At 65.2% G+C, this 113,954-nt stretch carries 99 protein-coding genes and 1 pseudogene (1 of these 100 only partly in view); 42 read left to right on the forward strand and 58 right to left on the reverse strand.

The window, feature by feature from the left end; translation table 11 throughout:
* From ABQY74_RS01460 to ABQY74_RS01470, 3 genes are all read right to left on the reverse strand, one after another.
* Positions 1-1,452: the 5' portion of an acetyl/propionyl/methylcrotonyl-CoA carboxylase subunit alpha gene (locus ABQY74_RS01460; protein WP_349793054.1), read on the reverse strand. 576 nt of this gene lie to the left of the window's left edge; only the first 1,452 of its 2,028 coding nucleotides appear in the window; it begins with the start codon at positions 1,450-1,452; its stop codon lies beyond the left edge, outside the window.
* A 242-nt stretch (positions 1,453-1,694) separates the two neighbouring features.
* Positions 1,695-3,305, reverse strand: a complete 1,611-nt coding sequence (locus tag ABQY74_RS01465; RefSeq protein WP_349793056.1) for a carboxyl transferase domain-containing protein — start codon at positions 3,303-3,305, stop codon at positions 1,695-1,697.
* A 10-nt stretch (positions 3,306-3,315) separates the two neighbouring features.
* Positions 3,316-4,479, reverse strand: a complete 1,164-nt coding sequence (locus tag ABQY74_RS01470; RefSeq protein WP_016902048.1) for an isovaleryl-CoA dehydrogenase — start codon at positions 4,477-4,479, stop codon at positions 3,316-3,318.
* A gap of 128 nt (positions 4,480-4,607) precedes the next feature.
* Between ABQY74_RS01470 and ABQY74_RS01475 the strand changes: the two genes are divergently transcribed.
* From ABQY74_RS01475 to ABQY74_RS01485, 3 genes are all read left to right on the forward strand, one after another.
* On the forward strand, positions 4,608-5,228 hold the full coding sequence (locus tag ABQY74_RS01475; RefSeq protein ID WP_039528997.1) for a TetR/AcrR family transcriptional regulator: 621 nt from the start codon (positions 4,608-4,610) through the stop codon (positions 5,226-5,228).
* Positions 5,229-5,314: 86 nt separating this feature from the next.
* Positions 5,315-5,689, forward strand: a complete 375-nt coding sequence (locus ABQY74_RS01480) for a hypothetical protein (RefSeq protein WP_016902050.1) — start codon at positions 5,315-5,317, stop codon at positions 5,687-5,689.
* Positions 5,686-6,213, forward strand: a complete 528-nt coding sequence (locus ABQY74_RS01485) for an RES family NAD+ phosphorylase (protein ID WP_039517622.1) — start codon at positions 5,686-5,688, stop codon at positions 6,211-6,213. The genes ABQY74_RS01480 and ABQY74_RS01485 overlap by 4 nt, the downstream gene beginning before the upstream one ends.
* 9 nt (positions 6,214-6,222) lie before the next feature.
* On the opposite strand, the gene ABQY74_RS01490 is transcribed toward ABQY74_RS01485, so the two are convergent.
* From ABQY74_RS01490 to ABQY74_RS01505, 4 genes are read right to left on the reverse strand one after another with little or no spacing between them, the layout of a single operon-like run.
* The gene (locus ABQY74_RS01490; protein WP_016902052.1) at positions 6,223-6,558 is read right to left on the reverse strand and encodes a DUF3325 domain-containing protein; all 336 of its coding nucleotides are present in this window, start codon (positions 6,556-6,558) and stop codon (positions 6,223-6,225) included.
* Entirely contained in the window at positions 6,555-8,171 is a 1,617-nt protein-coding gene (locus ABQY74_RS01495; protein ID WP_039528995.1) for a PepSY domain-containing protein, read from the reverse strand. Before ABQY74_RS01495 ends, ABQY74_RS01490 begins: the two co-directional genes overlap by 4 nt.
* A complete protein-coding gene (locus tag ABQY74_RS01500; RefSeq protein ID WP_024939006.1) occupies positions 8,168-8,479 on the reverse strand; it encodes a DUF3649 domain-containing protein in 312 nt (103 codons plus the stop codon). Before ABQY74_RS01500 ends, ABQY74_RS01495 begins: the two co-directional genes overlap by 4 nt.
* 25 nt (positions 8,480-8,504) lie before the next feature.
* The gene (locus ABQY74_RS01505; protein ID WP_349793060.1) at positions 8,505-9,149 is read right to left on the reverse strand and encodes a DUF4198 domain-containing protein; all 645 of its coding nucleotides are present in this window, start codon (positions 9,147-9,149) and stop codon (positions 8,505-8,507) included.
* Positions 9,150-9,430: 281 nt separating this feature from the next.
* On the opposite strand from ABQY74_RS01505, the gene ABQY74_RS01510 reads away from it, so the two are divergent.
* Together ABQY74_RS01510 and ABQY74_RS01515 are read left to right on the forward strand one after the other, a co-directional pair.
* A complete protein-coding gene (locus ABQY74_RS01510) occupies positions 9,431-9,949 on the forward strand; it encodes a c-type cytochrome (RefSeq protein ID WP_349793062.1) in 519 nt (172 codons plus the stop codon).
* Positions 9,950-10,344: 395 nt separating this feature from the next.
* On the forward strand, positions 10,345-12,063 hold the full coding sequence (locus tag ABQY74_RS01515; protein WP_349793064.1) for an ExeM/NucH family extracellular endonuclease: 1,719 nt from the start codon (positions 10,345-10,347) through the stop codon (positions 12,061-12,063).
* A gap of 4 nt (positions 12,064-12,067) precedes the next feature.
* On the opposite strand, the gene ABQY74_RS01520 is transcribed toward ABQY74_RS01515, so the two are convergent.
* Positions 12,068-12,454: a MerC domain-containing protein gene (locus ABQY74_RS01520; protein WP_039517606.1), complete on the reverse strand. Its 387-nt coding sequence runs from the start codon at positions 12,452-12,454 to the stop codon at positions 12,068-12,070.
* Positions 12,455-12,516: 62 nt separating this feature from the next.
* On the opposite strand from ABQY74_RS01520, the gene ABQY74_RS01525 reads away from it, so the two are divergent.
* Positions 12,517-13,842, forward strand: coding sequence for a GTP-binding protein (locus ABQY74_RS01525; protein ID WP_115510212.1), 1,326 nt, complete (start codon positions 12,517-12,519; stop codon positions 13,840-13,842).
* Positions 13,843-14,010: 168 nt separating this feature from the next.
* Here ABQY74_RS01525 and xopR read toward each other — a convergent pair whose 3' ends face one another.
* Both xopR and ABQY74_RS01535 read right to left on the reverse strand, forming a co-directional pair.
* Positions 14,011-15,240 carry a type III secretion system effector protein XopR gene (gene xopR, locus ABQY74_RS01530; RefSeq protein ID WP_115510614.1) on the reverse strand — a complete coding sequence of 410 codons (1,230 nt, stop codon included), beginning with the start codon at positions 15,238-15,240 and terminating at the stop codon, positions 14,011-14,013.
* Between the two features lie 97 nt (positions 15,241-15,337).
* A complete protein-coding gene (locus tag ABQY74_RS01535) occupies positions 15,338-16,213 on the reverse strand; it encodes an EamA family transporter (protein WP_161961336.1) in 876 nt (291 codons plus the stop codon).
* A 66-nt stretch (positions 16,214-16,279) separates the two neighbouring features.
* On the opposite strand from ABQY74_RS01535, the gene ABQY74_RS01540 reads away from it, so the two are divergent.
* The 6 genes from ABQY74_RS01540 (at position 16,280) to ABQY74_RS01565 (ending at position 20,884) form a co-directional block, all read left to right on the forward strand.
* On the forward strand, positions 16,280-16,942 hold the full coding sequence (locus tag ABQY74_RS01540; protein WP_046346164.1) for an alpha/beta hydrolase: 663 nt from the start codon (positions 16,280-16,282) through the stop codon (positions 16,940-16,942).
* Between the two features lie 78 nt (positions 16,943-17,020).
* Positions 17,021-18,115, forward strand: a complete 1,095-nt coding sequence (zapE, locus tag ABQY74_RS01545; protein ID WP_104554604.1) for a cell division protein ZapE — start codon at positions 17,021-17,023, stop codon at positions 18,113-18,115.
* Between the two features lie 2 nt (positions 18,116-18,117).
* A complete protein-coding gene (locus ABQY74_RS01550; RefSeq protein ID WP_238150258.1) occupies positions 18,118-18,798 on the forward strand; it encodes a hypothetical protein in 681 nt (226 codons plus the stop codon).
* A gap of 110 nt (positions 18,799-18,908) precedes the next feature.
* Positions 18,909-19,370, forward strand: coding sequence for a MarR family winged helix-turn-helix transcriptional regulator (locus tag ABQY74_RS01555; RefSeq protein ID WP_039517589.1), 462 nt, complete (start codon positions 18,909-18,911; stop codon positions 19,368-19,370).
* A gap of 105 nt (positions 19,371-19,475) precedes the next feature.
* Positions 19,476-19,904 carry an organic hydroperoxide resistance protein gene (locus ABQY74_RS01560; protein WP_016903614.1) on the forward strand — a complete coding sequence of 143 codons (429 nt, stop codon included), beginning with the start codon at positions 19,476-19,478 and terminating at the stop codon, positions 19,902-19,904.
* A 278-nt stretch (positions 19,905-20,182) separates the two neighbouring features.
* Positions 20,183-20,884, forward strand: a complete 702-nt coding sequence (locus ABQY74_RS01565; protein WP_047127840.1) for an alpha/beta fold hydrolase — start codon at positions 20,183-20,185, stop codon at positions 20,882-20,884.
* 265 nt (positions 20,885-21,149) lie between these two features.
* On the opposite strand, the gene ABQY74_RS01570 is transcribed toward ABQY74_RS01565, so the two are convergent.
* A complete protein-coding gene (locus ABQY74_RS01570) occupies positions 21,150-21,959 on the reverse strand; it encodes a DUF2884 family protein (protein ID WP_372470012.1) in 810 nt (269 codons plus the stop codon).
* A 218-nt stretch (positions 21,960-22,177) separates the two neighbouring features.
* Here ABQY74_RS01570 and ABQY74_RS01575 point away from each other — a divergent pair, with 218 nt between their 5' ends.
* A complete protein-coding gene (locus ABQY74_RS01575; RefSeq protein ID WP_039517583.1) occupies positions 22,178-22,582 on the forward strand; it encodes a hypothetical protein in 405 nt (134 codons plus the stop codon).
* A gap of 77 nt (positions 22,583-22,659) precedes the next feature.
* Here ABQY74_RS01575 and ABQY74_RS01580 read toward each other — a convergent pair whose 3' ends face one another.
* From ABQY74_RS01580 to ABQY74_RS01595, 4 genes are all read right to left on the reverse strand, one after another.
* The gene (locus ABQY74_RS01580) at positions 22,660-22,962 is read right to left on the reverse strand and encodes a hypothetical protein (RefSeq protein WP_024938997.1); all 303 of its coding nucleotides are present in this window, start codon (positions 22,960-22,962) and stop codon (positions 22,660-22,662) included.
* 144 nt (positions 22,963-23,106) lie between these two features.
* Positions 23,107-23,910 (reverse strand): 2,5-didehydrogluconate reductase DkgB, encoded by an 804-nt coding sequence (gene dkgB / locus ABQY74_RS01585; protein ID WP_024938996.1) that lies wholly within the window; start codon positions 23,908-23,910, stop codon positions 23,107-23,109.
* Between the two features lie 74 nt (positions 23,911-23,984).
* Positions 23,985-25,013: an NADP-dependent oxidoreductase gene (locus ABQY74_RS01590; RefSeq protein WP_016903608.1), complete on the reverse strand. Its 1,029-nt coding sequence runs from the start codon at positions 25,011-25,013 to the stop codon at positions 23,985-23,987.
* Positions 25,014-25,129: 116 nt separating this feature from the next.
* Complete coding sequence (locus ABQY74_RS01595; protein ID WP_104554601.1) at positions 25,130-26,101, reverse strand: aldo/keto reductase; 972 nt, start codon at positions 26,099-26,101, stop codon at positions 25,130-25,132.
* A 232-nt stretch (positions 26,102-26,333) separates the two neighbouring features.
* Here ABQY74_RS01595 and ABQY74_RS01600 point away from each other — a divergent pair, with 232 nt between their 5' ends.
* A complete protein-coding gene (locus tag ABQY74_RS01600; RefSeq protein WP_104554600.1) occupies positions 26,334-27,188 on the forward strand; it encodes a class I SAM-dependent methyltransferase in 855 nt (284 codons plus the stop codon).
* A gap of 356 nt (positions 27,189-27,544) precedes the next feature.
* Positions 27,545-28,123: a pseudouridine synthase gene (locus tag ABQY74_RS01605; protein WP_104554598.1), complete on the forward strand. Its 579-nt coding sequence runs from the start codon at positions 27,545-27,547 to the stop codon at positions 28,121-28,123.
* Positions 28,124-28,516: 393 nt separating this feature from the next.
* Here ABQY74_RS01605 and ABQY74_RS01610 read toward each other — a convergent pair whose 3' ends face one another.
* Both ABQY74_RS01610 and hrpB read right to left on the reverse strand, forming a co-directional pair.
* Positions 28,517-28,948 carry a hypothetical protein gene (locus ABQY74_RS01610; protein ID WP_016903604.1) on the reverse strand — a complete coding sequence of 144 codons (432 nt, stop codon included), beginning with the start codon at positions 28,946-28,948 and terminating at the stop codon, positions 28,517-28,519.
* A gap of 329 nt (positions 28,949-29,277) precedes the next feature.
* Complete coding sequence (hrpB, locus tag ABQY74_RS01615) at positions 29,278-31,779, reverse strand: ATP-dependent helicase HrpB (RefSeq protein WP_167704960.1); 2,502 nt, start codon at positions 31,777-31,779, stop codon at positions 29,278-29,280.
* 182 nt (positions 31,780-31,961) lie between these two features.
* Here hrpB and ABQY74_RS01620 point away from each other — a divergent pair, with 182 nt between their 5' ends.
* The gene (locus tag ABQY74_RS01620) at positions 31,962-34,079 is read left to right on the forward strand and encodes a methyl-accepting chemotaxis protein (RefSeq protein WP_164741658.1); all 2,118 of its coding nucleotides are present in this window, start codon (positions 31,962-31,964) and stop codon (positions 34,077-34,079) included.
* 633 nt (positions 34,080-34,712) lie between these two features.
* On the opposite strand, the gene ABQY74_RS01625 is transcribed toward ABQY74_RS01620, so the two are convergent.
* The 8 genes from ABQY74_RS01625 to ABQY74_RS01660 all read right to left on the reverse strand — a co-directional run bounded on the left by ABQY74_RS01625 (position 34,713) and on the right by ABQY74_RS01660 (position 41,322).
* Positions 34,713-35,186: a DUF1456 family protein gene (locus ABQY74_RS01625; protein WP_104554596.1), complete on the reverse strand. Its 474-nt coding sequence runs from the start codon at positions 35,184-35,186 to the stop codon at positions 34,713-34,715.
* A gap of 104 nt (positions 35,187-35,290) precedes the next feature.
* Positions 35,291-35,650, reverse strand: a complete 360-nt coding sequence (gene uraH / locus ABQY74_RS01630; RefSeq protein ID WP_080716158.1) for a hydroxyisourate hydrolase — start codon at positions 35,648-35,650, stop codon at positions 35,291-35,293.
* On the reverse strand, positions 35,620-37,041 hold the full coding sequence (gene hpyO / locus ABQY74_RS01635) for an FAD-dependent urate hydroxylase HpyO (protein WP_065033119.1): 1,422 nt from the start codon (positions 37,039-37,041) through the stop codon (positions 35,620-35,622). Before hpyO ends, uraH begins: the two co-directional genes overlap by 31 nt.
* The gene (uraD, locus tag ABQY74_RS01640) at positions 37,038-37,529 is read right to left on the reverse strand and encodes a 2-oxo-4-hydroxy-4-carboxy-5-ureidoimidazoline decarboxylase (protein ID WP_016901424.1); all 492 of its coding nucleotides are present in this window, start codon (positions 37,527-37,529) and stop codon (positions 37,038-37,040) included. The genes hpyO and uraD overlap by 4 nt, the downstream gene beginning before the upstream one ends.
* The gene (gene hpxZ, locus ABQY74_RS01645) at positions 37,526-37,921 is read right to left on the reverse strand and encodes an oxalurate catabolism protein HpxZ (protein WP_104554594.1); all 396 of its coding nucleotides are present in this window, start codon (positions 37,919-37,921) and stop codon (positions 37,526-37,528) included. Before hpxZ ends, uraD begins: the two co-directional genes overlap by 4 nt.
* Positions 37,918-38,808 (reverse strand): allantoinase PuuE, encoded by an 891-nt coding sequence (gene puuE, locus ABQY74_RS01650; RefSeq protein WP_104554593.1) that lies wholly within the window; start codon positions 38,806-38,808, stop codon positions 37,918-37,920. The genes hpxZ and puuE overlap by 4 nt, the downstream gene beginning before the upstream one ends.
* Positions 38,805-40,061: an alanine--glyoxylate aminotransferase family protein gene (locus tag ABQY74_RS01655; RefSeq protein WP_104554592.1), complete on the reverse strand. Its 1,257-nt coding sequence runs from the start codon at positions 40,059-40,061 to the stop codon at positions 38,805-38,807. The genes puuE and ABQY74_RS01655 overlap by 4 nt, the downstream gene beginning before the upstream one ends.
* Positions 40,051-41,322: an allantoate amidohydrolase gene (locus tag ABQY74_RS01660; RefSeq protein ID WP_349793076.1), complete on the reverse strand. Its 1,272-nt coding sequence runs from the start codon at positions 41,320-41,322 to the stop codon at positions 40,051-40,053. Before ABQY74_RS01660 ends, ABQY74_RS01655 begins: the two co-directional genes overlap by 11 nt.
* A 435-nt stretch (positions 41,323-41,757) precedes the next feature.
* Between ABQY74_RS01660 and ABQY74_RS01665 the strand changes: the two genes are divergently transcribed.
* Together ABQY74_RS01665 and ABQY74_RS01670 are read left to right on the forward strand one after the other, a co-directional pair.
* Positions 41,758-42,651, forward strand: coding sequence for a LysR family transcriptional regulator (locus ABQY74_RS01665; RefSeq protein ID WP_024939822.1), 894 nt, complete (start codon positions 41,758-41,760; stop codon positions 42,649-42,651).
* Between the two features lie 316 nt (positions 42,652-42,967).
* On the forward strand, positions 42,968-44,167 hold the full coding sequence (locus tag ABQY74_RS01670) for an MFS transporter (protein WP_016901430.1): 1,200 nt from the start codon (positions 42,968-42,970) through the stop codon (positions 44,165-44,167).
* On the opposite strand, the pseudogene ABQY74_RS01675 reads toward ABQY74_RS01670, so the two are convergent.
* A pseudogene (locus tag ABQY74_RS01675) lies at positions 44,156-45,055 on the reverse strand (LysR family transcriptional regulator). The gene ABQY74_RS01670 and the pseudogene ABQY74_RS01675 sit on opposite strands and share 12 nt — an antisense overlap.
* 392 nt (positions 45,056-45,447) lie before the next feature.
* Here ABQY74_RS01675 and ABQY74_RS01680 point away from each other — a divergent pair.
* The 3 genes from ABQY74_RS01680 to ABQY74_RS01690 all read left to right on the forward strand — a co-directional run bounded on the left by ABQY74_RS01680 (position 45,448) and on the right by ABQY74_RS01690 (position 48,655).
* Positions 45,448-46,335 (forward strand): alpha/beta fold hydrolase, encoded by an 888-nt coding sequence (locus ABQY74_RS01680; RefSeq protein ID WP_212579576.1) that lies wholly within the window; start codon positions 45,448-45,450, stop codon positions 46,333-46,335.
* A gap of 437 nt (positions 46,336-46,772) precedes the next feature.
* Positions 46,773-47,435 (forward strand): OmpW family protein, encoded by a 663-nt coding sequence (locus ABQY74_RS01685; RefSeq protein WP_166772790.1) that lies wholly within the window; start codon positions 46,773-46,775, stop codon positions 47,433-47,435.
* An 80-nt stretch (positions 47,436-47,515) separates the two neighbouring features.
* Positions 47,516-48,655 carry a diguanylate cyclase gene (locus ABQY74_RS01690; protein WP_016901434.1) on the forward strand — a complete coding sequence of 380 codons (1,140 nt, stop codon included), beginning with the start codon at positions 47,516-47,518 and terminating at the stop codon, positions 48,653-48,655.
* An 87-nt stretch (positions 48,656-48,742) separates the two neighbouring features.
* Here ABQY74_RS01690 and gvpU read toward each other — a convergent pair whose 3' ends face one another.
* Positions 48,743-49,198, reverse strand: coding sequence for a gas vesicle accessory protein GvpU (gene gvpU / locus ABQY74_RS01695; protein ID WP_016901435.1), 456 nt, complete (start codon positions 49,196-49,198; stop codon positions 48,743-48,745).
* 613 nt (positions 49,199-49,811) lie between these two features.
* Here gvpU and ABQY74_RS01700 point away from each other — a divergent pair.
* Positions 49,812-51,251, forward strand: a complete 1,440-nt coding sequence (locus ABQY74_RS01700) for a P-loop NTPase fold protein (protein ID WP_349793081.1) — start codon at positions 49,812-49,814, stop codon at positions 51,249-51,251.
* Between the two features lie 44 nt (positions 51,252-51,295).
* On the opposite strand, the gene ggt is transcribed toward ABQY74_RS01700, so the two are convergent.
* From ggt to ABQY74_RS01730, 6 genes are all read right to left on the reverse strand, one after another.
* Complete coding sequence (gene ggt, locus ABQY74_RS01705; protein ID WP_349793083.1) at positions 51,296-52,876, reverse strand: gamma-glutamyltransferase; 1,581 nt, start codon at positions 52,874-52,876, stop codon at positions 51,296-51,298.
* Positions 52,876-54,336 carry an AtzE family amidohydrolase gene (locus ABQY74_RS01710; protein WP_349793085.1) on the reverse strand — a complete coding sequence of 487 codons (1,461 nt, stop codon included), beginning with the start codon at positions 54,334-54,336 and terminating at the stop codon, positions 52,876-52,878. The genes ggt and ABQY74_RS01710 overlap by 1 nt, the downstream gene beginning before the upstream one ends.
* Positions 54,337-54,340: 4 nt before the next feature.
* Complete coding sequence (locus ABQY74_RS01715; protein ID WP_349793087.1) at positions 54,341-55,522, reverse strand: nucleoside hydrolase; 1,182 nt, start codon at positions 55,520-55,522, stop codon at positions 54,341-54,343.
* 86 nt (positions 55,523-55,608) lie between these two features.
* Positions 55,609-57,180 (reverse strand): adenosine deaminase, encoded by a 1,572-nt coding sequence (locus tag ABQY74_RS01720; protein WP_349793089.1) that lies wholly within the window; start codon positions 57,178-57,180, stop codon positions 55,609-55,611.
* Between the two features lie 512 nt (positions 57,181-57,692).
* Positions 57,693-58,652: a PDR/VanB family oxidoreductase gene (locus ABQY74_RS01725; protein WP_349793091.1), complete on the reverse strand. Its 960-nt coding sequence runs from the start codon at positions 58,650-58,652 to the stop codon at positions 57,693-57,695.
* 17 nt (positions 58,653-58,669) lie between these two features.
* Positions 58,670-59,722 carry an aromatic ring-hydroxylating dioxygenase subunit alpha gene (locus tag ABQY74_RS01730; protein ID WP_039517523.1) on the reverse strand — a complete coding sequence of 351 codons (1,053 nt, stop codon included), beginning with the start codon at positions 59,720-59,722 and terminating at the stop codon, positions 58,670-58,672.
* A gap of 127 nt (positions 59,723-59,849) precedes the next feature.
* Here ABQY74_RS01730 and ABQY74_RS01735 point away from each other — a divergent pair, with 127 nt between their 5' ends.
* Positions 59,850-60,767, forward strand: coding sequence for a LysR family transcriptional regulator (locus ABQY74_RS01735; protein WP_016901444.1), 918 nt, complete (start codon positions 59,850-59,852; stop codon positions 60,765-60,767).
* Between the two features lie 234 nt (positions 60,768-61,001).
* Positions 61,002-61,808, forward strand: a complete 807-nt coding sequence (locus tag ABQY74_RS01740; RefSeq protein WP_039517521.1) for a TatD family hydrolase — start codon at positions 61,002-61,004, stop codon at positions 61,806-61,808.
* An 18-nt stretch (positions 61,809-61,826) separates the two neighbouring features.
* On the opposite strand, the gene ABQY74_RS01745 is transcribed toward ABQY74_RS01740, so the two are convergent.
* Together ABQY74_RS01745 and ABQY74_RS01750 are read right to left on the reverse strand one after the other, a co-directional pair.
* Positions 61,827-62,495 (reverse strand): hypothetical protein, encoded by a 669-nt coding sequence (locus ABQY74_RS01745; RefSeq protein WP_104623597.1) that lies wholly within the window; start codon positions 62,493-62,495, stop codon positions 61,827-61,829.
* A 416-nt stretch (positions 62,496-62,911) separates the two neighbouring features.
* The gene (locus tag ABQY74_RS01750) at positions 62,912-63,799 is read right to left on the reverse strand and encodes a LysR family transcriptional regulator (RefSeq protein ID WP_039528909.1); all 888 of its coding nucleotides are present in this window, start codon (positions 63,797-63,799) and stop codon (positions 62,912-62,914) included.
* Positions 63,800-63,896: 97 nt separating this feature from the next.
* On the opposite strand from ABQY74_RS01750, the gene ABQY74_RS01755 reads away from it, so the two are divergent.
* A complete protein-coding gene (locus tag ABQY74_RS01755) occupies positions 63,897-65,186 on the forward strand; it encodes an MFS transporter (RefSeq protein WP_372470015.1) in 1,290 nt (429 codons plus the stop codon).
* A 64-nt stretch (positions 65,187-65,250) separates the two neighbouring features.
* On the opposite strand, the gene ABQY74_RS01760 is transcribed toward ABQY74_RS01755, so the two are convergent.
* A complete protein-coding gene (locus ABQY74_RS01760; protein ID WP_104623594.1) occupies positions 65,251-65,679 on the reverse strand; it encodes a MerR family transcriptional regulator in 429 nt (142 codons plus the stop codon).
* 89 nt (positions 65,680-65,768) lie between these two features.
* Between ABQY74_RS01760 and ABQY74_RS01765 the strand changes: the two genes are divergently transcribed.
* Positions 65,769-66,704 carry an alpha/beta fold hydrolase gene (locus tag ABQY74_RS01765; RefSeq protein WP_372470017.1) on the forward strand — a complete coding sequence of 312 codons (936 nt, stop codon included), beginning with the start codon at positions 65,769-65,771 and terminating at the stop codon, positions 66,702-66,704.
* Between the two features lie 120 nt (positions 66,705-66,824).
* On the opposite strand, the gene ABQY74_RS01770 is transcribed toward ABQY74_RS01765, so the two are convergent.
* Positions 66,825-67,832 (reverse strand): nuclease, encoded by a 1,008-nt coding sequence (locus tag ABQY74_RS01770; RefSeq protein ID WP_349793094.1) that lies wholly within the window; start codon positions 67,830-67,832, stop codon positions 66,825-66,827.
* Between the two features lie 101 nt (positions 67,833-67,933).
* Positions 67,934-70,417, reverse strand: a complete 2,484-nt coding sequence (locus tag ABQY74_RS01775; RefSeq protein WP_349793096.1) for a TonB-dependent receptor — start codon at positions 70,415-70,417, stop codon at positions 67,934-67,936.
* Between the two features lie 526 nt (positions 70,418-70,943).
* On the opposite strand from ABQY74_RS01775, the gene ABQY74_RS01780 reads away from it, so the two are divergent.
* From ABQY74_RS01780 to ABQY74_RS01810, 7 genes are all read left to right on the forward strand, one after another.
* Positions 70,944-71,609: a TetR/AcrR family transcriptional regulator gene (locus ABQY74_RS01780; protein WP_065047144.1), complete on the forward strand. Its 666-nt coding sequence runs from the start codon at positions 70,944-70,946 to the stop codon at positions 71,607-71,609.
* On the forward strand, positions 71,606-72,487 hold the full coding sequence (locus ABQY74_RS01785; RefSeq protein ID WP_349793098.1) for an NAD-dependent protein deacetylase: 882 nt from the start codon (positions 71,606-71,608) through the stop codon (positions 72,485-72,487). The genes ABQY74_RS01780 and ABQY74_RS01785 overlap by 4 nt, the downstream gene beginning before the upstream one ends.
* 60 nt (positions 72,488-72,547) lie before the next feature.
* Positions 72,548-73,666, forward strand: a complete 1,119-nt coding sequence (locus ABQY74_RS01790; RefSeq protein ID WP_349793100.1) for an NADH:flavin oxidoreductase/NADH oxidase — start codon at positions 72,548-72,550, stop codon at positions 73,664-73,666.
* A 37-nt stretch (positions 73,667-73,703) separates the two neighbouring features.
* Positions 73,704-74,579, forward strand: coding sequence for an NAD(P)-dependent oxidoreductase (locus ABQY74_RS01795; RefSeq protein WP_349793102.1), 876 nt, complete (start codon positions 73,704-73,706; stop codon positions 74,577-74,579).
* Between the two features lie 383 nt (positions 74,580-74,962).
* Positions 74,963-75,355, forward strand: coding sequence for an XVIPCD domain-containing protein (locus ABQY74_RS01800; protein WP_016901471.1), 393 nt, complete (start codon positions 74,963-74,965; stop codon positions 75,353-75,355).
* Positions 75,356-75,423: 68 nt separating this feature from the next.
* The gene (purU, locus tag ABQY74_RS01805; RefSeq protein ID WP_016901474.1) at positions 75,424-76,275 is read left to right on the forward strand and encodes a formyltetrahydrofolate deformylase; all 852 of its coding nucleotides are present in this window, start codon (positions 75,424-75,426) and stop codon (positions 76,273-76,275) included.
* Positions 76,276-76,408: 133 nt separating this feature from the next.
* Positions 76,409-77,548 carry an MFS transporter gene (locus ABQY74_RS01810; protein WP_349793104.1) on the forward strand — a complete coding sequence of 380 codons (1,140 nt, stop codon included), beginning with the start codon at positions 76,409-76,411 and terminating at the stop codon, positions 77,546-77,548.
* Between the two features lie 83 nt (positions 77,549-77,631).
* Here ABQY74_RS01810 and ABQY74_RS01815 read toward each other — a convergent pair whose 3' ends face one another.
* Positions 77,632-78,342 (reverse strand): response regulator, encoded by a 711-nt coding sequence (locus ABQY74_RS01815; protein ID WP_349793106.1) that lies wholly within the window; start codon positions 78,340-78,342, stop codon positions 77,632-77,634.
* Positions 78,342-79,721: a sensor histidine kinase efflux regulator BaeS gene (baeS, locus tag ABQY74_RS01820; RefSeq protein WP_349793108.1), complete on the reverse strand. Its 1,380-nt coding sequence runs from the start codon at positions 79,719-79,721 to the stop codon at positions 78,342-78,344. The genes ABQY74_RS01815 and baeS overlap by 1 nt, the downstream gene beginning before the upstream one ends.
* A 237-nt stretch (positions 79,722-79,958) precedes the next feature.
* Between baeS and ABQY74_RS01825 the strand changes: the two genes are divergently transcribed.
* The 3 genes from ABQY74_RS01825 to ABQY74_RS01835 are packed head-to-tail and all read left to right on the forward strand — an operon-like array spanning position 79,959 to position 85,828.
* Positions 79,959-81,221 (forward strand): efflux RND transporter periplasmic adaptor subunit, encoded by a 1,263-nt coding sequence (locus tag ABQY74_RS01825; protein ID WP_349793110.1) that lies wholly within the window; start codon positions 79,959-79,961, stop codon positions 81,219-81,221.
* Positions 81,222-81,230: 9 nt separating this feature from the next.
* Complete coding sequence (locus ABQY74_RS01830) at positions 81,231-84,380, forward strand: efflux RND transporter permease subunit (protein ID WP_349793112.1); 3,150 nt, start codon at positions 81,231-81,233, stop codon at positions 84,378-84,380.
* Positions 84,380-85,828 (forward strand): efflux transporter outer membrane subunit, encoded by a 1,449-nt coding sequence (locus ABQY74_RS01835; RefSeq protein ID WP_372470019.1) that lies wholly within the window; start codon positions 84,380-84,382, stop codon positions 85,826-85,828. Before ABQY74_RS01830 ends, ABQY74_RS01835 begins: the two co-directional genes overlap by 1 nt.
* A gap of 1,179 nt (positions 85,829-87,007) precedes the next feature.
* On the opposite strand, the gene ABQY74_RS01840 is transcribed toward ABQY74_RS01835, so the two are convergent.
* The 4 genes from ABQY74_RS01840 to ABQY74_RS01855 all read right to left on the reverse strand — a co-directional run bounded on the left by ABQY74_RS01840 (position 87,008) and on the right by ABQY74_RS01855 (position 91,811).
* Positions 87,008-88,966, reverse strand: a complete 1,959-nt coding sequence (locus ABQY74_RS01840) for a choice-of-anchor X domain-containing protein (protein ID WP_349793155.1) — start codon at positions 88,964-88,966, stop codon at positions 87,008-87,010.
* Between the two features lie 284 nt (positions 88,967-89,250).
* A complete protein-coding gene (locus tag ABQY74_RS01845; protein WP_349793157.1) occupies positions 89,251-90,102 on the reverse strand; it encodes a methylenetetrahydrofolate reductase in 852 nt (283 codons plus the stop codon).
* Between the two features lie 129 nt (positions 90,103-90,231).
* Positions 90,232-90,897, reverse strand: a complete 666-nt coding sequence (locus ABQY74_RS01850; RefSeq protein WP_039517469.1) for an epoxyqueuosine reductase QueH — start codon at positions 90,895-90,897, stop codon at positions 90,232-90,234.
* The gene (locus ABQY74_RS01855; protein ID WP_104576500.1) at positions 90,897-91,811 is read right to left on the reverse strand and encodes a LysR family transcriptional regulator; all 915 of its coding nucleotides are present in this window, start codon (positions 91,809-91,811) and stop codon (positions 90,897-90,899) included. Before ABQY74_RS01855 ends, ABQY74_RS01850 begins: the two co-directional genes overlap by 1 nt.
* A 97-nt stretch (positions 91,812-91,908) precedes the next feature.
* On the opposite strand from ABQY74_RS01855, the gene msuE reads away from it, so the two are divergent.
* The 3 genes from msuE (at position 91,909) to ABQY74_RS01870 (ending at position 94,712) form a co-directional block, all read left to right on the forward strand.
* A complete protein-coding gene (gene msuE / locus ABQY74_RS01860; protein WP_349793159.1) occupies positions 91,909-92,502 on the forward strand; it encodes an FMN reductase in 594 nt (197 codons plus the stop codon).
* A gap of 166 nt (positions 92,503-92,668) precedes the next feature.
* On the forward strand, positions 92,669-93,652 hold the full coding sequence (locus ABQY74_RS01865; protein WP_349793161.1) for a DUF1852 domain-containing protein: 984 nt from the start codon (positions 92,669-92,671) through the stop codon (positions 93,650-93,652).
* Between the two features lie 28 nt (positions 93,653-93,680).
* Complete coding sequence (locus ABQY74_RS01870; RefSeq protein WP_039517461.1) at positions 93,681-94,712, forward strand: methionine synthase; 1,032 nt, start codon at positions 93,681-93,683, stop codon at positions 94,710-94,712.
* Between the two features lie 152 nt (positions 94,713-94,864).
* Here ABQY74_RS01870 and ABQY74_RS01875 read toward each other — a convergent pair whose 3' ends face one another.
* Both ABQY74_RS01875 and ABQY74_RS01880 read right to left on the reverse strand, forming a co-directional pair.
* The gene (locus ABQY74_RS01875; protein ID WP_047127880.1) at positions 94,865-96,310 is read right to left on the reverse strand and encodes an OprO/OprP family phosphate-selective porin; all 1,446 of its coding nucleotides are present in this window, start codon (positions 96,308-96,310) and stop codon (positions 94,865-94,867) included.
* A 544-nt stretch (positions 96,311-96,854) separates the two neighbouring features.
* A complete protein-coding gene (locus tag ABQY74_RS01880) occupies positions 96,855-97,742 on the reverse strand; it encodes an SDR family oxidoreductase (RefSeq protein ID WP_047127881.1) in 888 nt (295 codons plus the stop codon).
* A gap of 134 nt (positions 97,743-97,876) precedes the next feature.
* Here ABQY74_RS01880 and ABQY74_RS01885 point away from each other — a divergent pair, with 134 nt between their 5' ends.
* The 3 genes from ABQY74_RS01885 (at position 97,877) to ABQY74_RS01895 (ending at position 101,403) form a co-directional block, all read left to right on the forward strand.
* On the forward strand, positions 97,877-98,311 hold the full coding sequence (locus tag ABQY74_RS01885; RefSeq protein WP_039513244.1) for a helix-turn-helix domain-containing protein: 435 nt from the start codon (positions 97,877-97,879) through the stop codon (positions 98,309-98,311).
* 501 nt (positions 98,312-98,812) lie between these two features.
* Positions 98,813-99,310: a hypothetical protein gene (locus ABQY74_RS01890; protein WP_349793163.1), complete on the forward strand. Its 498-nt coding sequence runs from the start codon at positions 98,813-98,815 to the stop codon at positions 99,308-99,310.
* On the forward strand, positions 99,307-101,403 hold the full coding sequence (locus ABQY74_RS01895) for a methyl-accepting chemotaxis protein (RefSeq protein WP_349793166.1): 2,097 nt from the start codon (positions 99,307-99,309) through the stop codon (positions 101,401-101,403). Before ABQY74_RS01890 ends, ABQY74_RS01895 begins: the two co-directional genes overlap by 4 nt.
* Before the next feature lie 190 nt (positions 101,404-101,593).
* Here the strand turns inward: ABQY74_RS01895 and ABQY74_RS01900 are convergent, their stop codons facing one another.
* The 12 genes from ABQY74_RS01900 to ABQY74_RS01955 all read right to left on the reverse strand — a co-directional run bounded on the left by ABQY74_RS01900 (position 101,594) and on the right by ABQY74_RS01955 (position 113,515).
* Positions 101,594-102,055, reverse strand: coding sequence for an isoprenylcysteine carboxylmethyltransferase family protein (locus ABQY74_RS01900; protein WP_104601221.1), 462 nt, complete (start codon positions 102,053-102,055; stop codon positions 101,594-101,596).
* Between the two features lie 99 nt (positions 102,056-102,154).
* Entirely contained in the window at positions 102,155-102,427 is a 273-nt protein-coding gene (locus ABQY74_RS01905; protein WP_104601220.1) for a hypothetical protein, read from the reverse strand.
* A 78-nt stretch (positions 102,428-102,505) separates the two neighbouring features.
* A complete protein-coding gene (locus ABQY74_RS01910) occupies positions 102,506-102,874 on the reverse strand; it encodes a DUF5329 domain-containing protein (RefSeq protein WP_104599644.1) in 369 nt (122 codons plus the stop codon).
* Between the two features lie 86 nt (positions 102,875-102,960).
* Entirely contained in the window at positions 102,961-103,752 is a 792-nt protein-coding gene (locus ABQY74_RS01915; protein ID WP_104599643.1) for a hypothetical protein, read from the reverse strand.
* Between the two features lie 779 nt (positions 103,753-104,531).
* Positions 104,532-104,903: a hypothetical protein gene (locus tag ABQY74_RS01920; protein ID WP_349793169.1), complete on the reverse strand. Its 372-nt coding sequence runs from the start codon at positions 104,901-104,903 to the stop codon at positions 104,532-104,534.
* Between the two features lie 730 nt (positions 104,904-105,633).
* The gene (locus ABQY74_RS01925; protein WP_127159585.1) at positions 105,634-105,942 is read right to left on the reverse strand and encodes a hypothetical protein; all 309 of its coding nucleotides are present in this window, start codon (positions 105,940-105,942) and stop codon (positions 105,634-105,636) included.
* Positions 105,943-106,245: 303 nt separating this feature from the next.
* Positions 106,246-106,599, reverse strand: a complete 354-nt coding sequence (locus ABQY74_RS01930; RefSeq protein WP_104554556.1) for a SymE family type I addiction module toxin — start codon at positions 106,597-106,599, stop codon at positions 106,246-106,248.
* Positions 106,600-107,456: 857 nt separating this feature from the next.
* Positions 107,457-107,780: a hypothetical protein gene (locus tag ABQY74_RS01935; RefSeq protein ID WP_184352943.1), complete on the reverse strand. Its 324-nt coding sequence runs from the start codon at positions 107,778-107,780 to the stop codon at positions 107,457-107,459.
* A gap of 3,832 nt (positions 107,781-111,612) precedes the next feature.
* Complete coding sequence (locus tag ABQY74_RS01940) at positions 111,613-112,077, reverse strand: hypothetical protein (protein WP_349793172.1); 465 nt, start codon at positions 112,075-112,077, stop codon at positions 111,613-111,615.
* A 57-nt stretch (positions 112,078-112,134) separates the two neighbouring features.
* On the reverse strand, positions 112,135-112,536 hold the full coding sequence (locus ABQY74_RS01945; protein WP_349793174.1) for a hypothetical protein: 402 nt from the start codon (positions 112,534-112,536) through the stop codon (positions 112,135-112,137).
* A 72-nt stretch (positions 112,537-112,608) separates the two neighbouring features.
* Entirely contained in the window at positions 112,609-112,992 is a 384-nt protein-coding gene (locus ABQY74_RS01950; protein ID WP_349793176.1) for a hypothetical protein, read from the reverse strand.
* A gap of 70 nt (positions 112,993-113,062) precedes the next feature.
* Positions 113,063-113,515, reverse strand: coding sequence for a hypothetical protein (locus ABQY74_RS01955; RefSeq protein ID WP_349793178.1), 453 nt, complete (start codon positions 113,513-113,515; stop codon positions 113,063-113,065).
* Positions 113,516-113,954 lie beyond the last annotated feature (439 nt).

The raw sequence follows: 113,954 nt of genomic DNA on the forward strand, positions 1-113,954 counted from the left end.
CGCGTCGGCAATCAACGCCGCCGCCAGGCACCACCAGGCATTGGCCGGACTGACCGCCTCGGGAAACAACACGGCCTGCTCGCGTTCGATCAGCGCGGTATCCAGATCGGCAGACGCAAACGACGCGGTGCCGATCAGGCGCGCAAGGAACGCGCTGTTGGTGGTGACGCCCACCGCATGGAATTGCGCCAGCGCCTCGCGCATGCGTGCCAGTGCAGCGGGGCGATCCACATCCCATACGATCAGCTTGGCGATCATCGGGTCGTAGTAGGGGCTGATGCTGTCGCCTTGATCCACCCCGGCATCGATGCGTACATGCGCACCGGCTGCGGGAAACTGCAGCTGCCGCAGCGTGCCGGTCGACGGCAGAAAGCCGCGGTCGGCATCTTCGGCATACAGGCGCGCTTCCAGCGCGTGGCCATGGATGCGCAGGTCCTGCTGACGCAGCGGCAACGGCTCGCCTGCGGCGACACGCACTTGCCACTCGACCAGATCGGTGCCGGTGATCAACTCGGTCACCGGGTGCTCGACCTGCAGCCGGGTGTTCATTTCCATGAAATAGAAATCGCCATCCGGGCCGGCGATGAACTCCACCGTGCCGGCGCCGACATAACCCACGGCCCGCGCAGCATCCACGGCGGCCTTGCCCATGGCGGCGCGGCGTTGTTCGCTCATGCCGGGAGCAGGCGCTTCTTCCAGCACTTTCTGATGCCGGCGCTGCACCGAGCAATCGCGTTCGAACAGGTAGACGACCTCGCCCCGGGTATCGCCAAACACCTGGATCTCAATATGGCGCGGCCGCTCGACGTATTTTTCCACCAGCACCTGCGCATTGCCAAAAGCCGATTGCGCCTCGCGCTGGCAGCTGGCCAATGCTTCTTCGAATGCCGCGCTGGTATCCACCCGGCGCATGCCCTTGCCGCCACCGCCGGCGCTGGCCTTGATCAGCACCGGATAGCCGATCGCATCGGCCTGCGCGCGCAGGAACGCCGGTGCCTGTTCGTCGCCGTGGTAGCCCGGCGTCAGCGGCACGCCGGCGCGTTGCATCAGCGCCTTGGCCGCACTCTTGTCGCCCATCGCGCGGATAGCTGCCGCCGGCGGGCCGATGAACACGATGCCGGCCTGCGCGCAGGCATCGGCAAACGCCGCGTTTTCCGACAGGAAGCCGTAGCCGGGATGGATCGCCTGCGCACCGCTTGCGCGTGCCGCCTCCAGGATCGCATCGCCACGCAGATAACTCTGCTGCGCCGGTGCGGCGCCGAGATGGATCGCCTCATCGGCCAGCCGCACATGCCGCGCATCGCGATCGGCATCCGAATACACCGCCACGGTCGCGATGCCGAGCTTGCGACAGGTGGCGATGACCCGGCACGCGATCTCGCCACGATTGGCAATCAGGATCTTGTCGAAATAGGGCGGTCTTGCTGCGGTAGTGAGTTCGCGCTGGGTCATGACGAAGTTCTCTGCACGCCGCCATGCTGGCGGGCACTGCGATGGAAAGACGGTTGCATGGATTGCGCGGCACGCCGTGCGATGGCAGCTGACGCCGCTGCGCCCCAGCGCGATGCGCTGCTCGATGCAGACAACGCGCCCGGCCTCATGCAATGCTCCAGACGACACGCAACACCTTGCTTGCAGGTGCGTGTGCACCGCAAGACAGCCAAGAGCAACACCTGCAAACGGGCATCACCACCTCACATCCGGAACACGCCAAAGCGTGTTGTCTCGATCGGTGCATTCAATGCGGCCGACAGTCCCAGCCCCAGCACGCGACGGGTATCGGCCGGGTCGATAATGCCGTCGTCCCACAGGCGTGCACTGGCGTAGTACGGATGCCCCTGCTGCTCGAACTGCGCACGGATCGGCGCCTTGAACGCAGCTTCCTCTTCGCCCGACCAGGCGCCACCCTTGGCTTCGACCCCGTCGCGGCGCACGGTGGCCAAGACGCTGGCGGCCTGCTCGCCGCCCATCACGCCGATGCGCGCATTCGGCCACATCCACAGGAAGTTCGGCGAGTACGCGCGACCGCACATGCCGTAGTTGCCGGCGCCGAACGAGCCGCCGATTACCACGGTGAACTTGGGCACCTTGGCGCAGGCCACCGCCATCACCAGCTTGGCACCGTCCTTGGCGATGCCGCCATGTTCGTATTTGCGCCCGACCATGAAGCCGGTGATGTTCTGCAGGAACACCAGCGGAATGCCACGCTGCGTACACAGTTCGATGAAGTGCGCGCCCTTGAGCGCGGACTCGGAGAACAGGATGCCGTTGTTGGCGATGATGCCCACCGGGTAGCCGTGCAGGTATGCAAAGCCGGTGACCAGGGTGCTGCCGTAGCGCGGCTTGAATTCGTCCAGCTGCGAGTCGTCGACGATGCGAGCGATCACTTCGCGCACATCGAAGGGCTTGCGCGTATCGGCGGGAATCACGCCATACAGTTCGTCGGCAGCGTAGCGCGGCGGCAGCGGTGCCTGCAGCGCCAGCGATGCAGGCGGCTTGCGCCAGCTGAGCCGCGCGATGATGGCGCGCACGCGCGCCAGGGCCTGCAGGTCGTTTTCGGCGAAGTGGTCGGCCACGCCGGAGATGCGCGTGTGCACATCGGCACCGCCTAGCTCTTCGGCACTGACTTCTTCGCCGGTGGCCGCCTTGACCAGTGGTGGGCCGCCGAGAAAGATCGTGCCCTGCTCGCGCACGATCACCGTTTCATCGCTCATCGCCGGCACGTAGGCACCGCCGGCGGTGCACGAGCCCATGACGCAGGCGATCTGCGGGATGCCGTTGGCCGAGAGGTTGGCCTGGTTGTAGAAGATGCGCCCGAAGTGATCGCGGTCGGGAAACACTTCATCCTGCAGCGGCAGGAACGCGCCGCCGGAATCGACCAGGTAGATGCACGGCAAGCGGTTCTGCTGCGCGATTTCCTGCGCGCGCAGATGCTTCTTCACCGTCATCGGGTAATAGGTGCCGCCCTTGACGGTGGCATCGTTGGCCACGATCACGCATTCCACCCCGGACACACGCCCGATGCCGGCCACCACACCGGCGCATGGCACCTGATCGTCGTACATGCCGTGCGCGGCCAACGGCGCGATTTCCAGCAAGGCGCTGCCCGGATCCAGCAAGGCATCGATGCGCTCGCGCACCAGCAACTTGCCGCGTGCGCTGTGCTTGGCACGCGCAGCCTCGCTGCCGCCCAACGCGGTCTGCGCCAGCGTGCGGCGCAGATCCTCGACCACGGTGCGCATCGCAGCAGCGTTTTGTTGGAAGCTCTCGCCGCTGACCTGCAGCTGGCTGGTGATCACGCTCATGGTGGCTCCGTCAGGCGGTGCGTTCGAACAGCTCGCGGCCGATCAGCATGCGTCGGATCTCCGAGGTGCCCGCGCCGATTTCGTACAGCTTGGCATCGCGCCACAGGCGCCCGGTGGGGTAGTCGTTGATGTAGCCGTTGCCGCCCAGCACCTGGATCGCCTGGCCGGTGAGCCAGGTGGCTTTCTCGGCGGCGTAGAGAATCGCGCCGGCCGCATCCTGGCGCGTGGTCAGCCCGGCATCGCAGGCGCGCGCCACCGCATACACATACGCGCGGCAGGCGTTGAGCCCGACGTACATGTCGGCCAGTTTGGCCTGCATCAACTGGAAGGTGCCGATTGGCGCGCCGAACTGCTTGCGCTCGTGCACGTACGGCAGCACCACGTCCATCGCCGCGGCCATCAAGCCCAACGGGCCGCCGGCCAGCACCACACGTTCGAAATCCAGCCCGGACATCAGCACGCGCACGCCACCGTTGAGCGTGCCCAGCACGTTCTCGGCCGGCACTTCGCAGTCGGTGAACACCAGCTCGCAGGTGTTGGAGCCGCGCATGCCCAGCTTGTCGAGCTTCTGCGCGGTGGAGAATCCCGGCATGCCCTTCTCGACGATGAAGGCGGTGATGCCGCGTGCGCCGGCATCGGGGTCGGTCTTGGCGTACACCACCAGCACATCGGCGTCCGGGCCGTTGGTGATCCACATCTTGCTGCCGTTGAGCACATAGCGGTCGCCGCGTGCATCGGCGCGCAGCTTCATCGACACCACATCCGAGCCGGAGCCGGCCTCGCTCATCGCCAACGCGCCGACATGCTCGCCGGTGCACAGCCTGGGCAGGTAACGCTGCTTCTGTTCCGGCGTGGCGTTCTTGCGCAGCTGGTTGAGGCACAGGTTGGAATGCGCGCCGTACGACAGGCCGATGGCCCCGCCGGCCCGCGAGATCTCTTCCATCGCCACCACATGCGCCAGGTAGCCCATGCCGCTGCCGCCGTACTCTTCTTCCACGGTCAGCCCGAGCAGGCCTTGCTCGCCGAACAGGCGCCACAGCTGGGCAGGGAAGACATTGTCCTGGTCGGCCGTAGCGGCGAGCGGGGCAATATGGTGGCTGGCGAAGGCTGCCACGCTTTCGCGCAGCAGATCGATGTCTTCGCCAAGCGCAAAATTCAGGGACGGCACGTGCATGGAGCGACTCCGCAGGGATCGGGATGTGCCGGGTGGGAGCGGGCAGGCCGCACGGCGTTCGTGCGCAGCCTAGCGGTCCGCAATGAAAAAGTGAACTAAAATTCAACTATTGAACCCAGAATCACACCATGGCTTATCGACGCTCCGCCCTGATGGAAGAACGCCTGGCCGGCAATCGCGAACGCATCCTGCACGCGGCCCGGGCCCTGATCGCCGAAGGCGGCTACCGCAATGCGCCGGTGACCGCCGTCGCCGCTGCCGCCGGCGTGTCTACCGGGCAGATTTACCGGCACTTCCCGTCCAAGGCCGAGCTTTTCGTGGAAGTTCTCAATGCGGCAGTGCAGCGCGAGATGACCATCCTGCGCGCCATCACCACCACCCAGGCCAGTGCTGCCGAGCGCCTGCGCAATGCGATCGCCACCTTTGTGCGGCGCGCGCTGGCCGGCCCGGCGTTGGCGTACGCCTTCATCGCCGAGCCGGTGGAAAGCGAGGTGGATGCCGAGCGCATCCGTGGCCGGCGCCTGTTCGGCGAGGTGTTCCGTCAGTTGCTTGCCGAAGGCGTGGCGGCTGGCGAGTTTCCGCCGCAGTCGCTTGACGCGGCGGCGGCCTGCATTGTCGGCGCCTTCACCGAGGCGCTGGTGGGACCCATCGCCCCCAGTCGCGGCGACCCGCAGCAGGGCGAGCAATTGGTCGAGGCGATCTGCGGGTTCTGCCTGCGCGCGGTGGGAGCGCACCAGCCGAAGGGCTGACAGTGCACTGACTGAGCGTCCAGCTGGGCTGTATGGATGTTGCTGACTGTGCATATACTGTGCACTCGTCCTGCTGGAGTCGTGCGATGGTCGCCGTTCTCAATCCCCTGGCCCTGACCGAACGCCTGCGCGTGCCGGATCGCACCATCCTGTCGCCCTCGGCCATGGCTGGCCTGCTGGATCTGTCGCAGCAGGAGCTGGCCGAGCTGGCCGGTGTGCATCGCAACAGCCTGCGCGTGCATCCGGAAAGCCCGCGCGTGCAGGACCTGCTACGCAACCTGTCGCGCCTGCTGGTGGCGATGACGCAGCTCCAGCCGGACGAACGCCAGGTGGTGTTCCACCTCAAGAACACCCCGATTCCCGCGTTCGAATTCGCCACCTTGCTGGAAGTGGTCAAACAGGGCCGTACCGACGATGCGTTGACCTATCTGCGCACCGTCGCCTCGGGGGCCGCCGGTTGAAGCTGAGCGCCCCGGCGCACTGCACGCTGTATCGCGCCTTCACTCCGCGCTGGGCCGCCGAACCGCTGAGCGGCGCCGGTGCGGCACGCTCGGGCGGGCGCTTCAATCGTTTCGGGCAGCCGGCGCTGTATCTATCGCTGCAGCTGGAAACCGCTGCCGCCGAATACGCGCAGGCCGCGCTGTTCCTGCCGCCATTGACCCTGGTCAGTTACGCCGCCGAGCTGCCGGCATTGGCCGATCTGCGCCTGCTCGATGCAAGCTGGGATCCACTCTGGGCCGATTGGACCGAGGACTGGCGCAAGGCCCTGGTCAACAAGATCGAACCGGTGAGCTGGGTGCTCGGCGACATGCTGCGCGAGGCGGAGATACCGGGCGTAATCTTTCCCAGCATGGCGTTGCCGGAGGGCATCAACGTGGTGCTGTTTCTGGACATGCTGCAGCCCGAACAGGTATTGCGCGTGCTCGACGATGGCCGCCTGCCGCGCGACGGGCGTAGCTGGGGCGATCCGCCGATCGAGGCGTAGCGAGGTCCTTTAACCCAGCAACAGCTGCAGCGCACCCGCCAGCACCGGCGCGGCCACAGCCGTGGGCAGAATCAACCCACGCCGATACGGCAGCAGCCACAGCGACAGCAGCGCGGCAGCGCCGGTCAATGTGCCCAGCCACAACACCGGGCCGATGCCCCAGCCTTGCGCGTGTACCGCCAGGCCGAAGGTGAGCAGCAACAGCAGCCAACCCAGCACGCGCAGTTGCCTTGAACGCGCGGCGCCCAGCGTACGGCCACGCACTTCCTGCTGATGCTTGTCCATCGCCAGGCACAGCGCGGCGAATCCGGAAAAATTCAGCGCCAGCAACAGCCACACGCTCATGCGCTCTCCTGCATCGGCAGGCTGCCTTGCGCAGGCGCGGCGGCAGTGGCGCGCGCGCGTCGTGCCGATGCCGGTTGCGGCGCCTTCCAGTGTTGCAGGCGCCATCCCGCGATCCCGAGGGACACGCCAAGGAACAAGCAGACCAGATCGACCCCGGCCAGCGTCCATTGCCCGGCCGGCAACGTCACGCCCAGATGCACATCGGTGGTGATCGCATTGACCACCGGCACCAACGCGAACAAGGCCGCACCCAGATACAGCTGCCAGCTCCACATCGCGCGCCGTGGCCACACGAACGCGGCCAGCAATGCAGCGGCCCATGCGACGAAGAACAGATTGGCCTCCATCGCCGCGCGCCCCTCCAGGCCCACCGGCAACAAGCGGTTGGCCCAGAAGAAACTGGCGAAGGCGATCGGCAGGCCGGCGACCGTGCCGATGTTGAGCGCATCCACCAACCGCAGCCCGAAGCCGATGCGCCCAGCCTTCAGGTGTTTGGGGCGTTCCTTCACTGCCCACATCACCACGCCGCTGGCCACCATCAGGCAACCGAGCAAACCGGAGCCGAAGAACAGCGCGCGCATCCACGGCCCGGCAAAGTGGGCGATATGCAGGCCCACCATCACCCCACGCGTCTGGCTGGCACCGCCCGGCGGCCCGCTACGCTGCAGGCGCTGTCCAGTGATTGCATCGAACAGGATGGATGGCGCATCGGTGGAGAGATTGCCGGCGCGCTGGGTGACGCCGACCGCCGCATGCGCGTCGTTGGGAAGCGACACCGCCACGTTGCCAACCTCGCCGCCGCGCCAGTCGCTGCGCGCACGCGCCACGAATTGTTCCAGCGGCAGCATGCGCGCCGGCGTGCCGGAGGCGCCTCGCGTATCGGCGACCCGGTTGGTGGACTCTTCGTAGAAACGCATTTCGTTGTCGGGGTACTGCGCCTTGATGCCCCACGGCAGGTACATGAACATCAAGGTCACGATGCCGGTGTAGGTGATCATCGCGTGGTACGGCAACGCGGTCACCGCGCTGACATTGTGGAAATCCAGCCACGAGCGCAGGCCCTTGCCCGGGCGAAAGGTGAAGAAATCCTTGAAGATCTTCTTGTGCGTAATCACGCCGCTGATGATCGCCACCAGCATGAACATCGCGCAGAAACCGACGATATAGCGCGACCACATCACCGGCAGATAATGCAGATCGAAATGCAGCCGGTAGAAGAATTCGCCGCCCAGGGTGTCGCGTGCGGCAATCTCCTTGCCGGTGGCCGGGTCGATGATGGCGTTGCCGTACATCTCGCGGCGGCTGGCCGGTTTGCCATCGGCTGGCGCAGGGTTTTGCCAGTACATGCTGACTACCGGATTGCGCGTGTCCGGCAAGGTGATGTTCCAGCTCTGCGCATCGGCTGCATGCGTCTGCAGATACTGCTCGGCACTACGCAGCGCGGTTGCGTTGCTCACCGTGGTGGTGGGCAATTCCGGGCGCATCCAGCGGCTGATTTCGTCGCGGTAATAACTGGCCGTGCCGCCCATGAAGATCAACAGCAGCACCCAGCCGACCAGCAGACCGGTCCAGGTATGCAGCCACGCCATCGACTGGCGGAATCCCTGCTTCATGCCACGCCCCGTTGCAGCCATGCGGCCAGTGCGAACATCAGCGCCGCCGGCACCGCGATGCCGGCCCAGGCGCGCCACACGCTGGCGGTGGCGAAGGCCCATAGCGGCGCGCAGGCGCACACCACGATGCCGACCAGCATGCTGGTCAACACCGCCTCGCTGCGTGGCATCGGCAGGACCAGCGCCAGCAGCAGATTGGTGGCGCTGGCGAGTGCATAGCCGCCAAACATCGCCGCCAGCGTGCGCCCAAGCACGCCCAGCCAGGGGCGCCTGAACCAGGGAAGCGGCAGGGACGGTGCGGTGGACATCGGATCAGCCAGGCGTGTGGCCGACTTACTCGGCCAGGAAGGTCAACGTGCTGATGTGATGGATCATCGACACCTGCTTGCCGGCGATCTCACGCTTCACCGGCTCCTTGTTGGTGGCGACCAGGATGTGCCGGCCGGCGCGCAGCTTGGGCAGGGTCACCTGGCCCTTGGCGTCGGAGGTCAGCGTCTTCTGCCACTTCTGCGGGTCGATCACCGTCACCTCGACCTTGGGCAGCGGCTTGTTGCGATAGAGCACGGTCAGCGTGTTGCTGTTGGCGGCGGTGGGCACCAGTTCGAAATCGAGCTTGGCCGAGGGCGTGGCGCGCCCGGCACGTGCGTAATAGCTCACGGTCTCGAAGCCGCCGGCCTCGCCCTTCCACGGCTCGAACACGCTGTCGTCGCTCAGCCAGGCATCGCCGGTGCCGGACAACGGCGCGGTAAGGAACTCACTGCCGCGCTGCAGGGCGCCGGCCTTGCCGGCGCTGCCGAACACGGTCGGCTTGACCACACGCTTGATCTCGTCTTCGCCGTGATCCAGGGCCTCCTGCGCCGGCTCGCCGAAGTAGATGCGCACCGGGCCGCTGCCGTCGCGCTCGATCCAGATCTCGTGGGCCCGGGCAGACAGACTGATGCTGGCCAAGGCCAGGCAGGACAGCAGGAAGGACTTCATCGCGGCGACTCCTCGTAAGCGGGACCGGGCGAGGCGAGAACCGCGTCACCGTGGATTGATGGGAATGATACGCAATTCCCTCAAGCGAGACCAACGTCCCATGCGGCATTGCGGCAATTCATCGGGCTGCGCAGACCGGCGTGCCTGCAAGACCCATAGCGCGCCAGGGCGCAGCGCACACCGCTGCAATCACTGGCATGCACAGTGGCCAGACGGGTGCGAACTGTGCTCTATACTCCGGCGCTAGCAGAGGTCTTCGACCAACAGCCAGGGGTGAGCGCGTGCGGAATTACGACCTCGAGTTCCTGAAGAAATTCTCGATGGTGATCGGACTACTGGTAGTGATCACCCTGGGCCTGATTGCCCTGGCAGCCTATTTGCAACGCGCCATTCCCGACGAAGCCTCGCCCACCGCGGCCAAACGCGTGCAGCAACGCATCGCTCCGGCCGGCGCGGTCTATGCCGGCACCACTGGCGCGTCCGCACAGGCCGCAGCCCAGGCGGCAGCGCTGGCCAAGGCCGCCTCGCAGTCTGCCTACGGCGGCAGCACCGATGGCAAGACCATCTTCGACAACCTGTGCACCGCCTGCCACACCACCGGCGTGGGCAAGGCGCCGACGCTGGACCATGCGCATTGGGACGCGCGCATCGCCCAGGGCAAGGACACCTTGTACAAGCACGCGATCGAGGGCTACACCGGCCCGGATGGCGGCATCATGCCGCCCAAGGGCGGCAACCCGGCGTTGACCGAAGAACAGGTGCGGGCCACGGTCGACTGGATGCTGAGCAACCTGAAGTAAGCGCCTGAAGCAGTAGCAAGCGTTCGCAACAAGCGACTGACACAATCGGTCGGGGTGCAGCCAGGTTGCAGCGCCTGCCGTGCGCGGGTGCGTCGACTGCTCAATCGTGAGGCTTGCGCGCGCTGGAGCACGCTTTGCTTTCGTAGGGCGGCAGCCATTGCGCGAGCATTTGCACTCGCTGCACGACGTGCTTGCAAGCTGACGTCAGCCTTGGTCACCCACGCCAGTGCAATTGCTTCGGGGAATGCCCGCAACTGCCGGCACCTGCAGATCGACCACTCAACCCACGCAGCAGCTGGTCGCCACTCGCAACGTTTTGCTAGCCTGTCGCGGTTCTCGCGCGCCGCCTTCGGGGCGGCGCTTGCATGTGGTCTACGTCTTTCTGGAGTGTGTCGATGTCGCGTTGCTCGCTGGTTGTGCTCGGTGTGATCGGTCTGTTGGCGCCACTGCTGGACAGCGCCGCCGAGGGCGCGCCGCAACGTCTGTCGATCGCCGACGTGCAGGGCGAAGACACCCGTAGCCCCTATGACGGCCGTGTGGTCGACGTGGAGGGCATCGTCACCGCCGATACGCGTACCGGCCTGGCCGGGCTGTTCGTGCAGCAGCCCGGCTTCGAGCCGCGGCGCTCGCACGGTCTGTTCGTCACCGGTGCCGGCGATGCCGAAGTGGCGGTGGGTGACCGCGTGCGCGTCGTCGGTACCGTGCGCGAGGTGTCGGCAGGCGGCGAGGCGAGCCTGACCACGGTGGATGCCAGCAGCATCGAGCGACTCGCCAGCGGCCAGCCGGTGCCGGTGCGCATGCTCAGCGGGCCGCCGGCCAACTGGGAAGCGCTGGAGGGCGAGCACGTGCGCATCGCTGCGCTGACGCTCAATGGCAGCGATCGTCTGGACACCTATGGCGAGTTGATCGCCGCGTTCGGCGGGCGCTTGTGGCAGCCCAGCGAAGTGGCCGCCGCCGGCACCCCGGCCTTCGCGCAGGTGCAGGCCGACAACGCCCGTCGCCAGGTGTTGCTGGACGACGCGCGCAATGGCCGCAGCCCCAAGACGGTGGCCTATCTGCCGGTCGATCCGGTGCTGCGCAGTGGCAGCCTGCTCAAGTCGGTCGACGGCATCGTCGACCAGCGCTACGACGGCAACTACCGCATCCAGGTGCTGAGTCCGTTGACGCTGCCGGCCATGCCGACCGCGGTGGCGCCGCAGGTTGGCGGTGACCTGCGTATCGCCTCGTTCAATCTGGAGAACTTCTTCAACGGCAATGGCCGCGGCGGCGGCTTTCCGACCAAGCGCGGTGCGCGCACGCAGGAGCAGTTCCAGGCGCAGCTCACCAAGCTGGTGTCCACCATTGTGCCGTTGCACGCCGATGTGGCCGCGTTGATGGAGCTGGAAAACGACGGCAATGGCGCCGATGCAGCGGTGGCGCAACTGGTCGCCGCGCTCAACGCGGCCGACAAGGACAAGGACTGGCAGTTCGTCGACACCGGCAGCGGCCCGGGCGATGACGCGATCCGGGTCGGCATTGTTTACCGCAGTTCGCAGGTCACGCCGGTCGGCAAGCCGGCCACGCTGACCGGCGGGCCATTCGACAGCCACAGCCGGGTGCCGCTGGCGCAGGCGTTTCGCAGCACCCGCGGGGCAACCTTCGTGGTGGTCGCCAATCACTTCAAGTCCAAGGGCTGCGGCAGCGCCAGCGGCGCCGATGCCGACCAGCGCGACGGCCAGGCCTGCTGGAACGCCACCCGCACCGAATCGGCCAAGCGCCTGCACCAGTGGCTGCAGACCGACCCCACCGGCGCGCAGACCAAGCTGGCCGTATTGCTGGGCGATTTCAACGCCTACGCGATGGAAACGCCGATGCGCAGCCTTCGCGCCAGCGGCTGGCAGGACGCCTTTGCGGTGGCCAGCGTGAAGCAGCCCTACAGCTACGTCTACGATGGCATGAGCGGGCGGCTGGACCACGCCCTGCTCAGCCCGGCGATGGCCAGGCAACTGCGCGGCGCGGTGGAATGGCATATCAATGCCGATGTCATGGACGATGCCGGCTATGCCAAGCGCAACCTGCCCGGCCCGTGGCGCAGTTCCGATCACGACCCGGTGCTGCTGGGTTTTTCGCTATAACGCGCTAGCTGGCGCACGTCCCGGCGCGGCGGCGCAGCCGCAGGTTGAGCAGGTGCGTGCCGGCCAGCAGCAGGCTGCCGGTCACCGTGATCGGGGTTTCCCAGCTGCCGCCGGCAAGCCCGCTGGCGCCCAGCACCAGGCCGGCCAGGCCGAAGACCGCCAGCGCCCACACCGGCGCGGGCAGCGCATGCCGGCGATGGCTGCTCCACAGCGCGTAGCCGCTCAGCGGCACGGCAGCCGTGGCGAACACCACATGCACCCATTCGGCCTGACTCCAGGCACCCAGCAGCGGCAGTGCAGCGGCCAGCAATGGCAGCGCCAGGCAGTGCAGCAGGCACAGGCTGGATAAGGCGATGGCCGAGTTGTCCAGCACGGAAGCGGTAACGCGCATCGGGAGTGTCCTGTCGAGTTAGTGTTATATAGTAACACTTCCATTCCAGCCAGGCCCTCAGGATGTCCCTGTCCCCCAAGCGCGATTCACGCCTGCCCGTCACCGTGTTGTCCGGCTTTCTCGGCGCCGGTAAGACCACCTTGCTCAACCGCATCCTGCATAACCGCGACGGCCTGCGCGTGGCGGTGATCGTCAACGACATGAGCGAGGTCAACATCGACGCGCAGCTGCTGCGCGAGGGCGGCGCGGCCTTGCGACGCACCGAAGAGACGCTGGTGGAATTCAGCAACGGCTGCATCTGCTGCACGTTGCGCGACGATCTGCTGCAGGAAGTACGCAAGCTGGCCGAACAGAAGCGCTACGACTATCTGTTGATCGAATCGACCGGCATCGCCGAGCCGATGCCGGTGGCTGCCACCTTCGCGGTGCGCGATGCCGACGGCTTCAGCCTGGCCGACATCGCCCGGCTCGACACCATGGTGACGGTGGTGGACGGCAGCCGCTTCCTGCAGGACTTCGGCTCGGCCGCCACGCTGGCCGAACTCGGCCAGCAAGCCGGCCCGGACGATAGCCGCGGGCTGGTGCAGTTGCTGGGCGAACAGGTGGAATTCGCCGACGTGCTGGTGGTCAGCAAGTGCGATCAGATCGATGCACAGCAGCTGCAACGCCTGCGCGCGGTGTTGCGTGCGCTCAATCGCGAGGCGGCGATCGTCAACGCGGTGCATGGCGAGGTGCCGCTGCGCCAGGTGCTCGACACCGGCCGCTTCGATTTCACCCGCGCGCAGCTGGCGCCGGGCTGGATGCAGGAACTGCGCGGCCAGCACACGCCGGAGACCGAGGAATACGGCATCAGCAGCTTCGTCTATCGCGCCCGCCGGCCGTTTCACCCGCAGCGTTTTGCGCGCATGGTGCAAGGCGGGCTGCCGCAGGTGATACGCAGCAAGGGATTTTTCTGGCTGGCCAGCCGCATGGATTGGGTCGGCGAATTGTCCAGCGTGGGTGGCGCGACCCAGACCAACGCAGCGGGCTTCTGGTTTGCCGCACGCCATCGCGTGGATGCGCACGCCATCGGCGAGCCGCTGCAGACCAGCATCACGCCATTGCCGTATACCGATATCGGCTGGCAGCGTCAGCAGACGCAATGCTGGACCGCGCCGCTGCCGCAACTGCACGAGGTTGGCGATGCCAGCGAATACGCCGCGATGCAGCGGCTGTGGCACCCGCTATGGGGCGACCGTCGCCAGGAGCTGGCGGTGATCGGCGTGGACATGGATGCGCCGCGCACGCGCGCTGCGCTGGATGCCTGCCTGCTCAGCGATCACGAACTGCGCCAGGGCCCGGCGCAATGGCAACTGCTGGACGATCCGTTTCCGCACTGGCAGCGTTGATGGTGGATTGCATCACGCTGTCGACATCCGTTCGCCTGGTACCGGATGCAATCGGAAGCGGGCTTGTATCCTTCAGTGCGGCGTGCGGATGCGCCGCACTGGGCGGCGTCGCATGCCCTACCTGTGGCTGCGCGCGGCGTGCACGCGCAAGCTGCGCGGCCAGGATCTTCAGTAGTAGCCGTTGTCGATTGCCTCTTGATGGGAATCTCTTTCTTTTTCGAAAGACTGTCGACGCTGTTCGGCGGTGGTGGGGATGCCGGACATCAGGCGCGGTGCTCCCAACCTTTCCAGCTGGTCGTCCGTGCTTCTGACGATCTGTTCCAACGCAAGCATGTTCTGGTAGCCCTGCATCATGCGTTGCAGGCGCCGTATCTGGTCCTTGGGTGCGTCGCCTTGCTTCAATGACTCCAGGCGCCGCTGCGCGCGTGCGTAGTTTCTGGCCAGGGCGGCTCTGTCGACGGATTTACGCCGTGCCTTGAGCACTTCGCGCCGGTTGTGCTGCATGGCGTCCATCTGCACCATGGCCAGGCCGCTGCTCGTGGTGCGCGGTGCGCAGATGTCTTCCATCGGTGCCAGTGCGACCAGCAGTGCCTCGAGCTGACTATCGCGGACCTCGTTGCGCCATGCGATCAGGGCTGCACGTGTCTTGAGCAGGTGTTGCTCCTGCGGAGTTGCCTCGCGGTCCTCCATGAACAGCTGCTTTTGAATATCGCTGCACTGCCTGGTGATCTCTTCCAGTTGCAGATCCAGGCGGCGCAACGAGGGCTGCCGTCCGGGCTGGGGACGTGGGAAGGGCAGCGACGATTGCGCGGGCGTGATCGGCGCCGAGGGCGATGCCGGCTTGCCGTGCTGCGGCGGCTGGCCCTCGTCACGGCGCATTCTTTCGGGAATGGGCGGTTGCATTCTCGGATCGACGGGGCGTTGCGGCCCGTGCAGTTGCTGCGCAGGCGCTGGCTTGAGCGGAACCGACATCGACTGTCTTGTGGGCGGGGTCTGTTGCAGTTGCGGTCGCTGCGCCCGCTCATGATCCGCTGTGTTGGGCACCGGTGGCTGCCGACGCTGATCGACGCGGGCCTGCGTTCCGTGCAGTTGCCGCGTGCGACCGGGCGTCACGGCTGCCGCGTGCGCAGGTGGGCTTTCCACTGTTTCAAGCGTTGGAGAAGAGCCCATGCACGTCAACGGCAACTGCTTGCGTAACGAGGCCAGCGATTTACGCGCCGAGGCGAGCATGCCGCGATGGGATTTCGACGCGCCCTGTGCTGTTGTTGACTTGGGAGCCTGAGAGAGCGGGTGCTGCGACGATGCGGCTGGAATCAACGGCGTCGTCTTGGTCGGATTGGCGCCGTGCGGTTCCGGGGCGACGCGATGACGGCTGTTAAACAACTGACTCAGGCGCATCACACACTCCCTTGGGTCGTCTGCACGCATGATAGCCAGCGCTGCATCCCCCTCAAGGCGAGTTGCGAACCGGCGTCGCGCCGGCCGAATGCCGCCATCAGCCCGAGCGCATGCCCCAGGCGATCGCTGCGATTGCCGGCGCCGCCAGCAACAGCCCCACCCAGCCGCGTCGGCCGATGCGCTCGCCAAATGCCAGCTTGCCGACGAGTGCTCCCAGGATGACCACGCCCAGGTTCATGCTGGCAAAGACGGTGGCCGGGCTATGCGGCAGCAGCTGATGGGCGCGCACGTAACACAGGATGTTGCCGAAATTGAGCGCGCCCAGGAGCACGCCGGCGAGCAGGTTGCGAAAGCTCAGGCGCGCGACACCGCCCCGGCGAACGACTTGCAGGCCAAGCATCAGCACACCTGCCAGCGCAAAGCACAGCGTCAACGACGTCAGCGACGGCGTACCGGCCTGTGCGATGTGCTTGAGCAACAGATCGATCAGGGCAAAGCCCAGCCACACGCCTGCCAGCCATGGCCAGCCGATCGAGGCCGGCGCTGAATCCGCACCGGCGGCCTGACGTGGCCGTTGCAGGATGCAGACGATGGCCAGCAGACCCAGACCCAGTCCCGCCAGCTTCCAGGCATTGACCGGTTCACCAAAGAGCGTGAACGCCGCCGCCAGCGAGAGCAGGAGCGACAGGCGTTGGGCAATGTCGGTACGGACGATGCCTGCGGTGGCGACCGCGCGTGCCAGCAGCATGAAGATCGACGGCAGCGCCACCGCCAATGCAAACAGTGCTAGCCAGGGCGTGGTCGGCGCGCGCAGCGTGTCCAGTGACGGATGCAGGGTCAGCCACGCCAGCAGCGCGGCGGTGGCGTAATTCCAGGTGATCGCCTGCGCAGCGTCCAGGCGATAGCGCGGCAGCAGCTTGAGAACCACCGACACCAGGACACTGCAAACGACGGCAAACAGCAGAAAATGCATGGGCAACGCAACGAAGTGTGCAGGCAGGGCGATGAACGCGGCCGGCGGGGCGGCTATTATGACGGTATGTCCAATCCCTTATTCCCCACTGAATCGGCCGCACTGACATTGGACGGGCCGGTCGGTCCGCTCGATGTCGCGGTCGATCTGCCCGAGCCGGACGTTGCCGTGCAACCGGTCACCGCCATCGTCTGCCACCCGCTCTCTACCGAGGGCGGCAGCATGCACAACAAGGTCGTCACCATGGCTGCGCGCGCGCTGCGCGAGTTGGGGATCACCGTGGTGCGCTTCAATTTCCGCAGTGTCGGCAACTCGGCCGGTGCGTTCGATCATGGCGATGGCGAGCAGGACGACCTGCGCGCGGTCGCTGCATGGGTGCGCAGCCAGCGCCCGGGCGACACGCTGTGGCTGGCCGGTTTCAGCTTCGGGGCGTATGTATCGCTGCGCGCCGCCGGCTCGCTCGAACCGCAGGTGCTGATCTCGATCGCGCCGCCGGCCGGGCGCTGGGATTTCAGCGACATGCAGCCGCCGGCGCAGTGGCTGGTGGTGCAGGGCGATGCCGACGAAATCGTCGACCCGCAGGCGGTGTATGACTGGCTGGAGACCCTGGAGCAGCAGCCCGAGCTGGTACGCATGCCCGACACCAGCCACTTCTTCCACCGCAAATTGATCGACCTGCGCGGTGCGATCCAGCATGGTGTCCGGCGCTGGTTGCCGGCCGCCGTCTGACCGCGGCAGGGCCCATGCGTATCGCCCGGCGATGCGCCGTTGAGCGGGCAAGGCAGCAGCCGGCCCGCGGAGAACACGATGAGTGAGATGACCCCGTCGCAGCGCTACGCCGCCGGCGTACAACGCGGCGACTGGCGCGCCGACCCCGCGCAGCAGGCGGCCCTGGCGGAACTGGACCGTATCCACGAGGCATTGGTGGACAGCGCGCAGGACGGCTGGCTGGATCGGCTGTCGGCGTTCTGGAAAAAGCCCGAGCCGGTCCGCGGCCTGTATTTCTGGGGTGGAGTGGGGCGCGGCAAGACCTTCCTGGTCGACCTGTTCTACGACGGGTTGCCGATCAAGCAGAAGTACCGCACGCACTTCCATCGCTTCATGCGCGGGGTGCACGAGCAACTGCGCGAGCACGCCGGGCAAAGCGATCCGCTGGCCAAGATCGCGCAGCAGTGGCGCGAGAATCTGCGCGTGCTGGTGCTGGACGAATTCTTCGTCACCGACATCGGCGATGCGATGTTGCTGGCGCGCCTGCTGGAACGCCTGTTCGCCGAAGGCGTGACCCTGGTGACCACCTCCAACACCGCGCCGGAAAACCTCTACGCCAACGGCCTGCAGCGCGACAGCTTCATGCCGGCGATCGGCCTGCTGCAGAAATTCTGCGTGGAACTCTATGCCGAAGGCACCGAGGATTACCGCATGCGCGCGCTGACGCGCTCACCGGTGTATCGCGCGCCCCTGGATGCGCAGGCCGACGCGTGGCTGACGCAGCGCTGGGGCGAGCTGAGCGGAAATTCCGAGCCGCGCAGCGGCAACATCGAAATCGAGGCGCGCAAGATTGCCGTGCGTGCGCGCGGCAAGAGCATCGCCTGGTTTGATTTTGCCGCGCTGTGCGAAGGCCCGCGTGGCCCGGGCGATTACATCGAGATCGCGCGCGAATTTACCACCGTGTTGCTGGGCGGCATCCCGCACTTCGATCGCATGAACGAGGACGCCGCACGTCGCTTCGTCAATCTGATCGACGAGCTGTACGACCGCCACGTCAACCTGGTCTGCACCGCGCAGGACGCCCCGCCCGCGTTGTATAGCGGCCAGCGCCTGGCCGGCGCCTTCGAGCGCACCGCCTCGCGCCTGATCGAGATGCAGAGCGCCGAGTATCTGGCGACCGCGCATCGGTCCTAGACATGCAGACGCGGCCCGGCCCCGGATTGCACAAGATCGTTGTGACCGATCAGGACGGCGGCCTGGGCCAGTTTGGCGGCGGTGCCTGGTTGCACGATGCAGCGCTCTGGCCAATGGATCCATCGACCGGCCGGCCGATGCTGCCCATCGTCATGCTCACCGGCTTGTTTCTACCTACGGCCTATCTGCCCGACGATAGGGTGCTGACGGTCTTCGCCTCGATCGAGCGGCCCGGCGGCGCGGATGGCCGGTCGTCGCTGCGTAGGCTCGCCGTCAACCAGCAAGGTGAGTTCGACAAGCTCGCGCAGGTCCACAGCAAGGTGCTGCTGCATCGACGTGCCGCGCAGGAGATGTGCGTCGGTGACAGTGCGCGGTTGCTCGGGCGTCATTTCATCGGGCTGCAGCCATTTGGCGACCACGACATGGCCGAAGAGCTGGAAGATGAAGACAGCGGCGCAGGAATGAGCAAACAACTCGGCCGACCATGCTGGTTGCAGGACCCGATCTATACGAGCCCGCGCTACTACTTTCTTGCCCAGTTTGTAGAGGCGGAATTGGGCCGGGTCGATTCCGGCTACGCCGGCCTGTTCGGTGACGGTACTGGTTATCTGTTTGCAGACCAGCGCGCCAGGAAGCTGGGCGACGGCGTTGCGGCGGGACATTTCTTCATCCAGTTCACCTGAGTCCTCGCGCCGTGCAGTCGCGCGCGGCCGTGATACAGCCACCAGTCCCGCAAAAGCGACAGATCAAGAAATCGCTTGCAATTAAATTGTGCGCTATGTAAATTGCAGCCATGGACACCGCCACAGCCACTGACGCCCGGACCAACGCGCTGCTGCAGCTCGACAACCAGCTGTGCTTTGCGCTGTATTCGGCCAACCTGGCGATGCACAAGCTCTACCGCGGGCTGCTGAAGACGCTGGACCTGACCTATCCGCAATATCTGGTGCTGCTGGTGCTGTGGGAAACCGACGGCCGCAGCGTGTCGGAGATCGGCGAGCGCCTGTACCTGGACTCGGCCACGCTGACCCCGCTGCTCAAGCGTCTGCAGGCTGCTGGACTGGTCACCCGCACGCGTGCTGCCAGCGACGAGCGCCAGGTGATCATTGCGCTGACCGATACCGGCCGCGCACTGCGCACCAAGGCCGGGGCGGTGCCGGAGCAGGTGTTGTGCGCCTCGGCGTGTTCGTTGGACGAATTGCGTCAACTCAAGCAGCAGCTGGAAACGCTGCGCTCAAACCTAGGCACGGGGTGAGCGGATTTTGCATCACCCACACTCTCTGCAACATGTCGTACACGATTTAATCGTCAACTATTCAGCTACATTACGCGCTGACAGCGCTCATTCTGGAGAACCACCATGGCCTCACCTGAAAAAGTCCTCTACACCGCCCACGCCACTGCCACCGGTGGCCGCGAAGGCCGCGCCGTGTCTTCCGACAAGGCGCTGGACGCCAAGCTGTCCACCCCGCGCGAGCTGGGCGGCGCCGGCGGCGACGGTACCAACCCGGAGCAGCTGTTCGCTGCCGGCTACGCAGCCTGCTTCATCGGCGCGATGAAGGCTGTCGCAGCGCAGGACAAGCTCAAGCTGCCGGGCGAAGTGAGCATCGACAGCAGCGTCGGCATCGGCCAGATTCCGGGCGGCTTCGGCATTGCCGTGGAACTGCGCATCGCAGTGCCGGGCATGGATCAAGCCGAACTGCAGACGTTGGTCGACAAGGCCCACCAGGTCTGCCCGTACTCCAACGCGACCCGCGGCAACATCGACGTCACCCTGACCCTGGCCTGATCCACGCCATCACCACGCGTAACACGTGGTGGAGTCATAAACGGCCCGGCGCCTGCGTCGGGCCGTTTTTTGTTGCAGCAGCAGGAGCGCTGCCCTGAAGAGCACAGGCAGCCGGCGTCGCGGTGTCAGCGCGACCTGGCATGGACGCAAGACACGCCAACGAGCCGATGCACCCGCGTCCAGGCGCGCATGCGCGCGCTGGCGATGGGCGTTACCGCGCGGCACACTGTTGCGATGACAGTGCCTGCTTCTGCGACCCCGATCGGACTTTGCTGCGCATGAGCGCAACGCGTCCCACCTTGTTGCTGCTCCCCGGTCTGCTCAACGATGCGCAGTTGTGGCAGGCACAGCGCGTGGCCCTGGCCGAGCTTGCCGACTGCGTGGTCGGCGACATCACCCAGGGCGAGAGCATGCGCACGCTGGCAACACAGCTGCTGGCGCAGATGCCGCCGCGGTTTGCACTGGCGGGATTTTCCTTGGGTGGCTACGTCGCGCAGGAAATCCTGCGTATCGCGCCGGAGCGCGTGGAGCGGCTGGCCTTGCTGGATACCTCTGCACGTGCCGATTCGCCCGAGCGTGCGGCGCAACGGCGCGCGCAGGAAGCGAGCGTGCGTGGCGCCAGTGCCTTCCACGGATTCGGCGAACGGCTGCTGCGGCACTACGTGCATCCCTCGCGCTGGCAGGACGAGGCCTTGCTGGAGCGGGTGCGTGGCATGACCCAGCGCCTGGGCGTGGAGGTGTTCCTGCGGCAGAACCGGCTGGAGCGGGAAGACGGCCGCGCGCTGCTGCGCGCCTATGCCGGCCCGCTGCTGGTGCTGTGCGGCCAGGACGATGCGATCACCCCGCCCGCATTGCACGAGGAAATGGCCGCACTCGCAGTGCAGGCGCGCTTGGTGCAAGTGCCTGCGTGCGGCCATCTGTCGCCGCTGGAACAGCCGCAGGCGGTGTCGGATGCACTTCGGCAATGGCTGCTCGCCTGATACGGCGACGACCGAGCCGACCCAGCCAGGCCTGCCGCCGTGCGATCCCATGCGATCGCACGGCGGCGAGATGGCATCAACCAGTGCGCGATGAGGGGCTCTGAACCAATAGTCTTGGAAAGGTGATCAGTGCGCCGTCGGCTGCTACGCAATGCCTGCATTCATGCATGCAAGGTGTCGTACGCAGTCGCGGCAGCCATCCGGCCGAAGCGACTCGTTGAACTGCCGTAACGCGTGCAAGTTCGCCTGCGCTGCATCGGCGCCGTCACCGCGCGGCCGTCGCCACAACGCTGTTGGATACCGGCACATCGGCGTCGTCTTTCTGCTGATGCGTGTGGAGTTCCAGCATCTGCAGCCGCTGCCCCTGGAAGCGATATTCCAGTGCCTGCTGCACCCCATACAGCGCCTGCGCCTGCGTGCACAGCGTCTGTGCCTGTGCTTCCAGCGCCTGGCTGCGTGCCTGCATCTGCTGCTCCATGCGCGCATCCAGCTGCTCGCCGCGTCGCTCCAGCTGCGCAGCGCGTCCGGTCATCACCGTCCACATCACGCTGCGGGTCAGGCTGCCGGCCAGGTCGTCGGCAGCGCGTTCGACACTGGCTTCGAAACGTTCGTCGAACAGTGCCTGCTCCCAGCGCCCACGCCCCAGCGTGGCATCGACCTGCGCGAGTGCGGTGCCGCGCAGCCGCTCCACCTTGCGCTCCTGGCGCGTGCTGTCGGTCAGCATCTGCACCACACCGGCCAGTGCGTCGAAGCTGATGTCGACCACCGAGCGGGCAATGGTGGTCACGGCCGGCATCAGTGCGCGGGCACCCTGCTCAAGTTCGCGCAGGCGCTGCGCGTCGGCAGCGCTGACCGCTTGCGGTTGGCGATCGATATTGAGTTCGCCACCGTGGAAGAAAATCTCGCGCGGCACGCCTTGCTTGCGACGCAGCCAGATGCCACCGCTGTCGGCCAGCACGTCGTAGGAGGTGCTGACGTCACATTGCTGTGCGGACACCTGCGGCCTGGCGGTTGCAGCCTGTGCGCTACAGGCCGCCAGCAGCAGGAGCGGGGCCAGGACGGTGCGGATGCGCATGGCGGATGCCCGGGAGTGGTGATGCCGCAGCATGGCGCGCAGCTGCACGCCTGCCATGGGCAGGAAGTCAGGGTGCCGTAGCGGTGTCTTGGCCTCGACGGTGCAAAGCGTGAACCGGGTCGAGCATCGTTGCGCCGACATCTTGCAAACGTTTGGCTCACTTGATTCTCACGGTGTATGGTGTGAATTATGTTGCACAGCAGCATCGGAGCTCAGCAATGCTCGACTCACGCATCGAAAAGGTTGATCTGGCACTCACCGAGATTGCCAAGGACCCATCGGAGAAGGTGGCGCTGTGGCAGTGGGCGTGCCGCGAGATGCTGCACGAGACGCTGATCGGCATGCACCAGCTCTCGCACCTGGCGGGTATTTCCCAGCAGGTTGCCAACGACTGGCGCGCGCCGGTGGATGTGATCGCACCCGAGAAGCCCTACCTGGCCGCCTCCGCGCTGGCCGACCGCCGTCTGCCGCAGGTGCTCGATGGCCTGGGCAATACGCACGACGACAACGACCGCGCCACGCTGTGGCGGCTGCGCTATGCCAGCCTGATCGCCGCCACCCTGCAGGGCATGCAGGCACTGGCCGACAAGCACCGCATCGACCGCCAGGCGATGGCACTGTGACAGTGCGCTGACAGCGCTGCGCGGCCGCAAGCGCTGCGCCGGCTTCCGAACGGTCGCTTCACGTCAGCATGCTTGCTTCAATGCCGGACGGCGGCCTCTTCCAGATGCCGCCAGGCATGCCGCACGATCCAGCGCGCCTGGTCCCAGGGCACCGACAGCAGCGGTTGATAGTGGTAATAGCCGTCCTGCAGCACGCGATACAGCTGCGCCTCGGTCGCGCGCGGATAGGCCAGATAGATGTCGTAGCCGAGCGTGAGTAGCCGGGCGTAATCGGCGAAGGCGTAGCCACCCAGATGGCCTTCGGCGTGGACACCGCGCCAGTAGGCGATCTCGGTGTCGAGATCGACGCTGCGGCGGGTCAAGACGGATGCGCTGTGCATGTGTAGGACTCCGTTGCCGAGACTACCCCCCTGTTTCCGGCACCGTAGCAGCGCCTGCCGCGTGCAACCAGCACGCGACGACGAGCGGTCATCGCGGTGGTTGCGCCACGGGCCGGACAGTGCCGACCCGTGGCAGCCGGGACCTCAATCCCAGTCGGGTGCGATGGCCTTCGGGTTGGCCAGCCGCTGCCCGCGGTCCAGTGCGGCAATCTCGGCCATGTCCTGCTCGCTCAGCCGCAGCGTCTGCGCCTTGAGATTGCTCTCCAGATTGTCGCGCTTGGTCGAGGACGGAATCACCGAATACCCCTGCTGCAGTGCCCAGGCCAGGGTGACCTGCGCCGGGGTGGCGTCGTGGCGTGCGGCGATCGCCTGGATCACCGGGTCCTTCAGCACCTCGCCCACCGCCAGCGTCATGTACGAGGTGACATGGATGCCTTGCTCGCGCAGGAACGCGATCAGGCTGCGGTTCTGCAGGTACGGATGCACTTCGATCTGATTGGTGGCGATGGCCTCGGCGCCCAGGATTTCGATGGCCTGCTTGATCAGCGCGATGGTGAAGTTGGAGACGCCGATCGCACGGGTCAGGCCCTGTTGCCGGGCCTCGTTCAAGGCTTCCAGGTAGTCGCGCATCGGCACCTGATCCTTGGGCGAAGGCCAGTGGATCAGGGTCAGGTCGACGTGGTCGGTGCCCAGTTTGCGCAGGCTTTCCTGCAGGCTGGGCAGCAAGGCGCTGCGGTCGAACTTGTCGACCCAGATCTTGGTGGTCAGATACAGCTGATCGCGCGGCAGGCCGGATGCAGCGATGGCCTGGCCGACCTGTTCTTCGTTGTCATAGATCTGCGCGGTATCGACGGCGCGGTAGCCCAACTCCAGTGCATTGCGCACCGAGTCGATGACGACCTGGTCCTTGAGACGGAAGGTGCCGAGGCCGAATGCGGGGACTGTCATTGTGTTCCTTTGGTGATCGGGAATGGGGAATCGTGCATCGCAAAAGCTGATGTCGTGCGGGGTGCTGTGAGCCATTAATCCAGTGCGACGACGGCCTTGCCGAAGTTCTCGCCGCGCAGCAGGCTGATCAGGCCCTGCGGGGCGCTGTCCAGGCCGTGCAGGACGTGTTCGCGGTACTGGATCTGGCCATCGCGCAGCCACTGGCCCATCTCGCGCAGGAAGGCGGGCATCAGGCGGATGAAATCGTGCTGGATGAAGCCGCGTACGGTCAGCCGCTTGCGCAGCACCTGGCCCATGAACTCCGGCAGGCGATCCGGCCCCGGCAAGGCCTGGCCACGGCTGTTGTAGGTTGCGATCACGCCGCACACCGGGATGCGCGCGAAGTCGTTCAATTGCGGCAATACCGCGTCGAAGACCTTGCCGCCGACGTTCTCGAAATAGATGTCGATCCCGTCCGGAGTGGCCGCGCGCAGCTGCTCGGCAAAGTCGTCGGCGCGATGGTCCAGCGCCACATCCACGCGCAGCACCTCGCGCAGATACCGCACCTTTTCCTCGCCACCGGCAATGGCCACCACACGCAATCCCTGCAGACGCGCCAGCTGGGCCACGGTGGCGCCGACCGGCCCGCTGGCTGCCGCCACCACCAGGGTTTCGCCGGCCTGCGGCTTGCCGATTTCGTGCAGGCCGGCGTAGGCGGTGAAGCCGGGCATGCCGTACACGCCGAGCGCGGTGCTCAGCGGCAGGGCATCGTCCTTGGGCAGCTTGCGCAACGGCGCGGCGGGCGTGAGCAGGCTATGGCTCTGCCAACCGCCGGGCAGTACCAGCAGGTCGCCGGGCTGATAGCCGGCATGGTGCGACTCGAGCACTTCGCCGACGGTGCCGCCTTCCATCACCGCGTCGATCTCGACCGGTGCGGCGTAGGACGGGCCTTCGTCCATGCGTCCGCGCATGTACGGGTCCAGCGACAGGAAGCGGTTGCGTACCAGGATCTGGTCGTGCCCGGTGGGCGGCAGGGCGACATCCTCAATGCGGAAGTTGTCGGCGCTCGGCTCGCCGTGCGGGCGTGAGGCCAGCACGATGCGGCGATTGGTGATCGATGTCATGGGGGATTCCTTGCGGAAAGGGCCGCGCATACGCGACCGGGGGAGCGCAGCCGCGATGGCGGCTGCGCGCGGAACGACGCGCGTGGTCGACTGCGTACGTGATGCAAGCCGATGCGTCAGGCCGCGTCGGCCGGCTCGGGGGCGCTTGCGGCATCGAGCTGTGCAATCTGATCGGCGCTCAGCGACAGCTGCGCGGCGGCCAGCACATCGTGCAACTGGGTCACGCTGGTGGCGCTGACGATCGGTGCGGTCAGGCCGGGGCGTGCGATCAACCAGGCCAGTGCGATCTGTGACGGCGTGGCGCGGTGGGTGGCCGCCAGATCGTCCAGCGCCTGCAGGATGCGCAGGCCGCGCGGATTGACGTATTGCTTGACCACTGACGCACCGCGCGCGCTGCTCTTGCTGGCGTCGTTGGCGCTGCGGTACTTGCCGGTCAAAAAGCCGCTGGCCAGCGAGTAGTAGCTGATCACGCCGAGCTCGCGTTCGCGGACCAGCGGCTCCAGCTCGGCCTCATAGCCGGCGCGGTCGTAGAGGTTGTATTCCGGTTGCAGGCTTTCGTAGCGCGGCAGCTTGTACTGCTCGGAGATATCCAGGGCATCGCGCAGGCGTGCGGCGCTGTAGTTGGACGCGCCGATCGCGCGCACCTTGCCCTGTTCGATCAAGCGGCCGAACGCGGCCAGCGTGGCTTCCAGCGGAATCGACTCGTCGTCTTCGTGCGCCTGGTACAGATCGATCACATCGGTCTGCAGGCGGGTGAGCGAATCTTCCACCGCGGCGGCGATGTTCTCCGGCGACAGGCCTGGATGCTCGCTCCATTTGGCCACCTTGGTGGCGATAAGCACCTTGTCGCGCTTGCCGCTGCGTGCAAGCCAGCGCCCGATGATGGTTTCCGACTCGCCACCGCGATTGCCCGGCACCCAGCCGGAGTAGGCATCGGCGGTGTCGATCAGGTTGAAGCCGGCATCGACGAAGGCATCGAGCAACGCGAACGAGGTCGCCTCGTCGGCGCTCCAACCAAACACATTGCCACCGAACACGATCGGTTGAACCTGCAGGCCGGAGCGGCCTAGCGCGCGGGAGTGGGTCATCACGGTTGCTCCTGATTCGAACTGCCGACAGGATAGTCATGCGTGCCGATGTTGCGTGTGACACCTGCGTGGATTCAGCGTTCCGCAGATCGCCCTCATCGACTCACGTCGTCTGAACATGTGGCCTGCAGCGCCTGGTGCGGCGCGTCATGCGGCGCACGGATCCGTGCACATGGCAGGCTTCGGGCCGCATGCTAGGCTCGCGCTACTTTTTCCCGCAAAGGGCGCTGCGATGATCCGCAACAAGCTGGTGTGTGCATGTGTGGTGGGGATGGCAGTGGCGATGAGCGCGCCACTGGCAATGGCAATCAAACCAGCCGATAGCGCCAGCTTGCCGGCGCCCGATGCGGCGCTGCAAAAAGCCATCGACGGCAACTGGCGCGATCGCGTCTACGTGCAGCGCGATGTCTATCGTCATCCCGGCCAGACGCTGGCGTTCTTCGGCATCAAGCCGACCCAGACCGTCATCGAAATCACGCCGGGCGGCGGCTGGTATTCGGAAATCCTGGCGCCGTACCTGCGCGACAAGGGCAAGTATGTTGCTGCGGTGGTCGACCCGGCGGCGGTGCCGGAGGGGCGCGGCCGCGATTCGGCACAGCGTGGGCGCGACGAGCTGGAGAAGAAGTTTGCCGCCAAGCCGGAGGTGTACGGCAAGCCGTCGTTCGTTTCCTATGTGCCCAAGACGCCGTCGTTCGGCGTGGACAACTCGGCCGATCTGGTGCTGACCTTCCGCAACGTGCACAACTGGCGCATGGCCGGCAATGCCGAGGCGATGTTTGCCGGCTTCTACAAGGTGCTCAAGCCCGGCGGCGTGCTCGGCGTGGTCGAGCACCGTGCCAAGGCCGACGTGCCGGCCGACGACAAGAGCGGCTATGTCGGCCAGGCGCAGTTGATCGCGATGGCCGAAGCGGCCGGGTTCAAGCTCGTCGGCAAGAGCGAGGTCAATGCCAACCCGCGCGACACCAAGGACTATGCCGGTGGCGTGTGGACCCTGCCGCCGAGCAACAATCACGACAAGGCCGACGATGCCAAGTACAAGGCGATCGGCGAGAGCGACCGCATGACCTTGAAGTTCGTCAAGCAGTGAGATGCGGCCTGCATGCCGACGCATTGCGCGTCGGCATGCAGGTCCTGCACTGCCCGCGACGGTGCGTCGATGCTGGCATGGCGCGCGTCATGCGATGACTGCGCAATCGGCTGCACGACCGTAAGGACGGCGCGGACAGCGCAACGATGGCCAGTTAGACCAACGCTGCGCTGGTTTGCATGCGGCAGGCCATTGATGCAGAACCGCCCCGCGTAGCGATGCCGACGGCGTCAGCGTGCAACGCGGTTGCGGGCAGCAGCGCACCGCCTGCCGCCGGTAGCGCGACCTCTTCAACCCGGTGCATGACCCACGCGCCACGCGCGTGGCCTGCAACGACCTTGCGCAACAGGATTGGCATGTTGGTGTTGTTGAACAAACCCTATGGCGTGCTGTCGCAATTCAGCGACCGCTCGCAGCCGCCCAAGCGCACGCTGGCCGAATTTGGCCTGCCGGCCGACGTCTATGCAGCCGGTCGCCTGGATCACGACAGCGAAGGCCTTTTGCTGCTGACCGACGATGGTGCACTGGCGCATCGCTTGACCGACCCGCGCCACAAGCAACCCAAGACCTATTGGGTGCAGGTGGAAGGCGACCCGGAGCCTGCGCAACTGCAGGCCTTGCGCAATGGCGTGCTGCTCAACGACGGCCCGACCCGCCCGGCCGAAGTGCGCAGGCTCGATCCGGCACCGCAGCTGTGGCCGCGCGATCCGCCGGTGCGCGTGCGCAAGACCGTGCCCGATGCCTGGCTGGAGCTGCAGATCACCGAAGGCCGTAATCGGCAAGTGCGGCGCATGACTGCCTCGGTGGGCCTTCCGACCTTGCGTCTGATCCGCGTGGCGATCGGCGACTGGACACTGGATGCGCTGGTGCCGGGTCAGTGGCGCATCGAACACACGCATGGCGCGCGCCCTGGCAGGACGCGACGCGGAGCCTGATGCATCCGGTACAGCGGTTGCTGCACCGCACGCGGCGCTGAGTTCGATGCATTTTGGACGGTGTTGCTTACCGCGCCGCCCATGCAGCATTACCAGCAGGATTGGTAACGCGAGCACAGATGCAACGGTTGCGTGCCTGCGTGGCCGATCCACCTTGCGATGCGGCAATACGGCGCGGATCGGGACAGGCGCGGTAATGACAAGGGCGCGACTAGGGGCAATCAACGCGATCACACGCGATCGTTAATCGCTATGGACCTGCACATGTAGTGCCGCATTCTTCGACCACGCGAGTGGGCATCGATGACTAGCCGTTTCATTGTGGAACCGATCCACAAACAAAAACGCCACGGCGCAGGGCCGTGGCGTCATGTTTGTGCCTGGAACGACGGCTTATTCGATGCCGTCGCTCGGGGTCACCGCACCGCGACGCTGGTAGGCGGCGCGACGCGCGCTGGCGTTGCTAGCGTGTTCGCGGTCCAGACGGTGGACGTTGCCGCCGAGCACCTGCTGGTCACGCTGGCGCTTGCGATACACGGCATAGCCGATCAGGCCCAAGCCGGCGACCGCAGCGGCAACAGTGACGGCCGGGTTGCGCTTGACCACTTTGCTGACGACCTTGCCGCCGGTGCGCACAGCACCCAGGGCAGCACCGGTCTTCAGCCATTCGCTGGCGCCCGGACCGAAATGACGCAGGCTGCTGCCTGCATGACGGGCCTGATCGCCGGCATTGGAGGCGGCGTGACGCAGGTGGTCGCCAGCATTGCCAGCCAGTTCCAGGGCACGCTCCAGGGCGCGTTCGGTGATCACAGTCAGCTTGCTCATTGGAGGCGTTTCCTTTCTGAGTACGTGGGCCGCAGTGTGTGGGCTGCTGCGTATAGACGGTGTTAGCGGTGCTAGGGCTTGTTTGGGTTGCGGTTAAGTAATGATGCGGGGCGATGCTGTGATCGGCGTTTACCTGGATCCGGTATCTACCTGGATGTGGCAGAAGCCTGACCTGGCCGGTGTCGACGCTGACGTCGCTTCTCCCGCCGGGAGTAAGGTGCCCGAAGGGTGGATGAGGGAACGGGCGAAGCCACGTGCACTTGAGCAGCGCGAGGGCTTCGCCCCCGTACCTCACCCCAACTCCTGCCCCGAGAGGAGAGGGGCTCACATCAGGTGCCGCGCGGCTTTGCCCGATGGGTTGCCGTTGCGGTCCATGGATCTTCCGGCCACGGATGTCTGGGATACCGCCCCTTCATCTCCTTTCTGACATCCGGGTACGTGGTGACCCAGAAGCTCTTCAAATCCTGCGTCACCTGCAACGGGCGTCCGCCGGGCGAGAGCAGATGCAGGGTCAGCGGGATGCGGCCGTCGGCGATGCGCGGGGTTTCGGCCAGGCCAAACAATTCCTGCAGCTTGACCGCCAGCACCGGCGGCAACGGCTGCTCGGCGTGGTCGAGGGCGTAGACGATCTGCCGCTCCATGCCCGAGGGCACGCTGATGCGGTTGGGCGCGTGGCGGTCGATCAACTGGCGGCGGTCCCACGGCAGGGCGGCCTTGAGTGCTTCGCCCAGATTGGCCTCGTCCAGCGCATCCAGGCGGGTCTTGCCGGCGAAGGCCGGGCGCAGCCAGGTGTCCAGTGTCTCCAGCAACGCGGTGTCGGACAGGTCGGGCAGCGCAAGCTCGGGCATCCAGGCACGCAACGACTGCAGGCGGGCCCGCCATTGGCGCAGGCCGTCGGTCCACGGCAAGGCATCCAGGCCGAGCTGCCGCACCGCCTCGGTCAGGGCACCGGCGGCTTGCGCCGGATCGACGCGGCCGGCCGGGCGGCTGTCGAGCACGATGCGGTCGAAGCTGGATTGCCGACGCGCGACCAGGGCGCGCTTGTCCGCGTCCCACTGCACCAGATCCTGCTGCACGAAACGCTCGGGCACGCTGCGGCGCAGATAGCCTTCGTCCACCGGCGCGGCACGCAGCAGCAACGCGTCCTTGGCTTCGTAACGCAACTCGCTGGCAACCAGCCAGGGTTCGCCGCGCAGGTCGCTGTGGTCGAACAGGCGCGCGCTGCGGCCGTTGGCCAGCAGGTAGCGCAACGGGTCGTTGGGATGGCGTGCGGCAATGCGGTCGGGGAAGGCGTGCGAGAGCAGGTCGCCGAGCGCGTGCGCCTCCACGCTGGCCGGCGGAGCGCTGTCGCAGCGCAGCCGCCGTCGCCATTGTTTGGCGGCGCTGTCGATCGCGGCCAGGCCGCCGCGGTTGGCATCGTGCGCGCTGCGGCCTTGGCGGAATGCGGCCAGTGCGCGCCAGCGCGCAGCCAGTCCATCGCCGCCCTGACGCAGTGGGTCGCGCGCTTCCAGCAAGGCGGCCAGGTCGCAAGCCAGCGCCACACGTGTCGCGTCGCCAGCCTGCGCCAGCATCGCGGCCAGGCGCGGATGGGTGCCCAGCGCGAGCATGCGCCGGCCCAGCGCGGTGATGCCGCCGCTGCCGGTGAGCGCGCCCAGCCGCTGCAGCAATTCGTGCGCGGCGGCCAGCGCACCGGCCGGCGGGGCATCGACGAAGCGCAGCGCGGCGCTGCCCCAGGCGGCCAGTTCCAGCGCCAGGCCGGCCAGTTCCACCTGGGTGATCTCCGCGCGCCGCTGCGGTTCCAGCCGTTGCGATTGCGGCCACAACCGGTACGCCCAGCCGCTGGCCACACGCCCGGCACGGCCGGCGCGCTGGTCGGCCGAAGCCTGCGCGATGGTGGTGATGTCCAGGCGCGAAAAGCCGCTGTTGGGATCGTAATGCGGCTCGCGCGCCAGCCCGCTGTCGATGACCACGCGCACGCCGGGCAGGGTCACCGAGGACTCGGCGACGTTGGTCGCCAGCACCACGCGGCGGCGGCCGGACGGGTCGGGTTGCAGCACCTGGCTTTGCGCTTCGACCGCCAGCTCGCCATGCAGCGGCAGCACCTGCACCGCCGGGTCGAGCACGTCCTGCAGCGCGCTGTGCACGCGTGCGATCTCGCGCTGGCCGGGCAGGAACACCAGCACATCGCCTGGGTGGGTGGACAAGGCGTGTTCCACCGCGCGCCGGGTCTGCGGCTCCAGCGCTTCGTCGCGGCGCGCGGGAAAGTGCGCAATCTCCACCGGGAAACTGCGCCCGGCGCTGCTCAGGCGCGGCGCGTCGAGAAAGCCGGCCAGGCGCTCGCCATCCAGCGTGGCCGACATCGCCACGATGCGCAGGTCCTCACGCACCTGCGCCTGCACATCCAGCGCCAGCGCCAGGCCAAGGTCGCCGGCGAGATGGCGCTCGTGGAATTCGTCGAACAGCAGCGCGCCGATGTGTTCCAGCATCGGGTCGTCCTGGATCAGCCGGGTCAGGATGCCTTCGGTGACGACCTCGATGCGGGTGCGCGCGGAGGTCTTGTTCTCGAAGCGGATGCGGTAGCCCACCGTTTCGCCGACCGGCTCGCCCAACTGGCGCGCCATGAACACGGCGGCGCTGCGGGCGGCCACGCGCCGCGGTTCCAGCATCACGATCTTGCGGCCGGCCAGCCACGGTGCGTCCAGCAAGGCCAGCGGTACCTGGGTGGTCTTGCCGGCGCCGGGTGGGGCTTCCAGCACCAGCCGCGGATGGGCGGCCAGGCTGTCGCACAGCTGCGGCAGCAGGGGGGAGATCGGAAAGGCAGGCTCGGTCATGCGCGGGAAGGATACGGGCACGTCACAGATGGCGCGACGGTCGGGCCGTCGGGTGAAGCCTGTCGGGGAATCCGGAAGTGCTATTACCTTTTGGGCATTCAAGGCTGACTTTGGCGCCGGCGCTGCTTCAGGCCGGCAGCGTGCCTGTCGATAACCGCTGTACTCCCCGATTTGGACGCCCCATGTCTGCTGTCACCCCGAAATTCGTCAGCCTGCAAAGCAAGCTGCTCGGCGCGCTCGCGCTGGGTCTGTCGGTCATCCTGCTGTGTGCGCTGGGCGGTCTGGGCACGGCGTGGCTGAGCCTGTCCGGCAAGGTGCCGCCGGAGGTGGCGCAGGCTTCCAGCAGCGAAGAGATCACCCGTGATTTCCGCCTGCAGGTGCAGGAGTGGAAGAACGTGCTGATCCGCGGGCGCGATCCGGCGCTGCTGGACAAGCACCTCAGCGCCTTCCGCGAGCAGGGCAGGAAGGTGCAGGCCAGCACCGAGGCGCTGGCCAAGGCAACCCAGGACCCGCAGGCGCGCACGCTGGCACAGGACTTTGCCAAGGCGCATCTGGGTCTGCAGCGCAATTACGAAGCGGCGCTGGGCAAGTTTGCCGAGGCCGGCTACGACACCCAGGTGGGCGACCAGCTGGTCAAGGGCCAGGACCGCGCGCCCAGCCACACCCTCGAAGAATTGGTGAAGCGCAGCAAGACCCTGGCCGATGCGGCGGTGCTGGCCAGTTCGCAATCGGCGCAGCACAAGCTGGTGCTGTCGGCGGTGGCCACGATCGCCGCGGCGCTGTGCCTGGTGGCAGTGCTGGGCTGGTGGATCCGTCGCTCGATCGTGCGCCCGATCGAAAACGTCGCACGTGCGGCACGCCAGGTGGCGGCCGGCGATCTGTCGGCGCGTGCAGCGGTCAGCACGCGCGATGAAATCGGTCTGCTCGGCCAGGCCATGGGCCAGGTGGTCAACACGCTCACCGACGTCTCCACCGCGCAGGCCGACATGGCGCAGCGCCACGAAGCCGGGCAGATGAGTTACCGCATGGATGCGCAGGCCTTCCCGGGCGCGTACGGCCGCATGGTCGACGACACCAATGGCTTGATCGGCGCGCAGGTCGGTCTGATCGGCGACATGCTGCAGGTGATGCAGCATTACGCGGTCGGCGACATGTCGGTGGACATGCCGCGCCTGCCGGGCGAGAAAGCGCAGATCACCGAGGCGATGGACACCACCAAGCGCAACCTGGCGGCGATCAATGGCGAAATCCGTGGCCTGGTCGACGCGGCTGCGGCCGGCGACTTCGCCACGCGCGGCAATGCCGAGGCCTACCAGTTCGAATTCCGCGCCATGGTCAACGGCGTCAACGGCCTGATGCAGAACGTGGACCAGAATCTGGCCGAGCTGTCGCAGCTGCTCAAGGCGATCGCCGATGGCGACCTGACCGCGCGCATGCACGGCAATCAGCAAGGCGTGTTCGCACGCATGCGCGACGATGCCAATGCCACCGTGCAGCGCCTGACCGATATCGTCGGCGACATCACCGTGGCCGCGCAGACCATTCGCACCGCCTCGGCAGAGATTGCCGCCGGCAACAACGACCTGGCGCAGCGCACCGAACAGCAGGCTGCCAACCTGGAAGAAACCGCCGCTTCGATGGAAGAGCTCACCTCCACCGTGCGCCAGAACGCCGACACCGCGCAGCAGGCCAGCCGCGGCGCGCAGGCGGCCGCGGAGATCGCCGGCCGTGGCGGCGAGATGGTGGCCAGCGTGGTCGACACCATGGGCGAGATCGAGGTGTCGTCCAAGAAGATTGCCGAGATCATCAGCGTCATCGACGGCATCGCGTTTCAGACCAACATCCTGGCGCTGAACGCGGCAGTGGAAGCGGCGCGTGCCGGCGAACAGGGCCGCGGCTTTGCCGTGGTCGCCTCGGAAGTGCGCGCGCTGGCGCAGCGTTCGGCAGGCGCGGCCAAGGAGGTCAAACACCTGATCGACGCCTCGGTGGACAGCGTGGAGCGCGGCAGCGCGCGCGTGGATCAGGCCGGGCAGACGATGCAGCAGATCGTGCAGTCGGTGCAGCAGGTGACCACGCTGATTGCGGAGATTTCCGCCGCATCGCGCGAACAATCCTCCGGCATCGAGCAGGTCGCCCGCACCGTCAACGATATGGACGAGACCACCCAGCGCAATGCCGCACTGGTGGAAGAAGCCTCTGCAGCAGCCCGTGCGATGGAAGAGCAAGCAGTGGAACTGAGCGAAGCGGTATCGGTGTTCCGTCTGGATGCACGCCGGCCGCGCTTGGCGGCTGCGGCTTGATTGCGTAAGGCGTTGTAGCGGCCCAGGTGCAGCTGCTTGAATCAAAAGCCCGGTGCGTCGAGGGCGCGGTGCCCTCGCCACCTGCGGGACACGCAGTGCATCCGTCCGTGGAGGCTCCTTGGCGGCCTCCATGCCGCCAAGGGTCCCGCAAGCGGCGGGGACGCCGCACCGAGCGTTGGTCGATGGTCGCGTGAAAACCTGGTTTTGCTTTGGGGTGCCGAGAAGTTTGAGATCGCTTCGTTCAAGGCTTGCCTGTTGCTCGAATTCGATTGAGGGGCTAACTGGACTCCCACAATCCGAACAACGCACATCGTGCATTGCTTGCACCAAGCACACCGACCATCTCGCTTGGTCCTTGCCCGTCCACCGTCGCGGGACCTTACGCGGCATGGATGCCGCGTAAGAGCCTACATGGACGTACTTGCGGCGTGTCCTGCGATGGTGGGCGGGCAAGGACCCTGCAACCAAGCCGCAGATCGACCGCTCCAGATCCACCACTCCACGATCGCTTTATCCGCACCATCCAGTCACTTCGAGACACACGAAAACTGCGCTAAAAACCTGCGAATTCAAGTCGCAGCGTCGTCGGACGACCAAGCCAGGCCAAACCAGTCCGACCTCAGTATCCGGTCATCAACCCGCTTCGCGCATCCGCGCGGTCAGGCCCTTGAGGAAGGCGCGCAGCAACTGGTCGCCGCAGGGGCGAAAATTCTTGTGGCCGGGCTGGCGGAACAGCGCGGACAGTTCCGGCTTGGACAGCGGGAAGCCGGCGCTGGCGAAGATGGCGTGCATGTCCACGTCTTTCAGCTCGAAGGCCACGCGCAGTTTCTTCAGCACCAGGTTGTTGCCGACGCGGGTTTCCAGCGGGCGCACTGGCTGGCTCTCGTCGCGGCCGCGGAAACGCAGCACCAGGCCATCGAGGAAGCGCGCCAGCATTGCGTCGGTGCAGGGCTCGAAACCGGGCTCGTCTTCCTTCTTCAGCCAGGCCTGTACCTGCGGCTTGTCGAGCGCGAACTCCGGGTCGGCCAGGTGGGTGATCTCCACCACCTTGTCGTCGCTGAAGTCGAGCATGTAGCGGATGCTGCGCAGTACATCGTTGTGGATCATGACAATTCCGGGGCCCCGGCCTGTCGCCGGAAAGGCGCCATTCTACGGGGCCGACGCGGAACGCGGCGTGTGCCCCGCCGATCCATTGCCGAACCGGCGGCCGCTTAGCTGCCGCGATAGGTGGAATACCCGTAGGGCGAGAGCAGCAGCGGCACGTGGTAATGGCCGTCGTCGGCAATGCCGAACGCGATCGGCACCTGATCCAGGAAGGGCGGGTCGGGCAGTGCGGTGCCGGCCGCACGCCAATAGCCGGCCACCTCGAATTCCAGCCGGTAGCGGCCGGGTTGCAGCGTGAGTGCGGCCAGTTCGGGGCAGCGCCCGTCCTGGTTGGTGACCCCGTCGAAATGCAACGTGGCGCCGGCGAACAGGCGCAAGGCGATGCCTGCGGCGGGGCGGCCCGTGGCCGTATCCAGCACGTGGGTGGACAGCGTGCTCATGCCACCGCCTGGGTCGGTTGCGGCCATTGGCCGACGAACTCGGGCTGGTCGTAAGCCAGGTAGCTGTCGACGATGGCCTGGCGGTCGTCCAGGAACAGCTGGTCGGCCACCGCGCGGGCCAGCCGCGGCAGCGCGACCTTGAGCCCGGACAGCGCCGCCGCCGACGGGCCGTGGTTGATCAGCGCCGAATAATTGAAGGCGAACAAGCCGTGCAGCAGTGCGGCATCGTCGGGCGTGCGCGGCAGCAGTTCGAAGCCCGGCCCCAGGTAAGGATGCGCATCCAGCACCGGATTGGCCTGGCCCGGCGGCGGCTGGTAGCGGTCGCCCCAGCAGGCGATGCGCCCGGACAGCGCGGCCAGTTCCGGGCGTAGTTGCGGGTCGGTGACCAGGCCGGTGGCAACGGCCAGAAAATCGAAGCGGTGCTCGCCCTGCGGCGTGCGCACCACCACCTCGCCATCGCGCTCGGCCACCTCCAGCCATGGCGCGCCCAGGTGCAGTGCGAAGCCGGCATGCGCGCAGGCACGCTGGAAGGTGTCGTTGGTCGGCGGCTGGTTGTGCGCGAAGAAGCTGGCCATCATCCGGTACTTATCCGCATCCGGCAGCGTCAGAAAGCGCGGGATGATGCCGGCCTGTTCCATGTGGCGGAATGGATTGATGCGCGGCAATGCGCTGCGGCGCACGAATACCTCGGCACTGGCGACGCCTTGATCCAGCGCGAAACAGGCGTTGTCGAACGCGGAGGCGCCGCCGCCCAGGATGCCCACGCGCTTGCCGGCCAGCGCGGCGAAGTCGATGTGGCCGGAGGTATGCGCATAGCGCTGTGCGGGCAGGGCGCGGCTGATCCAGTCCGGCACCATCCACTGGCCGCCGCCCTGGATGCCGGTGGCCAGGATCAGCTTGCGCGTCAGCAGCGGCGCGCCCATCGCCAGATGCAGGCGATGGATGCCCGGCGCTACGTCCGGTTCCACCCGCGCCAGCCGCGTGGCATTGCGCACCGGCAGGCGCAGCACCGCGCGGTACCAGCGCAGGTAGTCCATCCAGCTGCCGCGCGGAATCTTGTCCAGCGCGTCCCAGCCGGCGCCGCCGTGTTGTGCTTCCCACCAGGCGCGGAAGGTCAGCGACGGCACGCCCAGGTCGATCGAGGTGATCTGCTTGGGCGTGCGCAAGGTCTGCATGCGCGCGTAGGTCACCCACGGGCCTTCCTGCCCGGCCGGGTTCTCATCGATGACCAGCAGGTTGTGCACGCGCTCGCGCTGCAGCGCGAATGCCGCGCCCAGGCCACTCTGGCCGGCGCCGACGATGACCACGTCATACACGTGCCCTGCCGGATGCACGCGCGGCTGCACCCAGGCATCGCCGCCATGGGCCAGGCGTTGCAGGTCGTGGTGGAGCTCGCGTTCGAGTTGGGCCAGGCTCATGGCAGTGCCTCCAGGCGCAGTTGCACGATCTTGCCGATCTCGGCGAGGGCGGTGGACAGTTCTTCGCTGCGCGAGGCATCCAGCCGGCGTTCCAGCGCAGCCAGGATGCCGGCCTTGTCGTGCAGCCGCACGCAGATCACGAACGGAAATCCGAAGCGATGGCGATAGGCCTGATTGAGCGCGTGGAAGCGCTTGAATTCGGCTTCGCTGAGCCGGTCCAATCCGGCCGAGGCCTGTTCGGCGGCCGACGCGGCGGTGAGGGTGCGGTCGATCGCCGCCTTGCCGGCCAGCTCCGGATGCGCGCGGATCAACGCAACCTGGTCTTCCTGCGACGCGTCGAACACCACCTGCATCAGCCCGCGGTACACATCGGCGAACGGGCGCCGCCGCGCAGCGCGTTCGACCACCCACGGCGAATGCTCGAACAGCTCGCGGTAGCGCGCCACGAAGGCGGCATCGTCGAGCACGCTGTCGTCGATCACGCTCATGCATGCGTCCCCTGCAGCGAGACATGCGCGGCCACCACTTTCCAGCCGTCGGCAAAACGCACCCAGCTCTGGCTCTGGCGGCCGCGCGCGCTGCTGCCTTCGCGGATGAATTCTGCGTGCGTGGTGGCGAAGTCGTGGCCGAAGCCATGCACCTGCACATGCACAAGCCGGCGTTGCGGCGAGCCGCCGCGGCCGATGCGGAAGGCGCGGATTGCCTCGATGCCGTACAGCACTTCGCCCACGCCGTAGCGCACCGTGCTGGATGCCGGGTGGAACAGCGCATCCATTGCGGCGATGTCGTCGTCCATCAGGGCCTGTTCGTAGGCATGGAAGGCGGCGGTCACTTGCGCGATCACCTCGGGCAGATCGATGTCGGCGGTGTCGATGCTCATGCCGGATGGACCTGCAGCCAATGCCGCGCAATATCGATGCGGCGCGCAATCCAGGCATCGCCGCTGGCCAGCACGTGATCGACGAAACGTGCCAGGGCCGCCGCGCGCGCCGGCTTGCCGACGATGCGCCCATGCAGGCCGACCGACAGCATGCGCCCGCCTTCGCTGCGCAGTTGCTCGAAGCCATCGCGCAGATAGCGGAAGAACGGCTCGCCGTCGGCAAAGCCGTTGTAGGCGACGAATTTCATGTCGTTGGCGTCCAGCGTGTACGGCACAATCAACTGCGCACGGCTATGCCGGTGGTCGTAGTACGGCACATCGTCGGCATAGCTGTCGGCGTCGTAGACAAAGCCGCCTTCCTCGGCGACCAGCCGCGCGGTGTTGGGGCTGGTGCGGCCCTGGTACCAGCCTAGCGGGCGGCTGCCGGTGGCGCGGGTGTGCACGGCGATGGCTTCGGCGATATGCGCACGCTCGGTGGCTTCATCCACATGCTGGTAATCGATCCAGCGCAGGCCGTGGCTGGCAATCTCCCAGTCGGCGGCCTGCATCGCGGCGACCGCTTCGGGATTGGAGGCCAATGCCTGCGCCACGCCGAATACGGTCACCGGCACATTGCGCGCAGTGAACAACCGATGCAGCCGCCAGAAGCCGGCACGGCTGCCGTATTCGTACAGGCTCTCCATCGCCATGGCACGCGCACCGGGCTGCGCTTGCGTGCCGACCATTTCCGACAGGAAGGCTTCCGAGCCGGCATCGCCGTTGAGCACGCAGTTTTCCGCGCCCTCTTCGTAATTGATGACGAACTGCACCGCGATGCGCGCGCCACCGGGCCACTGCGGTGCAGGCGGTGTGGCGCCATAGCCGACCAGGTCGCGCGCTGTGTTCATGCCTGCGGCTCCGCGTGCCAGGCCGCCAGTGCGGCTTCCACCGCCAGCCCTTGTGTGCAGGCGTAGCCTTCGGCGCGCAGCACCGCTTCCAGGGCGGCCAGGGTGATCAGCACCTTGTGCTTCATCGCGTTGTAGCCCATCGCGCCAATGCGCCAGATCCTGCCCTGCAACGGCCCGAACGCGGTGCCGATCTCGATCTCGAAATCCTCGCGCATGCGCCGGCGCACCGCATCGCTGTCGATGCCGTGCGGAATCACCACGCCGGTGACGTTGGTCATGCGGTGCGCATCGTCGCCGAACACCTCCAGCCCCAGCGCGCGGATGCCGGCACTCACCGCACGCCCGGCGGCGGCGTGGCGGGCGAAGCGGGCGTCCAGGCCTTCCTGCAGCGCCACGCGTGCGCATTCGCGCGCGCCGTACAACATGGTGGTGGCTTCGGTGTGGTGGTTGAGGCGCTTGTCCGACCAGTAATCCATGATCATCGCCAGATCGAAATAATTCGAGGCGATGCGCGGCCCGCTGCCGTTGACGATGTCCTCGCGCACGATGCCGCGCTCGACATGGCGACGCGCGAAGATCGCCTCGGCCGCCGCGTCGGAGACGGTGATCGGCGCCGAGCCGGACGGCCCGCCCAGGCATTTCTGCAGGCCGCCGGTGACCACGTCCACGTCCCAGCGGTCGCTGGCGATGGGCATGCCGCCGATGGTGGCAGTGGCATCGACGTAACTCAGCGCGCCGGCCGCGCGGCACAGCGCGCCGAGGCCATCCAGCGGCTGGGCCATGGTGGTGGAGGTGTCGCCATGCACGGTAGCGACCAACTTGGGTGCCACGCGCTCGATCGCCTCGGCGATTGAAGCAAGCGGCACCACCTCGCCCCAGGGCGCATCCACGGTGTGCACGTCGGCACCGAGCCGGCCCAGGATCTCGGTGAGCAGCAGGCCGAAGCGGCCGAAGTTGATCACCAGCACGCGGTCGCCCGGGCTGACCAGCGACACCAGCGCCGCCTCGATGCCGGCGCGCGCGGTGCCGTCGACCAGAAACGTCCAGCGATTCTCGGTGCCGAACAGCGGCCGGTACAGCGCCATCACCTCGTTCATGTAGGTGGTCATTTCCGGATCGAACTGGCCGAGTAGATCGGCGGCCATCGCGCGCAGCACGCGCGGATGCGCATTGACCGGGCCCGGGCCCATCAACAGCCGTTGCGGGGGATCGAGCTCGCCGAAGGTGTGCAGGTGACGCAGATCAGGTGACAAGGGGATCTCCCAGGTGTTCGATGAAGTGGCGCATGACTGCCAGTGCGAGTTCGGCATCGGCCGGGGCCACGTGTTCGTCCGGATGATGGCTGATGCCGCCGGCGCAGCGCACGAACAGCATCGCGGTGGGGCAGAGCGCGGCCATCACCATCGCATCGTGGCCGGCGCCGGACACCAACTGGCGCGGCACGATGCCTTGTGCGGCGACTGCGTGTTGCAGACGGGTCATCAGTGCCGGTGCGCAGGGGCTGGCGGCCAGCGTCTGCAACGGGTCGATGGCGATGGCGATGTTGCGGGTTTTGCTGATACGGGCCAGTGCGCGTTCGATCTCCAGCACTGCCGCATCGCGCGTTGCATCGTCGCCAGCGCGCACGTCCAGCGTGCAGTCCACCCGGCCGGGCACCACGTTGGTGGCACCGGGTGCGACCTGCAGCTTGCCGACCGTGGCGACCAGGTCGTCGCTGCCGGCGCGTGCAATCCCTTCGATCGCCAGCAAGGCCTCGGCAGCGGCGCTCAATGCATCGCGACGCAAGGCCATGGTGGTGGTGCCGGCGTGGCCGGCGCGGCCGTCGAAGCGCAGGGCAAAGCGCCGCTGCGCGGCGATCGCGGTGACGATGCCGACCGGCAGGCCTTCGGCTTCCAGCACCGGGCCTTGTTCGATATGGGTTTCCAGATAGGCCAGCATGCTGCCGGGCGCGCGTGCGGCTTGCTGTATGTGCGCGATGTCCAGATCCCAGTCGGCCAGCGCGCTGGCCACGTCGGTGCCGGCCGCGTCGGTGACCGCCAGCGTGGCGGGGTCGAGCGTGCCGGCGACTGCGCGGCTGCAGAACATCGAGGCAGGAAAGCGCGACCCTTCCTCGTCGCCGAAAGCGATCACCTCGACCGCGAACGGCAGGCGCCGGCCCTGGGCATGCAGCGCGGCGACGCATTCGATGCCGAGCAGGATGCCGAGTGGGCCGTCATAGCGCCCGGCATCGCGCACGCTGTCCAGATGGCTGCCGATCAGCAGCGCCGGTGCGTCGGCATGCGCGCCTTCGTAACGCCCGATCAGGTTGGCCGCTGCGTCCAGACGCACCTGCATGCCGGCCTGGCGCATCCATTCGCCCACTTGCGCGACGGCGGCGCGATGCGCCGGGCTGAGCCAGGCGCGGAACAGCCCGCCGGGTGTGTCGCTGTAGGGCGGCAGGCCCAATGCGTCGCAGCGGTCGACCGCGCGTGCGCCCGAGCTGTGGACGGGTGAGCTGCGTTGCGCGCTCAGCACGGGGTGCCGTGCAGGAGTGTTGTTTTAACGCAGCTGCCAGGACCGCGATGCGACAGGGACTGATGCATGGAGCCTCCGCAGGCGGTGTGGAAAGGGGGGCGGGTATCGCCAACGTTGGTCGCCTCGCAGCAATGGCATCAGGTGCTTGCGCGGCCGGCGGCGGCCGTCGAATCGACTATACGAACCGGCCCCGTCACCCCAAAGCGGTTTTTTTAGGGCTGGGCGTTGCAAAAAATGCGACGGGCAGCTTGTGGCCCGTTTTGTTCCTTCTCCCGCCGGGAGCAGGTTCCAGCAGAGCGGATGCGGGTGCGGCAGCATCAAGGTAGCTGAGCAGCCGTACCCTCACCCCAACCCCTCTCTCGCAGGAGCGGGGCTTTGGGATTCCTTTTTCATCGGCTGCTACAGTCATGTGGATTCCATGAAAGAGATTCACCAATGGCGCGCGACAACTTCAAGGACCTGCTGGCGCTGATCGCCATCGTTCGCGAGGGCAGCTTTACCCGCGCCGCCGCCAAGCTGGGCGTTTCGCAGTCGGCGCTGAGTCACACCATTCGCGGGCTGGAAGCGACGCTGGGTCTGCGCCTGCTGACCCGCACCACGCGCAGCGTGGCGCCCACCGAAGCCGGCGAGCGGCTGATCCAGACGGTGGCGCCGCGCTTTGCCGAAATCGAGGAGGCGCTGTCTGCGCTCGGCGAAATGCGCGACACACCTGCAGGCACCGTGCGCATCACCGCCACCGACTACGCTGCGCGCGCGATCCTGTGGCCCAAGCTGTCCAGGCTGCTGCGCGACTACCCCGAGATCAAGGTCGAGATCGTGGTCGACAACGGCCTGACCGACATCGTCGCCGACCGTTACGACCTGGGCGTGCGGCTGGGCGACCAGGTCGAAAAGGACATGATCGCCGCGCGCATCGCACCGGACATGCGCATGGCCATCGTCGCCGCGCCGTCCTATTTCGCGCGTCGGCCCATCCCCAAGACGCCGCAGGACCTCACCGCGCACAGCTGCATCAACCTGCGCATGAAAACCGCCGGTGGCATCTACGCCTGGGAGCTGGAAAAGGACGGGCGCGAAGTCATCGTGCGCGTGGATGGCCAGCTGACCTTCAACGGCACCTATGAAGCACTGGACGCGGCGGTGGACGGCTTCGGCATCGCGTTCGTGCAGGAGGATCTGGCGCGCCCGCATATCAAGGCCGGACGGCTGCGCTGGGTGATGAAGGACTGGTCGCCGACCTGGCCGGGCTTGCACGCGTTCTATCCCAGCCGCCGCCATTCCTCGTCCGCCTTCAACCTCGTCGTGGACGCGCTGCGCTACAAGGGCTGAGGGATCCACGCCAGGCAGAGGCGCTCGACGCAGGCAAGTGGTTGATGAGCGGGCTTCATAAGCCCGTGCGGATCCACCATCTTTATCGCTGCCCACTGCCTGCGTAAGCTGCAGCACATCCAGACACGCGCACGCCCGAGCCGCAGCATCCGTCGCTGCATTGCGCCCGTCGTGCGTCGCTGCGGTGGCAGGTCGATGCAGTGCATCGCTGCCTGCAGCGCATCCCTTCCGAACACCAGGTTCGCTATCGAGCGCGGCGTCAGCGCGCTTGCGGCGTGGCGTTCGTCTCGCATTCCACTTCGCACTAGGACCCCACATGCAAGCCAGTTCGCTCGCTACCGATCCATCCTCGCGCGCCGCAGCCGTCGCAACCCGCCAGACCTGGAGCGCGGTCGGCTCGATGTCGCTCTGCGTTGCGCTGCTGATCGCCTCCGAGTTCATGCCGGTCAGCCTGCTCACGCCGATCGCCGCCGATCTGCACGCCAGTGCCGGCATGGCCGGCCAGGCGATCTCGATCTCCGGCCTGTTCGCGGTGGTCGCCAGCCTGCTGATCGCACCGCTGTCGTCGCGCTTCAACCGGCGCCATGTGTTGATTGCCCTGACCGGGGTGATGCTGTTGTCGCTGCTGTTGATCGCCAATGCGCACAGCTTCGGCATGTTGATGGTGGCGCGTGCGCTGCTCGGCATCACCATCGGCGGCTTCTGGGCATTGTCCACTGCCACGGTGATGCGCATCATGCCCGAGCATGCGGTGCCCAAGGCCTTGGGCATCATATTTATCGGTAACGCGGTCGCTGCTGCATTCGCCGCGCCATTGGGCAGCTATCTGGGCGCCACCATCGGCTGGCGCGGGGTGTTCTGGGGCATGTTGCCGTTGGTGGCGCTGACCATCCTCTGGCAATGGCGCAGCCTGCCATCGATGCCCGCGCAAGGCACAACTTCGCTGGGTGGCATCGTCACCTTGTTGAAGCGTCGCTATGTTGCGCGCGCCATGCTCGCGGTGATGCTCGGATTTGCCGGTGCGTTTTCTGCGTTCACCTACTTCCGCCCGTTTCTGGAAACCGTTGCGCAGGTCGATGTGTCGCAACTGTCATTGCTGCTGCTCGGCCTGGGCCTGGCCGGATTCGTCGGTACCTATGCCGCCACCGCGTTGGTGCCGAAGCGCTTGTTCACCCTGCTCAGCGTGCTGCCGGTCGCGCTGGGTGTGGCGACCATCAGCATGCTGCTGGCCGGTCACCTGGTGTGGGCCGTGGCCGTGGCGATGATTGCCTGGGGCACGCTCAACTCGGCGATGCCGGTGGCCTGGTCCACCTGGTTGAGCCGCTGCGTCAAGGACGCACCGGAAAGCGGCGGCGGCCTGATGGTTGCCGCAATCCAGCTCTCCATCATGCTGGGTGGTGCCGCAGGCGGCGTGCTGCTGGATCATGTGTCGATCGGCGCCACCTTTGTCGGTGCCAGCGTGTTGCTGCTGGCGGCGTCACTGGTTGCAGGGCGTGGTGATCGTTTACAGCCGTGAGGGATGGTGATGAAAATCCAGATCCTGGCGCAGGGCATCCACGCAGTAGTCGACAAACGTGCGCACCTTGGATGAGCTGCGACGGCCTTCCACTTAGACCACGTGCACCGGCTCCGGTGCGATTTCGAACGTGTCGAGGATGCAGGTGAGCTTGCCGCTCGGAAGGTGTTCGCGGATCTGGTAAGCCGGTACCTGCGTCAGTCCCCAACCCTGTACTGCGGCGGTGATGGCGGCATTGAACGAGGTCACGCTCAGCCGCGAGGCGACATCGACCAGATGCTCGCGCCCATCGATGCGGAACGGCCACTTGGGTGGGCGCTCGGACGGTGCGGTAGAGATGGTGGCGTGCTGCGGCAGATCGTCCGGCTGTTGCGGCGTGCCGTGTGCTGCCAGGTAGCCGGGCGAGGCGCAGACCATGCGACGCACGCTGCCGACCGGGATCGCGGTCAGCGATGAGTCCGGCAGCGCGCCAATGCGCACGGCGACATCGATGCCCTCGTCCAGTAGCGGCAGCACGCGGTCGACCAGGATGGCGCGCGCGGTCATCGACGGATATTCGCTGAGAAAGCGCGTCACCACCGGGGTGACATGCAATGCGCCGAACATCTGCGGCGCCGTCACCGTCAGCAAGCCGCTGGGAAGTGCGTGCAAGCCGGCCGCCCTGTTTTCGACATCCTCCAAATCGGCAAGCAGGCGCCGGCAGTCGATGGCGTACTGCTGCCCGGCCACGGTAAGCCGCATCTTGCGCGTGCTGCGCATGACCAGCAGCACGCCCAGGCGGCTTTCCAGCTGCGCGACGGTGCGGGTGACCGTTGCGGTGGAAATGCCAAGACGCCGCGCAACGCCGGCAAAGTTTGCCTGCCCTGCCAATGCGGCAAACAGCGTCATTTCCTGAATGCGGTCCACGTGCGTCTCAGTGATGGATGTGGCAGCAGCCTAACAGCCTGCCGATGCACCTTGTGCGACACACCACGGCCTGGCGATCGCACGCGGTTGCGAAGCTGCGCGCAGCATTGCAGCAACGGCAATGGTGAATTGACCTCCCTGGTGGTTCTCCGCATTTGCCTGCGCACCTAGCATGGCCGTCACTTCATCGATCCGGGATTTCCATGGAGCATTCCGATGTGCCCATCGCGGACAACATCGCTCACGCCAGCACAGATATCGGCCGCCGCAACCTGCTGCGGGCGTCGTGCATAGGCACCGCATTCGCACTGGGTGCCGGTGCGCTCGACGCTGCCGACCTTTCCAGCACCACGATTGCACTCAAAGAGGACACCATGCCGAACGATGAAGCATTCCGCGTCAGCTTCCACACGCAACAGGTCGGCGATATCGAGGTGTTCTATCGCCAGGCCGGGCGCAAGGATGCGCCGGTGCTGTTGCTGCTGCACGGCTTCCCCAGTGCCAGCCATATGTTCCGCGATCTGATGCCGCTGCTGGCAAGCCAGTACCGCCTGATCGCGCCTGATCTGCCCGGCTTCGGCAACACCAAGGCGCCACCGCGCGGGCAGTTCGATTACACGTTCGATAATCTTTATAAAGTCATCGAAGGCTTCACCGAGGCATTGGGACTGGCCAGCTACAGCGTGTACGTATTCGATTACGGCGCGCCGGTGGGTTTTCGCCTGGCTGCGGCAAACCCGCACAAGGTGAGCGCCATCATCAGCCAAAACGGCAACGCTTATCTGGAGGGTTTCAGCGACCAGTGGGGTCCGTGGCAGGCGTACTGGCGTGAGCCAACTGCAGCCAACCGCGACGCCTGCCGTGACTCGCTGTCGCCGCAGACCATTCGCGACTGGCAGTACGCTACTGGTGCCGACCCCAGCAGGCTGTCGCCCGATGGCTACACCCTGGACATCGCATACATGGCCCGCCCGGATGCCGAAGAGATCCAGCTGGATCTGATTCTCGACTACCGCAGCAATGTGGCAGCCTATCCGAGCTTCCACGCGTATTTCCGCACCCATCAGCCGCCACTGCTGGCGGTGTGGGGCAGGCACGATCCCGCCTTTATCCCGCCGGGTGCGCAGGCCTATCGCAAGGACCTGCCGAACGCCGAAGTGCATCTGCTGGATGCCGGACACTTCGCGCTGGAAACGCATGCGGTCGAGATTGCACAGTACATCCGCGATTTTCTGGGACGCGCGCTTGGCATGTCTTCGTAATCGCATGGCACGCGCCGGGAGCTGCAGCGTGTGACGCCGCCAACGCTCAGACCTGTCCTCACCGATGGTGCAGCTGGCCGACTCGGCAGTTGCCTTGTCGCGCGCTCGGCATGTGTCCTGTCACCCGGAGTGATCACCGACGTCACAGCTGAAGTGGCTTGATGCCAGTCGAGGTTGCTTTCGCGCCTCTCACTCGACCCCACCGCCGCTCGATATCCGGGGTGAATGACAGGCGCGCGTGGCCGGCGCAAGCAGGGTGATCGGTCGGTTGTGTGTGCGCATGGGCAAGCCTGCTGCAGCTGTAGGTCTCCCGCACCGATCGGGCCTGCGCATAGGGTGCAGCGTTGTTTCATCGTTCATTACTAAAGTTTTAGCGACGCTTGCCGCTGTATCAATGGGGCATCCCGACCCTTGCAGAATGAAGTCAGTCGATGGTCATGATGCGACCATGGGTGCGAATCTCTCGGCTCGGCTTCTTACTTGGCGCGGTGGTGCTGTCGATGTCGCCAAGTCTTGCCGCCGGGGAGCAAGCTGCGGCAGCGCCTGCGCGCGGCGATGTGCTGGTTCGGGTGATGGCGCTCGATGTCACGGTGGCGCACATCGACTCGACGATCCCCTCCATCGGCGGCAAGGTCAATACGCCCGACAAGCTCGTTCCAGGTGCAGACCTGAGCTATTTCATAACCGACCACTGGGCAGTGGAAGGACAAGGCGGGCCGTTCGTCCGCGTCTACCGGGTGAGGCAGTCGCTTATCGGCGATTTCGACGTAGGCCGCATCCATACGAGAGCCGTCTCGCTGGTGCTCCAGTATCACTTGCGCCCGTCTGCCAAGCTCAAGCCCTATCTGGGGTTGGGCCTCAACTACGCTTGGTCAGGCGATGTCGAACCCGCAGCAGGCATCCCGGATTTCAAGGTTTCAGACATCACCAGCGGCATCGCCAGTCTGGGGGTGGATTACCGCGTGACTGATCGCTGGTTTCTCAGTGGCAGTGTGCGCTACCTGCTCAGCCCCACTTATCAATTCCGCGGGCACGGTTTCAACGCCACCGTCAAACTCGACACCTTGGTGGTCGGGGCCGGAATCGGATACCGGTTTTGACGCATGAACTGGGTTCGGACACTGAAGCGAGTATTGCGCCTGGCGTGTCACCCGCGTTTCGAAGAGTAAGGCGATCGTTCATGCTCGACATCAAAACCCTCTATTTCAGCAGCGCGCTGGGCCGTGCCGCCTTTCTGGTGATCTTCCTTGTCACCTTGCTGGGCCAGCCCAGAGCACGTTATTTGCACCATTGGACTGCGGCGTTGCTGGCTTCCACCCTGGCCTCGCTGATCATTATCAACTATCACGCCAGCGTGGTGCTCCCGCCCTTGCCGGCGTTGATCATCTACACACTGTTCCTTTTGAGTCTGGTCGGGTCCTGGAGCGGCGTGCGCCTGTTTTACGGGCGAGCACTGCCTGTGCTCCTGCTTATCCTACTGACCTCGGTGCCGGCGATAGCCTACGTCGTTGCCCTTGCCGTGGGTGTCCCCAACCGGTTTGCGCTGCCTATCATCTTCCTCAGTGCTGCCTTCTCGGCGGGCATGGTGCTGGTTGAGATCGTCAACGCGCCTGACCGCCGATTGATCTCTCAGTACGTGGTCGGGTTTGGGTTCGCCTGCTACTTCCTCGTGCTGCTCTTGCCGGCGTTGCTGATCCCCTTCGGCCTGATTCCGGCCGACGTCAGCCACAGCGGGCAGGTGCCGATGATCTTTGATCAAGTCAGCAGCATCCTGGTCTATTTTGGTTACATCGCCATGGCGGGTGAGCGCGCCAACCTCGGTTTCCAGCGCCTGGCCGAGAGCGATCCGCTGACCGATCTGTCCAACCGGCGCGGCGGCCGTCAGCTGTTGGAACAACTGCACCTGCGGTTGTCCCAGGGTGCGTCATGCAGCGTGGTGATCGGTGATATCGACCATTTCAAGGACATCAACGACACGCTGGGGCACGATGCCGGCGACACCGTGCTGATTGCACTGGCAGAGCGGCTCAAGAGCAGCCTGCGCAACCGCGACAGGGCGGTGCGCTGGGGCGGGGAAGAGTTTTTGATCGTTCTACCCGACACCGGCATCGATGAAGCTGAACTATTCGCCGAGCGCCTGCGCGTGCTGATCGAGAGCGTTCCATTCGATGTCGATCAGCAGCAACTCACCGTCACCCTGAGCCTGGGTGCGGCCGAAATGGTGCCGGCCGACCCGAGCTTCGAGTCGGTCATCCTGCGTGCGGACCAGGCGCTCTATCGCGCCAAGCACGAGGGACGCAACCGGGTCTGCCGGTTTTGACACGTCTCGCACTCGATGGGGGGATTGGCACCTGATGCATGCTGTGAGATGAGAGCACCTCACAGCGCATCGGCCGGTACCGGCTTGTTACTCCGATGAAAGCAAGCCAAGGGTGAAGCCGGACACGGCATTGACCTTGCCGCGCCAGAGCACGCCACGGTTGCTGGGCAGGGGCTGGCCGCCGGGCGAGAAGCAACGCGAGTCGATCAGGTGAATGAACTGCGGCGGGCGGCTGCTTTGCGCATCTTCCTCGGTGTCGTAGATGCTGGCGTGGCTGGCAAACGCACGACGGATATCCTCTTTTTCCTCGGCATCGCCGGGGTAGGCGGCAGAGAATTCCTGCGCAAACGCCTCGAAGTACTGCTTGCCGCTGACCAGCTGGCCGGACACGATGATGCCCTCGACAAACAGCGTGATGCCGAACTGCACGTTCGAGCTGTTGACGGTTGCGACCAGCTTCTGCAGATACCAATCCAGGCTCTGGCCGTCGAACGCCAGCTTGACGTCTTCCAGGCTGGGTTGGTTGTCTTCTTGCTCTGTCATGTGGCTCTCCTTGGTGGAAGGGTTGATGCGTCTGTCGAAATAAGCGCGGCGAACTACCGATCGCCATGCATGCCCAAGAAAGCAGGTACGTCCTGTCCAGTGAACGGCGTGGTTGAGTCCGCCATCGTCGCCTTGGAGAGCATGCCCAGAGTCTATGACATGTTTCCCTTGTTGGCCTGCCCTGGTTGGAGTCTTGATCCTCAGCGCTAGCTTGTGCTGTTGCACGAGCTCTTTGATCGCGCGGCTGCTAGATTTGGTTGCTGCTCACATTGCCGCCGCAGTGCAGTTGCGCCACGCGACAGTGCACTAATCGCAAGATAGAAATACATTCTTCAACCTCGACGCCGCGCTGCTGAACTCAAGAGGTGGTAAGGGGGGGCTATGGCATTAGTCAAAAGATCAAAGTTATTTCAGTCATCACCTCAGTCCTGAGAGGCGTAATTCGATCCTCAAGCGCACTAAGTGAAGGCGAGTGGTTGATTAGACAGTATGGCTGTAGGAGTGGTCTGCAAAGTTGGCTCTGAAAATCCTCTTTGCCAATAAAACGAGCTCAACATTAAATGAGTCGCCGTGTCAGTTAAAGTACGAGGTGTCCTAGCAATCGGAGCCGATAATGGAGCTTGCAAAAATTTCCTCTGATGTTGATCTGAGTAGTGGGCCTTGGGCTGAGGATGTGCTTGAACGAAAAATTCCGGGTAAGACTCTTGTTCAGCTGATAAAAAATCTTGATCAGCCTTATGTCATATCAGTACACGGAGCTTGGGGCTCCGGAAAATCAATTTTTTTGAAAAGAGTTGGTGCGGCACTGGAGATAGAGAGAATACCTGTTGTTCGCGTCGATGCGTGGCGGAATGATCTGCACGATGATCCTGTCTTTGCATTAATAGGAGCGATGAACGAGGCTTTGAATTCTGTCGGTATTGAAGAAAGAGATGAGAAAAAACGTAAGGAATGGTTTGGTTACGCAGCTACACTGATAAAACCATTAGCATCTGTTGCTGCGCCCATTGTCAACGTTGCTGCGGGAGGCGTGCCTCTTGGTTCAATTGCTTCTTCTTTCTTTGACATTGGTTCTAAATATTTAGAGGCCGAGAACGCGAAGCGAGAAGCTCACAAATCTTTTGAAGATAGGCTCGCGTGGGTTAGAGATAAACTTTTAGAACGTAGTGGGAGGTCACTTATAGATGGCGGGAAAGTAGTGATCATCATCGATGAATTGGATCGATGCAAGCCAAGCTATGCAATAAGTATGCTTGAGCGAGTCAAGCACCTCTTTGAAATTAAAGGCTTCATATTCGTGATCGCTACTGATGGAAAAAATCTTCCTGAGGCAGTTAGATCGGTCTATGGCGGTACAGCGAGCGGTGAAGAGTATTTACGTAGATTTTTTGACTTTGAATTTAGACTTCCGGTGCCTAATGCTAAGCAATTCAATTCAGTATTACGGAATCAGTTTAAAATTAAAGGCGCTGATCTGGCTTCATGGCCATCTGTTCGGCATAGGATTAACAATGGTGACTACGATAGCTTTCAATTGAACTGGCTAGGCGTAAATTTGCTCGAAGCAGCCGTGGCGTTCGAGGATATCGCTCAGGTGGCGAATATGTCCCTTAGAGATCAAGCTCAATCTTTCGCCTCAATGTGTGCCAGTATTCGTACTTCTGGTGCTGGAGCGAACTGCTTCCCGCCGATAGTTGCTTTCCTTTCTGCAATGAAGTATTTCGACAGAAATAGATACGATAGTCTGAATACAATGAGTCGTAATGTTAATCTGGGGGAGCCTACAAGTTCGAGCCTTAACTTCGATGGTGTTGATGACCTGCCGACCGGAATGTATATATCTGAATTCAAAAATCTATATGCCAGCTCGTCTGATTCGGCTAATTACAACTCAGCAATTGGAAGATTCTTCGATCGTAATTCCATCGGGCGTTATGACGTAGTGGAAAGGCTGCGAATGAGGCTCGAAAAATTTGATGTATCGTCTTTCAGAAAAAATGTTGATGGAATAATTTACATCACAAGCCTATTCGAAAATGATGTTGATTATTGAAATACGGTAGTGAGATTATAAGTAGGTGAGAAAGGCGCGGCGGTTCACCACCCAGCCACCGCACCATCGGATCGCGGATCGCTTGCCCCGCTGATCACGCCATCCACCTCGCGCACCAGCGCGCCTGCGTGTCCCATCACCGAGGTGTAGGCGGGCAACAGGTCCACCGCATGCCCGGCATCGCGCAGTGCCTGCACCAGTGCCGGATCAAAGCGGTCTTCCAGCTTGAGTGACGTGCTCTCTTCGCCCCAGGTGCGTCCCAACAGCCAGCGTGGTGCGGTGATGGCCTGTTGCAGCGGCACGCCGAAACGCGCGTAGCGGGAGAAGATGGCGGCCTGGGTTTGTGGTTGGCCTTCGCCGCCCATGGTGCCGTAGGCCATGACGCGGCCGTCGTCGAAGGTGGCCAGCGCCGGGTTGAGGGTGTGGAAGGGTTTGCGGCCCGGGGCGAGTGCGTTCCAGCCGTCGGGGGCGAGGCGGAAACTGCAGCCGCGGTTTTGCCAGGTGATGCCGGTGCGCGGCAGCACCAGGCCGGAGCCGAATTCGAAATAGGTGGACTGGATGCAGCTGACCGCGCGGCCGTGCGCGTCTATGGCGCCAAACCAGACGGTGTCGCCGGCCTGCGAGGGCTGCGGCCAGGGCAGCGCGCTGTGCATGTCGATGCGTGCGGCGAGCGCATCCAGTGCGGCACTGTCATCGAGCAGCGCCTGTGCATCCAGCGTCATCCAGTCGGGGTCGCCGAGGTGTGCGTCGCGGATCAGGAAGGCCTGTTTGCTGGCTTCGATCAGGCCGTGGAGGTGCGCATAGCTGTCGGGCTGTGCGACCTGCAGGCGATCGAACAGGGCAAGGATTAGCAGCGAGGCCAGGCCTTGCGTGGGCGGTGCGTGGTTGTAGAGGCGTGCACCGTGGATGGCGACCGAGAGCGGTACGCTGGCGTCGGCGTGGTGGCTTGCGAGATCGTGCGCGCGTAGCGGGCTGCCGAGCGCCTGCAGGTCGGCGGCGATGTCGTCGGCCAGTGCGCCGCGATAGAAACTGTCCAGGCCCTGGTCGGCCAGCCGTTGCAGGGTGTGTGCGAGCTGCGTCTGATACAGCAGTGCGCCTTCGTGCAGCGGCGTGCCGCGTGGTTCGAAAATTTTGGCGTAGGCACCAGGTTGCACGCGCAGCTCGGCACCCTTGCTGGTGGCGATGTGCGCACCGCCCAGCGTCACCGGCACGCCCGAGCTGGCGTGGTGGATGGCGTCCTGCAACAGGCGCTGCAGCGACAGGCCGCCGCCTGAGTGTTGCAGCGCGAGCGCCCAACCGGAGACGGTGCCGGCGACGGTATTGGCCGCGCCCGGGCCGCGCCACGGAATGCTGCTGTGGCCGCGATAGAACTCCCGTGTTGCAGCCTGTGCCGCACGGCCGCAGGCGTCGATGGCGTGCACGCGGCCATCGGGGTCGTGGATCAGCCAGAAGCCGTCGCCACCGATGCCGGTCATGTGCGGGTAGACCACGGCCAGGCAGGCGGCGGTGGCGACGGCGGCTTCAATGGCATTGCCGCCGTCGCGCAGTACATCGCGCCCGGCCTGTGCGGCCAGATGGTGCGGGGCCACGACCATGCCGCGGCGTGCGCGCAAGGTGTGCAGCATCAGCGCGTCTCCGCCGGTGGGCTGAAGGCCAGCAGGCCGTCGCGTTCGAGTTGTGCGGCGAGCGCGAACAGGCGGTCTTCGCGGCCGGGTGCGGCAATCAGCTGCACGCCCAGCGGCAGGCGACCGGGGCGCGGCAACGGCGCGGCCAGCACCGGGCAGGCGGCCAGGCCGAGCGGCTGGGTGAAGATTCCCAGGTTGGCGCGTGCGGACACCGGCTGGCCGTCGATCTGGATGGTGTCCTGGTCGATGCGCGGTGCCACGCAGGGTGTGGCCGGGGCGATCAACACATCCACCTCGTCCCAGAGGCGCTGCATGGCGGCGCCAAACCACTGCGCGAAGCGGTGCGCATCGGCCACCGCGCTGGCGGGCAGTTGCAGGCCGGCGAGCAGGCGGTCGCGGGTGGCCGGGTCGAACCGCTCGGCCTGCGTGCTCAGGCCGGCGCGATGGCGGTGGCCGCCCTCGGCAGCGGTGAGCACGAAGGCGGCGGCGCGGGCGCGTTCTGCTTCGGGTAATTCGATGAGGCTGTTGCTGTTGCAGGCGGTCAGCAACGTGCCGAGGCCGGCATCCAGCTCGGGATCCAGGTTGCGCTGAAACCAGCCGCCCAGGCGGGCGATGCGCAGGCTGCCGGCATTGCACGACGCCAGCGGCTGACCGAGCATGACTTCATGGACGCGGCGCAGGTCGGCGATGGAGCTGGCGAACGGGCCGATCACATCCAGCGCATCGACGAAGCCGAACACGCCATCCAGCGGCAACGCGCCGTGCGTGGGGCGCAGGCCGTATACGCCGCATAGCGCGGCCGGGACGCGGATGGAGCCGTTGGTGTCCGAGCCCAGCGCGAACGGCACCAGCCCGGCGGCCACCGCGGCGGCCGATCCGCCCGACGAGCCACCGGCCAGATGACGGTGATCGTGCGGGTTGGCGGTGGTGCCGTAGTGCGCGTTGACGGTGGCGAAGCCGTAGGCGAATTCGTCCATGTTGGCGGTGCCGACCAGCACCGCGCCGGCGTCGCTCAGCCGTTGCACCACGGCCGCATCGCGGCTGGCGGGCGCGCACTGCGCGCGCATGACGGCGCCAGCGGTGGTGACCTGGCCGGCGACGTCGAACAGATCCTTGACCACGAACGGCACCCCTGCCAAGGCACCGCCGTCGCTGCCGCCGGCCAGCGCGGCCTGCACGCGCGCGGCATCGGCGGCGGCGCGTGCGGGCAGCAGGCGGGTGATCGCGCGCAGGCTGTCGTTGGCCTGGTTGATGCGCGTGAGCGTCTGCGTGGCAAGGCGTGCGGCCAAGGTGGGCTGGCTGCGGGTGGTGCTGACGATGGAGGCGATCAGCCCGCGCGGCGTGGTGGTGTCCGGCGCGGCGGGGCGCGGCGCGTTGAAGCTGGCGAGCAGCTGCGCGTGGCCACGCAGGACCTCGGTATTGCGATCGATGCCGGCCTGCCACTGCGCTGGGAGTTGCATGGGGTCACCTGGTTGGAAGCGGGGATTCGCTAGTTGGGAGTCGGGATTGGGATGCCGCAGCCTCATCCGCGCCTCGGGCATCTTCTCCCGATGGGAGAGGGGGGAGCGGCGAGCCGACTGCTGGTGGTTGCGGCGCGGTGAGGTGGTCTACCAGCAGCTGTTCGAACGCTTCGATATCCACCGCATGCACCACGGTCTGCGCCTGCTCGCCCAGCCCCGGCTGGTACCCCGGTGCCCACGACAGGATGTCGCCGTAGCCGGCATCGAAGGCGGTGTTGGTGTCGACGTAGAGCGTCTCGGTCCGTGTCGCCAGCTCGGGCCGCAGCCACACCGCGGTGGCCAGTTCGTCCCACATCGGAAAGCCCGGTTCGCGGCGGCGCAAGGCATGGCCGATGCTGGTATCGGCCGCGCTCATGCGCGCCAGCAGGTCGGGCGTGAGTTCGGTCGCGGTCGATGGATCCACCGGCACCATGGTGATCTTGCGCCAGGGGGCGCGCATGACGATGCTGGCCGCTTCCGGATCCCAGCGGATATTGAACTCGCGGCGTGGCGAGTTGACGAACTCGCGTGCGAATTGCTGCGCGCTGATGCTGTTGCGTTGCTGGCGTGGGTTGAGGCTGCCGCCCATGTAGACCAGCTCACGTGCCAGCGTGGCGAAGGCCGGATCCAGCGATTGCGCAAGCGCCAGATTGGTCAACGGGCCGGTGGCAATGATGCTCACCTCGCCCGGATACTGGCGCACCATGCGCAGCATGAACAACGCGGCCGGCTCGTCGGACGCGCGCACCACGCTGGGATTGCCCAATGGCAGGTCGGGCACCACGTCGTGGGCGTGATAACGCGGCGCGCTTTGCACGGTGTCGCCATCCACCCAGTGCCTGGTCCAGGCACCTTTCCAGACCAGCTTGCCGTAGAGCGCTTCCCAACGCTCGGTGGCCAGTTCGCTGTTGAGCAGCGGATGCACCGGGCCGGGCAGCACCGGGATGCCGGGGTGACCTGCCAATTCCAGCAGGCGGCAGCTATGCGCCAGCACTTCGTCGCGCCAGATGTTGCCGCTGACCGCGCTGATGCCCAGCACCTCGACCTTGGGCGACTGCAACAGCAGCAGCTGCGCGGGTGTGAAGCCGTCGATGTCGTCTTCGAGAATGACGCGGCGTCTGGATGTGGTGGCGTGCGGGTCGGTCATTGCGCTTTTGTCGTGGAAGGTTGAATGCATTGCAGCGGCGATGGATCGAGGGCGTTGGTAGGAGCGTGCCTGCGCGCGGCGGGGGTTTACCGGTAAAGCCCGTTCGCGCTCTGGCGCGCTCCTACATTCAACAACGTGCGCTCGTACTGGGCCAGGTCGGTTTCCAGCTGCCATTGCAGCCGGGCCTTCTCGCTGCCCTGGCGGAATGCGCGACAGTCAGCATCATCGGTTTCGCGCTGCAACGCAGTGGCGCAGGCCTGCGCAGCGTTACCGTCGGCATCCCACAGGCTGGTGCCAGGCAGGAAGCTGTAGGTCAGGCCGTTGCGGGCGAGCTGTTTGAGCGTGGGGTAATCGATGCCCTGTTCCTGCATCGCGCGTTGATACTCGTGGGTCATGTCCGCGCGCGAGACGCCGGCGTCGTCGGTGGACAGCACCACCGGCACGCCGGCGCGCAGATACATCGCCAGCGGATGTGCGGCGCCTTTGACGCCGAGGATCACATCGTTGCTGGTGAGGTTGATCTCCACCGCGACCTGCTGGCGGCGCATGCGCTGCAGCAGGCCGTCGGCGTCGTCTTCATAAGGCAGGTCCACGCCATGACCGATGCGGCGCGCACCGGCGTCCACCGCCTGGCGGATATGCGAGCGCAGTTGCGCCGGCGGCACCAGGCCCAGGGCCAGCTCGCCGGCATGCAGGGACAGCGGCACGTCGGGGTAGCGCGCGGCGAAGAAGCGGAACATCGCCATGTGCCGCGCGTAATCGGCCAGTGCCACCGGGTTGTCTTCGGGCGCGACGATATTCAACGCCACCGCGCGGCTGCCGCCGGCGGCGATCAGCGCATGCGCCAGCGCCATCTGCCCGAACACCATCGGCTGCGGCAACACGCGCAGCACGTAAGGCACGTAGCGGTAGGTGACCTGGCAGCCGGGACGTGCATCGGGCTGGCCGCAGTGCAGCACGCGGCGCACCTGGGCATCGGTGTCGGCAAGCGCGCGTTGTGCGTCCTGTACTAGCGGCGGCAAGGCATCCTGCAAGGCGCGCAGGTTGGCTGCGTCGTCGTCGCCCTTCCAGGGCAAGGACTGCATCTGTTTTGCGGCCTGATCCATCTGCGGTGGGTTGGCGATGATTTCCACATAGGGCACGCGGTCGCGTGCGGCCTGCTCCAGCACAGCGGCCACGGTGTCGGCAACGCGCGTGCGCACCACCGCGTCGAACTTGCCAAAGGTGCCGAAGAACTGACCGTGTCCGGTGGGTTGCGACGGGCTGGGCAGGAACTTGCGCATCGACAAGGCATCCACCACCCGGCCATACAGCGCGGCATTGCGTGTTGCCAGGTCGCGTGCCGGCTCCTGGCCGTTGCCACACGGCGGCGCGCGCAGGCTCAGGTCGTCCAGCTGCACGCAGGCGCCATCCTCGCTGGCCCACTGCAGGTAGTCCTCGGCATACACCGAGCCGGACAGATGGTTATGCAGGTCGCCGCCCTTGGGCATTGCCTGCAGCCAGGCACGCAGCTGCGCAGGCTGATCGGCGGCGGTGCGCAGCAGCTGCGCCGCCTGCTGCTCGCGTTGCTGTGCAGGGGTGGCTTGGCTGCGTGCCTGTGCGGCGGTGGGCAACAGCAGGCATAGCGCCACAATCAGACTGCGATGAACGATGGACATGCGATGGAAAGCTCGGAAAGAACGGCAATGGCGCAATCACGCCGGTAGATGCGAAGCATGCCTTGCATGCGTGGTGGACGGCCAGCGCTGGAGTGGTTTTTTGCTGGTGCCGAAGCTCGTATTGGTGGGCGGACGCCTGGGTGAGGTTGCAAGGCTCCTTGGTGCTACATGAGGCGACGCGCCACCAGCAATGCCTGCGGATCGACAAGCGCTGCACCTGGTTTTCCTTGTCGCTCGCGATCCTCCCGCAGCGTCCTGCACATCTGCACACCAGGCCTGACGCGGCACATCAGCGCAGCGCAGGCAAGCGCGCTGCAGCGACCAGGCCGTTTCCGGCAGCGGGTACGCGATTTACGGGTGATGCACTGCGGCGGCGTGCAGGTCATGACGATCAGCGGCACAACGCATCGTCATCTGCGGTGCCTAGCGATCGCATCGGCAGGATCATCGGCATGGAGCAATGGCCGCACTCGCGGCAGCGCTGCACAGGCATCTGCCGCACACAGACCGCCTCAAAGATCCAGCACCAGCCGCGGCGAGCGGCTACGCGAACAGCACAGCGTGATCTGCCGGTTCTGCGCGTGTTCGCTGTCGCTGAGCACACTGTCGCGGTGATCTGGGGTGCCGGCCAGGACGCCGGTCAGACAGGCGCCGCACATGCCCTGCTCGCAGGACAGCGGTACCTCGATGCCGGCGTCCAGCAGGGCACTGGCGATGCTGCAGTCGGCCGGCACCTGCACCACGCGGCCGCTGGCGGCCAGCTCCACTTCGAAGGCGCTGTCGGCATCGTGGGCGATGCCGGGCTCGGCGGCGGCGAAGTGTTCGCGGTGCAGTTGCTCCGTCGTCCAGCCGTGCGCCCTGGCAAGCAGCGTGTAGTGGTCCATGAAGGCGGCCGGCCCGCACAGGTACAGCTGGTCGCGCGCACGCGCCTGGCCCAATTCCTCGGGCACATGCACGCGCGGGCTCTCGCCGCCGTCGCTCAGATGCACCTGCACCTGGCCATGCGCGAAGCCCTGCTGCAGCCGCTGCCCGAACGCCACGTCGGCGTGCCGGCGCGCATAGTAGTGCAGCACGAAGGGTTCGCCGCGCGCTTCCAGCGCTTCGGCCATCGACAGCAGCGGGGTGATGCCGATGCCGGCGGCCAGCAGCACGTGGCGCTCGCCCGGATGCAGCGGAAACAGGTTGCGCGGTGTGGAGATGCGCAGGCGGTCGCCGGTGCTCAGCTGTTCGCACAGATGCCGCGAGCCGCCGCGCGAGGCGTCGGCCAGCTTCACGCACAGCAGGTAATGGTCGCGCACATGCGGCGCGCTAGCGATCGAGTACTGGCGGATCATGCCGTAGGGCAGATGCAGGTCCACATGTGCGCCGGCCTCGAAGGCCGGCAATTCCGCGCCGACCGGCTCCAGCCGGATCGCGCGCTGGCGATGGCCCTGGTCGAAGACCTCGGCAACGCGGACCTCGTGCAACTGCATGGCGTGCTCCTTGGCGGTCAGCGCAGGAAGAAGTCGCTATAGCCCTGGCTGCGCAGGCCACGGCGATAGGCGATGGAACTGCGGTCGGCCGGGATATGCACCTCCAGCAGCGGGTCCAGCGGCAGGTATTCGGGGCGCTGCGCCTCGACCATGGCGCGGTCTTCCTCGAACACGCGCAGGTTGAAGGCGTGCACGTCCTCCACCGGCAGATGGGTGTCGAAGTTGCGCGCGATCGGCACCAGCAGGCGCGTCCTGTGCTTGGACACCGGGCTGGCCGCGTTCATGATCACCAGCCGTTTGCCCGGCACCGGGAAGTGGATGGTGAGGGTGGCGGTGAACGGCAGATGCACCTCGAAATGGCGCAGCCACTGGAAATCCGGGTCCACGTCCGGTAGCGGCATGTCCACCGAATAATTGGCCACCGAGCTCAGGTAGTCGGCATTGAAGCCGGTGGGCGTCTCGGTGGTGGTGTAGGCCGGCACCTCGCGCTTGTCTGGCTGGGCAAAGGTGGCGGTGTGCACGAAGGCGAAATGCGCCACGTCGATGAAGCCCTCCAGCTGGCGCGCGGCGCTGCCGCCGATGTCGAAGGCCGGGCAGACGATCTGCTGGAAGCCGTCCTCGTCCCAGCCGGGCATCGGCGGAATCTGCACCTCGGCCGCGCTGACGCCGGCCGGTTTGGCCAGGCACACCCAGATCAACCCGTAGCGCTCGGCCACCGCGTAGGTGTGCAGGCGCATCTTGGCCGGGATGTTCTGGCTGGGGCTGGCGGGGATGTGGTTGCAGCGCCCGCCCGAGCCGAAGCGCAGCCCGTGGTAGGCGCAGACCACGCCGCCGCCATCGGCGGTGCCCATGCTCAGCGGCACGCCGCGGTGCGGGCAGACATCGCGCGCGGCCACCAATTCGTCGCCCAGCCGGTACAGCACCAGCGGCTCGTCCAGCAGGGTGGCCTTGAACGGCGCCTGCCCGACCTCGCTGCTCAGCGCCACCGCGTGCCAGTGCTGGGCCAGGCGCTGCCAGTCGGCGGCCTCGAAGGTGCAGTGCAGCGGCAGGGCGGGGACGGCGACATCCATGGGTCCAGTCTCTGGCGTAGGGCGGGAGCGGTGCCGGATTGACTCTAGGAAGCTGGGGGTGTGTTATCAAACATCGATTTTCAGCCAAGCCATTGCAAAAAATGCAACGCCAACCGAGCCCCGCCGCATGCTGACCTTTTCCCGCTTCACCCGTTACTTCATCGAAGTGGCCCGCTGCGGCAGCATCCGCAAGGCTTCCGACGTGCTGCACGTGTCGGCCTCGGCGATCGACCGGCAGATCCTCAAGGCCGAGGAGGAGCTGGGCGCGCAGCTGTTCGAGCGCCTGCCCGGGCGGCTGCGGCTGACCGCCGCTGGCGAGCTGCTGCTGGTGGACGTGCGCGGCTGGGAGAAGGCCTACGCCCGCACCCTGGAGCGCTTCGACGAGCTCAAGGGGCTGCGCCGCGGGCATGTGGAGATCGCCATGATCGACGCGCTCAGCGAGGGCGTGGTGCCGGAGGCGGTGGCGGCGCTGGTGCAGGAGTACCCCGGCATCACCTTCAACCTGTCCACCGCGCGCAACCAGCGGGTGATGGAAATGGTGACCTCGGCCGACGTGGACATCGGCCTGCTGCTGGACCCGGTGAGCAGCGTGGACCTGGAGGTGCGCGCCTTTGCCGACATCCCGTTAGGGATTGCGATGCCGGTCGGCCACCCGCTCAGCACCCGTACCGAGCTGCAGCTGAGCGAAACGCTGGAACACCGCCTGCTGCTGCCGGCCGCCCCGCTGATCGTCGGCGAGCATGCCAAGGTGCTGTACCAGCGCCAGCATATCGACGTGAAGCGGCTGACCCACTGCAACGATGTGCGCACGCTGCGCGGGTTGGTGCGCGCCGGTGCCGGCGTGGGCCTGATGTCGTGGCTGGACGCCGCACCGGATGTGGCCGACGGCCGTCTGGCATTCGTGCCGTTCCGCCGCCACCTGACCAAGCCGATGACGCTGGCGCTGTGCGTGGCCCCGCAGCGGCAGCTGTCACGCTCGGCGCTGCTGACGATCCAGGCGCTGGCGGCGAAGATCGATGCGATGGTGGTGCCGGTGGTTGGTTGAACCGCTCTCTCTCTCCTGGAAGAAGGGAGCAAAGCCCCTCTCCTGCGGGAGAGGGGTTGGGGTGAGGGGACCGGGCGACGCCACATTGGGTGGTTAGTCATGCGAGGCTTCGCTCGCACCCGCATCCGGCGCTGCGCGCCAGCTTCTCCCGGCGGGAGAAGGGACGCTAAGCGCTAAGCGCACACAACCCTCACTCGTTACACTTGCCCGGCTCTCCCCACACGACACCGCAGCATGCAGTTGATCGATATCGGCGCCAACCTTACCCACGACTCCTTCGACCGCGACCGCGACGCGGTGCTGCAACGCGCACGCGAGGCAGGCGTTGCGCAATTGGTGATCACCGGTGCCAGCCGCGAGCATTCGCCGCTGGCTTTGCAGCTGGCCCAGCAGCATCCCGGATTCCTCTACGCCACTGCCGGCGTGCACCCGCACCACGCAGTGGAGTTCACCGCCGAATGCGAGGCCGAAATGCGCACGCTGCAGGCGCACCCGCAGGTGGTGGCGGTGGGCGAATGCGGGCTGGATTATTTCCGCGATTTCGCCCCGCGTCCGGCCCAGCACAAGGCCTTCGAGCGGCAGCTGCAATTGGCTGCCGACAACGGCAAGCCGCTGTTCCTGCATCAGCGTGAGGCGCACGACGATTTCCTGTCGATCATGCGCAGCTTCGATGGCCGCCTCGGCCCGGCGGTGGTGCATTGCTTCACCGGCACCCGCGAAGAACTGTTCGACTACCTGGACCGCGATTACTACATCGGCATCACCGGCTGGCTGTGCGACGAGCGCCGCGGCCTGCATCTGCGCGAGCTAGTGCGCAACATCCCGGCCAACCGCTTGATGATCGAAACCGACGCGCCGTACCTGCTGCCGCGCACGCTCAAGCCGATGCCCAAGGACCGCCGCAACGAGCCGATGTTCCTGTCGCATATCGTCGAAGAACTCGCACGCGATCGTGGCGAGGACGTGGCGCTGACCGCAGCCAACAGCACCGCGGCGGCGCGGGCGTTCTTCCGTCTGCCCGCGCCTGCAGCGGCGGCATGACCTGCGCGGCGTGGGCGATCACGCCGCCAGCAACTCCCAGCCCTGCGCATCGCGCAAGCGCAGCCCCGGTTGCGGTGCATCCACGCTGACCCGCACGCCACTGGCCCAGGGCAGCTGCCGCTGCTGCGGAAACCAGCGCCGCGCCTGATCGACCACGATCAACAAGCCATCATCGTCGCCCAGCGCGGCAAAGCCCTCGAGCGCCGGCGCAAACGGCCGCACGCCGAAGTGATGGGCGACGCTGCTGGTCACCACCGCGACATCGTTGCTGGGTAAGCCGATCTCGCTCACGCACAGCAACTCGTCGCCGTGGAATGCGCCGTCGCCGGTGGCCACGTCCTGCACCGCCCGACGCGCGATCAACTCGAGTACCGCGCCATCGGGGCCGGCAAAATACACCGATTGCGACTGCCATACGCCGTCCAGTTGAAACTGCCGGCGGCCATGTGGATCGGCAAGCAGCTTGCTGCGCTCGCCGATCCATTGCGCAGCGGCGTCGAAGCGCGACGGGGCCACGTTGAACGCCAGATGCACGCTGCCCACCGGCTGCTGCGCCTGCACGCATTCCAGGCTGCTCCAGCCGATGCGGATGCTGTTGCCGTGCTGCGGCAGCTGCAGTACCTCGCGATAGAAGCGCAGGCTGAGGTCGGGGTCCAGGCAGGGCAGCAACAGATGGCGAAGATGCATGGCGGGCGCAGGTGATGGAAGGTGCAGGCATTGAACGACCTCAATCGCGGTTGAGGTCAAGCGGTGTGCCCGGATGGTGTTACTCGGGTTCGGCAGGGCACCTGCGCGCGCTGGCAACGTGCATGCTGTCTGCAGCGAAGGCCCTGGCCGGGATGATGTCGTCACACACGCAGCATTGCAGGCATGCGCGCTTCCACAGGATCAATGACTTCGGGTGCGGCTGAGGGTGTGTGGATCAGACCTCGGCTCCAGAGAACCAGCGCCATCGCTGGTGGCAGGCAACGCCATCCAACATCTTTCTGCCTGGGCAGGTGTAGGAGCGCACTTGTGTGCGAGGGCGTTACCGGGAGAGCCACGTCGCGCACGGGTGCGCTCCTACAACAACCGTGGTGCTGTCGGCTCGAGATCAGCCTGGCTCACAGCACTTCCGCCAGCGCCCACAGATGCCGGACCAGCGGCGCGGTGTCCAAGGCGCCGGGCGCGACTGCCAGGGCCAGCCTGGCCAGCGGCATCTGGCCTTCGATATCCAGATAGCGCACGCCGGGGAGCTGCAATTGCGCAGTGGAGGCCGGCACCACCGACACGCCCAGTTCGGCGGCCACCAGATTGACGATGGACGACATCTGCGGCGCCTCCTGGGTGATGCGCAGGGTCACGCCGGATTGCCGGCAGGCGGCGAGGATCTCGTCGTACAGGCTGGACCCGAAGCTGCGCGGGAACAGGATGAACGGTTCGCCCGCCAGCGCCGCCAGTGGCGCGCTGTTGCGGGCGGCCAGCCGATGCGCGGTGGGCACGGCGATCTTCATCGGTTCGTCGGCAAAGCGCAGCAGTTGCAGGTCGGGCGGCGTGCTCAGGCCGTAGCGCACGAAGGCCGCGTCCAGGCGGCCATCGGCCAGGGCCAGCAGCAGTCCGGCAGTGTTGGTTTCTTCCAGCAACAGCTCGACCTGCGGCCATTGCCGGCGAAAGTCGCGGATCAGGTGCGGCACCACCGGGTTGAACGCGGCCGAGGCGGTGAAGCCCAGCCGCAGCCGGCCGGATTCGCCGCGCGCCACCCGCCGTGCGGTTTCCGCGGCGCGCTCCACATCGGCGAGCACGCGGCGCACCTCGACCAGGAAGGCCTCGCCGGCCGGGGTTAGCTCGGCGCCGCTATGGGTGCGCCGGAATAGCGGTGTGCCCAGATCGCGCTCCAGCGCCTGGATCTGCTGGCTCAATGGCGGCTGGCCGATGCCGACCCGCGCTGCGGCGCGGGTGAAGTTGCCCTCCTCGGCGACAGCCAGGAAGTAGCGCAGGTGGCGAAGTTCCATGCTATCTGTTCTGCATATGGCAACTGCCAGGATCATATATTGGACAGGGGGTCAGCGCAGGCGAATACTCGCCGTCCCACGTCTCGATGCTGCGCCTGTGTCCTCTCCTGATCGCCGCACCGGCAGCCTGCCGGGCGCCACCGCCGGCCCTGCCGACAACGCCGCCGCCGCCGATGCGCCGGCCAGCGGCCGCATCCGCCTGGCCCTGTTCCTGGCCGGCTTTGCCACCTTCTCGCTGCTGTACAGCGTGCAGCCGGTGCTGCCCGAGTTTGCACGCGCTTTTGGCGTGGACGCGGCCACCGCCTCGCTGCCGTTGTCGCTGGCCACCGGCGCGCTGGCCCTGGCGATCTTCTGTGCCGGCGCAGTGTCGGAGAACCTGGGCCGGCGCGGGTTGATGTTCGTATCGATCGCACTGGCCGCAGTGCTCAACCTGGTCGCCGCCTTCCTGCCGCACTGGGGCGCGCTGGTGCTGGCGCGCACCTTGTCGGGTATCGCGCTGGGCGGGGTGCCGGCGGTGGCGATGGTGTATCTGGGCGAGGAACTGCCGGCCAACAAGATGGGCGCGGCCACCGGCCTGTATGTGGCCGGCAATGCCTTCGGCGGCATGAGCGGGCGCATCGTGATGAGCGTGCTGACCGATCACTACGACTGGCGCACCGCGCTGGCGGTGTTGAGCGTGTTCGACCTGCTGTGCGCGCTGGCGTTCTTCTGGTTACTGCCGCCGTCGCGCAACTTCGTGCGCCGGCACGGCATCAACCTGCGCTTCCATTTGCGCGCCTGGGCCGGGCATCTGCGCGACCGCAACCTGCCGTTCCTGTTCGCGCTGCCGTTCCTGTTGATGGGCGTGTTCGTCTGCCTCTACAACTACGCCGGCTTCCGGCTGGGAGGGCCGGAATTCGGCCTGAGCCAGAGCCAGATCGGCATGATCTTCAGCGCCTATGTGTTCGGCATCGTCAGTTCGTCGGTGGCCGGTGCGGCGTCGGATCGCTTCGGACGCGGCCCGGTGGTCACCACCGGCATCGTGCTGTGCATCCTCGGCGTGGCGCTGACCCTGGCGCATGTGCTGGCGCTGGTGGTGGCCGGCATCGTGTTGCTGACGATCGGCTTCTTCATTGCGCATTCGGCGGCCAGCGCGTGGGTGAGCCGGCTCGGCGGCGCGCACCGCAGTCACGCCGCATCGCTGTATCTGCTGGCGTATTACGCCGGCTCCAGCGTGATCGGCGCGCTTGGCGGCTGGTTCTGGCAACACGGTGGCTGGGGCGCGCTGGTCGGCATGTGCCTGACCTTGCTGGCGCTCGCCTTCGCCGCGGCCTACGTGCTGCGCCAGCGCGCCGACGACACGCGGCCGTACGGGCGCTTTGCGCCGCACCCTGCACGCGGCGAGTGACGCGGCTCGACCGCCGCGTCCAAGCGCGACTGACTGCACGACTGCGCGGCGTCTGTCAGCCGTTCTATCGCGCCCGCTTGCTGCGTCTGGTCTGCGCTGCAGGCGGCAGTGTGGCCGCGGCATTCGCCGCACCCTGCGCCAGGGTTTCCAGCAAACGCGCCCGGCGCCGCTCCAGGTCGGCCAGCTGGCGCTCGATCAGCTGCAGGCGTGCCCGGTGCGCCTGCGCGGTTTCCGGGCACATCTGCGCGCCTTCCACCAGGCGCATGCAATCGGGGAAGCCGAGGATGTCGTCCAGGCTGAAGCCGGTGGCGATCAGCCGCTGGATCTGCCGCACCTGTGCAACGCAGGCGGCGGGAAACACCCGGTAGCCGTTGGCGCTGCGCGAGGAGGTCAGCAGCCCATGCGCGTCGTAGTGACGAAGCGAGCGCACGCTGGCGCCGGTCTGCAGCGCCAGCGCGCCAATGCTCAGTGAGGGTTCGGACGATGTGGCCATGCGCCCAGCATACGTTGCACGCAATGCTTGACCCTCACATTGGTGTGAGGCTCGAGGATGGTGGCTCCCATTGTCTGGAGCTCACTCCGATGCCTGTTCGCTTTCTCCCCGTCATTGGCATGTTGCCGATGCGTTGCCTGCTGGTTTGCCTGCTGCTGTTTTTCTCAACATCGGCTACCGCAGGTCCGGCGGTCACCCCGGCGTCGCGCAGCTATACCGTCACCGCGCCGGACGGCGTGGCCCTGGCGGTGCAGGAGCATGGCGCCAGCGATGGCCGGGCAATCGTGTTCGTGCACGGCCTGCTCGGCAGCCGCATCGATTGGGACGCGCAGCTGGCCGATCCGCGCCTGCAAGGCTATCGCTTGATCACCTACGACCTGCGCGGGCATGGGCTGTCCGGCAAGCCGGCGGCAGCGTCCGCGTATCGGGACGGCATGCGCTGGGCCGACGACCTTGCCGCCGTGGTGAAGGCCGCAAACGCGCGCGATGCGGTGCTGGTGGGTTGGTCTCTGGGCGGTGCGGTGATCAGCAACTATCTCACCCGCTACGGCGACAAAGGGCTTGGCGGCGTGGTGTATGTCGATGGCGTGATCGAACTGCGCGCAGAGCAGTTGGGCGCGCATCCGGCGATCTATCGCGATCTGGTCTCCGACGACCTGCGCATGCACCTGCAGGCGGTGCAGGACTTCCTGCGGCTGTGCTTTGCCACCCAGCCGCCGGCGCCGGTGTTTGAAACCTTGCTGGCCAACGCGTCGCTGGCCTCGTGGGACATGCAGCGGGCCGTGCAGGGCATGTCGATCGACGTCGCCGGCCTGCAACGCACACAGCTGCCGGTGCTGCTGATGTACGGCGCACGCGATGCACTGGTGACCACCGGGCCGACGCTGGCGCGTGCACGGCAGCTGCAGCCGCGTGCGCAGACGGTGCTGTATCCCAACGCCGGGCATGCCCCGTTTCTGGAAGACAGCCCGCGCTTCAATCAGGATCTGCTGCGCTTTGTCGAACAGGCCGCCAACGCCCACTGACGCGACGTCATGGCACGCGCGATCCGTATGGCGCGCTGCGCTATGCCGACCCGCGCAGCGCCCGTTGCCGCCGCGCAGGTCGGCACACCGATGGCGGCACCCCCATGCCGCCATCGGCGGTTACAGCGTGGGCGAGGTGCCGGCAGGTGCAGATCCGGTCGCCGGGTCGTACTGCGGATGGCGTGGGTCCATGCTGGGGGGCGTGGAGGTGCCCGGCCGCAGCGCGCTTTCGCGCCAGGCGCGCACCAGCAGGTCGCGCAGCATCGCTGCGCCATCGCCGGCGGTGCGATAGACCATCGCGCGGCCGTCGCTGCTGGATGCGTCGTCGAAGGCGCCGGCCTTTTCCAGGCGATAGACCTGCTCGACACGGCCGGTGCCGATGTCGAGAAAGCCCAGGATCTGCTCGAACACATCGCCATCCTGGTGCGCCAGGGCCGGCATGCGGCTCAGCAGGTCCTGCGGGGTCAGCGCAATCTTCTCCACGTAATCGCTCTCGAACTTGCCGTGCACCTTCGGGTCGGTGCTGTAGCCGTGCGGGTTCGGCCCCTGCCAGCCGTCGTGATGGATGCTGTCGTGCTGCGGCTGCGCACCATCGCCGATGTAGTGCGCAAACCAGCTGACGTAGAACGCGCAGTTGCGTTCGAGCTCTCGGGTGTCCTGGCCCTTGGCGCGCAGCGTGCGCAGCTGCCGCATGGTCGCCACGATGCGTTGGTAGCCTTCGGTGGCGGCGTACGGCAAGGTGCCGGCCCAACGCACGTTCATGCGCTGCGCCAGTTGCGGGTCGCTGCCGGCGATGCGCCGTTGTTCGTCGTACAGCGCCAGCACGAAGGCATAACGCGAGCGCGGCGGGTGCTGCATGAAGGCGAACTGCTCGCGGAACCAGCCGTGGTTGGGGTCTTCGTCGATCTTGAGGAAGGGTTCGCTTTCGCTGCGCCAGCCGTCCGGCAGCGTGGCGCCGTCGGCGATCACCTGCGCGTACTGCTTGAGGAAGACCGGGCCGTCATCGGGCAGGGCCTGCACCGCGGCGCTGTCGATGGCGGCATGCGCGCGGTGGCCCCAGGCGGCGGCATCGCCGGAACACATCGCTGCTGCAACCAGCAGCGCACAGGCAAGACGGGAAGCTGTCATGGCAGTCCTTGTGGCCTGCAGCGCAGCTGTGGCGCTGCAGGCGATGGATCGGGAAGTGGAGCGCTGGCATCGAGGCTGCGACACCCCGGACGCCGGCGCACTCAGAAGTGGTAGGTCACCACCAGCCGCGAGTTGCGCTCGTAGATCGGCCGGCCGTAGATCGGCGCGCGCGTGCCCTGGCCGGAGATGGTGTCGGTGCGCGGGTTGCCTTCGGTCAGCGCAAAGGTGTTGGTCAGGTTGTCCACCGACAGCTGCACGTCCCACGGCCCGTTGCGCACCAGGATGTTGGCCGCCAGGGTGTCGTAGGCGGCCAGCTCGGTGGTGTTTTCCAGGTCGGCGTAGCGCTTGCCCACGTAGGCGTAGCGCAACGAGGTTTCCCAATCGAACGCACCGGTGGTGAACAACAGCGTCGGGCCGGCATTGCCGTACAGCTTCGGCTGGCGGTTGGGCATGTTGCCGTCCACGTCGACCACGGCCACTGCGCCATTGGCCACCACTTCGGTCAGGTCGGACACCTTGGTGTCGTTGTAGGTCAGGTTGGCATCAAGACGTAGCCACTGCGCCGGTGTCCACACCGCCGCCAGTTCGATGCCGGGGTTGGTGACGCTGCCGCGGTAGTCCTTGGATTCGGCCGCGCCGGTCTGCGGATTCACCGCGCTGGTGCCGATGTTGTACGGGTCGTACTTGGTGTAGAAGGCGGTGGCGAACACGTCCAGCGTGTCGAAGTTGAGCTTGGTGCCGAGCTCGAACTGGTCGGCGGTGGGAATGTTGACGTTGCCTTCGTTGGCGCCCTCGCTGGGCGCGCGGTGCGCACGCGAGGCGCGGCCGTAGATGCCGACGGTGGGGTTGATGTCGTAGTTGAAGCCCGCGGTCCAGTTGGTCACGCCCACGTCCAGCGCGGTGTGCGCGCGGGCCCCGGTGAACAGGCGCGCGGCATCGTCGGCCAGGGTGTCGGCCATGCCCAGGTTGCCGGTGCTGCGCAGCATGCTCCAGGCGCGGTAGCGGTAGCGCTCGTGACGCACGCCGGCTTCCAGGCGCAGCTTGTCGGTCACCTGCCAGGTGTCGGCGATGTAGGGCGCCAGCATGCTGGTGTAGGCCTTGCCCTGGGTGCGGTCGGCGCCGTAGATCACCACGCCGTCCTTGGTCACGCCACCGACCACGTTGCCGGCCGCGTCGTAGCCGAGCAGGTCGATCGTGCGCGGGTTCTGCCGCATCTCCAGCAGATAGCTCTGGTAACGCGAATTGTAGGAACGCGCGTAATAGGCGCCGTACACGCCGAGCGTGATGTCGTGGGTGTCGCCGCCCCAGTCGAAGCGGCGGTGCAGGCGCAGGTCGTCGGCGAACGAATCGGCGCGCACGTTCATGGCGCGGTACTGGCCCTGGATCACCAGGCCGTCGGTGCTGGCCGGATCGAAGCGGCTGCCGTCGTCGGTGTAGACGTAGCCCAGCGAGCTCAGGCCGGGAAACGCCGCGCTGGCGGCGGCGCGGCGGCTGTTGGCATACGCGGCGGCGTCCTGCGGCGCATTGCTGGAATACAGCGCGTCGAAGGTCATGTCCAGGCGATTGACGATGGCCTTGTTGGACAGGCTCCAGCCGTTGTCGAAGGCCAGGTCCAGGTTGGCGCCCAGATGGTTGAACTTCATGTGGCGGCCATCGGACAGGTCGCGCAACTCGCGCTGCGGCGCGCCGTTGGCATCGCTGGAGACGATGCTGGCGCGTTTCAGCTGCGCGCTGCTCAAGGTGCCGGTGAAGCGGTCGATCAACGGGTCCAGCGAACGCGCGGTGTCGCGCGGGTCGTACAGCGGGATCGGCATGTAGAACGCGTTCTTGTCGTCCAGATGCTTGGCGGTGAAGGTCAGCTTGCCGTGCTCCAGCGTATGCTTGAGGTTCATGCGGAACTGCCCGCCCTCGTCGGCCGGAAAGCCCACGTCGCGGTAGCCGTCGTTGCGCCGCACGAAGCCGCCGGCAGCCAGGTACCAGCCGTCGGCAAGCTTGCCCGACCAATAGCCATCGAGCCGATACAGCCCGGTGTCGCCGACGGTGGTGCGCACTGCGCCTTCGGGGGTGTCGCCGCCCTGGCGGGTGACGAAGTTGACGATGGCCGCGGCATTGGAAGCGAAGATCGGCGACGGCCCGCCGCGCACGGTTTCCACCGATTCGACCATCAGGTCCGGGCGCACCAGGCCTTCGGTCTTGTAGAAGTAGCCGTTGTTGTCCGGGTAGGGGCTGATGCCGTCTTCCTGGATCACCGCAAACGAGCCTTCGTCGGGAATGCCGCGGATGCGGTAGACGTTCTGCACTTCGCCGCCGGTGGATTCGGCATAGATGCCGGGCATCGAGCCGATCAGGCTGGCCAGGTTGAGCGGGGCCAGCTTGTCGATCTGCTCGGCGGTCAGCGCGGTGATCGCATACGAGGCGTCGAACTGGTTCTGGGCCTGGCCGGCGCCGGTGACGATCATCCGGTCCAGCGAGAAGATGCCGTCCTCGCCCTTGCGGGTGGCAGGCGTGGCGGGTGCGGCTTCCTGCGCGAGCGCGGGGGTGGACAGGGTCAGTGCAAGCAGGACGGCGAGCGGACGACGCGACACGGCACGACGCACTCCGGAGCGCGTCCGGATGTGGGTGTAGGGCATGGCAGGAGTGGGGGGCAGCGGGGGAGCTGCCCACTGTCGCGGCGCCATGTTTCCGCAGCGTTGCGTGTGCGCCCGATCACGCTAAGTCAGCGGACGCGCGTGCCGATCTGTGACGTGGCACGTGTTTTCAAGCGGTTTCAACCGTGAGCGCAGGTTGCCGGCTGTGTGTCATTCGGTGCGCATCATCAGGTCAATTGTCCCACCCTCGGTGTCATCGCGCCGATGCCAGCTCGGACATCACAAGCTGCGCCACGCTGGCAGTCGCTTGTTCGACGCTGCCTGGACCGATGTGGTCGTCGAGATCGGCGGCGATGCGATCGTGATTGACCGCATCGGCGCATTGACCGCAAAGCCTGCGTTACGCAGTGCCTTCGCCAGCGACACGGTGAAGCAATCGGGCGCTCGGCACCGTCGCGCAGCGCCACGGGTGCGGAGCTGGAGAGGGGCGCTTGCTTGGAATCACCAAGAAGGCCCCCAGACTATGTGCCATCCATCCGTGTGTACAGTCGCCTTCGTGAGTACCTCATTCCCCCTGCCAGCACCGCGCAAGGCCCCGCAGCAAGCGCGCTCGCGCGCTACCGTGGAGGTCATCCGCCAGGCCAGCATCCAGGTGCTGGTGGCCGACGGACTGCAGGGCTGCACCACCACGCGGGTGGCCGAGCGTGCCGGCGTGTCGGTCGGCAGCGTGTACCAGTACTACCCCAATCGGCAGGCGATGTTGATCGCGTTGCTGCAGTGGCATCTGCAGGCGGTGATCGACGCGGTGGAACGGGCCTGCGCGCAACAACACGGGCGCACGCTGGCGCAGCAGTGCGAGGCCTTGGTGCATGCCTTCGTGCAGGCCAAGCTGCAGCATGTGGACGTCTCGCGCGCGCTGTACGCCATTGCCGAGCTGCATGGTGGCGCCACGCTGGGGTCGCAGGCGCGCAAGCGCTCGCAGCAGGCGTTTGCCGCTGCGCTGGCCACCGCCGCGGATGTGCGCTTCGACGATTGCGAGGCGGTGGCCGAGATCGGCATGGCGGCCATCACCGGGCCGGTAAAGAGCCTGCTCGAGGAGGGTGCGCCTGCGGTGCGGATTGCGCCGCTGCAGGCGCAGCTGGTGGTGTTGCTGCACAGTTACCTCATGGCCACCGGAGTTGCGCGATGACGGCGGTACTCGTTCAGGACGGCAACGCGTTGCAGGATTTCATCGAGCGCCATCGGCGCCTGTTCGTGCTCACCGGCGCCGGTTGCAGCACCGATTCGGGCATTCCCGATTACCGCGATCTGCAAGGCGGCTGGAAGCGTCCGCAACCGGTGACGTTCCAGGCCTTCATGGGCGAGCTGTCCACGCGGCAGCGCTATTGGGCACGCAGTCTGGTCGGCTGGCCGCGCTTCGGGCTGGCGCAACCCAATGCCACCCATCACGCGCTGGCCGCACTGGAAGCGCGCGGCCAGCTGGAACTGCTGCTGACGCAAAACGTGGACCGCCTGCATCAGGCTGCCGGCAGTCAGGCGGTGATCGATCTGCATGGCCGGCTCGATGTGGTGCGCTGCATGGGCTGCGAGCGGCGCATGCCCCGTACCGAATTCCAGCTGCTGCTCGAGCACGCCAACCCCGGCTGGGCCGATCTGGACGCGGCGCAGGCGCCCGATGGCGATGCGGACCTGGACGATGTGGCCTTCGACAGCTTTGCAGTGCCGCCGTGCCCGCTGTGCGGCGGCGTGCTGAAGCCGGATGTGGTGTTCTTTGGCGAGAACGTGCCGCGCGAGCGCGTGGAGCGCGCATTTGCGCATCTGCAGGTGGCCGATGCGGTGCTGGTGGTGGGCTCGTCGCTGATGGTGTATTCGGGCTTTCGTTTCGTACAGGCCGCGGCCAAGGCCGGCCTGCCGATCGCCGCACTCAACTTCGGGCGCACCCGTGCGGACGAGCTGCTCAGCCTGAAGGTCGAACAGTCGTGCGCGCAGGCGTTGGCGTTCCTGCACACCCCGTTCGATCCGCTGCGTGCACGCAGCGTCAACGATGCCAGTGCGCGTTCGGCATGACGCAGTGATCCATCGCAGCGGTTGTGCCCACGCGCGTGGCGCAGTGCAATGGGCATCCCCGTGTCATCTGTGGATGTCCTCTTGAGCCAGTTGTTCTCCCCCATCCGCTTCGGTCCGCTTGCACTTGCTAACCGGATCGTCATCGCCCCGATGTGCCAGTACTCGGCACAGGACGGCCGCGCCAGCGACTGGCACCGCATCCATCTGGGCACTTTGTCGCAATCCGGTGCCGGCCTGCTGATCCTGGAAGCGGCCGCAGTACAGCCGCAGGGGCGCATCTCCTACGCCGACCTTGGCTTGTACGACGATGCCACCGAGCAGGCGCTGGGCGAGGTGCTGGACTCGGTCCGGCGGTGGTCGCCGATGCCCATCGGCATCCAACTGGCGCATGCCGGGCGCAAGGCCTCCACCGATCTGCCGTGGAACGGCGGCGAGGCCATCGCGCCGGATCACGCGCATGGCTGGCAGACCGTGTCCGCATCGGCGCTGGCGTTCCGTGACGGTCAGCCGTTGCCGCAGGCACTGGACCAGGCCGGCATCGATGCGGTGGTGCAGGCCTTTGTCGATGCGGCACAGCGCGCCGAACGCTTGGGCCTGGCGCTGATCGAGCTGCACGCCGCGCATGGCTATCTGATGCATCAGTTCCTGTCGCCGCTGAGCAATCAGCGCAGCGATGCGTATGGCGGCTCGCTGGAAAACCGCATGCGGCTGACGCTGCGCATCTTCGACGCGGTGCGCGCGGCGGTGTCGGACAAGCTCGCCATCGGCGTGCGCATCTCCGCCACCGATTGGGTGGAGGGCGGCTGGGATATCCAGCAGAGCATCGCCTTGTCCAAGGCGCTGGATGCGCGCGGTGCGCACTACATTCATGTCTCCAGCGGCGGGCTGGATCCGCGCCAGCAGATTCCGGTGCAGGCGGGCTATCAGATTCCGTTTGCGCAGCAGATCAAGGCGCAGGTCAGCACACCGGTGATCGGCGTGGGCCTGATCATCGAGCCGGCGCAGGCCGAGGCGATCCTGCAGGACGGCCAGGCCGATGCGATCGCGCTGGCGCGCGGCATCCTGTACGACCCGCGCTGGCCTTGGCATGCCGCTGCCGCACTGGGCGCGTCGGTTACGCCCTCGCCGCAATACCTGCGCTGCGAGCCACGCGATGCGCGTGGCGTGTTCGCCAGCTGATCCATCCGATAGACGTCATAACGAACAAGGACAACGCATGCCGATAGGATTTCTGGGCTTGGGGACGATGGGCCTGCCGATGGCGCACAACCTGCTGCGCGGCGGTTTTGAACTGCGTGTGTGGAATCGCTCGCCGGAGCGCGCGCAGTCGCTGCGCGATGCCGGTGCCACGGTGGTGGATGCGCCGCGCGACGCCGCGCACGGCCCGCTGCTGTTTTCGATGCTGGCCGACGACAACGCGGTGCGTGCCACCGTGCTGGAGCAAGGTGTGCTGGACGCGCTGCCGGCCGGCAGCGTGCACGTCAACATGGCCACCATCTCGGTGGCACTGGCGCACGAGCTGACCGCCCTGCATGCCGAGCGCGGCGTGGCCTATGTGGCCGCACCGGTGCTCGGCCGGGTCGATGTGGCCGAAGCCGGAAAGCTCAACATTCTGGCCGCCGGCGACGAGGCGGCGCTGGCGCGCGTGCAGCCGATGTTCGATGTGCTCGGTCAACGCACCTGGGAGATCGGCCGCACCCCCGAGCAGGCCAATGCGGTCAAGCTGGCAGCCAACTTCTGCCTGGCCAGCGCAATCGGCGCCATGGCCGAAGCCAGCGCGCTGGCACGCGGCCACGGCGTGGACGCCACCCAGTTCCTGGGCATGCTCACCAGCACCTTGTTCGCCGCGCCCGCGTACCAGGGCTACGGCCGCCTGATCATGCAGCGCGAGTACCTGCCCGCCGGCTTCACCGCCACCCTGGGCCGCAAGGATGTGGATCTGGCGATCAAGGCCGGCGCCGACAAGCAGGTGCCGATGCCACTGGGCGAGTTGCTGCGCGCCGGCCTGGACGAGGCCATCGCGCATGGCGACGGCAACGCCGACTGGGCGGTGCTGGCAGAAGTATCGGCGCGGCGGGCCGGGCAGGCTTGATCGCAGCCTCCGCAAAGCGGAGCTAGCCGCTCTCCCGTCCCGGCGGGGCGGCACGGCTTGCGCATCACTGGCGCGCGTGCCTCGGAGCGCCCGCGCTGCTGGCGCGGGCCGGGGCGCGGAGCGTGGCTTGGAGTGAGGGGATGAGGCGACGCCACGTGCAGCAGATTTCGCATGCCGTCAGCTCCATCTGCTCCCCACTCTCACGCCGCTTCGCTTCACAGCAACACGGTCCACCTCTTGCTCACCTCAACATGCAGCAGACCTTCTAAAATGCCGGCTCGTGACAGCCGCCGCTCCAGGGAGGATGCGATGCGACACCTGCATATCACGCTCGGTTCGATCGAGCGCACACCGCGCGCACTGACCTGCGCCGGTGGTACACGATGACCGCCGTACCGGTCGTCGACCAGGGCCCGGTGGGCCCGGACCATCCCGAGCATCCGGACCACTATCTGTTCGCGCAGATCCGCGAAGCGGTGGCCGCGCTCGATGCCGAGTTGAACAAACCCACCGACGAGGCCAGTGTCCGCATGGCCGCGCGCCTGCTGCCGCTGGCCAAGCAGCATGGCTTCGACCAGGTGGATTACGTGGTGCTCAGCCGGCACGTCGGCGAGGTGGGCGAGAACGTGTTTCTGGTGCGTGGCGAACTGGCCGATCCGGCGCATCTGCGTGCGCACATCACCACCCAGGAAGCGATGGAGACCTCGGTGGAGGCATCGATGGCGCAACTGGACGAGATCAATCGGCGGCTGATGCTGCGCCTGCCGCCGCGCTGAGTCGCAGCGGAAAGTTACGGGCGCAAGCACTGCGCCCGCAGCCGGGCGCATTGGCTATCATTGCGCCGATGCGCTCCGACTATATCCTCACCCTGTCCTGCCCCGACCGCACCGGCATCGTCTATCGCGTGACCGGGCTGCTGTTCGATCTGGCCTGCAACATCCTCGACGCACAGCAGTTCGGCGACGACGAAAGTGGCCGCTTCTTCCTGCGTGTGCACTTCGACAAGCCGCCGGGCACCGACATTGCCGGGCTGGAACGCCGCTTTGCGCAGCTGGCCGATGAATTCCAGATGGACTGGCAGCTGCACGATGCGCGCCGCCGCGCGCGGCTGCTGGTGCTGGTGAGCAAGCAGGGGCATTGCCTCAACGATCTGCTGTTCCGCATGCATAGCCGGCAATTGCCGGTGGATATCGCGGCGGTGGTGTCCAACCACGCCGACTTCGCGCCGCTGGCTGCCTCCTATGGCATCGCCTTCCACCATCTGCCGGTGAGCGCCGACACGCGCGCCGCGCAGGAAGCGCAGTTGCTTGCGCTGGTCGAGGCGCTGCAGATCGATCTGGTGGTGCTGGCGCGCTACATGCAGATTCTTTCGCCCGCGTTGTGCCGCGCATTGGCGGGGCGGGCGATCAATATCCATCACAGCTTCCTGCCCAGCTTCAAGGGTGCGCAGCCGTATCACCAGGCGCACGCACGCGGGGTCAAGATCATCGGTGCCACTGCGCATTACGTCACCGAAGATCTGGACGAAGGCCCGATCATCGAACAGGACGTGGCGCGCGTGGATCACGCGATGACGCCGCGCGATCTGGTGCGGCTGGGCAGCGATACCGAATCGCTGGTGCTTGCGCGTGCGGTGCGTCGCCATGTCGAGCATCGCATCGTGCTCAATGGCCATCGCACGGTGGTGTTTCGCTAGCAGCGTCGCATATCCCCACGGACGGTTGCAGCATGCGCAGTGGAGCGGTGGTCGGGCCAGGTCCGGCCAGCGAGCGCGCCGGCCTGGGGCCACCGTCGCACTCTCCTTGCCGCTTCCTTCTGGAATTGTTTGCATGTCGCTAATCCCCGGTTCCAGCGCTCGCGCGCAACAGCACGCCACTCGCGCGGCGTTCTTCATTCCCGGCTTTGCTGCCGCGGTCTGGGCGGTGCTGGTGCCATTCGCCAAGGCCAGGACCGGCGTGGACGATGGCGCGCTTGGCCTGATCCTGCTGTGCCTGGGAGCAGGCTCGTTCCTGGCGATGCCGCTGGCCGGCGCCGTCTCGGCGCGCTTCGGTTTCCGTGCGGTCATGGCGGTGACGTCGGCGCTGATCTGCCTCAGCCTGCCGTTGCTGGCGGTGGTCGCCGATCCGTGGTTGCTGGGCGCGGTGCTGTTCGTGTTCGGCGCCGGCGTGGGCGCAATGGATTGCGCGATGAACATGCAGGCGGTGGTGGTCGAGCGTGATGCCGGGCGCGCGATGATGTCGGGATTCCATGCGTTTTTCAGCATCGGCGGTTTTGTCGGTGCCGGCGCGATGACCTTGCTGCTGTCTGCGCAGCTCTCCCCGCCGAGCGCGGCGGTTGCCGGGGTGATCACCATGCTGCTTGTCGCCGCGCTGGCGGTGCGCCACTGGCGGACCGAGCGCGTGGCGCAACAGGGGCCGTTGCTGGCGCTGCCCAGGGGCATCGTGTTGTTCATCGGCATCCTGGCGTTTGTGGTGTTCCTGGCCGAAGGCACCATTCTGGACTGGAGTTCGGTGTTCCTGGCCGATGTGCACCAAGTCGCCCCGAGCACCGCCGGCGTGGGCTATGTGGTGTTTGCATTGACCATGACGGTGACGCGCCTGCTGGGCGATGCGGTGGTGGAGCGCCTGGGGCGCATCCGCTCGATCGTGGTGGGCGCGCTGCTGGCCAGCGCGGGCTTTTGCGTGCTCACGCTGGTGAGCCCATGGCAGGCCTCGTTGGCCGGTTACGTATTGGTCGGCCTGGGCTGCGCCAATATCGTGCCGGCCCTGTTCTCGTTGGCCGGCAACCAGACGCGCATGCCGGAGAGCATCGCCATCACTGCGGTCACCACACTCGGCTATGCCGGCATCTTGGCCGGGCCGGCGCTGATCGGTTTCGCCGCGCATGGCATCGGCCTGGTCGGCGCCTTGCTCGCTGTTGCGGTGCTGATGGTGGGCGTGGCGGTGTCGACGCGTTGGTTGAAGGTGTGAGTGTTGGGGGTCGCGCGCCTGTGGTTGCTGGGGTGTCGGGAGTGCGTTGCGCGCAGGCACGCTTCTACGAGGGGGGATATTGATTACGCTTCGGTGGCTAGATACTCGAAGCGGTAGCCCACGCCGTACACCGAGCGCACCCATTCTTCGCCGCCCACCTCGGCCAGCTTGCGGCGCAGGTTCTTGATGTGGCTGTCCACGGTGCGGTCGGTGACGATGCGGTGGTCCACATACACGTGGTCCATCAACTGTTCGCGCGAGTAGACGCGCCCCGGCGCTGCGCACAGCGTGCGCAGCAGGCGGAACTCGACCTGGGTCAGGTCCAGGTCGCGCCCGGCCACGCTGGCGCGGCAGGCGGCCTCATCGATCAGCAATCCGTGCGTGGGCACCGCGTTGGGATCGTGCCGGTGGCGGCGCAGCACCGCACGCACCCGTGCGATCACCTCGCGCGGGCTGAACGGCTTGCAGATGTAGTCGTCGGCACCGATCTCCAGCCCGAGCAGGCGGTCGATCTCTTCGGCGCGCGCGGTCACCATGATCACCGGCACCGCGCCGAGGCTGCGCAGCTCGCGGCAGATCTCCATGCCATCGCGATTGGGCAGCATCAGGTCCAGCAGGACCAGATCCGGCGACTGCGCGCGAAACGCGGCAATCGCCTGCGCACCATCGGCCACCCAATGATGCGAATAGCCGGCCGCGTGCAGATACTCGCCCAGCACCGCGGCCAGGCGTGGTTCGTCTTCGACGATCAGCACGTGTGCGTTCGGTGCTGCGGTAGTGGCGGTGTCGTCCATCAGGCCTCCAGGGCCGGCAGCCGCAGCGTCACGCGCAGGCCGCCCAAGGGCGACGCGGTGGCGTGGATCTCGCCGTCGTGCGCGCCGACGATATTGCGGCAGATCGCCAGGCCCAGACCGCTGCCGCCGCTGGCGCGATTGCGCGAGCCTTCCACGCGATAGAAGCGCTCGAACAGGCGATCGAGCTTGTCTGCCGGCACGCCGGGCGCGCTATCTTCGATCACGATCTCCACCAGGTGCGCGCGCCGTGCGCACTGCACCCGCAACTGGCCGCCGGCATCGGTGTAGCGCAAGGCGTTTTCCAGCAGGTTGGACAGCAACTGCTGCAGGCGACGCTCGTCGCCGTCGACATGCAACGGCGCAGTGATGCCGTGGGCCTGCAGCGTGAGCCCGGCTGCGGCAATGCGCGTGTGCATGCCGGCCAACGTGGACTGCAGCACCACGCTCAGATCGATCGGCGCGCGCCGGTAGGCCAGCGCGCCGACATCGGTGAGCGACAGGTCATAGAGATCCTCGATCAGCTTGCCGAGCTGGCCGACCTCCTGGTGCAACGAGGTCAGCGATTCGCGCGTCATCGGCCGGATGCCGTCCTGCAGCGCTTCCAGCTCGGCGCGCAGCACCGCCAGCGGCGTGCGCAACTCGTGCGAGACATCGGCCATGAAATCGCGACGCGCGCGTTCGTTGTTGTCTAGTGCCTGCGCCAGCTGGTTGAAGTCGCGCGCGAGCTGGTCGAGCTCATCGCGCATGCGCGCCTCCAGTCGCGTGCCGTAGTCGCCGGCCGCCAGGCGATGGGTTGCCGTGGTCAGGCTGCGCACGCGCCGCAGCAAGGTGCGCGACAGCAGCCAGCCGAACAGCGCGGCCACCACGATGGACGCCGCGCCGACAGTCCACCACAGACGTTGCTGGGCCTGGTAGAAGCGCGCGTCGTTGGCAGTCAGCACCTTCTCGAAGGGCAGCATGCCCATCCAGCCCACCGTCTGCCCGTTTACCACCACCGGGCGCAGCGTGTCGGTGCGGCTGACATCGGGGTTGCCGATGATCACCCGGTAGTCGCGATCCAGCAGCGCGAAACGAAACACCGCGCCGGTCTGATCGGAGATCGGTGGTGCGCGTGGCGGCAGGTTCTGCGGCAGCTCCGGGCGCATCAGCACGAACCAGGCGTCGGGATTGTCGCGGATGAAGTTCCAGTCGCCGTGCTTGGCGTAGTCGGCTTGCACGCGCGGCAATACTTCCAGCATCCGCTCGATGCCCTGCTCGCTGAGATAGTCGAGAAACTGCTTCCTGAGCAACAGCTGCCCGGCCAGGCCATTGATCAGTAGCACTGCAATGCAGGCGCTGAGGATGGCGAGGAAGAGTTTGGCGGTGATTCCGAGTTTCATCGAGGCTGGGACAACCTTGTTGCGAACGAGGTCAGGCACGGGGTGCTTGCTGCAGTCACGCCAGGTTGCAGCAGCGGCGCCTGCCGCTGCCGATGTAGCGCATGTCGTGCACAACCATATTGGGACTTCATTAAACCCCGAAAGCAAGCGCCTGCTGTCTGCCGATGCAAATCTTCAAATTTGCTCCATATTCGCAGCGTAGCGTGCGCATCCTCCGATCACTCCCGAGTGCGCCGTATGCGTTGCGTTGCTTCCTCCCGTTCTGCCGTGGTGCCGCGTCAGTGGCTGCTGGCCGCCATGATCACCGTCGCGCTGGCGGCGTGTTCGCCTGCGCAAGCGCCGCAGCAGCGGCAAGTGGAAGTGGGCGTGCAACGCGTGGACGTGCAGCGCCTGGCGCTGGACCAGACGCTGCCCGGGCGCACCGTGGCCTATCAAAGCGCGCAGGTGCGCCCGCAAGTGGGCGGCATCCTGCGCAAGCGGCTGTTTACCGAAGGCGAGCAGGTGCAGGCCGGGCAGGTGCTGTACCAGATCGAGCCGGCGCCGTTCCAGGCCGCCTATGCGTCCGCGCAAGGCGAACTGGCGCAGGCCGAAGCGGCGGTGCTGTCGGCCAGGCCCAAGGCGCAGCGGTATCAGACGCTGGTCAAGCTGGATGCGGTCAGCCAGCAGGACGGCGACGACGCCACCGCCACCTTGCGCCAGAACGAGGCCGCAGTGACCGCGGCCAGGGCGGCGTTGCAGACCGCAAAGCTCAATCTGGATTTCACCCGCATCACCGCGCCGATCAGCGGCCGTATCGGCACTTCGAGCTTCACCCCGGGCGCGCTGGTCACCGCCGATCAGACCGATGTGCTCACCACCATCAACCAGCTCGACCCGATCTATGTGGATGTCAGCCAGTCCAGTGCCCAGCTGCTGCAGCTGCGGCGCAAGCTCGATGCCGGCCAGCTCAAGGCGGTCGATGGTAAGGCCGAGGTCAAGCTGTTGCTGGAAGACGGCACTGCCTACGCGCGCACCGGCACGCTGGAAGTGGTGGACACCGCGGTGGATGCCACCACCGGCACGGTGAAACTGCGTGCGGTGATTCCGAACCCCGACCATCTGCTGCTGCCCGGCATGTACGTCAAGGCAGCGCTGTCGATGGCGGTCAACGAGCAGGCGATCCTGGTGCCGCAACAGGCCGTCACCCGCAACAGCAAGGGCGAGGCGGTGGCGATGGTGGTCGGCGCCGATGGCAAGGTGGCGCAGCGCGTGCTCAAGACCGGCGATGCGGTGGGCGATCGCTGGGTGGTCAGCGAAGGGCTGTCTGCGGGCGAGAGCGTGATCGTGCAGGGCCTGCAGAAGATCCAGGTCGGCATGCCGGTGAAGACGCGCGAGGTGAGCGCCACCACAGCTACCCCAGCGGCAGCGCCGAATGCAGCCGCTGCAGTCGCACCGGGCGCACCCGCTGCCGCTGCGCGTGCGGCCACGCCGACGCCTGCAGCGACGCCCAAGGCCGACTGAGGAACTCCCATGGCTCGTTTTTTCATCGACCGTCCCATCTTCGCCTGGGTCATCGCCATCGTCATCACGCTGGCCGGCGCGATCTCGATCTTCTCGCTGCCGCTGGAGCAATACCCGGACATCGCACCGCCCTCGGTGACGGTCAGTGCGACCTATACCGGCGCCTCCGCAGAGACCGTGCAGAACTCGGTCACGCAGATCCTCGAACAGCAGATGACAGGCCTGGACAATCTGCTCTACATGTCCTCCAGCAGCAGCTCGGCGGGCACTGCGCAACTCACGCTGACCTTCGAGTCCGGCACCGACCCGGATACCGCGCAGGTGCAGGTGCAGAACAAGGTGTCGCAAGGTGAGGCGCTGCTGCCTGACGAGGTCAAGACCAACGGCGTGACCGTGACCAAGTCGGCCAGCGGCAGCATGTTCATGGTGCTGGCCTTCACTTCCGAAGATGGCAGCATGGACAGCACCGATATCGGCGACTACATGGTGTCCTCGTTGCAGGACCCGATCAGCCGCCTCAACGGCATCGGCAGCGTCAACGTGTTCGGTGCCGAGTACGCGATGCGCGTCTGGCTGGATCCGGAGAAACTGCACACCTACGCATTGATGCCCTCCGATGTCAGCAGCGCGATCGCCGCGCAGAACGCCGATGTCTCGTCCGGCGCGCTGGGTGCATTGCCGGCGCTGCAGGGCCAGCAGTTGAATGCCACGGTGACCTCGCGCAGCAAGCTGCGCACACCGGCGCAGTTCGAGAACATCGTGCTCAAGTCCGATTCCGGCGGCGCCACCGTGTACCTGCGCGATGTCGCAAGGGTGGAGCTGGGCTCGGAATCCTACGGCTCCAGTTCCAAGTTCAACGGTAAGGCCGCCTCGGGCATGGGCCTGCAGCTGGCGACCGGCGCCAATGCGCTGGACGCAGCCAAGCTGGTGGAAGCCAAGCTGGATGCACTCAAGCCGTACTTCCCGGCTGGCCTGAAGTACGAGGTCGCCTACGACACCACGCCGTTCGTGCGCATCTCCATCGAGGAAGTGGTCAAGACCCTGATCGAAGCGATCGTGCTGGTGGTCGTGGTGATGTACCTGTTCCTGCAGAACTGGCGTGCCACGCTGGTGCCGGTGATTGCGGTGCCGGTGGTGCTGATGGGCACCTTCGGGGTGTTGTCGCTGCTGGGCTTTTCGATCAACACGCTGACCATGTTCGCGATGGTGCTGGCGATCGGCCTGCTGGTGGACGATGCCATCGTGGTGGTGGAAAACGTCGAGCGCCTGATGGCCGAGCAGGGCATGTCGCCGCGCGAGGCTACGCACACCTCGATGGGCCAGATCACCGGCGCCCTGGTCGGCATCGCGCTGGTGCTCACCGCGGTGTTTCTGCCGATGGCCTTCTTCGGCGGCGCCACCGGCGAGATCTATCGGCAGTTCTCGGTGACCATTGCCGCGGCGATGATCCTGTCGCTGGTGGTCGCGCTGACCCTGAGTCCGGCACTGTGCGCCACCTTGCTCAAGCCCATCGACAAGGGCGGCCATGTCTCGCGCAAGGGCGTGCTGGGCACATTCTTCACCTGGTTCAACACCCGCTTCGATCGCGGTACCGAGCGCTATGGGCGTGGTGTGGAGCGCGTGGTCGGCCATCGCAAGCTCGGCTCGCTGGTCTACGCGCTGTTGCTGGTGGTGCTTGGCTTGCTGTTCTGGCGCTTGCCCAGCGCGTTCCTGCCCGAGGAAGACCAGGGCATGCTGATGGTGATGTTCAGCGCGCCGGCCGGCGCCACCCAGCAACGCACCCAGCAGTCGATCGACCAGGCCACCGCGTTCATCCTCAAGCAACCGGAAGTGCAGGGCATCATGACCATCTCCGGCTTCAGCCTGGCCGGCAGCAGCCAGAACTCGGGCATGGGCTTTATCCGCCTCAAGGACTGGGCCGACCGCGAGGGTTCGGCGCAGGAGGTGGCCCAGCGCATCACCGGCGCGATGATGATGACGCTGCCCGACGCACAGGTGTTTGCATTGACGCCGCCGGCCATCAACGGGCTGGGCACCAGTTCCGGTTTCACCCTGCAGTTGCAGGATGCCGCCGGCAACGGCCACGAGGCGCTGGTGGAAGCACGCAAGCAATTGCTGCAGCTGGCCAACGGCAATCAGAACCTGATGGCGGTGCGCTTCAACGGACTGGACGATGCGCCGACCTACCGCGTGCAGATCGACGATGCCAAGGCTGGCGCGCTGGGCGTGGCCGCAGCCGACATCAACACCACGCTCTCCACGGTGATGGGCGGGCGTTACGTCAACGACTTCCTCAACAACAACCGGGTCAAGCGCGTGTACGTGCAGGGCGAAGCGTCCGCGCGCATGCTGCCCGGCGATATCGACCGTTGGTACGTGCGCAACAGCGACGCCGCCATGGTGCCGTTCTCGGCGTTCGCCAGCAGCGCCTGGGCGTATGCGCCGCAGGTGTTGACCCGCTTCAACGGCAGCGAATCGATGGAGATCACCGGCAGCGCCGCATCCGGCATCAGCTCGGGCGATGCGATGACCGCGATCGCGGGTGAAGTGGACGGCATGGGCAAGGGCGTGGGCTACGCCTGGTCGGGCATGTCGTATCAGGAACAGGCCGCCGGCACCCAGACCTGGATGTTGTATGCGGTATCGCTGGTGTTCGTGTTCCTGTGCCTGGCCGCGTTGTACGAGAGCTGGTCGATCCCGATCTCGGTGATGCTGGCGGTGCCGGTGGGCATCGTCGGCGCGCTGCTGGCGACCTGGATACGCGGGCTGTCCAACGACATCTACTTCCAGGTCGGCCTGCTGGCAACGATGGGCCTGGCCGCCAAGAACGGCATCCTGATCGTGGAATTCGCCAAGGAGCTGGAAGAGAAAGGCCAGCCCTTGATCGAGGCCACCCTGCACGCCGCACGCATGCGCCTGCGCCCGATCCTGATGACCTCGCTGGCCTTCATGCTCGGCGTGCTGCCGATGGTGATCAGCAGCGGCGCCGGCTCCGGCGGACGCCATTCGCTGGGCACGGGCGTACTCGGCGGCACGCTGGCCTCCACCGTGCTGGGCATCTTCTTCGTGCCGTTGTTCTACGTGATGGTGCGCAGCCTGTTTCCCGGCAAGGCTGCCACGCACTCCCCCGTCGTTTCCACCTCCGAGGTAACGCCATGATGCGCACGACATCCCTCAGCCTGGCGGTGGCCTGTGCCATCGCATTGAGCGGCTGCGTCAGCATGGCGCCGCAATATGCGCGCCCGGACGCACCGGTACCTGGCGTGGTCGGCGACACCGGCCGCGTGACCCATGGCGACAGTGCCGATGGCCGCACGACCGCTGCGGCTGGGCTGGACTGGCGGCAGGTGCTGGTCGATGCGCGCCTGCAACAGGTGGTCGCACTGGCGCTGGACAACAACCGCGACCTGCGTGTGGCCGTGCTCAATATCGAGCAGGCACGTGCGCAGTACCGCATCCAGCGTGCGGACCTGTTTCCCGCGGTGGACGCCACCGTCTCGCACACGGCGCAACGTGCTGCGGCCGCGACCAGTTTCACCGGCGCGCCGCAGATCATCCGCAGCGCCACCGGGCAGGTGGGGATCAGCAGCTGGGAGCTGGACCTGTTCGGGCGCATCCGCAGCCTCAAGAACGAAACGCTGGAAACCTATCTGGCCAGCGAGCAGACCCAGCGCAGCACCCGCCTGAGCCTGGTGGCCGAAGTGGCCAGCGACTGGCTTACCGTGGCCGCCGATCAGCAGCGGCTGGCACTTGCCCAGCAGACCCTGGAGAGCCAGCGCAAGACGCTGCGCCTGACCGAATTGCAGCACGACAACGGCATCGTCTCCGGGCTGGATCTGGCGCAGATCCAGACCAGCGTGGAAAGCGCGCGCACCGATGTCGCCAGCTTCACTACCCAGCTGGCGCAGTCGCGCAATGCGCTGAACCTGGTCGTGGGCACGTCGGTACCGGCGGCATTATTGCCGGCTGCCGATGCGATCGAGAGCGGCGTGGCATTGGCACCGTTGCCGGCGCAGCTGGAATCGCGCGCACTGTTGCAGCGCCCGGACGTATTGTCGGCCGAGCACACGCTCAAGGCCGCCAATGCCGACATCGGCGCGGCGCGTGCGGCGTTCTTCCCCACCATCTCGCTCACCGGCAATGTCGGGCGCGGCAGCGATGCCTTGTCCAGCCTGTTCGATGGCGACCACACCTGGTCGTTCACGCCCAGCGTGAGCCTGCCGATCTTCCGCGCCGGTGCCTTGAAGGCCGAACTGGATGTGGCCAAGCTGCAGAAGGACATCACCATCGCCCAATACGAACTGGCGATCCAGACCGCTTTCAGCGAAGTGGCCGACGCGCTGGCCGAACGCACCCAGCTGGCCGAACGCATGGACGCACAACGCGCCCTGGTGGATGCGGCACAACGCGGTTTCACCCTGTCGGATGCGCGCTACCGCAACGGCGTAGACAGTTATCTGGTGGCGCTGGACGCGCAGCGCTCGCTCTACAGCGCACAGCAGACCTTGATCAGCCTGCGGCTGACCGAAGCAAGCAACCGAGTGACCTTGTACAAGGTGCTCGGCGGCGGCGCCGATGCGCAATCGCAACCGCTGGCACAACAGTAGCCTTGCATGGATACGCGAGCGCAAGCGCATCCGTCAGATCCTCAATGCAGTGAAACTGCCAAGGTCAAAAGGAGCGGACCAGATTGCATCTCATTAGACATCCCCGCGTTACGCATAGCTCGCAGCCATGCACACCGACCATCTCGACTGGTCCTTGCCCGCTCACCATCGCGGGACCTTACGCGGCATGGATGCCGCGTAAGAGCCTACATGGACGTACTTGCGGCGTGTCCTGCGAGGGTGGGCTGGCAAGGGCCCTGCAGCCAAGCCGCAGATCAGCAGCTCTACACCCGATCTATCCACTGCATCGCGACACCACGCATAAAGCAACCACGCCTTCGAAGCCTAGCTTCGTCAAGGCGCGCTCCGAGTCTTGAGTCAAAAGCTAGGTGAGTCGAGAGTGCGGTGCCCTCACCGCTTGCGGGACACGCCGTGAATCCATCCGTGGAGGTCCTCGGCGGCATCCATGCCGCCGAGGGTCCCGCAACCGGCAAGGACACCGCACCAGAGAGTTGGTCGGCTGCTTTCTTGAGAGCTTGTTGCTCGGCTTGCGGTGGCAAATCAACAGTCTGTAGCTTGCGTATTGAAAGCCCGCCTGCTGCTCGGGTTGGGATGGAAAAATGGTGAGGGGTTGATCTAACCCACGGTGATCCGACCAGCGCCCGTCATGCACCGCTCGCAACCACGCACACCGACCATCTCGAGGGGTCCTTGCCCGCTCACCGTCGCGGGACCTTACGCGGCATGGATGCCGCGTAAGAGCCTACATGGACGTACTTGCGGCGTGTCCTGCGAGGGTGGGCGGGCAAGGGCCTTGCAACCAAGTCACAGATCATTCGCTCTAGAAACCGATGCACCCACAGCGTTCAATCACCTTTCAAGGCAACCAAAGCCACTCTCTCCTCTGGAGAGGGGTCGGGGAGAGGGTACGGAGCGAAGCCACACGAGAGTGGGAGTTGAGAGGCTTTGCCCGTACCCTCATCCGCCCCTGCGGGGCAGCTTCTCCCGGCGGGAGAAGGGGTCAAGCTCCCGTTGGGACCTCGTTACGTTCAAGGGAGGAGGAATCGAATTCTGTGAACGCAGGAGTCGTGCCAGTCGCCAACACGCGACGTGTTCCCACGCATGCTGCGATGGCCGACGCAGACGCCGGCCATCGCATTGCACATTGCTAGAACCGCATCACTTCGCCGCGTTGGCGTTCATCACCGCATTGCGGCTGGCATCCAGATACTGCGCCGGGTCGCGCATGCCGGTGGTGTGGCATTGTCCGGTGGTGTGACCGCGATTCACCCCGCCCGGCAACTGCGCGTTGACTTGCTCCACGGTGCCATCTTCCGGGTCGTTCAGTACCAGGTCCGAGGCCGCGTTGCAGTAGTCGTTGGTGTACCAGTTGGTCTTGGCGAACGAGGTCGTGTAGTAATTTACCTTGGCGCGCGCATCGGCCGGAATACCGGCCAACCAGGCTTTGGCACCGTCGTAGGTCATGTCGGTATTGGTGCCGCAACCCACGCCGAACCACGAGCCCACCGCCGCCAGAATGCCGGACAGATTGGTGCCCTGGTACGGCGTGCCGACCGACTGCATCACCCGCCCACCCGTGGCGTTATCCAGCCCGCTCCAGTAGTAGGTGTACAGATGCAGCGCGGCCATGCCGCCCTGGCTGTGCGCCACCGTCGCGAACGAGGACCACTGACTGGCGAACTGCGCCAACCGCTGTGCGAACTGGTCGTTGCTACGGTTCTGTTTGGCATCAAGGAATGAGGACGCATTGGTGAACTGCGCCTGCGGCCACACGCCGTTGGAGCAATAGCCATGCACCAGCACCAGTTGCGACCCCGCGGCCTGCGGTTGCGCCATCGCAGTGGCACGGGCCAGCGTCGTCGGGCGCGGGCCCATGCGCATGCTTTCGTCGATCGCAGCGGCAGACCGCGCAATGCTGGCGCGGCGCAACGCGGGCAGCTGCAACGGCAGCGTGTCGGCCTGTACCAGCGGGATGTAATGGTCCGGGTCTTCGATGCGCAGCCCGCGTAGCGTAAACGGCGCGCGCGCGCCGGCACGTGCGACCCAGCGTTCGTCCAGGCTCAACGGCAGCTGGCCTTGCTGCGGCGTCAGCATGCCGCCGATCCACGCCACCGGCACGTCCTTGCCCTTGGCATCGGTGCCCCAGACCTGGCCAAACACGCGGTAATGCGATGGTGCCTTGCCGCGCGCGGCGATCGGCAAGGCAATGCTGAGCCGGGTGCCGTCGGCAGCGCGTGCGCTGAGTGCGTTGCCGAGCAGACGCAGGGAGGTATCCAGCACCGGCAACACATGCTCGCTGGTGCGCACGAACGGCTGCCCGGCCTGGTCGCGACCGCGCACGATCACCTGTGCAATCCAGGTGCCTTCGGCTGTCGGTTGGAACGTGCCGCCATACACGCCATCGCCGGCAGCACCGTCGTCGTGCTGCCCGTCATCGGCCATCGGCAGCGTGCGGATGCCGCCTTGCGGGTCGATCACACGCAGGCTCGCTGTCTCGATCTGCCCCGCCTGCGCGGCCAGCAAGCTCGCGCCGGCTGCATCGTTGCCGCTGAGCAACGCGTTGAGCGTCAGCGACTGGCCGACCTGCTGCCGACGATGGCGCGGGTACGAGGCCAGCTGCGTACGCGCATCGCCTTCCATCAGCACATACCCGCGTTGCGCCACCGGCGTCGACGATTGCAGCGTCAGCGCCCAGTTGCCGTTCTGCGCGGATTCCACCGCGTAACGCATGCCGCTGGTGCCGCTCTCGGCGCTGCCCAGCAGTGTGCGTTGTGCCTGCAGTTGCGGTGTAACAGCAGCGGCACGTGCGCCGGCAACACGTGGTGCAGTCACCGCCGCCTCCCACGGCTGATCGCCGGCCAGCACCATGAAACGCAGATGGCCGTTTTCCACCGGCAAGGTGCCTTGCCAGCGTGCGGACTTGCCGGCCGGCGTCAACTCCACCGGCAGCAAGGCGCTCTTGGACAGGATCGCCGACTCGGCCGGATCGGGTGCGCGCATCTGCGCGAACTCCTCCGGTGGGCCAGCCAGTTGTTTGGGTTGCAGCTCGGCCGCGGCAAGCGGCGTGGAGACCAGCGACAGGGTGCACAGCAAGGACAACAGCGACGGCTTCGGCATGGCGACATCTCTCCTTGAACGTTGCAGAAGCGATGCCGCCGCGCATGGCAACGGCATCGGATGCAGCGCCCCCTCGCCGCGATTCGCCGATGGTTATACCGCGCGCTTGTGACAGGTCTGCTGTGCGCTGCAGCACCTCACGCGCGACAAACAAACCGCCAGGAATAAAAAGTACAGACTGTGATCGAGGTCGTGGACATGTCGAGGTCCACGACGCATTGCTTGCTACAACGCACAGGTCTGCGGTCGATCTGCAGCGCCGAATTCGGCGTGCCTCAGTCCGCCTAAACGTGCGCGGAGCGGGAGCGGTACTGCTCCACCCACGCGACAGTCTGTGCGATGCCGCCGAAGGGATAGAAGTGCATGCGGACCTCGCCGTGCGCATCAGTCAGGCCAGTGGCCAGCCGTTCCACAAAACGATCCGGCCCTGCAGTACCCAACAGCTTGCCGAACGAGATGCCGTATTTGGACAGCATCGATGCGCATGCGCCGACACCGCAGCTGGCGGCATAGCGTGCGAGCACCGCCACGCCGGCAGGACCGGGTACGCCCACACGCACGGGATGTGCAATGCCGTGCGCGCGCAGCGCCTGCAACCACGTCAGCACGATGTCGGCATCGAACGCGAACTGGGTGACGATCAGCGGCGCCATGCCGCGCTCGGCGATGCTGCGACACTTGCGCTGCAGCACCTCCCATCGATCGGCTGCAGGCATGCTTGGATGCCCTTCCGGATGCCCCGCCACGGCGATGGTCCGGATGCCGGAGCGCTCAAAGATCCCGGTATCGAGCAGCGACAAGCTGTCCGGAAACGGCCCGAGCGGAGCAGGCGGATCGCCCGCGATGACTAGGCAGCACTCGACGCCGGCTTCTTCGACGGCGCGGCTGATGAAGGCATGCAGCTGCTCGCGCGAGGCGATACGGCGCGCGGACAGGTGCGGCATCGGCTGAAAGCCGAGTGTGCGCACCATCCGTGCCGCGGCCAGCCGCGCATCGTCGTCCTGGTTGGGCAGGTAGGGGATGGCAATGGTTGCGCCACGCATGATCCGGGGCGCCGCTGCAGCCAGCCCGGCAATGTGCTTTGCGCTGACCTCCAGCGAATAGGCCTCGGTGATGGTGCTGGCGAGGCTGGGCATGTCCGGATCAGTCAAAGGTGCTGCCGTCCTGTCGTGGTGATTGGCTGCGCCGCTGCGTCAGCCCCGATCGAGCGGGCAGGGGCCAAGAGCACATCGAAATCCCGGCCGCGCCCCAAGACCCGCCTGCACTCAATCGTCCTGTTCCGCATCGCCGTAGAATTTCACGCCCAGTTGTATGCGATTGCGCCCGCTTTCCACGCGGTGCCGGTTGGTGTCGCGCAGCGAGTAGACGCAGCCGCAGTATTCCTGCTGGTAGAAGTTCTCGCGCTTGCTGATCTCGACCATGCGCGAGGAACCGCCGCCCTTGCGCCAGTTGTATTCCCAGTACATCAAGCCGGGATACCTGGCCGCTGCGCGTACGCCGCAGTCGTTGATCTGCTGCATGTTCTTCCAGCGCGAGATGCCCAGGGAGCTGGTGATCACCGGGAAGCCGTGCTCGTGCGCATACAGCGCGGTGCGTTCAAAGCGCATGTCGAAGCACATGGTGCAACGCACGCCGCGTTCGGGTTCGTTCTCCATCCCGCGGGCCCGCTCGAACCAGTTGTCCCGATCGTAGTCGGCATCGACGAAGGGCACGCCGCACTGCTCGGCAAAACGGATGTTCTCGTCCTTGCGCAGCTCGTATTCCTTGCGCGGATGAATGTTGGGGTTGTAGAAGAAGATGGTGTAGTCGACGCCGGACGCCAGCATGGCCTCCATCACCTCGCCGGAGCATGGCGCGCAGCAGGAATGCAGCAACACCTTGTCGTGGCCGGCAGGCAGTGGGAGTGGCGTGCGGGTTGCGGTGGTATCCATCAGTGGGCTCCGGATGTCGTGGCGGTGCCATTGGCAGGTTGGCGGGCCAGTTCGATGAAGGCGCGCAAGTAGTCGACGGCGATATCCGCCTCGCGTGCGCCCAGGAAGATCTGCTTGGGGATGCCGCGCGCACCCAGCCGCACCGGCACCACGTCCATCCTGGCGGCGTATTCCTCCACCAGCCAGCGTGGCATGGCGGCCACGCCGCGGCCACTGGCCACCATCTGCATCATGATGTCGGTGGTTTCGATGGCCTTGTGTCGCCTGGGCGTGACACCGGCCGGCAGCAGGAACTGGCTGTAGATGTCCAGGCGCTCGAGGTCCACCGGATAGCTGATGAGCACCTCGCGTGTGAGCTGCTGGGGCTTGACGTAGGCGGCCGACGCCAGTGTGTGGCTCCGGGCCACGACGAGCACCTGCTCGTAGTCGAACACCGGCTCAAACCGCAGCCCAGGCTTGTACAGCGGGTCGGGCGTGACCAGCAGATCGATCTCGTAGCCGAACAGCGCGCCGATACCGCCGAACTGGAACTTCTGCTTGACGTCCACATCCACATCCGGCCAGGTGGCCAGATAGGGCGCCACCAGCTTGAGCAGCCACTGGTAGCAGGGATGGCACTCCATGCCGATGCGCAGCGCGCCGCGTTCGCCCTGTGCGAACTGGCCCAGGCGCTCCTCGGCCAGGTCCAGCTGCGGCAGCACCCGGTTCGCCACCGCCAGCAGGTACTGGCCAGCCTGGGTCAGGCGCAGGTTGCGTCCCTCGCGCAGCCACACGTCGGTGCCCAGCTGTTGCTCCAGCTTCTTCATGCTGTGGCTCAGCGCCGACTGGGTCAGATTCAGCACGCCGGCAGCGGCGGTCAGCGAGCCTTGCTGCTCGACCTGCTGGACGATGGTGAGATGGATGCGTTCAAGCATTCAGATGATCCGAATTCATGGATTGTTGAAATAACACCATTTTACTTCATTGAATGCGAGCCCTAGCATCGGGCTTCGTCGTTTCAGGTCAACCCGCATGACTGTCAACGTGCCACACCCCCTCCGCGTCGTCGCGGTCTCCGGCGGGCTGCAGCGCCCCTCCAAGGCCGTCGCCCTGGCCGAACACCTGCTGGCGCTGATCGCCGATGCCGTGCCGTGCGAGCAACATCTGGTCGAACTCGGGGCGTTGGCGCCGCAGTTCGCCGGCGCGGTCTGGCGCTCGCAGCTGCCGGCAACGGTGGAGCAGGAACTCGCCGCCGTGGAGCAGGCGGACGTGGTGGTGGTGACCACGCCGGTCTATCGCGGCTCCTTCACCGGGCTGTTCAAGCACTTCTTCGACTTCATCCACCAGGATGCCTTGATCGACACCCCGGTGCTGTTGGCGGCAACAGGCGGCAGCGAGCGCCATGCGCTGGTGATCGACCACCAGTTGCGGCCACTTTTCAGCTTCTTCCAGGCACGCACCTTGCCGCTGGGCGTCTACGCCACCGACCGCGACTTCCTGGACTACCGCGTGCACAACGAAGCCCTGGCCGAGCGGGCCAGGCTGGCGGTGCAGCGGGCACTGCCGCTGATCGCATTGACGCGGCAGGCAGGTGCCATCGCCGCAGAAAACGTGGCCGCGGCCTGAGGCCACCCGGCCACGGTTGCTCGGCGGGTCAACACTGCGCGCCGGCTACAGGATCGGTTGGCAACTGTCCGCAGATCCAAAGTCCCGGCATCCATCCAGCAGGAATCCACCCCTGCGCCCAGACCTGCGCTCGTAATCAATTTCGGAAACAAGGCGTCAGCTTGCAATGACTCAGGAATTCACCTTCAGCGTCAAACGTCAGCGGTTTGACGAGGACTACCGTCCCGCGGCCAATACGCGCAACACGACGAACTTTGCCAACCTGGCCAGGGGCCAGCGTCGGCAGGAAAACCTGCGCAACACGCTTGCGATGATCAACAACCGCTGCAACGACCTGGCGCATTGGGATAACCCCACCCGCGACCGCTACGCGGTGGAGCTGGACATCATCTCTGTCGAGATGAACATCGGCGAGAACGAAAGCGGCGATGCATTCCCGCTGATCGAGATATTGAAGCCCAGCATCCTCGACAAGACGAGCGGCGCGCGCATCGATGGCATCGCAGGGAACAATTTCTCCTCCTACGTGCGCGACTACGATTTCAGCGTGCTGCTGCCGGCGCACAATCAGGACGCGTCCGGCTTCAGTATCCCGAACGATTTCGGCAGCCTGCACGGAAAGTTATTCAAGCACTTCGTGGACTCGGACGCCTACACGGCGCGTTTTGCCAAGCCGCCGGTCATCTGCATCAGCGTCTCCAGCAGCAGGGTCTATCACCGAACCGGCAACCGGCACCCCGTTCTGGGCATCGAATACCGGCAGGACGAATTTTCCCTGACCGATCGCTACTTCGAGAAGATGGGCCTGCAGGTGCGCTATTTCATGCCTCCCAACAGCGTCGCTCCGTTGGCTTTTTACTTCTTCGGCGACCTGCTCAACGACTACACCAATCTGGAGCTGATCGGCACCATCAGCACCATGGAGACGTTCCAGAAGATTTACCGCCCGGAGATCTACAACGCTAATTCCGCGGCGGGGGCCATCTACCAGCCGAGCCTGAAGCACCAGGATTATTCCTCTACCCAGATCGTCTACGACCGGGAAGAGCGCAGCCAGCTCGCGGTGACGCAGGGCAAATTCACCGAGGAGCACTTCATCAGGCCCTACGGCAAGATTCTCGCGCAGTGGGTTTCCCACCACGCTGTCTAATCAACAAGAACGCAAGACACCACTCATCATGAAGAAGCTGCTCCCTACCTCCACCGCCGGCAGCCTGCCCAAGCCGTCCTGGCTCGCACAGCCGGAGAAACTCTGGTCTCCCTGGAAGCTGCAGGACGAGGAACTGATCGAAGGCAAGCAGGATGCATTGCGCCTGTCGCTGCAGGAACAGCAGCACGCCGGCATCGATATCGTCAGCGACGGCGAGCAGACCCGCCAGCATTTCGTCACCACCTTCATCGAACACCTCAGCGGCGTCGATTTCGAAAAGCGCGAAACCGTCAGGATCCGCAATCGCTACGACGCCAGCGTCCCCACCGTCGTTGGCGCGGTGAGCCGCCCCAGGCCGGTGTTTGTGGACGATGCCAGGTTCCTGCGCCAGCAGACCCGCCAGCCGATCAAATGGGCGCTGCCTGGCCCCATGACGATGATCGACACCCTCTTCGATGCGCACTACAAAAGCCGCGAAAAGCTGGCGTGGGAATTTGCCGTCATCCTCAACCAGGAAGCCAGGGAGCTTGAAGCGGCCGGCGTGGACATCATCCAGTTCGACGAGCCGGCCTTCAATGTCTTCTTCGACGAGGTCAACGACTGGGGTGTTGCCACCCTCGAGCGTGCAGTCGAAGGGCTCAAGTGCGAGACCGCCGTCCACATCTGCTACGGCTACGGCATCAAGGCCAATACCGACTGGAAGCAGACCCTGGGGTCGGAGTGGCGTCAATACGAAGAGTCGTTTCCCAAGCTGCAGACATCCACGCTCGACATCATCTCGCTGGAGTGCCACAACTCGCACGTGCCGATCGACCTGATCGAACTGGTGCGCGGCAAGAAGGTGATGGTCGGGGCCATCGACGTGGCAAGCAATACGATCGAAACGCCGGAAGAAGTGGCCGATACGCTGCGCAAGGCGCTGCGCTTCGTCGATGCCGACAAGCTCTACCCGTCCACCAACTGCGGGATGGCGCCTCTTGCCCGTGACGTTGCAAGAGGCAAGCTCAAGGCCCTCAGCGCAGGCGCAGACATCATTCGCGCAGAACTGGCCGCCCGCTAGCGCGCCGGTGCTGGCGTTTGATTGGCGGCCGAAGCAGCAGGGCCGCGGCTAGCGTCATCCTGCCGACGCAAGCTGCCACCAAGGCTAGCGACGCAACCACCAACAAGCCCCCGCATGCGGGGGCTTGTTGGTCTTCCATCACGGTGCAGGGCTCAGTAATTGACCTGCAACTGCAGCCGCAGCAAGTCGCCTTCCACCACCGGATACGGCGCGGTGGTGACGTCGGTGCGCTTCATCTTCGAATAGGCGAACACCAGTTCCAGCGCATCCATCGGCTGCCACTCGACACCGGCTTCCACTTCGTCCAGGCGCATGCGCGGCGCATTGGTGTCGAACTTGGAGCCGCCGCGGTAGGTCTGCCACTTCAGGTATGGCAGCAAGGTGCCGTAGCTGCCATCGTGCTTGTACATCGCCTGCACGTAACCGCCGCTCAGCGAACGGGTGCGGATGCGCCGCTGCGCGACATCCAGCTCCGGGCCGCGGCCCACCGTCCACTCGGCCTGCAGGCCGAACGGCTGCGGGTAGTAGATGATGTGCGCGGCCACGCGTTGGTCGGTGTAGCCGTTCGGGTCGGTGATGGCCGGGGTGAAGCTGCGGCCACCGATGTTGACTGCCGCCGCGGTCGGCACGAAGCGGCCGCTGTAGGCATCGGCACCCACTTCCAGGTACTGGCCGTTGGCGAACTTGAACGGGTAGGTGGCGTGCACCACCGCATGCATGCTGTCGTTGCGCTCGGCGCGGTTGGCGCCCTGGCCGTTGTACACGCCGGCACCGATCACGCCGTAGTCGCCCGAGCCCTTCAAGCCCGACTTGACCAGATCCTGGAAGCGTCCCTTGGCCACGGTGGGGCTGTAGTAGAACACCGCACCGATATCGCGTTCGTCGCGCAGGCCGGAGTTGAGCGCGTCGGCGCGGTCCAGGGTGAGACGGTTCTGGCTGGACTGCAGGTTCTCCCAGCCGTACGGCATCTTCGACTGGCCCACGCGCACGCGGTACTCGCGCTTCTTGTCGAAGTAGATGTCGGCATACGCATCGCGCAGCTGCGCGAAGTTGGAGGTGGTCGAACCGGTCGGCGTGCTCGCAAAATCCGGCTGGAAGTACAGCGACACGTGCTCATTGAGATCGCCGCTCAGCACCAGGCGCGCACGCCGGATGCCTAGGCTCTGGTCGTTGCCGATAAAGCGGTCGCCGGGTGCGCGCAGATCCTGCGCGTCGCCGCCGATGCCCTGGTTGTAGCGGATCTGCGTGTAGCCGCGCAGGCTCAGCTTGTCGTACCACTTCTTGCCGGCCTCGCCAGCCTTGGCCGGTGCCGCAGCCGGTACGGGTGCAGGTGCGGCTTGGGCGATGGCGGTGTCGGCAGGCACCGGCGCCGCAGGGGCGGGCGGCAGTGCCGGTGCGGCCGGCATCGCCGACGCCGGCAGCTTGCCGTTCTCGTCCACCTGCACGAACTTGCCCAGCTTGTCGCGGCCTGGGGCCGGCTCGGCGAAGATCTGCTTGGTCTTGCGGTCGACGTACAGCTCCAACTCGGCGGCCAGCGTGCTGCCGCTGGCGGTCGCGCTGAGGGCGCACAGGACGGTGGCGAGATTGCGTTTTTTCATTGGTCCGGCTCGTGCAAGGGAAACGGGTCGGCGGCAGCGTCAGGCCGGCGCTGCCCGGCGGGCGGCGAACACGGCGCCGGCACGCCCACCAGGCGCCCGGTCGTCCTGACGGTGCGGCAATGCGTGCAGTTATATTTAGATTTGATGTCAGTTTGGTGACATCGGCGGCCCCGCACAGCGCAACGCTGTGTCAGCTGCGTGTCTGGCGCGTGTCAGTTGTGCGACGTGCAGAAGGCGGACCCAGCGGTGCGCGCGTGGGCACCAGGCGCCGATGTGACGCTTTGGTTGCTGCCGCCGGCCATCGGCCTGCGGTGCCATGGGCGGATGGTGCCGCCAGGAGCAGCTGCCGACGCAAAGGCCGAAGTGCGTGCTGTGCACGGCCATGGCGCGCTGTCGTCGTTGCCAACGCGTGGGCGAAGGACGATGAATCAGAAACATGGCAAAGGCGGGTCATCGCCCGCCTTTGCCGGATCACGCACCGCGTGGCGTAGCGCCGCGCCGATGCTGCTGCGGGCTGTCGAGCAGCACCATGCCAGGGCTAGGCTCAGCCGGCCGGCGTCGCCTGCAAGGCCGCCGCCACCGCATCGCGCAGCGGGGTGGTCGGGCGGCCGATCAGCTGGCTCAGCGTGTGGCTGTCGTCGAACAGGCTGCCGCCGCGCGAGGAGGCCGAGCACTGTGCCAGCACCTGTGTGAATGCGGCCGGCAGGCCGATCTGCACCAAGGCCGCCGCGTAGTCGGCTTCGGGCAGGTCGTGATAGGCCACCGGCTTGCCCGACTGCTGCGCCACCTCGGCGGCATACTCGGCCATCGTGAAGGCGGTATCGCCGGCCAGCTCGTAGACCTTGCCGGCCTGCGGCGTGTCGGCGGCCAGCACCGCTGCGGCGGCCTCGGCATAGTCGGCGCGCGTGGCCGCACTGATCCTGCCCTCGCCGGCGCTGCCGATCACCGCGCCATGCGCCACCTCGGCCGCGATCGAGCCGGTGTAGTTCTCGGTGTACCAGCCATTGCGCAGCAGCACGTGCGGCACGCCGCTCTCGCGCAGCAGCGCCTCGGTGGCCACATGCTCGGGTGCCAGCGACAGCGTGCTGGTATCGGCATGCAGCACGCTCGTATAGGCCAGCAATTCCACGCCGGCCCGCTTGGCGGCTTCGATCACGTTGCGGTGCTGCGGCACGCGTTCGCCCACCGCATTGGACGACACCAGCAGCACCCGGCCCACGCCTGCGAAGGCCTGATCCAGGCTCTGCGGGTCCGCGTAGTCGGCGCGACGCCCGGTGATGTCGCGTTTTGCGAACTGTGCGAGTGACGCAGTATCGCGGGCCGTTGCTACGATCCGAGCGGCCGGGACACGCGCCAGCAGTGCTTCGACCACCAATGCGCCCAGCTGCCCGCTGGCGCCGGTGACGAGGATCAGGGGGGAGGTGTGTGCCATGGTGAACTCCAGTAGGTATTGATAAGAGGTGTGGTCTACTATCTAGACTCTTGGTCCGCGCACCTATTGTCAGGGCCGTTCGAACCTCCGCAAGGAGGCAGTTTTCCACCCCCTGGTTACCGTGAGATATCCCAGTGAACGCGATTGCTCTGTTTCCGCCGCCGCCGTCCCTGCAAGGTATGCCGTTCGACGCCACCAAGTGCCCGGTGCGCGACGTGCTCGATCAGATCGGCGACAAATGGACCATGCTGATCCTGCTGACGCTGATCCCCGGGCCCTCCCGCTTCAGCGCCATCCAGCGCGCCGTGCCGGACATCTCCAAGCGCATGCTGACCCAGACCCTGCGCAACCTCGAGCGCAACGGCATGATCACCCGCAAGGTCTACGCGACCAAGCCGCCCAGCGTGGAATATGCCTTGTCCAAGCTCGGCGTGGCGCTGCTCGGCCCGATCTCGCAGCTGCTCAACTGGGCAGGCGAGAATCATGCGGCCATCCGCTCCGCACGCGAACGCTTCGATCATGCCCAGCAGCCGGCGGTTGCGCTGGATGCCGACGAAGCGATGGCGTAAGCGCCAGCCTGCAGCATCGGCAAGCGAGCTGACGGCGCTGACTGCCAGGTGGGCGCCTCGGCGCGTTGGTTGACCGCCTAGGCGCGTGCACTAGGCGCAGCGGTGGATGGATTTCCGCGTCTGTCAGGCGTGCTCTGTCGAGGCATCGATACTCGGGCCCGGAAGCGTAGGCGGCTCAGTGACGGGCCTGCCATGCATCGCTGCTGTCGAGGGCACGCCCTGGTACCTGGACCCGACTCCAGAGTGACGACATCACAGCCACCACGGCCTGCCACGCACGCGTCAGACCCGCCGTCGATCTGTGAACGCGTGCTCACAAAATCCCGCGCCGGATAAACGTCTGCCAGCGCCATCACGCCACGCGTCGCCCTCAAACCCTTGCGGCATAACGGGCCTGACGCACGCTATCGCAGCCATCGCTAATTTCAATCGCAAGCCGGCTCAAGCGTATGCACCGGCATCCGATAAGGGGCTCACCTTACCTCGCGAAACCGCTGCGCCATGCCCGTCTTCGGCACTTTGTCCGCCTCAACGCGACGCACCCTGGGCGCTGCCCTGCTCGCGCTGTGGTGTGGCTGGATCGCCGTGGCCTGGACCACGCCCCACGCGCAAGCCAACGACGTCGCCAGTGCGTGGACGCAGGTCCAGGCCAGCCTGCCGGCCGCGCAGCAGGCGCCGATGCTGATCGGTGTCGCCGGTGCCTGCGCCTGCACCGACCCGGCCGCCGATCGCGCCTGGGCCGTGCTCAGCAACGCGGTACGTGCGCGTGGCGGCCAGGTGCGCATGCTCGACACTCCCGCGCTGCGTGGCAGCGGCTATGCCGTGTGGCTGCTCGGCGCCGACGGCCAACCGCGCTACGCCGGCCCCGCAGACGGCGGCGCGGTGTGCGGCACGGCCGGCGCGGCGGATTGGTCGCGCTGGTTACCCGATGTCCTGGCGCGCACCCCGGGTGCCGCGCTGGTGTCCCCTTGTCCCTGTGCCGTGGAGTCGCTGTCATGATGGAACTGTCCGCATCGGCGCCGCCGACCTCCACCTACTCCACCCGCCTGGCGATCAAGGCCGATCGGCTGTTTCTGTGGCTGGCCGTGCTGCAGAGCGTCGGCTCGCTGGGCCTGGCCTGGTACCAGGGCCAATGGACCACGTTTCTGGCGGTCACGCTGCCCAGCCTGTTGCTGATGGCCTGGCAAGTGCAGGCCAACCCCGGCACGCGCCTGACCCGCATCACCAACGCGCTGGTGCTGATGGCCCTGGTCGCGGCCACCATCCAGCAGGCGCATGGCCTGGTGGAAATGCACTTTGGCGTGTTCGTGATCCTGGCGCTGCTGCTGTACTACCGCGACTGGCTGCCGGTGGTGGTCGCCGCAGGCGCCATCGCCGTGCATCACCTGGCGTTCTACTGGCTGCAATCGCGCGGCATGCCGGTGCAGGCGTTCACCGTCGGCAGCGGCTTCGGCATCGTGGTGCTGCATGCCGGCTACGTGATCGTCGAAACCGCCTTCGTCTGCGTGATGGCCATCCAGCTGCGCCGCCAGGTCGATGCCCTCGACCACGAGGCCGAATCGCTGGCCGAACTGGCCGACACCCTGGCCACCGGCGCCACCTTGCCGCCGGCCATCCTGCAGCAGCCCTTCCGCAGCGGCTCGCTGGCGCAGGCGTTGGTGCGCATGAGCGTGCAGGTGGAAGAGCGCATCGCCCAACAGCAGCAGCTGCTGCTGGAAAATCGCCGTATCCGCCTGGCGTTGGATGCATCGGCAATGGCGGTGGCCATCGTCGACGGGCAGGGCGCCGCCATCTATCGCAATCAGTCGTTCCAGCAACTGAGCAAACAGGTCGATGCGCACGTGCTGCACACCGCACTGGCCGATGCAGTGCAGCTGGGGCATGACGCAGGCAGCAGCAAAACGCGCGCCCTGGCGGCGTTGCAACTGCAGGAAAACATCACCCCGGTCCGCGATGGCGACGGCGCCTCGCTGGGCGTGGTGGTGGAGTGGCAGGACCGCACCCAGGACCTGGCGCTGGAAGAGCAGCTGGCCACGGTCATTGCCCAGGCTGCGCGTGGTGAGCTCGGTGCCCGCCTGCAGGGGAATGCTAGGAGCGGCACGCTCGGCCAGCTGGCCGAGGGCGTCAACCAGTTCCTGGCCATCACCGACGACAGCCTGCAGGACATGCGTCGCATGCTGGCGGCGATGTCGCGTGGCGATCTGACCCAGCGCATCGACCGCCACTGCGAAGGCGTGTTCGAGCAGATGAAGCGCGACGCCAACGCCACCGCTGACGAGCTGGCGCGCATCATCACGCAGATCCGCAGCTCCAGCACCGCGATCAATCACGCCGCCGGCCACATCCTGACCCGTAACGATGCATTGGAGCAGCAGGTGCAGCGGCAGTCGGCCACCCTGGGCCGCACCGCCACCCAGATGCAGGCCGTGCTCGGCACCATGCAGGAGCACACCGCGCAGGCGGCCGACGCCGACAAGCTCACCGCCGCCGCATCCGAGGCCGCACGCAGCGGCGGCGACACCATGCACCAGGCGATGGGCACCATGCAGCAGATGGAACAGGCCTCGCGCCGCATCCAGGACATCGTCTCGGTCATCGACGGCATCGCCTTCCAGACCAATATCCTGGCCCTGAATGCCGCCGTCGAAGCCGCACGCGCCGGCGAAGAAGGCCGCGGCTTTGCCGTGGTCGCCGGCGAGGTACGCGCGCTGGCATTGCGCTCGTCCACCGCCGCCAGCCAGATCAAGACGCTGATCGGCGAATCGGTCACGCATATGCAGGCCGGCGTGCAGCAGGTGCGCCACGCTGGCGAAGGCATGCAGCACATCGTCGCCACCATCGGCCAGGTCAGCAGCACGCTCAGCAGGATCGCCGTCGCCTCGCAACAGGAAGCCGGCAGCATCGCGCAGGTGCATCACACCCTCGCCGGCGTAGACGCCGACATGCGCGACGGGGTCACCCGCATGCAGGACGCCAGCGCCGCCGCACGCGCCATGGGCGACCATGCCGCGCAGCTGGAGGATGCAGTGAGTGCGTTTGTGGCGGAGATGCCGGCAAGCGCCGACGTCGTGAGCGAACGACGGGTTGCCTGATCCCGCGGGGTGCTGCTCTGGGCTTGCGCAAGCCATAGGCTTTGCCCTTGTCATCTCTGCAGCGCTACGCGTGATGTACTGCTGCAGGGGCGGGCTGCCGTCGGCGCGGTTGTGCCGCTAGGCCGTCCGCTATCGAGCATGGTCAGCCGGCCAGCGCCAAGCGAACGACTGAGTGCGTCGCCACACTCGCTCACAGCCAGCGTCGAACGCGCGCGCAGAATTCCGCATAGGCGCCAGGAAACCGGACAGCCAACTGCCGTTCCTCCGGCTTGATCTGAAAGCGCGTCACATACAGCACAAACAGCGGGACTGCCAGAAGTGCCACCGCATGGTGCAGATACAGCGTCCAGCCCAGCAGGATTACGGCGTGACCGACATACATTGGGTTACGGCTGTAGCGATACACGCCGCCAGTGATCAGTTGCGTGGCCAGCGCAGGTCTCAGTGGATTGACCGTCGTGCCGGCGCGCTTGAACGCAAGCTTGGGAAGTCCATTGAGCGCAACGCCGACACACGCCAGTACACCCGCCACAGGTGCGCGCAATGGTAGTGAAAATGAAAATGCCGGCGTCAGACGCGCGAAAACAAACGCTGCAAGGCCTAGCAACACCATCGCGATCGGCGGCGGGATCTTCGTTTCAAGCCAATGCATCGCGCGGTTGATTGACATGTTCTCTCAACACAGCTGCTCTGAGCTACCAGACCAATCAGCGATGATGCTGAGTCAGCCTGCGCACCCAATGTGGACACCTCACTTGATGAGGTGCGGATTGTGCCCACAAATCCAGATCCAACCTGCCACTGCACCAACAAGGGAGCCCAGCAGTTCACCGATCATCAAGCGTTCGCCACAAAAGTGCGCCATTGCCGCACCTGCGACAAAGCCGGCAAGGCCTAGCCCCGCAATTTTACGCTGCTCAATCAGCCACTGCGCCTCCTTGGCACGCTTGAGCCGCAAGGCGTACTCTGCCGGATCCCGCGTCAACATTGCTTGAGCAACCGCATCAGCCTGCGACGATTTCATGTCTGCCATTGATGGGGGATGAGCGAGTTAAATCGCAGTGAGTCGATGGGTAGGTGCACCGGATACCGTGTCATCGCGTCAAGGCTTGCTGCGCAGCTCCCGCAGCTTGCCAGTGAACCAGGATTGGCTGGGTACCGGCGCAGCGTTGCCGCAACGCACCTGATACGGCGTGCCGGACATGCTGCTCTTGGTGGCAGCAAGCTCGATGAAGGATTCGGTAGACGTCACCAGCCCCTTCTTCTGCAAGTAGTCGTACTTGCGCTGCAAGTGTTCGCTGGCTTTCGGCGCCGCGTACCACGCCCCATTGCGCGAAAACTCGCAATTGGATTGCGCAAGAACCTTGAAAAGCTGATCGACCTCACGCGTGGTGGCGGGCGAAACCCCTTGGGCCGAGACCGATGCACAGGCACCGAGCAGGAATACTGCAAGACACGATTTAACGTTCATCGACCGAATGGTAGCGCATGAAAGCGTTGCTTTGCGACCTGGGACAGACCAGCGGCAACGCAACAATGGAGTCATCAACAAGGATGCTAGACATCCGCCGGCGCGTATCGCAACAGCGTCGAACCCTCGAAGTAATTCCCGTAGTACTCGCTCGCCCTCAGGCCCGGGTTCGCCTCAAAATCGATGTAAGGCTCGGAACAATGGGGGCAGCGAAAAGGATTGAGGTAGGCGTAGCGGGACCCATCCGGTGCCAACGGTAATGCGTCTTCCAGCACAGCAAGCGCTTCGGCATCCGGCTCGGACAGCGCTGCAGGGCTGCCAGGCAGATGGCTATCGACGGTGATGGTGTACTTGCCGGACCCCGAGTAGAAGTATCCCGCGTTGCTAAAACCCGCGTGATAGGAGCGGATCAGGAACGAACGTTTGCAGTGGTCGCATTCACAAGAAAGCAGCACGTTGCCACCGGTGACTAATCCGCTGAAGTGCAGACCCCTTGCAAAAAGCCCCTTGCCTGCAAGTGCGGAACTGCTGACGCTGGCGCCCGGCAGAAAGAACGGCTGAAACCTGATCCCGGATGCTTGGCCATTCGCAAACGCATCTGGATCGAGCTGCTCGGTCTGCGAAATGACACAGTCTGCCTGGCACCCGAGGTTGGGATGCACGCGAACGGAAAAGTGGAACCACCCCGTCGCAGCACCAAGTTCATGCCGATGCACCTCTCCCGCCGAGTCGGCAAACTCCAGGACGCTATTGGACTTCAACCATGCGGAAGGCTTGAGCTCACACGGGACATCGCTCTCGGTAACGCGGCACAACTCTCGCCCATCGGCGCGAACGATCAATAACGGAGCGGCTTTCTTCTTGAAGATGGAGAACATGCTTTCCTTGGCGGCAGTGCGTGAGTAGTAGATCGGAGCGCTTGGCAACTGGATAAATTTTAAAGCTTTAGCTCCGCTTGCGGCGAGTCAGGGACCATCCCCATGAAAGGAACAAGCAGACGCCAAAGAGCGTAAACAAAAAGGTGGCAAGCCCGGCCCAGGATATGCCGAATAGCCAAAAGCCAGCATGGCATGCGACTGGGTCTCTTGCGATGGAGGCAGACGTGGCGCAGGGCGAGAGCGTCCTGGTGTGATGCCACCAGGTGAACGTCACGGACACAATGAGGAACACGAGTAGCGCAGCGAATAGCCGAAGCGCGCGATAGCCAACTGACGTCTTTGTTGATTTCGAATGTGCGCGCATGGGCAGAGCGGCCTAACGTCTGGACTAAGTAGGTTCGCGAAGCGGCTTTGGTTGAATGAATTATTAGAACTCATCGCCATGGGAAAATCGAACACCATCATAGAGCAACTCGCGACAATCCTTAAAATCTAGGATGCGAAAGCGCTTTCCTGGAGATAAGTTGGTGAGGTAGTAAGCCACGTCCTCTTGATTGAACCAGGTCTTTGCCACGAGCTTTGGAGAGAAAGACTCAAGATCGATTGCGACGTATCTACTGGCTGAGCGTCGATAGAAACCCGGCGGGATTGCAATGCAATTCTCTTTGCAGAAAGCTTCGATTCTGTCCCTGTATCGTTCCGCCACAGATAGACTCCAAGATGAATTTTAACGTCTGAATTGAGCTGCGCCGTAGAGCGGCGTCGGCTCGAATGAATTTTCAGGGGCCATTTGGTGTTGTTTCGTTGCCCGGTGCAAGTGCATAACTAACAATTTGCATGTTGCTCGTCGCATCAGCCTCGGCGACGTAGACCTCAATGTCACCGAGTCCTCCTGAGCCCGAATAGTCGCTTGAAACATGAAAGTGCTGGTCTGGGTCATCACGGAGTCTTGTGAGAAGGCCAATCATTCGATCAATCCCTGTGACAGATACCCCGAGAGTGACTCCGTACCAACCGTTTTTCCAATCTTCTATCTCGCCGCGCATCAATTTTGTCCCGGTGTCTAACGCTTGAATTAAGGCGGCCCGCGAAGCGCGGATCGGCTCGAATGAATCGCTGACCATGCTGCCCGGGAAAAAGTAGAGACTCAAGCCTCAGAATTGCTGGAAAGACTACAGGGTATCGTTTGACCCAGGGAAGACCGGGATAGTCGGCCACACCGCTGTCACCAAATAGAGCATGAAGTGTCCCAGCCTTGGATGCCATTAGAAGGTTGTGGGCAAGACCAACAACATGCTCGGTGACCTCACCGGAAGAGGTGCCTGTCTCATTGCCCCACTTACGCTGCACAGCTGAAGTGAGATTGCCTGCCGAAACTTCGAGTGCGGAGCGAGTCGCTGGCATGCATGATGCCTGAATTAAGTCGACCTACGAAGCGGCTTCGGCTCGAATGAATTGTCAGGCCGCATGCTGATACGTCACGGCTGCAAATCCAATGATTGCTGCAAGGACAAGCATGACAATCCATCCTGACCTCTGATGGAACGGCACTGGGTTGCACCCAATCTGCGCTTCCGCCGCCGAAGCGTTAACTATCCAGCCGTGGGAGCAAACAGGGCAAATGAGCTGGTACTGCTTGGAGATAACCCATCCGAAAAGATGGTAGAAGTGTCCGTACGTGTACTTGAGACGCAATGTAAAGTCTTGCTCTTGCTCGCACCTCTGGCAGTGCTCATGCTCTGCCAGGTCGAAGGTCAGCACTCGCTCGCCCCATCCCCAAAGAATCATCTGTCTCTCTCGAAATATCTTTAGCGGTCCAGCAACTGGATTAAACAGAACCGCGAACTGGATCCGGCTTGAACGACTTGCCAGGCGTCGCCACTAGTCACTGCTCCCGGCACAGCCAGAGTCCCCCGCATCGCAACCGGAAAAACCAGCGTCCTGACCACCTGATGCGCCACCATCGGATGACAGATAGAGCGGGTCACTTGTATCGGACGACGTGGAGCCAGCTGCCTGAGAAGAAGCAAATGCCGCACAAACCACCGCGCCAATGACTGGAACAAGCCAGATGAGGGCAACTTGCAATGCGCGTTGTGATGGCGACAGCACCGAAACGCGAAGCACGGCAACCGATGCGACGATATTGCCAAGCGCAAGTACCACACCCAATAGAAGCATCAACTTCATCCAAACCTCCAAGTCGCCTGACTATTACCGGGGTTGCCCGTGTGGCGTAAAAACGATCCTCGCCGAGTCGTCCATTGCCGTCAATCGCTGCAAGCCTTTGCAACAAACGCTCGTTATGCCAGCGCGGCTGCCCATGACCATGTGCTCTGCCATAGTCAAGTTGATCCAACGTGAGATGCAGGACGACGGCTTGGTGCTCCACCTTTGTCCTCCTGCGCGAGAAGCAGTGAGCGCGCAAGGTGTGATGCTAAACGCGTTGCGCTTGATGCGGGCGTTGGTCTGCATGCTGCGCGACGCATCTGCTTAGTCCTTGGGTGCCACGCTGACGACCAGCTCGCCGTTGCGCATGCGTATGTTGAGTTTGCTGCCGATGGTGAAGCCCAGCTGCTCCAGCCAGCGGCCACGCAGGCGCAGCGTGGGGATGCGTTGGTGGCTGTCGGGGTAGTAGCCGTAGCCGACGGTGCAGCGTTGCGGGGCACGCGGGTGGCCTTGGCGGCGCGGCTTGCCGGGATCGGGGCGGGGCTCGGGGATGGGGGTGCGCTCCAGGTAGCGCCGCGGCGTGATCGAGGGGTCGAGCGAATGCCAGCCGATCTCGGTGGGCGGTGGCACCGTGGCGCGCTTGCGCGCTGAGGTGGGGCGGGACGTGGATCGACGCATGGCAAAGCCCTCCTTGACGAACAGGCCCCGCCGCCGGGCGGCGACGGGATGTCGGGAGGTTAGAAACCGCGTACAGACGGCGGGCTTATTCCCCTGGCGGGTGTTTTATTGGCCGCCCTCCCGACGCAGAGCATCGCGTCGGTTGCACCCGCAGAATCTGCAGGCACAAAAAACCCACCGGTCTTTCGGAGGTGGGTACCGCTGTACGAGGAGTTTCTACGCTCCTTGAGGAAGAGATTGCTGCGTGTTTGTTGGGATGTCAACTGCCTCGGCAAGTGGAAGTCGATCAGCAACCAACGAAGCCGTTGTCCATGCCGATGAGGCATCTGGAAAATAACCCCGACCCCTTATTCTCAATTGCTAGCAGCTACCGGAGCCATGCGTAATACATACACTTGTTTGCCTGCTGCTCGCAGAAGAACACCCACGTGGTATCGGAGTCTCGATACTGCCATTGAGTGTGTCTGGTATCGGCGTGGTCGCCTACGATTTCCGACCAGCTGCCGATTCTCGATGATGTGGGAAGTCCGGGCTGAAGATTTGAGTAGAAAGCGAAGCTTTCTCCACTCTTGAAGCTGAACTCACCGACAGATGTATTGCTGTCCAAGTCGTTGGATGTGCGGATGTCAGTTGTACTGGGCGGAAGTATGTCGGGAAGCCAACCGCGACCGAACAGTTGATCGGATCTTGCATCGGTCAGGGTGGGGTAGTTGCTCGTCACAGTGTCTGATAGATGGTCGCAACCTCCAGCCAAGAGGCATGAAATCAGCAGTACTGGCATCTTTTTCATGCGACTAACGCCTGAGTGAAGCCGAGCCGCGAAGCGGCTTCGGCTCGGGTGAATTGTTAGCCCTATCTTATCGGAAGGTGTCAGCCTTGAGCTTCTGGGATGACGGGTCCGATCGCTTGCGAGCGAGTTCATTCTTGAGTGGCACCAACACATCCTCCGGGAACACGGCGCCGGGCATGTTTGAGTCGTCTATCCACGCATTGGCAAATGCCTCTTTGTCCTGTCGAAAATATGGTGCAAAGGCGCCGATCTTCTTGTTCGCGATCTCTGCAGAGAGAATGGCGATGGCAGCATTGCGTTGTAGCTGATGCACCTCAGACTCCAGGCGAAGAACGCGGTATCCGAGAAAGACGCACAAGACAGCCATAGCGATGAGCAAGCCTTTGAACACCATAAAATCTCCAGCTAGGTCTAACGCCTGAGTTAAGCCGACTCACGTAGCGGTTTCGGCTTGGGTGAGTTGCTGTGGCTCAGCGTTGCTAGAACGTAGCCTGCTAGTGCGTACAACATAGAACGCAAGATACCCCACGGCTCGAGTAACTCACCGACATGCGCACCCAGTGCCAAAGACAGAGCCATGTCCGTCAGCTGTACTAGCAAGAATGCAGCAACTACCTGCCAGGCCCTACGAGTCGGGGCACCAGTGGCAAGGCGCCAGTAGCAGACGACTGCAATAAGCCCAGTTGCAACACGCCTGAAAAGGCGGGCTCTCTCTACTAGTTGGTCAATCGTCGCCGGTTCGATCTGCGAATGAGCCACCCAGACTCCGCTAAGAACACCGACACCACTGGTCAAGATCATGAGTAGAGCAGACCAGCCAACGACGCGCTTCCAGTTCACAGCACTCTCCTCCTGAGTTCCAACACCGGAATCAAGCCGACTCGCGAAGCGGCTTCGGCTTGAATGAAGTGCTAGGCGGCAGCTTACCGCCCATTGGCACGACTAGCCTCCTGAAAAAGCGCGTCAAGGTCCGAGCTGGACATCTTGCTGAGCCTGTCATACGCGGGTTTGGTTGCGGACTCGGTCCCAGTACCTTCGCCGCGCAACTCAATGCCACCGTTACCATTCGGCGTGAGGATAAAGACGAACGGAGCAGCGGGATTGGGCGCGCTAGCAGCGACCACTACGGAATGCCCGTCAGCGCAGCCATATATCAGCCACTCATTGCCTCCGAACTGCTTCAAGGCCGGTCCAATGTTGCATTGAAGCACGGGTTGCTCAGTGGCAGGCACAGTCGACGAGCTAGCAGCGAGAAGTGCGATGAATAGAGTTGCGATCATGTCTGCTTTGCTGCCTAACACCTGGTTGAGCCGACCCGCGAAGCGGGTTCGGCTTAAATGAATTGCTAGGTACCGCCGACGCCTACAATAATGCAGATTGCCGGTGTGGTTAAGAACCAAACAATTGGTAGCCAGACGAGCTTACGTGCCCGGAGCCACAGCGGTTGAGGTGGGGCGGGATAGTAGACGACGGTCGTGCGATCCAGCCCAGCTCACGAAAATTGTTGTGGTAGCTAGGACCAAGACCAGGAAATTGCGTGAGGTGTTCCCAGGTGGCTCGATCAACTGCCAGAAGATCTCGACGAAAGCGGATGTTGAGGAGGGTGCCAGCCCCGCCGGCAAGTGCAAGACTACCCACGCTATAGAGCGTGGTCAGCCACTCTCGTGGACCGACCACACCAAAACGCAGCAAAAGAGCCAGAGCTGCAAGAATTCCCCATGCAACAAATAGCCATCGAGCTTTCATACAGTGCCTGTCGCCTGAATTAAGCCGACTCGCGAAGCGAGTTCTGCTTAAATGAATTGTTAGACGTGCCTACGCAGACCAGCAATGCAGTGGGCTGCCGAGCACGCCATGGGCGCCGAGGTCGCTTGCACTCTCACCCCAAAAGCAATAGAAGCGGCTCTGCTCTGGTTGGTACACGAGCCAGTAGCCTGCTTGATGAGCGACGCATTGACCCGAGATGACTTGGCCAAGCGCCATGTCGGGAAAGCCAGGCGCCATGACTGTAGCGCTAACGGGAAATGGTTTGCAGACGTTGCGACGGATGCTATCCGCTAGCCCAGCAAAGTAGCTTTTGGCGTCAACGCCGGAATTGACGTACACACCCGTAGTGTCGGATAGCTCGGCCTCCAGTTTCGCAAGTAGCGGGTTATTGTCTTGCACGTTTAACGCCTGAATTAAGCCGATCCGCGAAGCGAGTTCGACTTGAATGAATTCTTAGGAACCATGACGAGGCGCCTCGGAGCCCCACGCTACACCATTGACGCTTACGTCAAGGCCGGCAACGCGCCTTTTCTCTTGCCATGGCCTGCTTGAGGTTTCGTACTCGATGATCTCATAGGTACGGCCGCAGGTTTGCCAGCTCGTGCAAGGTGCAACGTTTGGAAATTTGTCCCAAGGGATAGCGGCCAGCCGCCCTAACTCTGCCCAGGCGTCGTCTAGCGACGCGTACTCACCGATCTGCTCGGCGTGGCTCTCGTCCTCGATTACGAAACACTTCGGCATGGTACCTAACGCCTAAATTAAGCCGCGTCGCTAAGTGGGGTCGGCTTGAATTAGCCCTCATCTGCGGGCCAAACCTCGACCAAGTCACCGTCGACAAAGCCGACACATACTGCGGTAGCGATGCGAAGCACATTTGCCTGTGAGGTAGATGAGTTCTCAATAAAAGATCTGACCTCTTTAGTCACGTACGCCAGTGCTTGTTCCCACCCGGTGCCCGCGACAGAGCGTGCGAGTACTAACTCGAGTGATTGAGACGACCATAACTCAGGTGGACAAGCCCACTCAGGATCATCTCGGTCGTAAGTGCCAGCTCCAATCAACTCTACGACCCAGTCGCCGCATTCCGCCAAGTTGAAGTTGTAAGCCACGACTCCATCGGGAGTGCTGGATGGTACGGCTCGGTGGAGCCAGTTGGAGAAGGACAAAGTTTGGGATTCTGTCATGAGGCCTAACGCTTGAATTAAGCCGAGTTGCGAAGCAACGTCGGTTTGAATGAGGTGTTAGGCAGTGAGTGGCCGCAAAGGTTGGATGGTGCAACCATACTGCCCAGCACTGCCGCCTGTGCAGAGTGTGCCACAGCTTGCGGGATGGAGCTTGCCTGCGGATGCAGCGGCGAGCGATGCCACCGAAGCTAAATGCAATGAGCGCGGAGCAGTAACAACGTGCGAGTACGAAGCTCCGAACTTGCCGGAGCCCAGAACGGTGATGACTGCCGACCGGAGCCGGCCGTATGCATGCCAGTCAGCGCACCGAAGCAGGACCCAACAACGCGTTCGCTCCACCACTGCCTAGCACCTGAGTTAAGCCGAGCCGCGAAGCGGCTTCGGCTTGAATGAATTGTTAGGTGCCGGCCGATTACGGCACATAGACCAGATGAACTCTAACCGAGAAGACAGGAGCGTCGGTTACGTGGGCATGGAGCACTAGATCGCTCCGACCCTCTCCTTGGGTCCACAGGTCAATAAGCGTGTCCCAGTGGCTACCGGTCCATATGCAAACAGAAGACTTCCAAGTCTCGTCCGGCAGGGTTGTCAATGTGGCGCCATAGCTGCGGATGTAGCGTTGAATCCGAGTGGCCGTCTCAGTTGAGACTGGCTCGACTCCTGGAATTCCTTCCAGACGATAGTCGGCAGTCGTAAAGGCAGCCACGACTTCCCGAAATGTCTGTCGCCAATGATTTGGGATTGGGCGTTGTTCGCTTGCGTCGCTCATGCTGGAATCACTGAAGTGCGGCGCCTAACGCCTGAGTTAAGTCGACCCGTGAAGGGGGTTTGGCCTGAATGAGTCTTTAAGTGCCAAGCCCGATCAAAGAATCAGCATCGGGAATGCCAAAGGCCTTGGCCAATGCTAATGCATTGGGACGAATCCGCTACGGAGAATCCTTGTCAAAGGACGCAGGGAACCCGCTGAGGTTGTAGAGGGCCTTGGCACAGACCTCCTCAAAGCAGTACTGGGTAGTATTCAGGCGGTCACCGGCTCGCTCTGCGGCCAAAGTCTTGGAACGAATCCTCTGAAACAACTTGCGCCCCTCAGACCACTGGTTTGGCTCTGCAGCCATCGTATCGAGGGCCAATAAGGTCTCGCGGTCATTGCAACGGGGCAGGAACAACCAAACGAGCTGTTGGATCTCTGCTGCAGTTTGCGTTGCTGTCGCCATTGGGGCCTAACGCCTGAGTTAAGCCGAGCCACAACGCGGCGTCGGCTTGAATGAATTGTTAGACCGCACGCTGCTTAAGGACGGTTGGTTCAGTGGGCGAAGCTTGCCAAAGCTGTAGGCGGTAGTGGTCTTGGCCATCAAGCCCGTCCTCCGACAGCGTGCAAAGGCCGGAAGAAGAGAGACGGACTCTGTACTCGCCAGGCGCCAAGTCAAAGCGTGCCGCATCAGGGAAGTAGTCCGTGCAGCCAGCCACAACGAGCGGACCTTTTGTGATCGCGAGTGAACCCTCGACAACATGATCGAATTCCATGAAGTCAGCAGACGGCGCCGAATCCAGTAACTCAAGCGTAACTGGTACGCACATGTTGCGCGCAGTGCCGATCCCGACCACGCCCAGTGAGACAGCGAACATGCGTTGAGTGGCTATTGGACTCCACGCATCCGACAGGTCGCCGCTCGCTCCCTCGTCCTGTAGATAGAACTGGAAGTAGTCAGCAAATAGTTCGAGAGTGTGTGATTGCATCAGTCCTGTCTAAAGCTGGAATTAAGCGGCGGCGGAGTCGTCCGCGTGGATGAGTGGTTAGGACTTACGCCGCATGCCAAAGCGTGCCCGATAAGCGTATGCCGCACCTGGAACACCGATAAAGAAGACATACAAGCAAGCGTTTAGAACTGATGGCTGACTGCGCGCACCAGCCCAAACTGGGTCGCTAGAAAGCTCGACCACAAGGTAACAGATGCCAAGACCGAAGATGGTGCAGCCAATGAGGCTGCCAATGAATTGCCTGACTCGGCCTTGAGTAAAGCAGGCAAGGGCGAGTAGCAAGCAAAAAGCGGCAAACAAGTAGAAATAAATCGCCTTGTTGGTAGGCGGCGCAACAACGACCATGACGGCGCAAAACAGCATGGCAAAGACACCAGGGAGCAGTCTCGCACTAAGGCTGAGGCCGTGATTGATGGTCCTTTCAGCTTCCTGATGCATGGCTGCAATCCTTTTTGCCCCTAACGCCTGAATTTAGCCGGCCCGCAAAGCCAGTTCGGCTTGAATGAATTGTTAGGCCACACGCCACAGCCCCGTGAGCGCACCAATGCCACCGCCAATGAGCCCGTAAATTGCGCCCAAGACTACGACGAACGTCGCAGTGTAGAGCCAAACCGACAGGGTAAGAGTGCCTGCGGCAAGGCGGCCTGGACCAATGGCCCAAGAGACGGACCAGCCAAGCGTTGCATCAGTGATGCCCATAGCTAAACCGAGCAAAACTGCAGCCCAGAACCCAAACTTACGAGTAGCGAAGAATGCAAATGCGATGTAGAGAATAGCGGATCCGAAGGCTGCGTAAGTGTAAGGAAAGCCAAGCACCAGAGACGCGAGAGATGCGACCGCATCAAACACGACCACCGCCAAACACGATAATGCGAAGAATTTGAGAGATTGCAACAGAGTCCCCTGTACGGCCTAACGCCTGAGTTAAGCCGACCCGCGAAGCGGGTTCGGCTTGAATGAATTGTTAGACGGGACCTTGCGGTGGCCGCGCTTCGAGTGCTCTGTTGAGTGTCTCGAGGTGACGCTCATTGGATGGTACAAGTGAAAAAGTCTCTGGCCCAACCTGCACCTCTTGTAGATAGCCAACGCCGATAATCTCTGGCTTCTCAGGCCATTCATCTGCATGGGTAGCAAACTCAAGGAACTGAATCCTCCCGCCGTAACCGTAGAGGAGAGTGGTGACACCATCCGGAAGCCCCGCAATCTCAAGATTGAGATCCCCAATTATGAATGTTCCTGGCTCGAGAAGCGGCGACGAGTCGGGCACAGAGAAGTTGATGTAAGCCCCGACACCAGTATGCTCACGGGAAGCTACAACTGCCGCCTCGGCTTGCAGCCGAAGCAACGAAAGTCTTTGATCGTCTCCGGCTAAACAGGCGTCTAGAACTCGCTTCTCAAATGCTGTGAGAGTGCTCATGTGCCGCCTAACGCCTGAATTAAGCAGACCCGCGAAGCGGGTTCGGCTTGAATGAATTGTTAGGGGACAGCCTACGTGGCGTCATGACTGATTGCCAGGCTGCCGACGAACCACAAGTACGCAGCCGCTGCGACAGTAAGCAAGTGCAGCACGCCGACCCAGCGCCACCGAAGGGCCAAGACCGAAGGGGCAACTAGGGCGACCGTTACGACGAGCCCAGCCAGTGGGAAATACCTAGCGAGTTGCGATGATTCAATGCCAGGAATGCCGGCCACAAGGCATGAGGCCGCAAAGAAAAAGAAAGCAGAAAGGCCTGCGGCTGACGCCTTGAGCTTACGGTTTGGCGTCGAAGAGAGAACAAAAGCCGGGAGGATAACGGTGAGCCCGATGAGCCCGGGAATACCTTGTTCCGCGGCAAAGAGAACGTGGTGCAAATCCA

Origin of the sequence: Xanthomonas sp. WHRI 7064 (genome assembly GCF_040202355.2) — a bacterium.
Lineage (GTDB): Bacteria > Pseudomonadota > Gammaproteobacteria > Xanthomonadales > Xanthomonadaceae > Xanthomonas > Xanthomonas arboricola.

Excerpts from the sequence above, each read along its gene's own strand:
- uraH (WP_080716158.1), bottom strand. The coding sequence starts at position 35,650 with ATGGCCGCAACCGACCCAGGCGGTGGCATGAGCACGCTGTCCACCCAC.
- ggt (WP_349793083.1), bottom strand. The coding sequence starts at position 52,876 with ATGCTGCACACCTTGCGCGCACGCCGCGGCATGGTCGTGGCCCCGCAC.
- ABQY74_RS01720 (WP_349793089.1), bottom strand. The coding sequence starts at position 57,180 with ATGTCCATCGTTCATCGCAGTCTGATTGTGGCGCTATGCCTGCTGTTG.
- ABQY74_RS01875 (WP_047127880.1), bottom strand. The coding sequence starts at position 96,310 with ATGAAAAAACGCAATCTCGCCACCGTCCTGTGCGCCCTCAGCGCGACC.
- ABQY74_RS01595 (WP_104554601.1), bottom strand. The coding sequence starts at position 26,101 with ATGACCCACTCCCGCGCGCTAGGCCGCTCCGGCCTGCAGGTTCAACCG.
- ABQY74_RS01665 (WP_024939822.1), top strand. The coding sequence starts at position 41,758 with ATGGCGCGCGACAACTTCAAGGACCTGCTGGCGCTGATCGCCATCGTT.
- dkgB (WP_024938996.1), bottom strand. The coding sequence starts at position 23,910 with ATGACAGTCCCCGCATTCGGCCTCGGCACCTTCCGTCTCAAGGACCAG.
- ABQY74_RS01795 (WP_349793102.1), top strand. The coding sequence starts at position 73,704 with ATGCCGATAGGATTTCTGGGCTTGGGGACGATGGGCCTGCCGATGGCG.
- ABQY74_RS01850 (WP_039517469.1), bottom strand. The coding sequence starts at position 90,897 with ATGGATACCACCGCAACCCGCACGCCACTCCCACTGCCTGCCGGCCAC.
- ABQY74_RS01580 (WP_024938997.1), bottom strand. The coding sequence starts at position 22,962 with ATGCACAGCGCATCCGTCTTGACCCGCCGCAGCGTCGATCTCGACACC.
- baeS (WP_349793108.1), bottom strand. The coding sequence starts at position 79,721 with ATGAAACTCGGAATCACCGCCAAACTCTTCCTCGCCATCCTCAGCGCC.
- ABQY74_RS01525 (WP_115510212.1), top strand. The coding sequence starts at position 12,517 with ATGTCCCTGTCCCCCAAGCGCGATTCACGCCTGCCCGTCACCGTGTTG.
- ABQY74_RS01565 (WP_047127840.1), top strand. The coding sequence starts at position 20,183 with ATGAGCGCAACGCGTCCCACCTTGTTGCTGCTCCCCGGTCTGCTCAAC.
- ABQY74_RS01515 (WP_349793064.1), top strand. The coding sequence starts at position 10,345 with ATGTCGCGTTGCTCGCTGGTTGTGCTCGGTGTGATCGGTCTGTTGGCG.
- ABQY74_RS01865 (WP_349793161.1), top strand. The coding sequence starts at position 92,669 with ATGACTCAGGAATTCACCTTCAGCGTCAAACGTCAGCGGTTTGACGAG.
- ABQY74_RS01760 (WP_104623594.1), bottom strand. The coding sequence starts at position 65,679 with ATGGCCACATCGTCCGAACCCTCACTGAGCATTGGCGCGCTGGCGCTG.
- ABQY74_RS01825 (WP_349793110.1), top strand. The coding sequence starts at position 79,959 with ATGCGTTGCGTTGCTTCCTCCCGTTCTGCCGTGGTGCCGCGTCAGTGG.
- ABQY74_RS01570 (WP_372470012.1), bottom strand. The coding sequence starts at position 21,959 with ATGCGCATCCGCACCGTCCTGGCCCCGCTCCTGCTGCTGGCGGCCTGT.
- ABQY74_RS01785 (WP_349793098.1), top strand. The coding sequence starts at position 71,606 with ATGACGGCGGTACTCGTTCAGGACGGCAACGCGTTGCAGGATTTCATC.
- gvpU (WP_016901435.1), bottom strand. The coding sequence starts at position 49,198 with ATGACAGAGCAAGAAGACAACCAACCCAGCCTGGAAGACGTCAAGCTG.
- ABQY74_RS01620 (WP_164741658.1), top strand. The coding sequence starts at position 31,962 with ATGTCTGCTGTCACCCCGAAATTCGTCAGCCTGCAAAGCAAGCTGCTC.
- hrpB (WP_167704960.1), bottom strand. The coding sequence starts at position 31,779 with ATGACCGAGCCTGCCTTTCCGATCTCCCCCCTGCTGCCGCAGCTGTGC.
- ABQY74_RS01810 (WP_349793104.1), top strand. The coding sequence starts at position 76,409 with ATGTCGCTAATCCCCGGTTCCAGCGCTCGCGCGCAACAGCACGCCACT.
- ABQY74_RS01605 (WP_104554598.1), top strand. The coding sequence starts at position 27,545 with ATGTTGGTGTTGTTGAACAAACCCTATGGCGTGCTGTCGCAATTCAGC.
- ABQY74_RS01845 (WP_349793157.1), bottom strand. The coding sequence starts at position 90,102 with ATGCCCAGCCTCGCCAGCACCATCACCGAGGCCTATTCGCTGGAGGTC.
- ABQY74_RS01610 (WP_016903604.1), bottom strand. The coding sequence starts at position 28,948 with ATGAGCAAGCTGACTGTGATCACCGAACGCGCCCTGGAGCGTGCCCTG.
- ABQY74_RS01780 (WP_065047144.1), top strand. The coding sequence starts at position 70,944 with ATGTGCCATCCATCCGTGTGTACAGTCGCCTTCGTGAGTACCTCATTC.
- ABQY74_RS01500 (WP_024939006.1), bottom strand. The coding sequence starts at position 8,479 with ATGTCCACCGCACCGTCCCTGCCGCTTCCCTGGTTCAGGCGCCCCTGG.
- ABQY74_RS01685 (WP_166772790.1), top strand. The coding sequence starts at position 46,773 with ATGATGCGACCATGGGTGCGAATCTCTCGGCTCGGCTTCTTACTTGGC.
- ABQY74_RS01555 (WP_039517589.1), top strand. The coding sequence starts at position 18,909 with ATGGACACCGCCACAGCCACTGACGCCCGGACCAACGCGCTGCTGCAG.
- ABQY74_RS01910 (WP_104599644.1), bottom strand. The coding sequence starts at position 102,874 with ATGAACGTTAAATCGTGTCTTGCAGTATTCCTGCTCGGTGCCTGTGCA.
- ABQY74_RS01725 (WP_349793091.1), bottom strand. The coding sequence starts at position 58,652 with ATGCAGTTGCACGAGGTCCGCGTTGCCGAGGTCTTCGACCAGGGCCAT.
- uraD (WP_016901424.1), bottom strand. The coding sequence starts at position 37,529 with ATGAGCGTGATCGACGACAGCGTGCTCGACGATGCCGCCTTCGTGGCG.
- ABQY74_RS01745 (WP_104623597.1), bottom strand. The coding sequence starts at position 62,495 with ATGCATCTTCGCCATCTGTTGCTGCCCTGCCTGGACCCCGACCTCAGC.
- ABQY74_RS01915 (WP_104599643.1), bottom strand. The coding sequence starts at position 103,752 with ATGTTCTCCATCTTCAAGAAGAAAGCCGCTCCGTTATTGATCGTTCGC.
- ABQY74_RS01560 (WP_016903614.1), top strand. The coding sequence starts at position 19,476 with ATGGCCTCACCTGAAAAAGTCCTCTACACCGCCCACGCCACTGCCACC.
- ABQY74_RS01835 (WP_372470019.1), top strand. The coding sequence starts at position 84,380 with ATGCGCACGACATCCCTCAGCCTGGCGGTGGCCTGTGCCATCGCATTG.
- zapE (WP_104554604.1), top strand. The coding sequence starts at position 17,021 with ATGAGTGAGATGACCCCGTCGCAGCGCTACGCCGCCGGCGTACAACGC.
- ABQY74_RS01520 (WP_039517606.1), bottom strand. The coding sequence starts at position 12,454 with ATGCGCGTTACCGCTTCCGTGCTGGACAACTCGGCCATCGCCTTATCC.
- ABQY74_RS01690 (WP_016901434.1), top strand. The coding sequence starts at position 47,516 with ATGCTCGACATCAAAACCCTCTATTTCAGCAGCGCGCTGGGCCGTGCC.
- ABQY74_RS01925 (WP_127159585.1), bottom strand. The coding sequence starts at position 105,942 with ATGAAGTTGATGCTTCTATTGGGTGTGGTACTTGCGCTTGGCAATATC.
- ABQY74_RS01765 (WP_372470017.1), top strand. The coding sequence starts at position 65,769 with ATGCCTGTTCGCTTTCTCCCCGTCATTGGCATGTTGCCGATGCGTTGC.
- ABQY74_RS01815 (WP_349793106.1), bottom strand. The coding sequence starts at position 78,342 with ATGGACGACACCGCCACTACCGCAGCACCGAACGCACACGTGCTGATC.
- ABQY74_RS01700 (WP_349793081.1), top strand. The coding sequence starts at position 49,812 with ATGGAGCTTGCAAAAATTTCCTCTGATGTTGATCTGAGTAGTGGGCCT.
- ABQY74_RS01715 (WP_349793087.1), bottom strand. The coding sequence starts at position 55,522 with ATGACCGACCCGCACGCCACCACATCCAGACGCCGCGTCATTCTCGAA.
- msuE (WP_349793159.1), top strand. The coding sequence starts at position 91,909 with ATGACTGTCAACGTGCCACACCCCCTCCGCGTCGTCGCGGTCTCCGGC.
- ABQY74_RS01905 (WP_104601220.1), bottom strand. The coding sequence starts at position 102,427 with ATGAAATCGTCGCAGGCTGATGCGGTTGCTCAAGCAATGTTGACGCGG.
- ABQY74_RS01495 (WP_039528995.1), bottom strand. The coding sequence starts at position 8,171 with ATGAAGCAGGGATTCCGCCAGTCGATGGCGTGGCTGCATACCTGGACC.
- ABQY74_RS01735 (WP_016901444.1), top strand. The coding sequence starts at position 59,850 with ATGCTGACCTTTTCCCGCTTCACCCGTTACTTCATCGAAGTGGCCCGC.
- ABQY74_RS01475 (WP_039528997.1), top strand. The coding sequence starts at position 4,608 with ATGGCTTATCGACGCTCCGCCCTGATGGAAGAACGCCTGGCCGGCAAT.
- ABQY74_RS01840 (WP_349793155.1), bottom strand. The coding sequence starts at position 88,966 with ATGCCGAAGCCGTCGCTGTTGTCCTTGCTGTGCACCCTGTCGCTGGTC.
- ABQY74_RS01830 (WP_349793112.1), top strand. The coding sequence starts at position 81,231 with ATGGCTCGTTTTTTCATCGACCGTCCCATCTTCGCCTGGGTCATCGCC.
- ABQY74_RS01540 (WP_046346164.1), top strand. The coding sequence starts at position 16,280 with ATGTCCAATCCCTTATTCCCCACTGAATCGGCCGCACTGACATTGGAC.
- ABQY74_RS01550 (WP_238150258.1), top strand. The coding sequence starts at position 18,118 with ATGCAGACGCGGCCCGGCCCCGGATTGCACAAGATCGTTGTGACCGAT.
- ABQY74_RS01600 (WP_104554600.1), top strand. The coding sequence starts at position 26,334 with ATGATCCGCAACAAGCTGGTGTGTGCATGTGTGGTGGGGATGGCAGTG.
- hpxZ (WP_104554594.1), bottom strand. The coding sequence starts at position 37,921 with ATGAGCATCGACACCGCCGACATCGATCTGCCCGAGGTGATCGCGCAA.
- ABQY74_RS01465 (WP_349793056.1), bottom strand. The coding sequence starts at position 3,305 with ATGAGCGTGATCACCAGCCAGCTGCAGGTCAGCGGCGAGAGCTTCCAA.
- ABQY74_RS01575 (WP_039517583.1), top strand. The coding sequence starts at position 22,178 with ATGCTCGACTCACGCATCGAAAAGGTTGATCTGGCACTCACCGAGATT.
- ABQY74_RS01680 (WP_212579576.1), top strand. The coding sequence starts at position 45,448 with ATGCCGAACGATGAAGCATTCCGCGTCAGCTTCCACACGCAACAGGTC.
- ABQY74_RS01710 (WP_349793085.1), bottom strand. The coding sequence starts at position 54,336 with ATGCAACTCCCAGCGCAGTGGCAGGCCGGCATCGATCGCAATACCGAG.
- ABQY74_RS01945 (WP_349793174.1), bottom strand. The coding sequence starts at position 112,536 with ATGCATCAGGAAGCTGAAAGGACCATCAATCACGGCCTCAGCCTTAGT.
- ABQY74_RS01890 (WP_349793163.1), top strand. The coding sequence starts at position 98,813 with ATGCCCGTCTTCGGCACTTTGTCCGCCTCAACGCGACGCACCCTGGGC.
- ABQY74_RS01480 (WP_016902050.1), top strand. The coding sequence starts at position 5,315 with ATGGTCGCCGTTCTCAATCCCCTGGCCCTGACCGAACGCCTGCGCGTG.
- ABQY74_RS01535 (WP_161961336.1), bottom strand. The coding sequence starts at position 16,213 with ATGCATTTTCTGCTGTTTGCCGTCGTTTGCAGTGTCCTGGTGTCGGTG.
- ABQY74_RS01900 (WP_104601221.1), bottom strand. The coding sequence starts at position 102,055 with ATGCATTGGCTTGAAACGAAGATCCCGCCGCCGATCGCGATGGTGTTG.
- ABQY74_RS01490 (WP_016902052.1), bottom strand. The coding sequence starts at position 6,558 with ATGAGCGTGTGGCTGTTGCTGGCGCTGAATTTTTCCGGATTCGCCGCG.
- xopR (WP_115510614.1), bottom strand. The coding sequence starts at position 15,240 with ATGCGCCTGAGTCAGTTGTTTAACAGCCGTCATCGCGTCGCCCCGGAA.
- ABQY74_RS01870 (WP_039517461.1), top strand. The coding sequence starts at position 93,681 with ATGAAGAAGCTGCTCCCTACCTCCACCGCCGGCAGCCTGCCCAAGCCG.
- ABQY74_RS01955 (WP_349793178.1), bottom strand. The coding sequence starts at position 113,515 with ATGAGCACTCTCACAGCATTTGAGAAGCGAGTTCTAGACGCCTGTTTA.
- hpyO (WP_065033119.1), bottom strand. The coding sequence starts at position 37,041 with ATGAGCCTGGCCCAACTCGAACGCGAGCTCCACCACGACCTGCAACGC.
- ABQY74_RS01625 (WP_104554596.1), bottom strand. The coding sequence starts at position 35,186 with ATGATCCACAACGATGTACTGCGCAGCATCCGCTACATGCTCGACTTC.
- ABQY74_RS01770 (WP_349793094.1), bottom strand. The coding sequence starts at position 67,832 with ATGACAGCTTCCCGTCTTGCCTGTGCGCTGCTGGTTGCAGCAGCGATG.
- ABQY74_RS01800 (WP_016901471.1), top strand. The coding sequence starts at position 74,963 with ATGACCGCCGTACCGGTCGTCGACCAGGGCCCGGTGGGCCCGGACCAT.
- ABQY74_RS01930 (WP_104554556.1), bottom strand. The coding sequence starts at position 106,599 with ATGCGTCGATCCACGTCCCGCCCCACCTCAGCGCGCAAGCGCGCCACG.
- ABQY74_RS01730 (WP_039517523.1), bottom strand. The coding sequence starts at position 59,722 with ATGGATGTCGCCGTCCCCGCCCTGCCGCTGCACTGCACCTTCGAGGCC.
- ABQY74_RS01670 (WP_016901430.1), top strand. The coding sequence starts at position 42,968 with ATGCAAGCCAGTTCGCTCGCTACCGATCCATCCTCGCGCGCCGCAGCC.
- ABQY74_RS01880 (WP_047127881.1), bottom strand. The coding sequence starts at position 97,742 with ATGGCACACACCTCCCCCCTGATCCTCGTCACCGGCGCCAGCGGGCAG.
- purU (WP_016901474.1), top strand. The coding sequence starts at position 75,424 with ATGCGCTCCGACTATATCCTCACCCTGTCCTGCCCCGACCGCACCGGC.
- puuE (WP_104554593.1), bottom strand. The coding sequence starts at position 38,808 with ATGAACACAGCGCGCGACCTGGTCGGCTATGGCGCCACACCGCCTGCA.
- ABQY74_RS01505 (WP_349793060.1), bottom strand. The coding sequence starts at position 9,149 with ATGAAGTCCTTCCTGCTGTCCTGCCTGGCCTTGGCCAGCATCAGTCTG.
- ABQY74_RS01470 (WP_016902048.1), bottom strand. The coding sequence starts at position 4,479 with ATGCACGTGCCGTCCCTGAATTTTGCGCTTGGCGAAGACATCGATCTG.
- ABQY74_RS01740 (WP_039517521.1), top strand. The coding sequence starts at position 61,002 with ATGCAGTTGATCGATATCGGCGCCAACCTTACCCACGACTCCTTCGAC.
- ABQY74_RS01855 (WP_104576500.1), bottom strand. The coding sequence starts at position 91,811 with ATGCTTGAACGCATCCATCTCACCATCGTCCAGCAGGTCGAGCAGCAA.
- ABQY74_RS01590 (WP_016903608.1), bottom strand. The coding sequence starts at position 25,013 with ATGACATCGATCACCAATCGCCGCATCGTGCTGGCCTCACGCCCGCAC.
- ABQY74_RS01750 (WP_039528909.1), bottom strand. The coding sequence starts at position 63,799 with ATGGAACTTCGCCACCTGCGCTACTTCCTGGCTGTCGCCGAGGAGGGC.
- ABQY74_RS01940 (WP_349793172.1), bottom strand. The coding sequence starts at position 112,077 with ATGCAATCACACACTCTCGAACTATTTGCTGACTACTTCCAGTTCTAT.
- ABQY74_RS01895 (WP_349793166.1), top strand. The coding sequence starts at position 99,307 with ATGATGGAACTGTCCGCATCGGCGCCGCCGACCTCCACCTACTCCACC.